Annotated in this window: 106 protein-coding genes and 1 pseudogene (1 of these 107 only partly in view); 64 read left to right on the top strand and 43 right to left on the bottom strand. The window is 70.7% G+C overall.

The features are described from left to right. Nucleotides 1-12 precede the first annotated feature (12 nt). The 9 genes from AQI94_RS12185 to AQI94_RS12150 all read left to right on the top strand — a co-directional run bounded on the left by AQI94_RS12185 (nucleotide 13) and on the right by AQI94_RS12150 (nucleotide 7,756). Nucleotides 13-657 (top strand): HAD family hydrolase, encoded by a 645-nt coding sequence (locus tag AQI94_RS12185; RefSeq protein WP_031057022.1) that lies wholly within the window; start codon nucleotides 13-15, stop codon nucleotides 655-657. 69 nt (nucleotides 658-726) lie between these two features. Then, nucleotides 727-1,410 (top strand): VC0807 family protein, encoded by a 684-nt coding sequence (locus AQI94_RS12180; protein ID WP_031057023.1) that lies wholly within the window; start codon nucleotides 727-729, stop codon nucleotides 1,408-1,410. A gap of 66 nt (nucleotides 1,411-1,476) precedes the next feature. Beyond that, complete coding sequence (locus AQI94_RS12175) at nucleotides 1,477-2,688, top strand: MFS transporter (protein ID WP_031057026.1); 1,212 nt, start codon at nucleotides 1,477-1,479, stop codon at nucleotides 2,686-2,688. Continuing rightward, a complete protein-coding gene (locus AQI94_RS12170) occupies nucleotides 2,639-3,811 on the top strand; it encodes an acetoin utilization protein AcuC (RefSeq protein WP_031057028.1) in 1,173 nt (390 codons plus the stop codon). The genes AQI94_RS12175 and AQI94_RS12170 overlap by 50 nt, the downstream gene beginning before the upstream one ends. A 157-nt stretch (nucleotides 3,812-3,968) precedes the next feature. Beyond that, nucleotides 3,969-4,784, top strand: a complete 816-nt coding sequence (locus AQI94_RS12165) for a phosphatase (protein WP_031057029.1) — start codon at nucleotides 3,969-3,971, stop codon at nucleotides 4,782-4,784. 129 nt (nucleotides 4,785-4,913) lie between these two features. Continuing rightward, complete coding sequence (locus AQI94_RS12160) at nucleotides 4,914-5,123, top strand: helix-turn-helix domain-containing protein (RefSeq protein ID WP_016437488.1); 210 nt, start codon at nucleotides 4,914-4,916, stop codon at nucleotides 5,121-5,123. 177 nt (nucleotides 5,124-5,300) lie between these two features. Next, a complete protein-coding gene (locus AQI94_RS42715; RefSeq protein WP_003948845.1) occupies nucleotides 5,301-5,399 on the top strand; it encodes a 30S ribosomal protein bS22 in 99 nt (32 codons plus the stop codon). 228 nt (nucleotides 5,400-5,627) lie between these two features. After that, nucleotides 5,628-6,689, top strand: a complete 1,062-nt coding sequence (locus tag AQI94_RS12155; RefSeq protein WP_031057030.1) for an NAD-dependent epimerase/dehydratase family protein — start codon at nucleotides 5,628-5,630, stop codon at nucleotides 6,687-6,689. Nucleotides 6,690-6,703: 14 nt separating this feature from the next. Then, a complete protein-coding gene (locus AQI94_RS12150) occupies nucleotides 6,704-7,756 on the top strand; it encodes a lysophospholipid acyltransferase family protein (protein WP_031057031.1) in 1,053 nt (350 codons plus the stop codon). Between the two features lie 68 nt (nucleotides 7,757-7,824). Here the strand turns inward: AQI94_RS12150 and AQI94_RS12145 are convergent, their stop codons facing one another. The 3 genes from AQI94_RS12145 to AQI94_RS12135 form a co-directional block, all read right to left on the bottom strand. After that, entirely contained in the window at nucleotides 7,825-9,036 is a 1,212-nt protein-coding gene (locus tag AQI94_RS12145; RefSeq protein WP_031057034.1) for a DUF5667 domain-containing protein, read from the bottom strand. Between the two features lie 233 nt (nucleotides 9,037-9,269). Continuing rightward, nucleotides 9,270-10,043 carry an ECF subfamily RNA polymerase sigma factor, BldN family gene (locus AQI94_RS12140; protein ID WP_020120729.1) on the bottom strand — a complete coding sequence of 258 codons (774 nt, stop codon included), beginning with the start codon at nucleotides 10,041-10,043 and terminating at the stop codon, nucleotides 9,270-9,272. 314 nt (nucleotides 10,044-10,357) lie between these two features. Then, entirely contained in the window at nucleotides 10,358-11,284 is a 927-nt protein-coding gene (locus AQI94_RS12135; protein ID WP_051832785.1) for an HAD family hydrolase, read from the bottom strand. Between the two features lie 117 nt (nucleotides 11,285-11,401). On the opposite strand from AQI94_RS12135, the gene AQI94_RS12130 reads away from it, so the two are divergent. From AQI94_RS12130 to AQI94_RS12100, 7 genes are all read left to right on the top strand, one after another. After that, entirely contained in the window at nucleotides 11,402-11,689 is a 288-nt protein-coding gene (locus AQI94_RS12130) for a glutaredoxin family protein (protein WP_107064334.1), read from the top strand. Between the two features lie 235 nt (nucleotides 11,690-11,924). Continuing rightward, a complete protein-coding gene (locus AQI94_RS12125; protein WP_031057042.1) occupies nucleotides 11,925-12,698 on the top strand; it encodes a redox-sensing transcriptional repressor Rex in 774 nt (257 codons plus the stop codon). Beyond that, nucleotides 12,695-14,389 carry a glutamyl-tRNA reductase gene (locus AQI94_RS12120; protein ID WP_031057045.1) on the top strand — a complete coding sequence of 565 codons (1,695 nt, stop codon included), beginning with the start codon at nucleotides 12,695-12,697 and terminating at the stop codon, nucleotides 14,387-14,389. Before AQI94_RS12125 ends, AQI94_RS12120 begins: the two co-directional genes overlap by 4 nt. Beyond that, nucleotides 14,386-15,345 carry a hydroxymethylbilane synthase gene (gene hemC, locus AQI94_RS12115; protein WP_031057048.1) on the top strand — a complete coding sequence of 320 codons (960 nt, stop codon included), beginning with the start codon at nucleotides 14,386-14,388 and terminating at the stop codon, nucleotides 15,343-15,345. Before AQI94_RS12120 ends, hemC begins: the two co-directional genes overlap by 4 nt. Further along, nucleotides 15,342-17,048 (top strand): bifunctional uroporphyrinogen-III C-methyltransferase/uroporphyrinogen-III synthase, encoded by a 1,707-nt coding sequence (locus AQI94_RS12110; protein ID WP_031057051.1) that lies wholly within the window; start codon nucleotides 15,342-15,344, stop codon nucleotides 17,046-17,048. The genes hemC and AQI94_RS12110 overlap by 4 nt, the downstream gene beginning before the upstream one ends. A 149-nt stretch (nucleotides 17,049-17,197) precedes the next feature. Next, entirely contained in the window at nucleotides 17,198-18,190 is a 993-nt protein-coding gene (gene hemB, locus AQI94_RS12105) for a porphobilinogen synthase (protein ID WP_031057054.1), read from the top strand. A 291-nt stretch (nucleotides 18,191-18,481) separates the two neighbouring features. Beyond that, nucleotides 18,482-18,841, top strand: a complete 360-nt coding sequence (locus tag AQI94_RS12100) for a DUF805 domain-containing protein (protein ID WP_031057055.1) — start codon at nucleotides 18,482-18,484, stop codon at nucleotides 18,839-18,841. A 29-nt stretch (nucleotides 18,842-18,870) separates the two neighbouring features. On the opposite strand, the gene AQI94_RS12095 is transcribed toward AQI94_RS12100, so the two are convergent. Then, nucleotides 18,871-19,053, bottom strand: coding sequence for a hypothetical protein (locus tag AQI94_RS12095; RefSeq protein WP_031057060.1), 183 nt, complete (start codon nucleotides 19,051-19,053; stop codon nucleotides 18,871-18,873). 236 nt (nucleotides 19,054-19,289) lie between these two features. Here AQI94_RS12095 and AQI94_RS12090 point away from each other — a divergent pair, with 236 nt between their 5' ends. Beyond that, the gene (locus AQI94_RS12090; protein ID WP_031057064.1) at nucleotides 19,290-20,192 is read left to right on the top strand and encodes an SAM-dependent methyltransferase; all 903 of its coding nucleotides are present in this window, start codon (nucleotides 19,290-19,292) and stop codon (nucleotides 20,190-20,192) included. Nucleotides 20,193-20,229: 37 nt separating this feature from the next. On the opposite strand, the gene AQI94_RS12085 is transcribed toward AQI94_RS12090, so the two are convergent. From AQI94_RS12085 to argS, 5 genes are all read right to left on the bottom strand, one after another. Further along, entirely contained in the window at nucleotides 20,230-20,733 is a 504-nt protein-coding gene (locus AQI94_RS12085) for a hypothetical protein (RefSeq protein ID WP_031057065.1), read from the bottom strand. Beyond that, nucleotides 20,730-21,986 carry a putative T7SS-secreted protein gene (locus AQI94_RS12080; protein ID WP_031057067.1) on the bottom strand — a complete coding sequence of 419 codons (1,257 nt, stop codon included), beginning with the start codon at nucleotides 21,984-21,986 and terminating at the stop codon, nucleotides 20,730-20,732. The genes AQI94_RS12085 and AQI94_RS12080 overlap by 4 nt, the downstream gene beginning before the upstream one ends. Further along, nucleotides 21,986-22,312 carry a hypothetical protein gene (locus AQI94_RS12075; RefSeq protein ID WP_031057068.1) on the bottom strand — a complete coding sequence of 109 codons (327 nt, stop codon included), beginning with the start codon at nucleotides 22,310-22,312 and terminating at the stop codon, nucleotides 21,986-21,988. The genes AQI94_RS12080 and AQI94_RS12075 overlap by 1 nt, the downstream gene beginning before the upstream one ends. Nucleotides 22,313-22,464: 152 nt before the next feature. Then, complete coding sequence (locus AQI94_RS12070; protein ID WP_031057072.1) at nucleotides 22,465-23,289, bottom strand: DUF4253 domain-containing protein; 825 nt, start codon at nucleotides 23,287-23,289, stop codon at nucleotides 22,465-22,467. 82 nt (nucleotides 23,290-23,371) lie between these two features. Beyond that, nucleotides 23,372-25,129 carry an arginine--tRNA ligase gene (gene argS, locus AQI94_RS12065; RefSeq protein ID WP_031057074.1) on the bottom strand — a complete coding sequence of 586 codons (1,758 nt, stop codon included), beginning with the start codon at nucleotides 25,127-25,129 and terminating at the stop codon, nucleotides 23,372-23,374. A 142-nt stretch (nucleotides 25,130-25,271) separates the two neighbouring features. On the opposite strand from argS, the gene lysS reads away from it, so the two are divergent. Continuing rightward, nucleotides 25,272-27,011, top strand: coding sequence for a lysine--tRNA ligase (lysS, locus tag AQI94_RS12060; RefSeq protein ID WP_031057076.1), 1,740 nt, complete (start codon nucleotides 25,272-25,274; stop codon nucleotides 27,009-27,011). A 59-nt stretch (nucleotides 27,012-27,070) separates the two neighbouring features. Here the strand turns inward: lysS and AQI94_RS12055 are convergent, their stop codons facing one another. The 3 genes from AQI94_RS12055 to AQI94_RS12045 form a co-directional block, all read right to left on the bottom strand. After that, entirely contained in the window at nucleotides 27,071-28,324 is a 1,254-nt protein-coding gene (locus AQI94_RS12055; RefSeq protein WP_199814386.1) for a DUF2637 domain-containing protein, read from the bottom strand. A gap of 104 nt (nucleotides 28,325-28,428) precedes the next feature. Next, nucleotides 28,429-29,337, bottom strand: a complete 909-nt coding sequence (locus AQI94_RS12050; RefSeq protein WP_199814387.1) for a DUF3558 domain-containing protein — start codon at nucleotides 29,335-29,337, stop codon at nucleotides 28,429-28,431. Nucleotides 29,338-29,455: 118 nt separating this feature from the next. Beyond that, the gene (locus AQI94_RS12045) at nucleotides 29,456-30,271 is read right to left on the bottom strand and encodes a hypothetical protein (RefSeq protein ID WP_031057083.1); all 816 of its coding nucleotides are present in this window, start codon (nucleotides 30,269-30,271) and stop codon (nucleotides 29,456-29,458) included. A gap of 205 nt (nucleotides 30,272-30,476) precedes the next feature. Between AQI94_RS12045 and AQI94_RS12040 the strand changes: the two genes are divergently transcribed. Next, the gene (locus AQI94_RS12040; RefSeq protein WP_031057084.1) at nucleotides 30,477-31,670 is read left to right on the top strand and encodes an RtcB family protein; all 1,194 of its coding nucleotides are present in this window, start codon (nucleotides 30,477-30,479) and stop codon (nucleotides 31,668-31,670) included. 7 nt (nucleotides 31,671-31,677) lie between these two features. Here AQI94_RS12040 and AQI94_RS46220 read toward each other — a convergent pair whose 3' ends face one another. The 3 genes from AQI94_RS46220 to AQI94_RS12030 all read right to left on the bottom strand — a co-directional run bounded on the left by AQI94_RS46220 (nucleotide 31,678) and on the right by AQI94_RS12030 (nucleotide 33,050). After that, on the bottom strand, nucleotides 31,678-31,812 hold the full coding sequence (locus tag AQI94_RS46220; RefSeq protein WP_263973301.1) for a hypothetical protein: 135 nt from the start codon (nucleotides 31,810-31,812) through the stop codon (nucleotides 31,678-31,680). After that, a complete protein-coding gene (locus AQI94_RS12035) occupies nucleotides 31,809-32,585 on the bottom strand; it encodes an SDR family NAD(P)-dependent oxidoreductase (protein ID WP_031057087.1) in 777 nt (258 codons plus the stop codon). Before AQI94_RS12035 ends, AQI94_RS46220 begins: the two co-directional genes overlap by 4 nt. 129 nt (nucleotides 32,586-32,714) lie before the next feature. Continuing rightward, on the bottom strand, nucleotides 32,715-33,050 hold the full coding sequence (locus AQI94_RS12030; protein ID WP_031057089.1) for a YnfA family protein: 336 nt from the start codon (nucleotides 33,048-33,050) through the stop codon (nucleotides 32,715-32,717). A gap of 130 nt (nucleotides 33,051-33,180) precedes the next feature. Here AQI94_RS12030 and AQI94_RS12025 point away from each other — a divergent pair, with 130 nt between their 5' ends. Further along, nucleotides 33,181-33,654, top strand: a complete 474-nt coding sequence (locus tag AQI94_RS12025) for a hypothetical protein (RefSeq protein WP_031057091.1) — start codon at nucleotides 33,181-33,183, stop codon at nucleotides 33,652-33,654. Nucleotides 33,655-33,659: 5 nt separating this feature from the next. Here AQI94_RS12025 and AQI94_RS12020 read toward each other — a convergent pair whose 3' ends face one another. Further along, on the bottom strand, nucleotides 33,660-34,061 hold the full coding sequence (locus AQI94_RS12020) for a winged helix-turn-helix transcriptional regulator (protein WP_031057094.1): 402 nt from the start codon (nucleotides 34,059-34,061) through the stop codon (nucleotides 33,660-33,662). 125 nt (nucleotides 34,062-34,186) lie between these two features. Here AQI94_RS12020 and AQI94_RS12015 point away from each other — a divergent pair, with 125 nt between their 5' ends. Further along, nucleotides 34,187-35,074, top strand: coding sequence for an NADP-dependent oxidoreductase (locus tag AQI94_RS12015; RefSeq protein ID WP_031057095.1), 888 nt, complete (start codon nucleotides 34,187-34,189; stop codon nucleotides 35,072-35,074). Between the two features lie 128 nt (nucleotides 35,075-35,202). Here AQI94_RS12015 and AQI94_RS12010 read toward each other — a convergent pair. Then, nucleotides 35,203-35,541 (bottom strand): annotated as a pseudogene (locus AQI94_RS12010) (DoxX family protein). Nucleotides 35,542-35,637: 96 nt separating this feature from the next. Further along, nucleotides 35,638-36,453, bottom strand: a complete 816-nt coding sequence (locus AQI94_RS12005; protein ID WP_062229713.1) for a helix-turn-helix domain-containing protein — start codon at nucleotides 36,451-36,453, stop codon at nucleotides 35,638-35,640. Nucleotides 36,454-36,528: 75 nt separating this feature from the next. Here AQI94_RS12005 and AQI94_RS12000 point away from each other — a divergent pair, with 75 nt between their 5' ends. From AQI94_RS12000 to AQI94_RS11980, 5 genes are all read left to right on the top strand, one after another. Beyond that, nucleotides 36,529-37,134, top strand: a complete 606-nt coding sequence (locus AQI94_RS12000; RefSeq protein ID WP_062229723.1) for a TIGR03086 family metal-binding protein — start codon at nucleotides 36,529-36,531, stop codon at nucleotides 37,132-37,134. A gap of 205 nt (nucleotides 37,135-37,339) precedes the next feature. Continuing rightward, a complete protein-coding gene (locus tag AQI94_RS11995; protein ID WP_062229712.1) occupies nucleotides 37,340-38,431 on the top strand; it encodes an LLM class flavin-dependent oxidoreductase in 1,092 nt (363 codons plus the stop codon). Further along, the gene (locus AQI94_RS11990) at nucleotides 38,428-39,045 is read left to right on the top strand and encodes an FMN reductase (protein ID WP_031059472.1); all 618 of its coding nucleotides are present in this window, start codon (nucleotides 38,428-38,430) and stop codon (nucleotides 39,043-39,045) included. The genes AQI94_RS11995 and AQI94_RS11990 overlap by 4 nt, the downstream gene beginning before the upstream one ends. A 73-nt stretch (nucleotides 39,046-39,118) precedes the next feature. After that, entirely contained in the window at nucleotides 39,119-39,844 is a 726-nt protein-coding gene (locus AQI94_RS11985; protein ID WP_199814405.1) for a response regulator transcription factor, read from the top strand. Further along, complete coding sequence (locus AQI94_RS11980) at nucleotides 39,845-41,269, top strand: sensor histidine kinase (RefSeq protein ID WP_031059476.1); 1,425 nt, start codon at nucleotides 39,845-39,847, stop codon at nucleotides 41,267-41,269. Between the two features lie 3 nt (nucleotides 41,270-41,272). Here the strand turns inward: AQI94_RS11980 and AQI94_RS11975 are convergent, their stop codons facing one another. The 4 genes from AQI94_RS11975 to AQI94_RS11960 all read right to left on the bottom strand — a co-directional run bounded on the left by AQI94_RS11975 (nucleotide 41,273) and on the right by AQI94_RS11960 (nucleotide 46,358). Continuing rightward, nucleotides 41,273-42,628, bottom strand: a complete 1,356-nt coding sequence (locus AQI94_RS11975) for a histidine-type phosphatase (RefSeq protein ID WP_031059478.1) — start codon at nucleotides 42,626-42,628, stop codon at nucleotides 41,273-41,275. A 118-nt stretch (nucleotides 42,629-42,746) separates the two neighbouring features. Then, nucleotides 42,747-43,595, bottom strand: coding sequence for a PaaX family transcriptional regulator (locus tag AQI94_RS11970; RefSeq protein WP_031059479.1), 849 nt, complete (start codon nucleotides 43,593-43,595; stop codon nucleotides 42,747-42,749). A 52-nt stretch (nucleotides 43,596-43,647) separates the two neighbouring features. Further along, nucleotides 43,648-45,021, bottom strand: a complete 1,374-nt coding sequence (locus AQI94_RS11965; RefSeq protein ID WP_031059481.1) for an alpha/beta hydrolase family protein — start codon at nucleotides 45,019-45,021, stop codon at nucleotides 43,648-43,650. Then, nucleotides 45,018-46,358: an MFS transporter gene (locus AQI94_RS11960; RefSeq protein WP_031059483.1), complete on the bottom strand. Its 1,341-nt coding sequence runs from the start codon at nucleotides 46,356-46,358 to the stop codon at nucleotides 45,018-45,020. The genes AQI94_RS11965 and AQI94_RS11960 overlap by 4 nt, the downstream gene beginning before the upstream one ends. A gap of 149 nt (nucleotides 46,359-46,507) precedes the next feature. Here AQI94_RS11960 and AQI94_RS11955 point away from each other — a divergent pair, with 149 nt between their 5' ends. Next, the gene (locus AQI94_RS11955) at nucleotides 46,508-47,155 is read left to right on the top strand and encodes an RNA polymerase sigma factor (protein ID WP_037945319.1); all 648 of its coding nucleotides are present in this window, start codon (nucleotides 46,508-46,510) and stop codon (nucleotides 47,153-47,155) included. Then, nucleotides 47,152-48,195, top strand: coding sequence for a CU044_5270 family protein (locus AQI94_RS11950; protein WP_031059487.1), 1,044 nt, complete (start codon nucleotides 47,152-47,154; stop codon nucleotides 48,193-48,195). The genes AQI94_RS11955 and AQI94_RS11950 overlap by 4 nt, the downstream gene beginning before the upstream one ends. A gap of 4 nt (nucleotides 48,196-48,199) precedes the next feature. Here the strand turns inward: AQI94_RS11950 and AQI94_RS11945 are convergent, their stop codons facing one another. From AQI94_RS11945 to AQI94_RS11930, 4 genes are all read right to left on the bottom strand, one after another. Then, entirely contained in the window at nucleotides 48,200-49,231 is a 1,032-nt protein-coding gene (locus AQI94_RS11945; RefSeq protein ID WP_031059489.1) for a LacI family DNA-binding transcriptional regulator, read from the bottom strand. A 76-nt stretch (nucleotides 49,232-49,307) separates the two neighbouring features. Further along, a complete protein-coding gene (locus AQI94_RS11940; protein ID WP_020120685.1) occupies nucleotides 49,308-50,144 on the bottom strand; it encodes an ATP-binding cassette domain-containing protein in 837 nt (278 codons plus the stop codon). Beyond that, complete coding sequence (locus AQI94_RS11935) at nucleotides 50,141-51,154, bottom strand: ABC transporter permease (protein ID WP_007383866.1); 1,014 nt, start codon at nucleotides 51,152-51,154, stop codon at nucleotides 50,141-50,143. Before AQI94_RS11935 ends, AQI94_RS11940 begins: the two co-directional genes overlap by 4 nt. A gap of 131 nt (nucleotides 51,155-51,285) precedes the next feature. Continuing rightward, nucleotides 51,286-52,302, bottom strand: a complete 1,017-nt coding sequence (locus tag AQI94_RS11930) for a sugar ABC transporter substrate-binding protein (RefSeq protein WP_031059493.1) — start codon at nucleotides 52,300-52,302, stop codon at nucleotides 51,286-51,288. A 360-nt stretch (nucleotides 52,303-52,662) separates the two neighbouring features. Between AQI94_RS11930 and AQI94_RS11925 the strand changes: the two genes are divergently transcribed. Further along, entirely contained in the window at nucleotides 52,663-55,224 is a 2,562-nt protein-coding gene (locus tag AQI94_RS11925; protein WP_031059496.1) for a glycoside hydrolase family 32 protein, read from the top strand. A 15-nt stretch (nucleotides 55,225-55,239) separates the two neighbouring features. Next, the gene (locus AQI94_RS11920) at nucleotides 55,240-55,533 is read left to right on the top strand and encodes a putative quinol monooxygenase (protein ID WP_031059497.1); all 294 of its coding nucleotides are present in this window, start codon (nucleotides 55,240-55,242) and stop codon (nucleotides 55,531-55,533) included. 37 nt (nucleotides 55,534-55,570) lie between these two features. Here AQI94_RS11920 and AQI94_RS11915 read toward each other — a convergent pair whose 3' ends face one another. Further along, a complete protein-coding gene (locus AQI94_RS11915; protein ID WP_062229722.1) occupies nucleotides 55,571-56,830 on the bottom strand; it encodes an ROK family transcriptional regulator in 1,260 nt (419 codons plus the stop codon). A 161-nt stretch (nucleotides 56,831-56,991) separates the two neighbouring features. Here AQI94_RS11915 and AQI94_RS11910 point away from each other — a divergent pair, with 161 nt between their 5' ends. The 4 genes from AQI94_RS11910 to AQI94_RS11895 are packed head-to-tail and all read left to right on the top strand — an operon-like array spanning nucleotide 56,992 to nucleotide 61,538. Next, entirely contained in the window at nucleotides 56,992-58,308 is a 1,317-nt protein-coding gene (locus tag AQI94_RS11910; protein WP_031058009.1) for an ABC transporter substrate-binding protein, read from the top strand. A gap of 5 nt (nucleotides 58,309-58,313) precedes the next feature. Continuing rightward, entirely contained in the window at nucleotides 58,314-59,306 is a 993-nt protein-coding gene (locus tag AQI94_RS11905) for a carbohydrate ABC transporter permease (protein WP_031058008.1), read from the top strand. A 13-nt stretch (nucleotides 59,307-59,319) separates the two neighbouring features. After that, a complete protein-coding gene (locus tag AQI94_RS11900) occupies nucleotides 59,320-60,159 on the top strand; it encodes a carbohydrate ABC transporter permease (protein WP_031058006.1) in 840 nt (279 codons plus the stop codon). A gap of 20 nt (nucleotides 60,160-60,179) precedes the next feature. Beyond that, the gene (locus AQI94_RS11895; RefSeq protein ID WP_031058004.1) at nucleotides 60,180-61,538 is read left to right on the top strand and encodes a GH1 family beta-glucosidase; all 1,359 of its coding nucleotides are present in this window, start codon (nucleotides 60,180-60,182) and stop codon (nucleotides 61,536-61,538) included. Between the two features lie 63 nt (nucleotides 61,539-61,601). On the opposite strand, the gene AQI94_RS11890 is transcribed toward AQI94_RS11895, so the two are convergent. Beyond that, nucleotides 61,602-62,249: a hypothetical protein gene (locus AQI94_RS11890; protein WP_199790195.1), complete on the bottom strand. Its 648-nt coding sequence runs from the start codon at nucleotides 62,247-62,249 to the stop codon at nucleotides 61,602-61,604. Nucleotides 62,250-62,552: 303 nt separating this feature from the next. Here AQI94_RS11890 and hemL point away from each other — a divergent pair, with 303 nt between their 5' ends. From hemL to ccsB, 7 genes are all read left to right on the top strand, one after another. Beyond that, the gene (gene hemL / locus AQI94_RS11885; RefSeq protein WP_031058002.1) at nucleotides 62,553-63,872 is read left to right on the top strand and encodes a glutamate-1-semialdehyde 2,1-aminomutase; all 1,320 of its coding nucleotides are present in this window, start codon (nucleotides 62,553-62,555) and stop codon (nucleotides 63,870-63,872) included. Then, nucleotides 63,869-64,558 (top strand): histidine phosphatase family protein, encoded by a 690-nt coding sequence (locus AQI94_RS11880; RefSeq protein ID WP_031057998.1) that lies wholly within the window; start codon nucleotides 63,869-63,871, stop codon nucleotides 64,556-64,558. Before hemL ends, AQI94_RS11880 begins: the two co-directional genes overlap by 4 nt. A 181-nt stretch (nucleotides 64,559-64,739) precedes the next feature. Then, nucleotides 64,740-66,026, top strand: coding sequence for a polysaccharide deacetylase family protein (locus AQI94_RS11875; protein WP_031057996.1), 1,287 nt, complete (start codon nucleotides 64,740-64,742; stop codon nucleotides 66,024-66,026). Nucleotides 66,027-66,092: 66 nt separating this feature from the next. Then, nucleotides 66,093-66,701: a TlpA family protein disulfide reductase gene (locus AQI94_RS11870; RefSeq protein ID WP_031057994.1), complete on the top strand. Its 609-nt coding sequence runs from the start codon at nucleotides 66,093-66,095 to the stop codon at nucleotides 66,699-66,701. 1 nt (nucleotide 66,702) lies between these two features. Beyond that, complete coding sequence (locus tag AQI94_RS11865) at nucleotides 66,703-67,476, top strand: cytochrome c biogenesis CcdA family protein (RefSeq protein ID WP_031057992.1); 774 nt, start codon at nucleotides 66,703-66,705, stop codon at nucleotides 67,474-67,476. Nucleotides 67,477-67,479: 3 nt separating this feature from the next. Then, the gene (resB, locus tag AQI94_RS11860; protein ID WP_031057988.1) at nucleotides 67,480-69,171 is read left to right on the top strand and encodes a cytochrome c biogenesis protein ResB; all 1,692 of its coding nucleotides are present in this window, start codon (nucleotides 67,480-67,482) and stop codon (nucleotides 69,169-69,171) included. Beyond that, complete coding sequence (gene ccsB, locus AQI94_RS11855; RefSeq protein ID WP_031057986.1) at nucleotides 69,168-70,274, top strand: c-type cytochrome biogenesis protein CcsB; 1,107 nt, start codon at nucleotides 69,168-69,170, stop codon at nucleotides 70,272-70,274. The genes resB and ccsB overlap by 4 nt, the downstream gene beginning before the upstream one ends. A 24-nt stretch (nucleotides 70,275-70,298) precedes the next feature. On the opposite strand, the gene AQI94_RS11850 is transcribed toward ccsB, so the two are convergent. Both AQI94_RS11850 and AQI94_RS11845 read right to left on the bottom strand, forming a co-directional pair. Then, the gene (locus tag AQI94_RS11850) at nucleotides 70,299-71,861 is read right to left on the bottom strand and encodes a type 1 periplasmic-binding domain-containing protein (RefSeq protein ID WP_031057983.1); all 1,563 of its coding nucleotides are present in this window, start codon (nucleotides 71,859-71,861) and stop codon (nucleotides 70,299-70,301) included. Then, entirely contained in the window at nucleotides 71,861-73,969 is a 2,109-nt protein-coding gene (locus AQI94_RS11845) for a hypothetical protein (RefSeq protein ID WP_031057980.1), read from the bottom strand. The genes AQI94_RS11850 and AQI94_RS11845 overlap by 1 nt, the downstream gene beginning before the upstream one ends. A gap of 234 nt (nucleotides 73,970-74,203) precedes the next feature. Here AQI94_RS11845 and AQI94_RS11840 point away from each other — a divergent pair, with 234 nt between their 5' ends. Then, nucleotides 74,204-75,022 carry a transglutaminase-like domain-containing protein gene (locus AQI94_RS11840; protein WP_404817899.1) on the top strand — a complete coding sequence of 273 codons (819 nt, stop codon included), beginning with the start codon at nucleotides 74,204-74,206 and terminating at the stop codon, nucleotides 75,020-75,022. On the opposite strand, the gene AQI94_RS11835 is transcribed toward AQI94_RS11840, so the two are convergent. Continuing rightward, complete coding sequence (locus AQI94_RS11835; protein ID WP_031057974.1) at nucleotides 75,019-76,281, bottom strand: PucR family transcriptional regulator; 1,263 nt, start codon at nucleotides 76,279-76,281, stop codon at nucleotides 75,019-75,021. The genes AQI94_RS11840 and AQI94_RS11835 overlap by 4 nt on opposite strands. 93 nt (nucleotides 76,282-76,374) lie before the next feature. Here AQI94_RS11835 and AQI94_RS11830 point away from each other — a divergent pair, with 93 nt between their 5' ends. Together AQI94_RS11830 and AQI94_RS11825 are read left to right on the top strand one after the other, a co-directional pair. Then, nucleotides 76,375-76,824, top strand: a complete 450-nt coding sequence (locus AQI94_RS11830) for a nucleoside deaminase (RefSeq protein ID WP_031057972.1) — start codon at nucleotides 76,375-76,377, stop codon at nucleotides 76,822-76,824. Further along, nucleotides 76,817-77,791 (top strand): isopenicillin N synthase family dioxygenase, encoded by a 975-nt coding sequence (locus AQI94_RS11825; RefSeq protein WP_031057969.1) that lies wholly within the window; start codon nucleotides 76,817-76,819, stop codon nucleotides 77,789-77,791. Before AQI94_RS11830 ends, AQI94_RS11825 begins: the two co-directional genes overlap by 8 nt. Before the next feature lie 15 nt (nucleotides 77,792-77,806). Here the strand turns inward: AQI94_RS11825 and AQI94_RS11820 are convergent, their stop codons facing one another. Beyond that, complete coding sequence (locus AQI94_RS11820; protein WP_031057966.1) at nucleotides 77,807-79,198, bottom strand: purine-cytosine permease family protein; 1,392 nt, start codon at nucleotides 79,196-79,198, stop codon at nucleotides 77,807-77,809. Between the two features lie 81 nt (nucleotides 79,199-79,279). Continuing rightward, nucleotides 79,280-79,669, bottom strand: coding sequence for a PLD nuclease N-terminal domain-containing protein (locus AQI94_RS11815; RefSeq protein WP_031057965.1), 390 nt, complete (start codon nucleotides 79,667-79,669; stop codon nucleotides 79,280-79,282). A gap of 87 nt (nucleotides 79,670-79,756) precedes the next feature. Here AQI94_RS11815 and AQI94_RS11810 point away from each other — a divergent pair, with 87 nt between their 5' ends. Genes AQI94_RS11810 through mqnP form a run of 3 tightly spaced genes read left to right on the top strand, consistent with a single transcriptional unit; the run spans nucleotide 79,757 to nucleotide 82,601 of the window. Further along, the gene (locus AQI94_RS11810) at nucleotides 79,757-81,214 is read left to right on the top strand and encodes a menaquinone biosynthesis decarboxylase (RefSeq protein WP_031057963.1); all 1,458 of its coding nucleotides are present in this window, start codon (nucleotides 79,757-79,759) and stop codon (nucleotides 81,212-81,214) included. Continuing rightward, nucleotides 81,211-81,681 (top strand): hypothetical protein, encoded by a 471-nt coding sequence (locus tag AQI94_RS11805; protein ID WP_031057960.1) that lies wholly within the window; start codon nucleotides 81,211-81,213, stop codon nucleotides 81,679-81,681. The genes AQI94_RS11810 and AQI94_RS11805 overlap by 4 nt, the downstream gene beginning before the upstream one ends. Then, the gene (mqnP, locus tag AQI94_RS11800; RefSeq protein WP_199814394.1) at nucleotides 81,678-82,601 is read left to right on the top strand and encodes a menaquinone biosynthesis prenyltransferase MqnP; all 924 of its coding nucleotides are present in this window, start codon (nucleotides 81,678-81,680) and stop codon (nucleotides 82,599-82,601) included. Before AQI94_RS11805 ends, mqnP begins: the two co-directional genes overlap by 4 nt. Before the next feature lie 472 nt (nucleotides 82,602-83,073). On the opposite strand, the gene AQI94_RS11795 is transcribed toward mqnP, so the two are convergent. Beyond that, a complete protein-coding gene (locus AQI94_RS11795) occupies nucleotides 83,074-83,676 on the bottom strand; it encodes a rhomboid family intramembrane serine protease (protein ID WP_031057957.1) in 603 nt (200 codons plus the stop codon). 80 nt (nucleotides 83,677-83,756) lie between these two features. Between AQI94_RS11795 and AQI94_RS11790 the strand changes: the two genes are divergently transcribed. The 6 genes from AQI94_RS11790 (at nucleotide 83,757) to AQI94_RS11765 (ending at nucleotide 87,899) form a co-directional block, all read left to right on the top strand. Beyond that, on the top strand, nucleotides 83,757-84,437 hold the full coding sequence (locus tag AQI94_RS11790) for a UbiX family flavin prenyltransferase (protein WP_051832860.1): 681 nt from the start codon (nucleotides 83,757-83,759) through the stop codon (nucleotides 84,435-84,437). A 61-nt stretch (nucleotides 84,438-84,498) separates the two neighbouring features. Continuing rightward, nucleotides 84,499-84,954, top strand: coding sequence for an Lrp/AsnC family transcriptional regulator (locus AQI94_RS11785; protein WP_031057954.1), 456 nt, complete (start codon nucleotides 84,499-84,501; stop codon nucleotides 84,952-84,954). Nucleotides 84,955-85,002: 48 nt separating this feature from the next. Then, nucleotides 85,003-86,166, top strand: coding sequence for an aminofutalosine synthase MqnE (gene mqnE / locus AQI94_RS11780; RefSeq protein WP_031057951.1), 1,164 nt, complete (start codon nucleotides 85,003-85,005; stop codon nucleotides 86,164-86,166). A gap of 79 nt (nucleotides 86,167-86,245) precedes the next feature. Beyond that, entirely contained in the window at nucleotides 86,246-86,770 is a 525-nt protein-coding gene (locus tag AQI94_RS11775; RefSeq protein ID WP_031057950.1) for a GNAT family N-acetyltransferase, read from the top strand. Between the two features lie 96 nt (nucleotides 86,771-86,866). Further along, nucleotides 86,867-87,178, top strand: coding sequence for a DUF4229 domain-containing protein (locus AQI94_RS11770; RefSeq protein ID WP_031057948.1), 312 nt, complete (start codon nucleotides 86,867-86,869; stop codon nucleotides 87,176-87,178). Nucleotides 87,179-87,224: 46 nt separating this feature from the next. After that, a complete protein-coding gene (locus tag AQI94_RS11765) occupies nucleotides 87,225-87,899 on the top strand; it encodes a TetR/AcrR family transcriptional regulator (RefSeq protein WP_037945169.1) in 675 nt (224 codons plus the stop codon). Here the strand turns inward: AQI94_RS11765 and AQI94_RS11760 are convergent. Then, nucleotides 87,892-88,845, bottom strand: a complete 954-nt coding sequence (locus AQI94_RS11760) for a MaoC family dehydratase (RefSeq protein WP_031057942.1) — start codon at nucleotides 88,843-88,845, stop codon at nucleotides 87,892-87,894. The two genes, AQI94_RS11765 and AQI94_RS11760, sit on opposite strands and share 8 nt — an antisense overlap. After that, entirely contained in the window at nucleotides 88,845-90,125 is a 1,281-nt protein-coding gene (locus AQI94_RS11755) for a 3-oxoacyl-ACP reductase (protein WP_031057939.1), read from the bottom strand. The genes AQI94_RS11760 and AQI94_RS11755 overlap by 1 nt, the downstream gene beginning before the upstream one ends. A gap of 88 nt (nucleotides 90,126-90,213) precedes the next feature. Here AQI94_RS11755 and AQI94_RS11750 point away from each other — a divergent pair, with 88 nt between their 5' ends. The 3 genes from AQI94_RS11750 to AQI94_RS11740 all read left to right on the top strand — a co-directional run bounded on the left by AQI94_RS11750 (nucleotide 90,214) and on the right by AQI94_RS11740 (nucleotide 96,054). Beyond that, the gene (locus tag AQI94_RS11750; RefSeq protein ID WP_031057937.1) at nucleotides 90,214-91,500 is read left to right on the top strand and encodes an acetyl-CoA C-acetyltransferase; all 1,287 of its coding nucleotides are present in this window, start codon (nucleotides 90,214-90,216) and stop codon (nucleotides 91,498-91,500) included. A 221-nt stretch (nucleotides 91,501-91,721) separates the two neighbouring features. Next, nucleotides 91,722-93,638 (top strand): AMP-dependent synthetase/ligase, encoded by a 1,917-nt coding sequence (locus AQI94_RS11745; protein ID WP_062229711.1) that lies wholly within the window; start codon nucleotides 91,722-91,724, stop codon nucleotides 93,636-93,638. A 133-nt stretch (nucleotides 93,639-93,771) separates the two neighbouring features. Then, nucleotides 93,772-96,054: an MFS transporter gene (locus AQI94_RS11740; protein WP_031057930.1), complete on the top strand. Its 2,283-nt coding sequence runs from the start codon at nucleotides 93,772-93,774 to the stop codon at nucleotides 96,052-96,054. 21 nt (nucleotides 96,055-96,075) lie between these two features. Here AQI94_RS11740 and AQI94_RS11735 read toward each other — a convergent pair whose 3' ends face one another. From AQI94_RS11735 to AQI94_RS11725, 3 genes are read right to left on the bottom strand one after another with little or no spacing between them, the layout of a single operon-like run. Continuing rightward, a complete protein-coding gene (locus tag AQI94_RS11735) occupies nucleotides 96,076-96,645 on the bottom strand; it encodes a DinB family protein (RefSeq protein ID WP_031057927.1) in 570 nt (189 codons plus the stop codon). Beyond that, complete coding sequence (locus tag AQI94_RS11730) at nucleotides 96,642-96,830, bottom strand: DUF397 domain-containing protein (RefSeq protein WP_031057925.1); 189 nt, start codon at nucleotides 96,828-96,830, stop codon at nucleotides 96,642-96,644. Before AQI94_RS11730 ends, AQI94_RS11735 begins: the two co-directional genes overlap by 4 nt. After that, complete coding sequence (locus AQI94_RS11725; protein ID WP_037945165.1) at nucleotides 96,827-97,729, bottom strand: helix-turn-helix domain-containing protein; 903 nt, start codon at nucleotides 97,727-97,729, stop codon at nucleotides 96,827-96,829. The genes AQI94_RS11730 and AQI94_RS11725 overlap by 4 nt, the downstream gene beginning before the upstream one ends. 69 nt (nucleotides 97,730-97,798) lie before the next feature. Here AQI94_RS11725 and AQI94_RS11720 point away from each other — a divergent pair, with 69 nt between their 5' ends. From AQI94_RS11720 to kstD, 3 genes are all read left to right on the top strand, one after another. Continuing rightward, nucleotides 97,799-98,215 carry an ATP-binding protein gene (locus AQI94_RS11720; RefSeq protein WP_031057918.1) on the top strand — a complete coding sequence of 139 codons (417 nt, stop codon included), beginning with the start codon at nucleotides 97,799-97,801 and terminating at the stop codon, nucleotides 98,213-98,215. 149 nt (nucleotides 98,216-98,364) lie between these two features. After that, nucleotides 98,365-98,688, top strand: coding sequence for a hypothetical protein (locus AQI94_RS11715; RefSeq protein ID WP_031057916.1), 324 nt, complete (start codon nucleotides 98,365-98,367; stop codon nucleotides 98,686-98,688). A gap of 112 nt (nucleotides 98,689-98,800) precedes the next feature. Continuing rightward, nucleotides 98,801-100,531, top strand: coding sequence for a 3-oxosteroid 1-dehydrogenase (kstD, locus tag AQI94_RS11710; RefSeq protein ID WP_031057913.1), 1,731 nt, complete (start codon nucleotides 98,801-98,803; stop codon nucleotides 100,529-100,531). Here the strand turns inward: kstD and AQI94_RS11705 are convergent. Genes AQI94_RS11705 through AQI94_RS11695 form a run of 3 tightly spaced genes read right to left on the bottom strand, consistent with a single transcriptional unit; the run spans nucleotide 100,528 to nucleotide 102,177 of the window. Next, a complete protein-coding gene (locus tag AQI94_RS11705) occupies nucleotides 100,528-101,166 on the bottom strand; it encodes a class I SAM-dependent methyltransferase (protein ID WP_031057910.1) in 639 nt (212 codons plus the stop codon). The genes kstD and AQI94_RS11705 overlap by 4 nt on opposite strands. Nucleotides 101,167-101,197: 31 nt before the next feature. After that, a complete protein-coding gene (locus tag AQI94_RS11700) occupies nucleotides 101,198-101,494 on the bottom strand; it encodes an AzlD domain-containing protein (protein ID WP_391267149.1) in 297 nt (98 codons plus the stop codon). Nucleotides 101,495-101,508: 14 nt separating this feature from the next. Next, nucleotides 101,509-102,177: an AzlC family ABC transporter permease gene (locus tag AQI94_RS11695; RefSeq protein WP_062229721.1), complete on the bottom strand. Its 669-nt coding sequence runs from the start codon at nucleotides 102,175-102,177 to the stop codon at nucleotides 101,509-101,511. Nucleotides 102,178-102,245: 68 nt separating this feature from the next. Between AQI94_RS11695 and AQI94_RS11690 the strand changes: the two genes are divergently transcribed. After that, nucleotides 102,246-102,797: a helix-turn-helix domain-containing protein gene (locus AQI94_RS11690; protein ID WP_051832588.1), complete on the top strand. Its 552-nt coding sequence runs from the start codon at nucleotides 102,246-102,248 to the stop codon at nucleotides 102,795-102,797. Between the two features lie 124 nt (nucleotides 102,798-102,921). Here AQI94_RS11690 and AQI94_RS11685 read toward each other — a convergent pair whose 3' ends face one another. Next, nucleotides 102,922-103,125, bottom strand: coding sequence for a cold-shock protein (locus AQI94_RS11685; protein ID WP_003992177.1), 204 nt, complete (start codon nucleotides 103,123-103,125; stop codon nucleotides 102,922-102,924). Between the two features lie 285 nt (nucleotides 103,126-103,410). Between AQI94_RS11685 and AQI94_RS11680 the strand changes: the two genes are divergently transcribed. From AQI94_RS11680 to mqnC, 4 genes are all read left to right on the top strand, one after another. Next, a complete protein-coding gene (locus AQI94_RS11680) occupies nucleotides 103,411-104,259 on the top strand; it encodes a menaquinone biosynthetic enzyme MqnA/MqnD family protein (protein ID WP_031053058.1) in 849 nt (282 codons plus the stop codon). 39 nt (nucleotides 104,260-104,298) lie between these two features. Continuing rightward, on the top strand, nucleotides 104,299-106,128 hold the full coding sequence (locus AQI94_RS11675; protein ID WP_062229710.1) for a serine/threonine-protein kinase: 1,830 nt from the start codon (nucleotides 104,299-104,301) through the stop codon (nucleotides 106,126-106,128). Beyond that, nucleotides 106,125-106,853, top strand: a complete 729-nt coding sequence (locus AQI94_RS11670) for a prepilin peptidase (protein ID WP_031056797.1) — start codon at nucleotides 106,125-106,127, stop codon at nucleotides 106,851-106,853. The genes AQI94_RS11675 and AQI94_RS11670 overlap by 4 nt, the downstream gene beginning before the upstream one ends. A gap of 71 nt (nucleotides 106,854-106,924) precedes the next feature. Beyond that, a protein-coding gene (mqnC, locus tag AQI94_RS11665; protein ID WP_031056800.1) for a cyclic dehypoxanthinyl futalosine synthase crosses the window boundary here: on the top strand, nucleotides 106,925-107,671 show its 5' portion. It continues 453 nt past the right edge of the window; only the first 747 of its 1,200 coding nucleotides appear in the window; it begins with the start codon at nucleotides 106,925-106,927; its stop codon lies off the right edge, out of view.

Raw genomic sequence — 107,671 nt, 5'->3', positions numbered from 1 at the left:
ATGGTCAACAGCATGCGCTATGACCTCGTCATCTTCGACAACGACGGCGTTCTTGTCGACAGTGAGCCGATCTCCAATCGGCACCTCGCCGCCTATCTGACGGAGCTCGGGCACCCGACCTCCTACGAGGACTCCATCCGGGACTACATGGGCTCCGCCATGCACCGGATTCACGATCTGGTCCTGGAGCGGACCGGGCAGCGCTTGCCGGAGGACTTCGACGACGTCTTTCACGCGAGGGTCTTCGCCGCGTTCGAGCGGGAGTTGAAGGCCGTGGCCGGCGTCACCGGCGTACTGGAGAAGCTGACGGCGGACGGGGTGTCGTACTGTGTCGCGTCCTCCGGGAGTCATGAGCGGATTCGGGTGGGGCATCGGGCGACCGGGCTCGACCGGTGGTTCGAGGACGAGCGGATCTTCAGTTCGCAGGACGTGGGGCGGGGGAAGCCGGCGCCGGACCTGTTTCTCCATGCCGCCGAGCGGATGGGCGTCGAGCCCGGTCGGTGTGTGGTCGTCGAGGACAGTCCGCTGGGTGTACAAGCGGCTGTCGCGGCCGGGATGGACGTCTGTGGGTTCACCGCCATGACGCCCGCCGCCAAGCTGGAAGAGGCCACTCAACTCTTCTCCGACATGGGCGAGTTGGCCGACCTGCTGGCCTGACATTTGTCATGCCGAGGGCCGGACGATCGTTTCTACCGGCACCCCCTCGCCGGACGGGAAGCTGAGGGCATGACGACGAAGACGAACTCGAAGCGCGCGAACCTGGCTCCCCTGATCGTGGACGTGGCTGTGCCGATCGGGGCGTACTACCTGCTCAGGGAGGGGCTGGGGATGAGCACGCTGATGGCGTTGGGCCTCAGCAGTGTCGTCCCGGCCGTGCGGACCGGCTGGAGTGTGGTGAAGGAGCGGACGGTCAACGGTCTCGCCGCCCTCATCCTCGTCGTCAACGTCGTGGGCCTGCTGCTGAGCTTCGTGGCCGGTGACCCGCGGCTGATGCTCGCCAAGGACAGCGGGGTCAGCAGTGTGATCGGGATCGGCATCCTCGTCTCCGTCGCGCTGGGCAGGCCCATGATGACCGCGGGCATGAAGCCCTGGCTGGTGAAGGGCATCGCCGAGCGGGAGGCCGCCTGGACGCGGCTCCAGGGCGGGTCGGCGGACTTCCGGAGGGCCGAGCGGCGGTTCTCCGTGGTGTGGGGTGTCGTACTGCTGACGGAGTGCGTGCTGCGGGTCGTGGGGGCGTACACGCTGCCGGTGGACACGATGGTGTGGCTCGGGTCCGTGGTCATGGTGGTGTCGATGGCGGTGGCCTTCCTGGTCAGCGGGGCGATCGGGGCCGGACCGATGGCCCGGATGCTGATCGCCGAGACGAAGTCCTGTGCCCCCGCGAGGCCCGAGGTGGCCCTCGCCCGATAAAGCTGAGGGAAATTCATCTTTGGCTGGATCTACCCACGAGTACGCCGGGGCCCTACGCTCGCCGCCATGACAGATGTGCTGCGGCGCGGTAGGGCCTCACTGGCGTTCAGCTTCTTCGCGCAAGGTGTCGCCTTCGCTCTGCTGGTGACGCGGATCCCCGCCATCCAGGACCGGTACGGCGTCTCCGACGCGCTGCTGCCCGCGTTCCTGGCCGCGGTGCCGATCCTCGCCGGTGTCGGGAGCGTCTCGACCGAGCACCTGGTGAAGCGGATCCGGCCCAGCCTGCTGCTGAGGCTGGCCCAGCCGGTGGTGCTCCTGGCGCTGCTCGGAGTGGGGGCCGGGGACTCGACGGTCGAACTCGGGGTCTCGCTCGCCGCCTTCGGGCTCGCGGTCGGCATGCTCGACGCGTCCATGAACATGCTCGGGGTGAGCCTGCAGCGGTCGTACGGGCGCAGCATCATGCTGAGCTTCCACGCGGTGTTCAGTCTCGGCGGGATCGTGGGGGCCTCGCTGGCCTGGGTCGGGGCGCACTGGCATCTCGCGCTGTTCGTGTCCTACCTGCCGGTCGTGGTGGTGCTGGTGCCGCTGTGCCTGGTGGGGAGCCGGTGGTACGTCGACGGGGACGGCGGCGCCCTGGAGGAGACGGCGCAGGGCGGGGACGGCATCGTCTTCAAGCTGCTGCTGCCGCTGTGCCTGGTGATGACCTTCGCCTACATCGGGGACTCCACGGTCTCCAACTGGAGTGCGAAGTACCTCCAGGACGTGCTCGGGAGCAGTGAGCAGCTGGCGACCGTGCCGTACAACGTCTACATGGTGACGACCCTGCTGGGGCGGGCCATCGGGGACTTCGGGGTACGGCGGTTCGGGGCGGCGGCGGTCGTGCGCGCGGGGGCCGTGGTGGCGGCCGTGGGGTTCGCGGTGGTGGCCGTGGCGCCGGGGCCGTGGGTGGGCATGCTCGGGTTCACGCTGCTGGGGCTGGGGCTGTGTGTGCTGGTTCCGCAGACCTTCGCCGCGGCCGGGCGGCTGTTCCCGGGGGCCTCGGACGCGGCGGTCGCTCGGCTCAATGTCTTCAACTACGTGGGGTTCCTGGTCGGTTCGCCGTTGGTGGGGGCCCTGGGGGACGCGTGGAGCTATCGCGGGGCGATGCTCGTGCCGATGGTGTTGGTGCTGGTGACGCTGGTGTACGCCAAGTCGTTCGAGGCTCAACCGGACCGATACGGTGGCGGGCATGAGCGGCCGCGCACAGCTGATGTGGGACGAGGCAGTAACGGGCTATGACTTCGGTCCGGACCATCCGATGGACCCGGTCCGGCTCGACCTGACCCGGCGCCTGGTGGACGCCTTCGGGCTGGACCGGGACGTGGAGGTCGTGGCGGCGAAGGCGGCCGGCGAGTCGACGCTGCGGCTCGTGCACCGGGAGGACTACGTCGAGGCCGTGAAGGCGGCTTCCGTGGACCCGGGGGCGGCCGACCAGTCGTACGGGCTCGGGACGATGGACGATCCGGCCTTCGAGCGGATGCACGAGGTGTCCGCGCTGATCGCCGGCCAGTCGGTGGGCGCGGCGGAGGCCGTGTGGCGCGGGACCGCGCTGCACGCGGTGAACTTCGCGGGCGGGTTGCACCATGCGATGCCCGGCGGTGCCTCGGGGTTCTGCATCTACAACGACGCCTCGCTCGCCATCGCGCGGCTGCTGGAGCTGGGGGCCCAGCGGGTCGCCTATGTGGATGTCGACGTGCATCACGGGGACGGGGTGCAGGCGGCGTTCTGGGAGGATCCCCGGGTGCTGACGATCTCGTTGCACGAGCATCCCCGGACGCTCTTCCCGCAGACCGGGTGGCCGGAGGAGACGGGGGCGGACTCGGCCGAGGGCAGCGCGGTGAACGTGGCGCTGCCGGCCGGGACGGGGGACGCGGGGTGGTTGCGGGCCTTCCATGCGGTGGTGCCGGAGCTCATCGCCGACTTCCGGCCGGATGTGCTGGTGACGCAGCACGGGGCCGATACGCACTTCGAGGATCCGCTGGCGCATCTCGCGGTGTCGTTGGACGCGCAGCGGGCGGTGCAGGTCGCCTGCCATGAGCTGGCGCACGAGTACGCCGGGGGGAAGTGGATCGCGCTCGGGGGCGGAGGGTACGCCGTGGTGGATGTCGTACCCCGGTCCTGGACGCATCTGGTGGCGATCGCCGCCGGGCGGGAGATCGAGCCCGAGGCGATGATTCCCGAGGGGTGGCGGCAGGAGGTGTTCGCACGGACCCGGCAGTTGGCGCCGGCCCGGATGACGGACGGCCGGTGGCCGGTGTCCTATGCGGAGTGGGATGCGGGGTACGACCCCGCGGATCGGCTGGATCAGGCTGTGCTGGCCACTCGGCGGGCGGTGTTTCCGTTGCGGGGGTTGTTGGCCTAAGGATGTGCGTGGCTGTGTCGTCTGGCGGCTGCGGGTGCTTTGTGGCTGGTCGCGCAGTTCCCCGCGCCCCTGGGTGGGTGCAGTCCCCGTTACTCCGACTGTGCGGTAAATCTCTGTTCCCCACGTAGCCCCGCCGCTCATCCGCCACCATCACTCCGTGTTGAGCACCGGTGCCCTGCGCGCCCATCTGCTGGCCGCTCGTCTCGCCGGGTCCGTGGCCACCTCGCGGGAGGCGAGTCTGCGGAGTTATCGGTTGTTCGCGGCTCGGGACCCCCGGGTGCTGATCGGAATTGATCCCGAATCGTCGTGGAATGAGCGGGATTTGCTCGGGCTCATGGCGGAGAAGTGTGGGGTTTCCGGCGATCCAAGGGTTACAACTGGCCGGGATGTGATCGATCCTGAACGGACACTCGTGGCGCTCGACGCCTTCGCGGAGCGGCTCGCGGCAGTTGCCCAGCGCAGCGGGGCCGTGCTCCTCGGCACCGGTCATCCGCACCGACTGCTCGGGTTCTACGCCGCCCTCGCGGACGCCCTCTCGGCGGCGGGATGTACCGTCCTCACCCCTGCGCATGGTCGCCGTGTCGACATAACGACCCGGTTCGGTCTACGCACGTACAACCTTCAGTACGTACGAGGAGTCGCGCTCGTGCGGCCGCCGGACGCGAAGAGCTCCGGTGGTGAGCCGGGCGCACACACGCATTCACCGCTGCCGGTTCGTACCGCGCTGGCGGCCGCGGCGGAGAGCGGCGGGCCGCTTCCCGAGCTGGTGATCGGGGATCACGGATGGGTCTGCGGAGCAGGTCAGCTGGGGTTTGAGGCCATTGGGCCGGCGGATACGGATGACCCCGCGCTCTTTGTGGGGGAGGCCGAGGGGGTCGTGTCCGTCGTCGTTCCACTTGATGACGCTGTGCGGTCCGATTACTACCGGCCGCTGACCCGCTACGTACTCAATCGAGCGTGTCTGTCACAGTAGGCCGCCGATGGGTGCACCTCTTCCCCACTTGCATCACCCGCCCCTACATTGGGGAGTGAGCACGCAGCGACGAAGAGTCACCGGAAGGGGAAGCCGGTGGCCGTCGAGTGCGGAAGGTTCAGGTGTGTCATGGCTGCTGAACAGAGGCCTCTGAGCGAGGTTCAGTTCCTTACCGTGGCGGAAGTCGCCTCGGTGATGCGAGTGTCGAAGATGACCGTGTACCGGCTGGTGCACAGTGGTCATCTGCCCGCGATCAGGGTGGGACGGTCCTTCCGTGTCCCCGAGAACGCGGTTCACGAGTACCTCCGCGAGAGTTATGTGGGGGTGGAGACGGCCTGACGACGACCGGACCCGGGGAGGTTCAACAGGGGTCTCAGGGCACTCGTGACCCCCTGCGGATCTCCCCGGTTCACCTCGATTACGACCTCAGCGCTCGGGCGGGTAGGCTAGCCCCTCGTAGGTCGTATGGGCCCATGGCGCCCAGCACCGAGTGATGAGAAGTGAGCGAGGGTAGTCGTGGGCTCTGTTATCAAGAAGCGGCGCAAGCGGATGGCCAAGAAGAAGCACCGCAAGCTGCTCAAGCGCACGCGCGTTCAGCGTCGCAACAAGAAGTAGGCGACGCCGCGTAAGCGTGTTTGTGGCCCCCCACCTGATATCGGTGGGGGGCCACACGCGTGTCGGGACGTGGCAGTGGGCTGGATGTCGTCACCTCACGCAGTGGGCGGTCATCACAGCGCAACATCGAACCGCTAAGTTGGCGGAACACGGGGAACGCGGCACAGGACTGGGGCTGTACAGGAGCCGTACCAGGGCTGGACTACGGCTGGAAGGAAGGCGCTGATCTTGGGAAAGGTCGTGCTCGTCACCGGAGTGGCCCGACAGCTGGGAGGCCGGTTCGTACGACGCATACAGCGTGACCCGCAGGTGGACCGGGTGATCGCCGTGGACGCGGTGTCGCCGGAACACCATCTGGGCGGTGCCGACTTCATCCAGGCGGACATCAGGCAGCCCGGCATCGCGCGGATCCTCGCGGAGACGGCCGCCGACACGGTCGTCCACCTGGATGTGACGGCGATGGCGCTGGGCAGCGGGAGCCGGACCACGGTCAAGGAGACCAACGTCATCGGCACCATGCAGCTGCTCGGTGCCTGCCAGAAGTCGCCGAACGTGCAGCGGCTGGTGGTGAAGTCCAGTACGAACGTGTACGGGTCCGCGCCCCGCGATCCCGCGGTGTTCACCGAGACCACCCCGCCCAAGTCCCTGCCCTCCGGCGGCTTCGCCAAGGACACGGTCGAGGTCGAGGGGTATGTGCGGGGCTTCGCGCGACGGCGCCCCGACGTGGCCGTGTGCGTGCTCAGGTTCGCCAACATCCTGGGGCCGACCGCGGACACCCCGCTCGCCTCGTACTTCGCGCTGCCGGTGCTGCCGACCGTGCTCGGCTACGACCCGCGGTTGCAGTTCGTGCACGAGGACGACGTGATCGAGGTGCTCAGGATCGCCTCGCACGAACCGGAGCGGGGCACGCTCAACAGCGGCACCTTCAACATCGCCGGCGACGGGGTCCTGTTGCTGTCGCAGTGTTCCCGGCGGCTCGGCCGGCCCACGGTGCCCCTGCTGCTGCCGGCCGTCACCTGGGCCGGGTCGCTGGTGCGTACGCTGGGTATGACGGACTTCTCGCCCGAGCAGATCCGGCTGCTCACCCATGGCCGGGTCGTGTCGACGGTCCAGATGCGGGAGACGCTCGGATTCCGGCCGAAGTACTCGACGGCGGAGACCTTCGCGGACTTCGCGCGCAGCCAGGGCCCCGGGCTGCTGCCGCCGGAGGCCCTCGCGGGGGCCGTCGACCGGATCGCCGCGCTGCCCCTCGCGGGCAACGGCAACCCCCCGACGCAGAGCGCCAACTGAGGAGCGCATCAACGATGGCGGACGCCAAGGTCATTCCGTTCGACGACGACCGGTCCCGCGCAGGCGCCGTACAGCGGCCGGCGCGGCGCCGGAGCGCGGGGAGCCGGCGCAAGGGCCCCGAGCCCGCGCTGGTCCGTGAGGTCCAGCCCCTGCCCAGCGCGGCTCCCGCGCAGGATGATGTTCCTGTGACGCGTGAGGAACAGCCGCCGCAGCAGGCGAGCGAGGAGGGCGGCCTGGAGCGGCGTATCGCCGCGGGCCTCAGCTTCCTGCGCCGCCGGCTCACCGGGGACTACGAGGTCGACGACTTCGGCTACGACGAGGAACTCACCGACCAGGTCCTGATGTCCCTGCTGCGGCCGGTGTACGAGAAGTACTTCCGGGTCGAGGTCAAGGGTGTCGAGAACATCCCGGCCGAGGGCGGGGCGCTGATCGTCGCCAACCACTCCGGGACGCTGCCGCTGGACGGCCTGATGATGCAGGTCGCCGTCCACGACCACCACCCCGCGAACCGGCATCTGCGGCTGCTGGCGGCGGACCTGGTGTTCATGCTGCCGGTGGTCAACGAACTCGCCCGCAAGGCCGGTCACACCCTCGCCTGCGCGGAGGACGCCGAACGGCTGCTGGGGCGCGGTGAACTGGTCGGTGTGATGCCGGAGGGCTTCAAGGGCATCGGCAAGCCCTTCAGCGAGCGGTACAAGCTCCAGCGCTTCGGCCGGGGCGGTTTCGTCTCCACGGCCCTGCGTCAGCGCACCCCGATCATTCCGTGCTCGATCGTGGGCGCGGAGGAGATCTACCCGATGATCGGCAACGCGAAGACGCTGGCCCGGCTGCTGGGCTTCCCGTACTTCCCGCTGACTCCGACCTTCCCGTGGCTGGGCCCCCTGGGCGCGGTCCCGCTCCCCACCAAGTGGACGATCCAGTTCGGCGAGCCCATCCCGACCGACGGCTATCCCCCGGAGGCCGCCGAGGACCCGATGCTGATGTTCAACCTGACGGACCAGGTCAGAGAACAGATCCAGCACACGCTGTACAAGCTCTTGGTGCAGAGGCGGTCGGTGTTTTTCTGAGATCGCCCTTTACGGCGGTGGGGGCACCCTTCCAATAGAAGGGTGCCCCCACCGCCGTACTGGAGGGGCTAATTCGTGTCCTCGCCCTGGATGCCCAGGCCCGGCAGGAGGCCCGGGAGGAGGGGCGGGAGGGTGACGTCCGGGTCGGCCGAGGGGGCCGGGGACGTCGGGGTGGTGGTGCCGGTGTCCTTCGGAGGATCGAGGAGACCGCCGGTGTTGCCGCCGAGCAGGCCGTCGTCCTGGCTGCCGGACGGGGCGGATTTGCTCGGGCTGCTGCCGCCGGTGTGTTCCGAGGAGCCGCCTGAACCCGGGGCCGTGGAATGCCCCGAGCCGGTCGAGTCGTCCGAGGACGCCGGACCGGAGCCCTGCCGCTGTCCCGCGCCGCCGCCCGGGGCCGGGGGTTCGGGGAGCAGGGACTGCAGCGGAGCGACCTCTTCGTCTATGGCGTCGAAGACCTCGGACACCTGGTCGCTGACATCGCCGAGCTGGACGGGCAGCCGGTCGCGGAGCGCCCCCCAGGCCTCGCGGTGCGAGCGCGAGAAGCCGGCCAGGGCCTGGATGGGGCCCAGCGAGTTCGGGTCGCGCTCGTACGCCTCGTGCAGCAGGCGATGCCCCTCGGAGGCGTCGTGCTGCATGCCGGACAGGGCGCGGCGGATCTCGCCCACGGACTCGTGGTCGAGGTGCCCGCCCCGGCCGCGTTCCATCAGGCGGCGGGCCTCGTTCAGCCGGGTGGAGGCCTGGTCGAGGTAGGCGACGCCACGCTCGTCGTCCCCCTCGGACAGGTAGGTGAGCTTGAAGTCCTCGATGCCGCGCTTGAGGCCGTACAGCGAGTCCCCGGGCAGCGCGTCGGAGCTGGCCGCGGCCACTCCGCCGAAGGCTCCGGCGGCGACTCCGACGCTCAGGCCGCCCGCGGCCAGGCCCTTGGTGAGCCGGGAACGCGGACGCAGTTTCCCGAGCGGACTCGCCCGGTGGGTGCCTTTGGCCCGATGGGAGCGCTGTTCGGGGAACGCGGGTTCCGCCCCGTCGCCCTCCAGCAGCATGGCCTCCATCGCGGCCACCAGCTGGGCTCGCTGGACGACCTTGACCTCAGGGTCCAGCTCAGGCCTGGGCAGCTCGCCGAGACACTCCGCGAGGGCCAAAAGACGGCCCGGATCGGGGTGTTCCGCGACGGCCGGAGCTGGTCCTTCGGACTGCTCGGCCGCCGGTTCCCGGTCGGACTGCTCCTCCAGGGCCTGGGCGAAGGCGTTCGCCCGCCGGTGCGCCGATACGTTCGCGATCACTGGCGGCACCTCCTCTCGTCATGACGGTCGACTCCCCAGGGGGTCCTGAGGGTTGCACACCCTGAACGCAAGCACCCGATCGAGTGATCGGAGTCGGCCAGGGTGTGACCACAGGGAGCCTGCATCCCGCACAACGAGCGGCGTGGCACTTGGGTTACGGACTGCGGATGATCGGATCGGGGAGTCAACGGACTTTCACCGAGAGCGAGTTGATGGTTACCGGGCGTGCGCTCTCAGCGGGCGTCGTCCGGGAGGAGCCGGGCCAGGGTGCGGACGGCCCGGTACTGGAGGGTTTTGATGGCGCCCTCGTTCTTGCCCATCACCCGGGCGGTCTCGGCGACCGAGAGGCCCTGGAGGAAACGGAGGGTCACACATTCCTGCTGCTGGGGGTTGAGCCGGCGGACGGCGTCCAGCAGCGCGGCGTTGGAGAGGGACTCCAGGACGGAGTCCTCGGGCGAGCGCTCGACCTCGTTGGCGTCGAGCATCTCGCCGGTGGTGACTTCCAGCCGGAACCGGCTCGACTTGAAGTGGTCGGCGACGAGGTTGCGCGCGATGGTGACGAGCCAGGCGCCGAAATCGCGGCCCTGCCATGTGAAGGTGCCGATCCTTCGGAGCGCACGCAGGAACGTCTCGCTCGTCAGATCCTCGGCGGTGGCCTTACCTCCTACCCGGTAATAGATGTACCGGTACACCGTGTCGCTGTACTGGTCGTACAGGCGGCCGAAAGCGTCGGCCTCGCCGGCCTGGGCGCGTTCGACCAGGTCCATCATGCGGGCGCTGTCGCTGTCCGCGGCCGGACGGCGGGCCGGTGCGGCACCGGTCGAACGCCCTCGTCTGCCGACGGCCGCGGAACCGTCGGCCAGTGCATAGCACGGGCCGATCGGTGCCGCGGCTACGGCAAGGGCGGGGACGGCGTACGCGGTGGGGACGAAGCCGCGCAACAGGTCCAGGACCGTTGCGCGCAGCGTAGCCAGGCCCGAGGCGTCAACCCCGACGTGTGGGTACACGGGACTCCCAGAGGCAGAGCTTCCATCACGTGCAGTGCGGGACCATTCACCCGTCGTAGCGACGGAGAGGTACCGGATTGCGTCTGAGGAGAATAACGCTTAGTGCAGGCACTGCTACACCCAGTTGCTCTATTCATCGATTACGTCGCTTCCGTAACCGATTGGGAGTAGTTCAAGTACCACAGAGTGACCGGTTGTTGATCGAAAACGGTCGCGTTCTGTCAGGGAACGGGGTGTGTTGTGGCCGTGTGCAGCCAATGTGCCTGCACACGGGGTTACGCGTACAAAACCCGGGGATTGGTGTGTTTGCCTGGTTACCGACGGCGCTTGTGCAGGGCGATCGCCGCTGCCGTGCCGCCCGCCACGGCTCCCACGCCCGCGGCGGCCGGGATGCCGACCTTCGCCGCCTTGCGGCCCGTGCGGTAGTCGCGCAGGCGCCAGTCCAGCCGGCGGGCGTGCTTGCGGAGCTTGGTGTCCGGGTTGATCGCGTAGGGGTGACCCACCAGCGAGAGCATCGGGATGTCGTTGTGGCTGTCGCTGTACGCGGCGCAGCGCGACAGGTCGAGGCCCTCCGCCGCCGCCAGGGCCCGGACCGCCTCCGCCTTCGCGGGGCCGTGCAGGGGCTCACCGACCAGCTTGCCGGTGTAGACGCCGTCGACCGACTCCGCGACCGTGCCGAGCGCGCCGGTGAGGCCGAGGCGGCGGGCGATCACCTGGGCGATCTCCACCGGGGCGGCGGTGACCAGCCAGACCTTCTGGCCGGCGTCCAGGTGCGCCTGCGCCAGTGCGCGGGTGCCCGGCCAGATGCGCTCGGCCATGTACTCGTCGTAGATCTCCTCGCCGATCGACTGGAGCTCGGCGACGCGGTGCCCCTTGACGATGGAGAGCGCCGAGTCGCGGGCCTCCTGCATGTGTTCGGGGTCCTCGGAGCCGGCCAAGCGGAACCAGGCCTGCTGCCAGGCGAAGCGGGCGAGGTCGCGGGTCTCGAAGAACTTCCGCTTGTACAGGCCGCGGCCGAAGTGGAAGAGGGACGCGCCCTGCATCACGGTGTTGTCCAGGTCGAAGAAGGCGGCGGCCTTGTCGTCGCCCAGGACCGGGAACTGTGACTCCGGTTCCGTGCCGGAGGTCTCCTCGACCTCCTGGGAGGACTTGCGGGCAGCCTCCGCTGAGGCCTCGCCTGCCAACACGCTTCGCGCCGTGGCGGAGCGCCTACGGGGAGTGAGCCATCCGAGAGCGGCCATGGCGTGAGCATAGCCAGTCTGTTCGGTGGTTCCGGAGTCGAGAGGTTTGAAGGATGTGAACACTCCGGGACTGTGCCGTTAAGCAGGTGGCCACGGGCGACGCCGACGCGCGGGAGAATGGCTGACATGACTCCCCTCTTCCGCCGAAAGCAGGCCAGGGCCCCCGAGGACCGGCTCGTCACCCTGATCCGCAAGCCCGGTTGCCATCTGTGTGATGACGCACAGCTGGTGATCGAGAAGGTATGTGGAGATCTAGGGGTTCCCCGGGAGTACAAAGACATCGACCAGGATCCTCAACTCCACGAGCAGTACTGGGAACAGATCCCCGTCGTGCTCGTCGACGGGGAGCAGCACACGTTCTGGCGGGTGGACGAGGAACGCCTCCGCAAGGCCCTGACCGACTAGTCCAACTGGTCCGGTCGGTCGCTTAGGATCGATGGCGAAGTGGTCTTGGGGGCGGGATTGACGAGGGAAGTGTGCGGTTTTGCCTCCGAGAGAGACGTGCGTGACCCCGGTCACGTTGGCCGGGCAAATCGGACACCATCTTTGTGCACGCGTTCACAAAGACATAGCCTGCTTTCGACGGGGCGGTCCGGGGACGTGTGACCGCCCACAGCCCCGCTCTACCCGCAGGAGCACCGTGGCAACTGGCCGAACTCACCGACCGGCGACCCGTAGCCGAGGGATTCCCGAGGCCACCGTCGCCAGGCTTCCGCTGTACCTACGAGCCCTGACGGCACTGTCCGAGCGCTCGGTACCCACGGTGTCCTCCGAGGAACTCGCCGCCGCCGCGGGGGTCAACTCCGCGAAGCTGCGCAAGGACTTCTCCTACCTGGGTTCTTACGGAACGCGCGGTGTCGGCTACGACGTCGAGTATCTCGTCTACCAGATCTCCCGCGAACTCGGCCTGACCCAGGACTGGCCGGTTGTGATCGTCGGTATCGGCAACCTCGGTGCCGCTCTCGCCAATTACGGCGGCTTCGCCTCCCGTGGATTCCGGGTCGCGGCGCTGATCGACGCCGATCCGGCGATGGCGGGCAAGCCGGTCGCGGGCATCCCGGTGCAGCACTCGGACGAGCTGGAAAAGATCATCGAGGACAACGGCGTGTCCATCGGTGTCATCGCGACCCCCGCCGGTGCCGCCCAGCCGGTCTGCGACCGCCTGGTGGCCGCCGGGGTCACCTCCATCCTGAACTTCGCGCCGACCGTGCTGACCGTCCCGGACGGTGTCGACGTGCGCAAGGTCGACCTCTCCATCGAGCTGCAGATCCTCGCCTTCCACGAGCAGCGCAAGGCCGGTGAGGAGGCCGCCGCGTCCGACGGCGCCGGTCCGGTGCCCGCCGGCCGCGACTCCGCCGCCGCCTCTGCCGACAAAGGGCCCGACGGGGACGTACCCGCCGTGATGCCGGCATGAGTCTCCTCGTCGTCGGGCTGAGCCACCGCAGCGCGCCGGTCAGTGTGCTGGAGCGGGCGGCGCTGCATGCCGATGCGCAGATGAAGCTGCTGCAGGACACCGTCGCCGCGGAGCCGGCCGCGGAGGCCGCGGTGCTCGCGACCTGCAACCGGATCGAGCTGTACGCCGACGTGGACAAGTTCCACGCGGGCGTGGCCGAGCTGTCCACGCTGCTCGCCCAGCACAGCGGGGTGGGGCTGGACGAGCTCACCCCCTATCTCTACGTGCACTACGAGGACCGGGCCGTCCACCATCTGTTCTCCGTGGCCTGCGGGCTCGACTCCATGGTCGTCGGGGAGGGGCAGATCCTCGGCCAGATCAAGGACTCCCTGGCCCGGGCGCAGGAGCTGCACACCGCCGGGCGGCTGCTGAACGACCTGTTCCAGCAGGCGCTGCGGGTGGGCAAGCGGGCGCACTCCGAGACCGGGATCGACCGGGCGGGGCAGTCGCTGGTCACCTTCGGGCTGGAGCAGTTGGCCCTGGGCGCGCAGGTGCCGGACTGGGCCCGGGACAAGAAGGCGCTGGTCATCGGCGCCGGGTCGATGTCCTCGCTGGCCGCGGCGACGCTGGCGCGCGCGGGTGTCGCGGAGATCGTGATCGCCAACCGGACCGCCGAGCGGGCCGAGCGGCTTGCGGAGATCCTCAATGACGCCGGGGACGTGGCTGCCCGTGCGGTACCGATGGATTCGGTGTCGGACGAGCTGACACGTGCCGATGTCGTGGTGTCCTGTACGGGGGCCACGGGGCTGGTGCTCACGGCTGAGGCTGTCGCCTCGGCTGTGCCCGGTGCCGACCGGGTGCCGCCCGCGCCGACCCGGACCGCTCCGAGCGGCACCGCCCCCCGCGGCGCGGCGGAGCCGACCGCCGAGGAGAACTGTCCGCTCGATCTGGCCCCTGTCCCGGCCACCGCCGGTTTCTCCGTGCTCGGCGAAGCCGCCGTCGCCGGGATGGCCGCCTCCGAGCTGGAGCAGCACGCCGCCTGGGTGGACAACGCTCCCCGGCCGCAGAGCTCGGTGACGGTGGTCGATCCCGTCGAGGAGGCCGACGCCATCGCCGCGCTCGCCGCCACCGCCGCCGCCATCGGGCGGGTTCCCGAGCGGCGCAGGCCCGAGCCCGTCGCCGAGATCCCCCGGCCGACCCCCTCGCTCTTCCTGCTCGACCTCGCCATGCCCCGGGACATCGACCCGGCCGTGCACCGGCTGGGCGGGGTGCGGCTCGTCGACATCGAGTCGCTCGCCGAGGCTTCGGCGGACGCCCCCATGGCGGCCGACGTCGACCAGGTCCGCCGTATCGTCGCCGACGAGGTCGCCGCCTTCGGGGCGGCGCTGCGGGCCGCGCACATCACGCCGACCGTGGTCGCGCTGCGGACCATGGCCGCCGATGTCGTCGCCGGTGAGATCGCCCGGCTCGACGGACGGCTGCCGGGCCTCGACGACAAGCAGCGCGGCGAGATCACGCAGACCGTGCGGCGCGTGGTCGACAAACTGCTGCACGCGCCGACCGTACGGGTCAAGCAGCTCGCGGCCGAGCCCGGCGGTGCCGGATACGCGGACGCGCTGCGGACCCTGTTCGACCTCGACCCCGAGACGGTGGCCGCCGTCTCCCGCGCCGAGGACAGCACCACCGATGAGAAAGACCGAGGCTCGTCATGAGTACCAAGGCGCTACGGCTCGGGACCAGGCGGAGCAAACTCGCCATGGCCCAGTCCGGGCGGGTGGCGGAAGCCGTGAGCCAGGTGACCGGACGGCCCGTCGAGCTCGTGGAGATCACCACGTACGGCGATGTGTCCAAGGAGGCGCTCGCGCAGATCGGCGGCACCGGTGTCTTCGTGACCGCGCTGCGCGAGGCCCTGCTCAAGGGCGAGGTCGACTTCGCGGTGCACTCGCTGAAGGACCTGCCGACCGGGCAGCCGGACGAGCTCGCGCTGGCCGCGCTCCCCGAGCGCGAGGACCCCAGGGACGTCCTTGTCGCCCGGGACGCCCTGAAGTTCACCGACCTGCCCCGGGGTGCCCGCATCGGTACCGGTTCGCCCCGGCGGACCGCGCAGCTGAACGCGTACGCCCGCGCGCACGGACTTGATATCGAGACGGTTGCGATCCGGGGGAACATCGACACCCGGGTGCGGTTCGTGCGCGATGGTGAGCTGGATGCGGTGGTGCTGGCAGCCGCCGGGCTGCAGCGCATCGGCCGGATCGACGAAGTGACCGATTTCCTCTCGGTCGACACAGTTTTGCCCGCTCCCGGCCAGGGAGCACTCGCGATCGAGTGCACCGCGGACAACGCGGACCTGATCGCAGCGCTCGGCGAGCTCGACGACCCGTTCACGCGGGTCGCCGTGACTGCCGAGCGGTCACTGCTCGCCGCCCTGGAGGCCGGCTGCTCCGCCCCTGTGGGCGCGCTGGCCGACCTGCTGGCCGACGGGCAGATTGTCAAGGAAATGCGCCTGCGGGGCGTCGTCGGCACCACCGACGGCTCGCGCATGGTGCAGTTGTCCACCACCGGTCCCGTGCCCGAGACGTACGACCAAGCAATGGCGCTCGGCCGTGAACTCGCGGCCGAGATGCTTGCCCAGGGCGCGGCCGGTCTGATGGGGGAGCGAGCACAGTGAGCCCCACCACCCTTCCCGTCGGTCCTGAACACGGGCACGTCACCTTCCTGGGTGCCGGACCCGGAGATCCGGGACTGCTGACTCTGCGCGCCGTCGAGGCGCTCACGAACGCGGACGTTCTCGTCGCCGGGCACGAGGTGCTCGACGTCGTGCGCGTCCACGCTCGGTCGGGCGTCGCCGTCGTGGACACGGACACCGAGTCGCCTTCGACTCCGGTGCCGGGCACGGGCGCGCCCCAACTGACAGTCGTTGACGGCACGTCAACAACCGCTCCTGCCCCCGCTGTACGGGATGCGGCACATCTTGTCATGGAGGCCGCGCGGGGCGGCAGGCGGGTCGTGCGTGCGGTGTCCGGGGACCCCGGGCTCGACGCGTACGCCGCCGAGGAGATGCTGGCCTGCGCCCGCGCGGGCGTGCCCTTCGAGGTCGTGCCCGGTGTGGCCGCGGCCGTCGGCGTACCCGCGTACGCCGGTGTCCCGCTGCGGGACGCGCAGGGCGCGGACGTGCGGTTCGTGGACGCGCGCACGGCCTCCGACCGGTGCTGGACGGAGGTGGGGGTGTCGGACGGGACCGTGGTCGTGTCGACGACCCTGGACTCCGTGGGCGCCGCCGCCGGTGAGCTGGTCGCGGCCGGGCGCAAGCCCGACACCCCGATGACCGTCACGGTCGCCGGTACGACCACGCGCCAGCGGACCTGGACGGCCACCCTGGGCACCATCGCCCAGACGCTCAAGCAGGCCAAGGTGCTGCCCTCGCCCGAGGGCGGGCGGCCGGTGATAGCCGTGGTCGGTGAGCGCTCGGCCGCCGCGCAGCGCGACCAGCTGTCGTGGTTCGAGAACAAGCCGCTGTTCGGCTGGAAGGTTCTCGTGCCGCGCACGAAGGAGCAGGCTGCCTCGCTCTCCGACCAGCTCAGGTCCTACGGGGCCGTGCCGCACGAGGTGCCCACGATCGCGGTCGAGCCGCCCAGAACGCCCCAGCAGATGGAGCGGGCGGTCAAGGGGCTCGTGACCGGGCGCTACGAGTGGATCGCCTTCACCTCGGTCAACGCCGTCAAGGCCGTACGCGAGAAGTTCGAGGAGTACGGGCTCGACGCGCGTGCCTTCGCCGGCATCAAGGTCGCGGCGGTGGGTGAGCAGACCGCCAAGGCGCTGATCGCCTTCGGTGTGAAGCCCGACCTGGTGCCGAGCGGCGAGCAGTCGGCCGCGGGTCTCCTTGAGGACTGGCCGCCGTACGACCCCGTCTTCGACCCGATCGACCGGGTCTTCCTGCCGCGGGCCGACATCGCCACCGAGACGCTGGTCGCGGGGCTCATCGAGCTCGGGTGGGAGGTCGACGACGTCACCGCTTACCGGACCGTGCGCGCCTCGCCGCCGCCGGCCGAGACCCGGGAGGCGATCAAGGGGGGCGGGTTCGACGCCGTGCTCTTCACGTCGTCGTCCACCGTGCGCAACCTGGTCGGCATCGCCGGGAAGCCGCACAACGTGACCGTGATCGCGTGCATCGGTCCCGCCACGGCGAAGACCGCCGAGGAGCACGGGCTCCGGGTCGACGTCATGGCGCCCGAGCCGTCCGTGCACAAGCTGGCCGAGGCGCTGGCCGACTTCGGGCTGAAGCGGCGGGCGGCGGCGGTGGAGGCCGGGGATCCGGTGACGCGGCCGAGTGAGCGGAGGCCGGGGGCCAGGCGGCGACGCTCGACGACCTGATCCGTGTCCGCACTCTCCGTACGGTGCGGGGTGGCTGCGAGCCGGTGGGGGCCGGTCGCGCAGTTCCCCGCGCCCCTGGTCGGCTGACCGGCCCCCGCTCCGACGCCGCGTCGGCAAAGGGGCCCTCGGGGCGGGCGTAGCTTAGGTGTATGTCGACGTACGGATCCTTTCCCGGCACGCGGCCCCGGCGGCTGCGGACGAACCCCGTCATGCGCCGCATGGTCGCCGAGACCCGGCTGCACCCCGCTGACTTCATCCTTCCGGCGTTCGTGCTGGAGGGGGCGAGTGAGCCCGTGCCGATCTCGGCGATGCCCGGGGTCGTGCAGCACACGCGGGACAGTCTGAAGAAGGCGGCCGCGGAGGCCGTGGCGGCCGGAGTCTCCGGGATCATGCTCTTCGGGGTGCCGGAGGAGTCGAAGAAGGACGCTGTGGGGACGCCGGGCACCGATCCCGACGGGATTCTGCAGGTGGCCATCCGGGACGTGCGGGCCGAGGTCGGGGACGACCTGCTCGTGATGTCCGACCTGTGTCTCGACGAGACCGTCGACCACGGGCACTGCGGGGTGCTGGACGCCGAGGGACGGGTCGACAACGACGCCACCCTTGAGCGGTACGCCGAGATGGCCCAGGTGCAGGCCGACGCGGGCGCCCACGTCGTGGGGCCCAGCGGGATGATGGACGGGCAGGTCGGAGTCATCCGGGACGCGCTCGACCAGATCGGCCGGGAGGACGTGGCCATTCTGGCGTACACGGCCAAGTATGCCTCCGCCTTCTACGGGCCCTTCCGGGAGGCCGTCGCCTCCTCGTTGCAGGGTGACCGCAAGACCTACCAGCAGGATCCGGCGAACGTGCGGGAGTCGCTGCGGGAGCTCGCCCTCGATCTGGAGGAGGGCGCCGACATGGTGATGGTCAAGCCGGCCGGGCCCTACCTCGACGTCCTCGCCCGGGTCGCCGACGCCGTGGACGTGCCGGTCGCCGCCTATCAGATCTCCGGTGAGTACTCGATGATCGAGGCCGCCGCCGAGAAGGGCTGGATCGACCGGGACCGCGCGATCCTGGAGACACTGACCGGAATCAAGCGGGCCGGGGCACAGAACATCCTCACCTACTGGGCCACCGAGGTGGCGCAGAAGCTCGGCTGACGAGCCGCCGACGGCGTGTCACGGCAACGGTTCGAGCTCGGTCCGGATACGGGCGGAGCTCGTTCCGGCCAACGTCCGGACAACGGGACCTGCCAGCCGCGGTGATCTTCTGACGTTCTGTCCGGAATCCGCTTCTTGCGGTGGCTGTATTGTCATGGTTTGACAGGTCCGCGTCTTGATGAACCGCTTACATCCGTCGAATTGACGAGTTCTCGACATCCTCCATATCTTCTGCGCCTGGCCTGATCCATTCGGAACAGTTCCGAACGTCGATCCCTGGGGGACACCACGATGAACTACTTCCTCGATGTACTGAAGAAGTACGCCGTGTTCAGCGGCCGCGCGCGCCGCAAGGAATACTGGATGTACACCCTGTTCGTCACGATCATCTACATCGTGCTGGCCGTCATCGGCGTCGTGGCCAAGCAGGCCTGGATCCCGATCGTCTTCTACGTCGCCATCCTGCTCCCCAGCCTCGCCGTCCTCGTGCGCCGCCTGCACGACACCGGCCGCAGCGGCTGGTGGGTCCTGTTCGGTCTGGTCCCGCTCGCCGGCGGCATCACCCTCCTCGTCTTCACCTGCCTCGACGGTGAGCCGGGCGAGAACAAGTACGGCCCGAACCCGAAGGGCTTCGCCCCGGCGCACGTGTGATGCCGTAGCTCAGCTCCGAGGCCGCCCGGTCAGTACCGGGCGGCCTTCTGGTTCTCCACGGGGGTGACGGCGGCCGCCCTGTCGGCGGCCGGGCCCTCGTCGCGTACGCCCTGGCCGTCGTTGCAGCCCGTCAGCGTGGCGAGCGCGAGGAGGGCGAGAAGCGCGAGGGCGGTCGCGGGGGGCCTGCGGGGGGTGTGGGGTCGGCTGGGCATGGGATCAGGCTGCTGGGGAGCCCGGGCGTACGCCAGACCTGGCGGGGAATTCGGGACGGCCCCGTACCAGGATCCGTGTTGACCTGTGCGGATGTGATGTCCCGAGTCCCCTCCGCGGGATGCGGGACGGGGCGTCCCCGGACACCGGGCACCATCAAGTCGCCCGGGGAGTTAGGTTCTTGACCATCGCGGTGGTGGTCCGTCGTAGGACCGACACATTCACAGGGGAGATGCCCATGTCCGGTGACGCGCTGAGCCAGGACCCGGCCGAACTGGCCAGGAGGATCGACACCACCAAGGCACATCCGGCCCGCGTCTACGACGTCTTCCTCGGCGGCAAGGACAACTACCCCGCCGACCGCGAGGCGGCCGCCGCCGCGCTCGCCGCCAACCCCCGCGGCTACCTCGACGTACGCCACAACCGCGACTTCATGCGCCGGGCCGTCGACCGCCTGACCGCGCGGGACGGCATCCGGCAGTTCCTCGACATCGGCACCGGGCTGCCCACCGCGGAGAACGTCCACCAGATCGCCCAGCGGATCCGGCCCGACGCCCGGGTCGTGTACGTCGACAACGACCCCGTGGTGCTGGCCCACGCCCGCGCGCTGCTCACCAGCGGCCCCGAGGGGCGTACGGACTACATCGACGCCGACTTCAAGAGCCCCGCGCAGATCCTCGAACAGGCCGCCAGGACCCTGGACTTCGACCAGCCGATCGCGCTGTGCCTGGTCGCCATCCTGCACTTCGTCGAGGACGACGAGGCCTATCCGATCGTGCGCGAACTCGTGGCGGCCCTGCCCGCGGGGAGCCGGATCGTGCTCAGCCATCTGACCGACGAGATGCATCCCGGGCCCGCCCGCGCGGTCCAGCGGACCTACACCGAGCGCGGGTTCACCTTCGTGTTCCGGTCCAGGAGCGAGGTGGAGCGGTTCTTCACCGAGGTGCCCGGGGTCTCGCTGGACGAGCCCGGGGTGGTGCCCGCGCATCTGTGGCACCCCGGGCCCGCGCCCGCGCCGCCCGCCATCGACGCCGAGGACTTCGAGTCCCTCGACGACATCGAGAAGATCCGCTACCGCGACATCAACGACGTCACGGACGACGACATCAACGTCTACGGGGCGACCGGCAGCAAGGCGTGAGCGGGTGGGTGCGGGTCGGTGGGGGCAACGACAGGCCCTAGCCGAAGGGCGTGGCGGACGGGGAGGTCCAGAAGGTCACGGTCGGACCGTAGGAGCCGTCCTCCTCGTCGCTCACCTCGACGGTGATCTCGCGATCCGGGTAGCGCGAGGAGAGGATTCCCTGCCAGCACTCCCCGAGCGCCAGGGCGAGTTGGGGCAGTTCCTCCCCGAGGTGGTCGTCGTCCGTCAGGGGAGTGTTGTTGAAGGTGCCCCACAACTCGACGTGATTGACGACGACTTCAATCCGATTCCGGTCCTCGCCCAGCTTGGTGAACCAGTCGTCGACCGTGCTCTGGCGGAAGCGCTCCTTGAGGAACACACCACCGCGGTACTCCACCGTCTCGGGGCAGAAAAGCCAGGCCGCGGCCAGGACGAACCGAAGGCCGCCCTCGAAGTCGAGGTAGTTGTCCGGGTCGAGATCCTCGTTCTTCCAATCGGTCCGCCACTTTTTGAAGAAGGCCGGCAGCTCGCGCTCGGACCACGACGGTTTGATGCTGCTCACGGGATCTCCCAGGGGAACGCGGTGCGCACGTCCTTCGACTCACCCACAAAGACTTGCCCGGTCTTGGGGTTGGTATTGTGCACCATTTCTACGACATGTGGTGTCTCTACCCCGTTGTGCGAGGCCCCCTCCAGGTCCACTCGCTTCAAGGCGCGACCTTCGGAATCGTAGGTGGAGTAGCTGGTCACCTTGCCCGTCTGCGGATCGGTCTTGTACATGGTCCCGTTCTTCGGACCGTTCTCCTTCGGAAGTTTGAGGCCTCCGCGGCCAGAGCCGGAACCAGTGCCCTCGTACTTCTGGCCGTTCTTGATCAGGTCGGAGGCCGGCTGTTGGGAGGAGCCGCCGGTGCCGGAGCCCTCGCTGTTCATCCGGAGGGGTTCGACCTGGGAGTCGCTCGTGGCGTGCTGGGCGAGGTCCACGGCCCCTGCGCCGGCCAGACCGACACCCGCGGTGATCCCGGCGGCGGACACGACGTTGAGGGGTACGCCGGCGATGGCACCGACTCCGGTGGCGTCCAGGGCGACCCCGAGACCTTCGCCGCCGGCGCTGACGCCGGCCAGGAGCATGCCGCCGAGCATCGCCGCGCTGTCGCCGGGGTGCTGGATCATGGCGTTGCCGAAGGAGGCGAGGTCGTTGACGACGGTCTTGCCGCCGTCCACCAGCCCGTCCCCCACATCGCCGAGGAAGTCGCCGACCTTGGACCAGAACCCCGGGCGCTCCGGGGCGGACTCGGTGGCCTTCCGCACCAGCGCGGCCGCGGTGTGTCCGGCGGTGTCCACATTGCCGCGGGCGGTGTCGAGGTCCGCGCGGGCGGCGGCACGGTCCGCTTCACCGGGATCGTTGAACGGGATCTCGGTGGTGTCCCCTTTTCCACGCGCCTCGGTGACCTGCCGGTCGTGGGCGTTCTTGGCGTTGGTGGTGGCGGCCTCGCCGCGCGCGTACCGGGTGATGGCCTCGGCGGCGCGCTGCTGGGCCGCGCGCAGGGTGTGGGCGTAGTCGTACAGGGCGTTCGCCGCGGTGTGGAACTCGTTGCCCGCCTCGGTCCATCGGGCGGGCTGGCCGTGGAAACGGTCCCGGAAGGCGTCACCTGCGGTGCCCCGCCAGCCGTCCTCGGTGTCGATCTTCGCCAGTCCCTCGCCGGCCTCGACGAGGACGTCGCCGTAGGCGAGCAGGGACTGAGCTGTCGTGATCAGGGAGTCCGGTGAGCCGGGGACGAGCTCGCGGGGATCCGAGGTCTCTCCGAGCTGTGCCATCAGGACGCCCCCGGGTCTGTTCCGGACGGGGACCGGAGAATGCCCTCGGTGGAGAGCTGGATGTGATCCTCGGCCGCCTCGTAGTTCTTGACGCAGCGGTTCAGCCGGTCGGAGACCTCGGCGCCGTCGGAGGCCAGGTGCGAGACACCGATGTTCCACCGGTCGGTGAAGTCGACGATCGCGGAGGCCAGTTCGTCGTGCCCGAAGTCGCCCTTGGGAGCGTCGATGTCGCTCACCTTCTTGGTGGCCATCGCGTCCAGCGTGGTGCTGATCCCGGAGGCGGCCTCGCGCAGTGCGCCGAGGTCCACGGAGAAGCCGTCCGGCATGCTGAGCGCCCTCCCCCTGTTAAGGACCGCAAACGAGAAGGGAGTTTAGCGGCGGTCGCAGCGCGCCGAAATGAGACAGTGTGACTTGAAAGGGAATTTGCTCTTGGGAGACCTCTGATTTGCCTTGGCCGTCCCGGGCTTCCCGGGGCCGGTCAGTCCCACCAGAAGGACCAGACCCGCTGCCCCAGCACCGCGTGCTCGGCGTACTCGCGCAGGGTCTCGTGGTCTCCCTGGGTGATGTTGTCCGGGCAGAGCGCGAAGTGCTCGGCGGCGACGGCCTCCGCCTCGTCCTTCGTCGTGGGCGGGGCGGCGACGGACAGCACCAACTGGTCGAAGGTGAGCGCGATGACGCGTATGCCGAAGCGGTCCTCCCAGGAGCGCAGGACCGCGCAGAGGCGGGCCACGTCGTTCTCGTAGTTCAGCGGGCCCGTCCAGCCGATGGCCGCCGGGATGTCGGCGCTGCGGCGGGCCGGGACCAGGGCGAGACGCGGCTCCTTGAACCACGAGCCCTCGTCGAGGAGCGCGTCGGCCGTCTCGGCGGCCCGGCGGTCCGGGTCGACGCTCAGGGCCCCGGGGGCCGGGGCCGGGCCGGGCCAGGTCTCGTCGTAGGGGGCGATCGTCTCGTCGAGGTCGTCGGGCTCCTCGATCGCGTACGCCCAGTACTCCGCGAGCAGTTCCTCGGGGTCGTGGTCCCCGGGGTACGACATCTCCCCGGGCATCAACTCCCACTCGTCCGGCCCGCCTTGCGTACCGCCGACGTCCATCAGCACGGGCAGCAGCCCGGTCCGCGCGGCCTGAGCGCCCAGCGCGGTCCAGGCCCCGGACGCCGCCGCGTACTCGGCATGCCACAGCAACGGCTCGTGCCAGGGGCCCTCGTCGGTCATGTCGATCAGTCGCCCGAGCGGGAGCCCGAGACCGAGCGAACGCCCGCTCGGGTCTGCCGCGAGGGTGGGCAGCGGGTTGGGAAGAGTCGCCATGTCAGTGACTGTAGGGGGAGCCACTGACAATGGCGGTCGCTGCAGGGGAGCGGTGGTGAGGGTCAGGAGCAGGTGCAGGCCGTCAGAGCTTCTCGGGTGTCCTGATGCCCAGCAGGGCCATGCCCTGGTGGAGGGTGCGGGCTGTCAGGTCGCACAGGAACAGGCGGTTCTCGACCTGGGGCGGGGTGTCGGCCTTGAGGACCGGGCACTTGTCGTAGAAGGACGTGTACAGCGAGGCCAGCTGGTACAGGTACGCCGCCAGCTTGTGCGGGGCGTACTCCGCGGCCGCCTCGAAGACCGTGGTGCCGAATGCGTCCAGGTGCAGGCCCAACGCCCGCTCCGGCTCCGTCAGTTCGAGCTCCGGGTGGGCGGTCGGCCGTACCTCTCCCGCCTTGCGGAGGATCGACTGGATACGGGCGTACGCGTACTGGAGGTACACGGACGTGTCACCGTTCAGCGAGACCATCTGGTCCAGGTCGAACTTGTAGTCCCGGCTGGGGGACGTGGACAGGTCGGCGTACTTCACCGCGCCGATGCCCACCTGCGTGGCCCGCTCCTGGATCTCGTCCTCGGTGAGGTCCTGCGCCTTCTCCCGGACGACCTCGGCGGCCCGCTGCACCGCCTCGTCCAGCAGGTCCTCCAGCCGTACCGTCTCGCCCTCACGCGTCTTGAACGGCTTGCCGTCCGCGCCGAGGACCGTGCCGTAGCCCATGTTGTGGGCGGTGACCTCGTCGGTCAGCCAGCCCGCGCGGCGGGCCGCCTCGAAGACCATCTTGAAGTGGAGGGACTGACGCACGTCCACCACGTAGAGGAGGGACGTCGCGTGCAGGTCGGTGACGCGGTTGCGGATCGCCGTCAGGTCGGAGGCCGCGTAGCCGAAGCCGCCGTCCGCCTTCTGCACGATCAGTGGCACCGGCTGGTCGTCCTTGCCGCGGATCTCGTCGAAGAAGACGACCAGCGCGCCCTCGGAGCGGACCGCCACCCCCATCTCCTCCAGGAGGCGGGCGGTCTCGGGCATGCCCTCGTTGTACGCCGACTCGCCGACGATCTCGTCGTCGCGGATCTCCATGTCCAGCTTCTCGAAGACCGAGTAGAAGTAGACCTTCGACTCGTCCACGAACTGCTGCCAGAGGTCCAGGGTCTCCTTGTCACCGGACTGGAGGGCGACCACCCGCTTCCGGGCGCGCTCCTTGAACTCCTCGTCCGAGTCGAAGACCATCCGGGACGCCTTGTACACCCGGTTCAGGTTCGACATGGCCTGCTCGCCGTCGACGTCGGCCGCGGGGGCCAGCTCGCCGGGGTTCTCGACCAGGTACTGGATCAGCATGCCGAACTGGGTGCCCCAGTCGCCGATGTGGTGCCGGCCGATCGTCTTCTCGCCGGTGAAGTCGAGCATCGCGCGCAGCGCGTCGCCGATGACGGCGGAACGCAGGTGGCCGACGTGCATCTCCTTCGCCACGTTGGGCTGGGCGTAGTCGACGACCGTGATGCCCGGGTCGGCGGCGTGCGGCACGCCGAGGCGGCCCGTCTCGTCGGCGTAGCGGGCGGCGAGGTTGTCCGTGATCGCCCGGTCCGTGACCGTGATGTTCAGGAACCCGGGGCCGGACACCTCGACGTCCTTGATCACGTCACCGGTGACGATCCGGGAGACGACCTGCGTGGCCAGGTCCCGCGGGTTCACCTTGGCCTTCTTGGCGAGCGCCAGGATGCCGTTCGCCTGGAAGTCGGCCCGGTCGCTGCGTCGCAGCAGTGGGTCCGCGGAGGCCTCCGGCAGGGTGGCGGAGATCGCGGAGCCGAGCTGCTGGTTGACGGAGTCGCTGAGGGACGTGACCGGGGCCATGGGAGTGGGTGCCGTTCTCCTCGGGGGATCAGATAGACACCGTCAGTATCCCATGGGGGGTAAAGCGGTTTTCTCCGGTGCGGGGCCGTCTGGGAGAATGGGGGCGTCCATCAAGCCTTCAGTAACTTCAGTCAAAGAGGACGTGCCGATCGTGGGTCAGAGCGCTGAGACCACCGACTGGGTCTCCCGTTTCGCGGATGAGGTCATCGAGGAGTCGGAGCGTCGGGCCCCGGGCAAACCGGTCGTCGTCGCGTCCGGGCTGTCGCCCTCGGGACCGATCCACCTCGGGAACCTCCGCGAGGTCATGACCCCGCACCTCGTCGCGGACGAGATCCGGCGCCGGGGCCTCCGGGTACGGCACCTGATCTCCTGGGACGACTACGACCGGTACCGCAAGGTGCCGGCCGGCGTCGCCGGGGTCGACGAGTCGTGGGCCGAGCACATCGGCAAGCCGCTGACCTCCGTGCCCGCCCCGAAGGGGTCCGCCCACCCGAACTGGGCCGAGCACTTCAAGGCCGCCATGGTCGACGCGCTCGGCGAGCTCGGTGTCGAGTTCGACGGGATCAGCCAGACCGCGCAGTACACCTCCGGGGTCTACCGGGACCAGGTGCTGCACGCCATGGCGCACCGCGCGGACATCGACGCGATCCTCAACCAGTACCGGACCAAGAAGGCCCCGGCGAAGAAGCAGCAGAAGCCGCTCGACGAGGCCGAGGTCGAGGCCGCCGAGGGGTCCGGCGCGGCCGCCGAGGACGACGGGTCCTCCGGCTCCGCCGGCTACTTCCCGTACAAGCCCTACTGCGGCAACTGCGAGAAGGACCTCACCACCGTCACCTCCTACGACGACGGCACCACCGAGCTGTCGTACACCTGCAACGCCTGCGGGTTCTCCGAGACCGTCCGGCTCAACGAGTTCAACCGCGGCAAGCTGGTCTGGAAGGTCGACTGGCCGATGCGGTGGGCCTACGAGGGTGTCGTCTTCGAGCCGAGCGGCGTCGACCACTCGTCCCCGGGGTCGTCCTTCCAGGTCGGCGGGCAGATCGTCGGGATCTTCGGCGGCAAGCAGCCGATCGGGCCCATGTACGCCTTCGTGGGGATCTCCGGGATGGCGAAGATGTCGTCGTCGCGGGGCGGGGTGCCCACGCCCGGTGACGCCCTGAAGATCATGGAGCCGCAGCTGCTGCGCTGGCTCTACGCCCGCCGCAGGCCCAACCAGTCCTTCAAGATCGCCTTCGACCAGGAGATCCAGCGGCTCTACGACGAGTGGGACAAGCTGGACGCCAAGGTCGCCGAGGGGGCTGCCCTGCCGGCCGACGTCGCCGCACACGCGCGTGCGGTGGGTACAGCCGCCGGCGAGCTGCCCCGGACGGCGCGCGTGCTGCCGTACCGGACGCTCGCGTCCGTCGCCGACATCACCGCCGGGCACGAGGACCAGGCGCTGCGGATCCTCAGCGAACTGGACCCCGACAACCCGCTGTCGGCCCTGGACGAGGCCCGGCCCCGGTACGACAAGGCCGAGGCCTGGATCAACACCCAGGTGCCGGCCGACCAGCGGACCATCGTGCGCGACGAGCCCGACGCCGAGCTGCTGAAGTCCCTCGACGAGGCCTCCCAGCAGTCGCTGCGGCTGCTGCTCGACGGACTCGCCTCGCACTGGTCGCTCGACGGGCTCACGCACCTCGTGTACGGCGTGCCCAAGGTGCAGGCCGGGTTCTCCGCGGACGCCACGCCCAAGGAGCTGCCGGCCGAGATCAAGACCGCCCAGCGGACGTTCTTCGCCCTGCTGTACCGGCTCCTGGTCTCCCGGGACACCGGGCCCCGGCTGCCCACGCTGCTGCTGGCCGTCGGCCAGCAGCGGGTCCGGGCGCTGCTCGGGGAGTAACAGGCGGCACGGAAGAGGGGCCCTCCGGTGCGGAGGGCCCCTTCTCATGTCCGGGTCGCTCAGGCGATGTGGTCTTCCTGGAGCTCCGCCGTGTGGCGGTTCGTGAAGCGGTTCACCATGCGCTCGGCGTCACGCTGGGAGAGCACGACGCCGTACGTCGCCTCCACGTCGCCCCTGAGCTGGCCGGGGGAGGGGTAGCTGCCGTCTATCGACTTCTTGAAGACCTGGTAGAAGTCTTCCTCCGTCGGCTCGGGCGGGCCGCCGCCTTCACCCAGCTCGCGGGTGCGGCCCGTGGTCACGGGGATGGGGAAGCTGCCGGTCTCCTCCATCGAGGGTTCCCCGGAGGGCTCCTCGTACTGGATCTGCTGGAGCTCGTACTGCTCGGCTTCCAACTGCTCCTCGTACCAGCGGTTGTACTGCTCCGCGGGGTCGTAGTCGGGGTTGTAGCCGCCCTGGTACTCGACCTGCTTGGGGGTCTCGAACCACGGGCTCTGGTCGGGGTCGGGCTCCGGCTCAGGCTGGGGGACGGACTGCGGCGGGACGGGAGCCGCCACCGCGGGACGACTGTCCGCGGCCACGGCACGGGCGGCCGCGGGGAGTTCGGCGTGCTCCGGAGCCGGAGGCAGCAGCACCGGCTCGATGCCCGCCGCCGCCAGACCCGCCGGAGCCGTCTCCGCCAGCGGAACCCCGTACCGGGCCAGGCGGAGCGGCATCAGCGACTCCACCGGCGCCTTCCTGCGCCAGGCCCGGCCGAAGCGGGAGTGGAGACGGGCCTGGTAGACCAGACGGTCCTGTTCGAGCTTGATGACCTGCTCGTAGGAGCGCAGCTCCCACAGCTTCATGCGGCGCCACAGGAGGAACGTCGGGATAGGGGAGAGCAGCCAGCGGGTGAGGCGGACTCCCTCCATGTGCTTGTCCGCCGTGATGTCCGCGATCCGGCCGATCGCGTGCCGGGCCGCCTCCACCGACACCACGAACAGGATCGGGATCACCGCGTGCATGCCCACACCGAGCGGATCCGGCCAGGCCGCCGCGCCGTTGAAGGCGATCGTGGCGGCCGTCAGCAGCCACGCCGTCTGCCGCAGCAGCGGGAACGGGATACGGATCCACGTCAGAAGCAGGTCCAGGGCCAGCAGGACACAGATACCCGCGTCGATACCGATCGGGAAGACGTAACTGAAGTTCCCGAAGCCCTTCTGGAGGGCGAGTTCACGGACGGCCGCGTAGGACCCCGCGAAGCCGATGCCGGCGATGATCACGGCACCGAACACGACCACGCCTATGAGAACGCGGTGCATTCGAGTCAGCTGCATGGGCGCGGACACCCGTACTCCCCTCCCTGTACGTGTTGTTGCGCGCACCAGAGTGGCACATATGTGCTGCGCACGGATGGCCGGTACGTGCCGTCAGTTCTACTTCAGCTCTTCTTCGCGGCCGACTTGGACGGAGATGCCGACTTCGACGCCGACCCCGTGGCCGACTTCGACGGGGACGCGGACTTCGACGGGGCCTTCGAACCCGACGCGGACTGCGAGGGAGCCGCGCTCGCCGCACCCTCACCGTTCGCCGCCGACACCGAGGACACCGCCTCCTTGGCGGCCTGCTCCGCGAGCTTCGCGAGGCCGTCCGAGCTCGGCGCCTTGTCCCCGGCCAGACCTGCGCCGTTGTAGTCGACCGTGACCACGACGTTCTCCACGCGCGTGACGACCGTCTGCTGCTTGAAGGCGCCTTCCTTCTTCTTCAGGTCGTAACGCACCAGCGTCGCCGCGTCACCCGTCCCGGAGACCGCCTGCGACTTGGCGTTCTTCGCACCCGCCACCGACTGGGCGTCCTGGATCTGCTGCTCGTAGTACTTCGCCGCCTGCGCCTCGCCCGTACCGCGCGAGGTGTCCGACTCGAAACGCAGCAGCGAGACGTTCAGCCAGCGGAACTGGGAGCCCTTGACCCCGTTGTTGTCGAGGCTGCTCCAGGAGCAACTGCCGCGCGTACCAGCCTCCGACGTGCCCTTCTTGCCGGACTTCGCGGCCTTGGGCACCAGCGACTTCAGGGTCTTCGAGGACAACACCCCGCACGACTCCGGAAGCGACTTGTACGCCGCCGCCTGCACGGTGGGCGACGCGCTCGGGGAGGCCGGCACCGTCGCACCGGCGCCCGCGGCCTTGTCGCCACCGCTGCCGGAGCCGGAGTCGCCGGAGTCGGAGGAGCAGCCGGCGGCGATCAGCATCACCGGGACTGCGGCCGCGCAGACAAGGACGCGGTGAAGACGCTTCACTTGCTGAACACCCTGGTCACGCTCTGCTCGTCGCTGCATGGTTCCTTCACTCATGACGCTTGTGGTTCCTGCCGTCGGATCGGGTCCGAGGGGCCACGGTACGCGGTGAGGATGCCGTGCGGTCCAGCTTCGAATGCCTTGTGCGCATGAGTGAGGGGTGTGTGCAGAGCGCTCAGCCGGACAGCGACCCGGCCAGCTGGGAGGCCAGTTTCCGGGCGTTGTCCTGCATTTCCTTGCTGTCCGGCGTGACGCCGATCGTCGTCGGCTGCTCCTCGTACTCGATGGTCACGATCACGTTGGACGTGCGGAACGCCACAGTCACCTTGCGCTGCTGGGCCGTCGAACCCGAGCCGCCCAACGCGTCGTCCAGGAAGGCCTCGTCGCCCAGATCGTCCAGAACGCGGGGCTGGACATCGGCCGGGGTGGCCGACGCCGAGCCGCTCGGACTCGCGGAACCGCTCGCGGTGGCCGTGGGAGAGGAGGTGGGGCTCGCGGACCCGCTCCCCGTCACGTCCGAGGTGGCACCGGCCGTCGCCGCCGGCGGCAGATCGGCCTTCTCCTCGGTCTGCGCGAAGAGCTGCTGCGCCTGGCTGTCGTCGCTGACCGCGTTGTCGTACGACACCACACGCTCGAAGTCGACCGAGAGGTACTCGGTGGCGTCCGTGGCCTCCACCTTCCAACGGCAGCCGACCTTGCGGTCGGTGTCGTAGGTGAGCGTGGCCTCGCCCTCGTAGGCCCGGGCGCGCTGATCCGCGTCGGCGATCTGCTGGATGCCGGGCAGGAGCGTGTCGAGGGTGCTCTGCCCGACCACCCCGCAGGCCTCGGGAAGGGTGCGGTACTTGCCGGGCTGGGCGGCGACGGAGGCGGTGCCGGCGTCGCCCGGGTTGGCGTCGTCCGTGGTGCCGTCGCCGCCGGAGCTGCCGGTGCAGCCGGCCAGCAGCGCCGCGAGGAGGGCGGCGACGCCGGGTACGTAGGCCTTCCGCTGCACGGTGGGGCTCCTCTCGGAATGTCTCCGGCTCGTGGGGATCTCAGTGTCCCCGCAGGTTATTCGCTTGCCGCACGGGGACGTCCCCTGCAGACAATGTGTATCGCACGCACTGCCGTGAACGCCGGTCCGTCATCCCATACGTCGACCTTGGCGCCGGTTTTGCGATATGAGACTTCTGTTGGCTTTACGGGGGAATGAGGGCGATATGTCGTACGTGGAGATGCCGGGCGCCAAGGTCCCGATCCGTATGTGGACCGACCCGGCGACCGTCGAGGACGTGGCCCTGCAGCAGCTGCGCAATGTCGCGACCCTGCCGTGGATCAAGGGCCTCGCCGTGATGCCGGACGTGCACTACGGCAAGGGCGCGACGGTCGGGTCCGTCATCGCGATGCAGGGTGCGGTGTGCCCGGCCGCGGTGGGCGTGGACATCGGCTGCGGGATGTCGGCGGTGAGGACCTCGCTGACGGCCAACGACCTGCCCGGCGACCTGTCCCGGCTGCGGTCGAAGATCGAGCAGGCCATTCCGGTGGGCCGCGGGATGCATGACAGTCCCGTCGAGCCGGGGCGGTTCCACGGGCTGGCGACCGGCGGGTGGGACGACTTCTGGGGGCGGTTCGAGGGGGTTGCGGAGGCGGTCAAATTCCGTCACGAACGCGCTGGAAAGCAGATGGGAACGCTTGGATCCGGCAACCACTTTGTCGAGGTGTGCACGGATACGACCGGTTCCGTTTGGCTGATGCTGCACTCCGGCTCCCGCAACATCGGCAAGGAACTCGCCGAGTTCCATATAGGTGTCGCCCAGAAACTCCCGCACAACCAGGGGCTGGTCGACCGCGACCTGGCCGTCTTCATCGCGCGGACTCCCCAGATGGAGGCGTACCGCAACGACCTGTTCTGGGCGCAGGAGTACGCCAGGTACAACCGCACGATCATGATGGCGCTCCTCAAGGACGTGGTCCGCAAGGAGTTCAAGAAGGCCAGGCCGACCTTCGAGCCGGAGATCAGCGCACACCACAACTACGTGGCCGAGGAGCGCTACGACGGGATGGACCTGCTCGTGACCCGCAAGGGCGCGATCCGGGCCGGTTCCGGCGAGTACGGCATCATCCCCGGCTCCATGGGGACGGGGTCGTACATCGTGAAGGGTCTCGGCAACGAGAAGGCCTTCAACTCGGCCTCGCACGGCGCCGGTCGGCGCATGAGCCGCAACGCGGCCAAGCGGCGCTTCTCGACCAGGGACCTGGAGGAGCAGACGCGGGGCGTGGAGTGCCGCAAGGACTCCGGCGTCGTGGACGAGATCCCGGGCGCCTACAAGTCGATCGACCAGGTCATCGACCAGCAGCGGGACTTGGTGGAGGTTGTGGCGAAGCTGAAGCAGGTCGTGTGCGTGAAGGGCTGAGCCGCTCTCACTTCGGGGCGTGCGTCACCGCGTAGATCATGACGAACGCCACGATGTGGATGCCGAAGAGGAAGTAGGCGAGCCACCACCACATGTGGCGTTCGTCGTGGGGGTCCTTGGGGTCCTTGCGGTCCGGGGTCACAGGTCTCGGTGGACCTTGCTGTTGGAGGCTTGGGCGCGGGGGCGCAGGACCAGGAGGTCGACGTTGACGTGGCTGGGGCGGGTGACCGCCCAGGTGATGGTGTCCGCCACGTCGTCCGCCGTCAGGGGTTCGGCGACGCCCTGGTAGACCTTCTCCGCCTTCTCCTGGTCGCCGCCGAAGCGGGTCAGGGCGAACTCGTCGGTCTTGACCATGCCGGGCGCGATCTCGATCACGCGGACGGGGCGGCCGACGATCTCCAGGCGCAGGGTCTCGGCGAGGACGTGGGCGCCGTGCTTGGCGGCGACATAGCCTCCGCCGCCCTCGTAGGTGCCGTGGCCGGCGGTCGAGGAGACGACGACGATCGTGCCGTCGCCGCTCGCGTCGAGCTTGGGCAGCAGGGCCTGGGTGAGGTTCAGGGTGCCGATGACGTTGGTCTCGTACATGGTGCGCCAGTCGGCGGGGTCGCCGGTGGCGACGGGGTCGGCGCCGAGGGCTCCGCCGGCGTTGTTGACGAGGACGCCGACCGTCTTGAAGGCCGTCGCGAACTCGTCGACGGCCGCGCGGTCCGTCACGTCCAGCTGGTAGGCCGTCGCCTGGTGGCCGGCCGTGTTGATCTCCTCCGCGAGCGCCTCGATGCGGTCCTTGCGGCGGGCGGTGAGCACGACGCGGTAGCCGGCCGCGGCGAGCTGCCGTGCGGTCGCCGCGCCGATTCCGCTGCTCGCCCCGGTGACGATCGCGATCCGGGACGCGGGGGACGGGGCGGCGGATGCCATGGCTGCTCCTCGTGCGGGCGGGGGTACGGGCTCCCGCCAGGATAGGTCGGCCGCGGTCGGGGGCTCCGGGCGGTCCGGATCGCGGAGCCGGCCCATGACCGCACGCGGCGACGACCTGCGTACGGCCGCTCAGTCGCCCCGCGGGGCGTACATGATCACCGCCATGCCCGCGAGGCAGATCAGCGCGCCCGCGAGGTCCCAGCGGTCGGGGCGGTAGCCGTCCGCCGCCATGCCCCACAGGATCGAGCCGGCCACGAAGATGCCGCCGTACGCGGCGAGGATGCGCCCGAAGTGGGCGTCGGGCTGGAAGGTGGCGACGAAGCCGTAGGCGCCGAGGGCGAGGACGCCGCCCGCGGTCCACATCCAGCCGCGGTGCTCCCGTACGCCCTGCCAGACCAGCCAGGCGCCCCCGATCTCGAAGAGGGCGGCCACGACGAAGAGGGCGACGGAGCGGGCTACGGGCATGGGGTCCAGCTTCGCACGCCGGTTCGCCGGGACCCGTGTCACCTGTTGGAGGGCGCCTGCGGTTCGCCGTACGTGGGATACATCCCTGCGACCGCGGCGGTTCGGGCGGCTGGAGCGAGGAGTGGGTGGCATGCGGGGTCTGCGGGTGTGTGCGGTGGCGGGTGCGGTGGCCGCGATGGTGGCGGGCGGGGGTGGTACGGCGGTGGCCGGGGCGCCCGGGCCCGAGGCGGATCTGGCGTATCACGGGGCCGCGTCCATGGCCGGGGGGCGGGTGGACGTGCGGTTCACCCCGCGCAATCACGGGCCTGCCGCGGTGCCGGACGCGACCGTTCGGCTGCAGTGGTCCGAGCCGCTGGTGAACGAGCAGACGCTGCCCGAGGGCTGTGCGCGGTCGGCGGAGCGGGTGGTGCTGTGCCGGGTGGGGGCACTTGCGGCGGACGGGGTGGGGGAGCGGGTCGCGATGCGGGTGCTGCTGCGGGGGGCGCCGTCGGAGGTGCTGCTGGAGATCGACACGGTGTGGAACGGGGGGACGGTGGACCGGAACCGGGAGAACGACCGGCAGCGCGTGCTGGTGCTGGACAGCGGCGACGAGTACTACTTCTGACGGCGCTAGCCGGGGGTGCCGTCGTAGCGCTCGCGGGCCTCGTGGACTTCCTCGATGTGGGTCTCCGCCCACGCCTTCACCGCGGTGAGCAGGCCGGCCAGGCTGCTGCCCAGGGGGGTGAGGGCGTAGTCGACGCGGACCGGGACCGAGGGGGTGACCGTGCGCGTCAGGATGCCGTCGCGTTCCAGGGCGCGCAGGGTCTGGGTGAGCATCTTGGGGCTGACACCGGCGATTTTGCGGCTGAGGTCGCTGTAGCGCATGGGGCCGTTGGAGAGGGCCGCGACGACGAGGCTGACCCACTTGTCGCTGAGCCGGTCCAGGAGCTGGTTGGTGGGGCAGCCCTTGATGAACGCGTCGTACTCGACGCGTGCCTGCTCGCGCCGCTGGGCCGCCGTCAGGGTCGGCATGGCTCACCTCCGGGGTATGTAGGCACCTTCAGGTAACTACTTACCAATGGATAGTAGCTCTTCCTAGGGTTGCTGCAGCGGCGGGGATACCGCCGCGAACAGTGACGAACAGGGAGTTGTCAGTCATGCGTGCAGCGGTGGTGAGGACCTTCGGCGGACCCGAGGCCGTGGAGGTCGTGGAGAGCGAGCTGCCCGAGCCGGGGGCCCGGCAGGTGCGGATCAAGGTCGCCGGGGCCGCGCTGAACCCGGTGGACCTGGGGGTGCGGGCCGGTTTCTTCGGCGGGGCGGGCAAGCGGGTCGGGCTCGGCTGGGATGTCGCGGGGACCGTGGACGCGGTGGGCGTCGGGACGGTGTGGAGCGTCGGGGACGAGGTGGTGGCGCTGCACGGCGGTGTGGCCAAGGCGCTGGGCACGCACGCCGAGTACGTCGTCGTCGACACGGACGCGGTGGCCAAGGCGCCGGTGACGGTCGACGCGGTGCACGCGGCGACGCTGCCGCTGAACGCGCTGACCGCCGTACAGGCCCTGGATCTGCTGGAGTTGACCGAGGGACAGTCGTTGCTGGTGACGGGGGCGGCGGGGGCGGTCGGTGGGTTCGCCGTGCAACTCGCCGCGCGCCAGGGGGTGTCGGTGACCGGGCTGGCCCGGGAGGCGGACGAGGAGTTCGTACGGTCCCTGGGGGCCGCGCAGTTCACGACCACCGCCGCTGCCGGGACCTTCGACGCCGTGCTGGACACGGCGGTGCTCGGTGAGGCGGTGCTGGAGCGGGTGCGGGACGGGGGCGCCTATGTCGGTGTACGGCCCGGGGCGCATCCGGCGTCGGTGCGCGGGGTGCGGACGGTGTCCGTCTCGGTGGGCGCGGACGGGGCGCGGCTCGCCGAGCTGGCGGGGCTGGTGGACGAGGGAGCGCTGACGCTGCGGGTGGCCGAGACGTACGCCCTGGACGCGGTGTCCAAGGCGCACGCCCGGCTGGAGGAGGGCGGCATACGGGGGCGGCTCGTGCTGGTGCCCTAGGGCCTGGCGTTTGGATCAGCCCGGCGTCGCGGGGTCTGGAGTCGGCAGAAAAGCACCGCACCTCACGGCCGGCCTGATCCAAACGACAGGCCCTGGCAACCGGCCCGCCGGACGGTCCCGTGGCGGTCTCAGCCCAGCGCCAGGGCCGCGACCACGGGGGCCGCGTAGACCAGCGGGAACGGGATGTGGCTGTACCAGTGGGCGCGGGCCACGGTCACGGCGGCTCCGGTGAAGTAGAGGACCAGGCCGATGCCGGCCGCGAGGCCGACTTACGGCACGAAGAAGCCGGCCAGGAGGCCCAGCGCACCGGCGATCTTGGCCGCGCCGAGCAGGTTCCACCACGTGCGGGGGACGCCGTAGTCGGTGAGGGCCTTGACGATCCAGTCGGCGCGGGTGAGGACGACGGTGCCGGAGTAGCCCGCCATGGCGGCGGCGAGCAGGGTGACGACGGTGTGGGCGACGGACATGAGTGGCTCCTTCGAGCTCCGGGTCATCGGTTTCACGGGGTTGACCCGGGGCGGAGCGGGAGTGTGACAGCCCGGCCGGTTTTTTTCCGGGCCGCTTCAGCCCGCGGCCGCCTGGGCGTACGCCGTCGGCGGGACCCCCACCGTCGCGGTGAAGTCCCGGACCAGATGGGCCTGGTCGGCATAGCCGAGGCCGACGGCCAGGGCGGCCCAGTCGACCTCGCCGCGGGTGCCGGCGCGTTCCAGGGCCTCGTGGATGCGGTAGCGCAGGATGACCCACTTGGGGCTCACACCGACGTAGGCGGAGAAGAGCCGTTGCAGCGCGCGGACCGAGAGTCCCGCCGTGCGGGCGAGGTCGTCGACGCGGCGGGCGGTGCGGTCCTCGTGGACGCGGTCGACCAGGGCGGTGGCGAGGTCGGCCTGCGGGTCGGGGGCGGCGGGGGCGAGGGGGAGGAGGAAGGCGTCGAGGGCGGCGACGCGGGCCTCGTCGGTGGCGGGGGTCAGCACGGAGCGGGCGGCGGCGGGGGTGGCCTGCGGGAACACCTCCCGGGCGGGCAGTACCCGGCCCGTCCAGTGGGAGACCGGGTGGTCGGGGGCGTACGGCCGGAAGCCGCCCGGGCGGAACTTCACCCCGCAGACCCGGCCCCGGCCGGTGAGCTTCCTGGTGTAGAGGCCGCCGGGGATGCCGGTCAGCTCCGCGTAGGGGGACCCCTCGTCCTGCTGGAAGGTGAGGTGGACGGACGGGTGCGGGACGACGTGGGAGACGTAGGGCTCGGGCAGGTCCCAGTCGATGAACCAGTACCGCTCGACGTACCGGCGCAGCGGCTCGGCGGGCTCGTGGCGGCGGAACCGCACCCGGGTCAGCAGCCCGGCCGGGTCGACGATCCCGCGGGTGTCGCGGCGGGGGGCGGCCATGAGGGGATCGTACGTCCGGGTCGGGTGTCGCGTTTCTTCAAGAAGGGCGGGCGGCGGGCTTCGTACGGTCGGGGCATGGACACGAACGCGGCGAAGAAGACGTACGGCATCGGTGAGCTGCTGGGGATGGCGCGGGAGCGGGCGGTTCCGGTGGTCCGGGGGATCGAGGACACGGCTCTCGGGGCCGCCACGCCCTGCGCGGAGTACGACGTGAAGGAGCTCGTCAATCACCTCTTCCAGGTGATCGTGCAGTTCCAGCGGCTGGCGGCGAAGGAGCCGTCGGACTTCGGACAGGCCGCCGCCGACCGGGTGGCCGAGGGGCCGGACTGGCGTGAGCGGTTCGCGGCGGAGGCGGACCGGCTGGTGTCGGCCTGGTCCGCGCCCGGTGCCGAGGAGGGCACGACCGGGGCGATGGACATGCCGGCGCGGCTGGTCGGCTCGATGGCGCTGCTCGACCTGACCGTGCATGTGTGGGACCTGGCGCGGTCCACGGGTCAGGTCTACGGGGAGGCCGACGCGCCGGTGGTGGAGGAGCTGAGGGGTGCGGTGGCCCAGCTCGCTCCGACGGCCCGGCAGATGGGGGTGTTCGGGGAGCCGGTGGCGGTGTCCGTCGAGGCGTCGGAATTCGAGCGGTTGCTGGGGCGGACGGGTCGGGATCCGGGGTGGGGTGACGGCCGCTGAAGGGGTGGGTGCGGGTGTCGGTCGGCTGCGGGGCGGCGGGGGGCTGGTCGCGCAGTTCCCCGCGCCCCTGAGGGGGGGGCGGGTGATCGGTGCGGGCCCGTGTTCTCGGGGTTCCTCTGGAGCGGGGGAATAGGGGACCCTGCGTCGTCGTTCTCCAGGCACGCGGTTATAGTTGAACCGTCAACTACCTGGAGGGTGAGCGACCATGCAGTTCGGGATCTTCAGCGTCGGTGATGTCACGCCGGACCCGACGACCGGCCGTACGCCGAGCGAGCGCGAGCGGATCAAGGCCATGGTCGCCATCGCGCTGAAGGCCGAGGAGGTCGGGCTCGACGTCTTCGCGACCGGCGAGCACCACAACCCGCCGTTCGTGCCGTCGTCGCCGACCACCATGCTCGGGTACATCGCGGCGCGGACCGAGAAGCTCATCCTCTCGACCTCGACCACGCTGATCACCACGAACGACCCGGTGAAGATCGCCGAGGACTTCGCGATGCTCCAGCACCTGGCCGACGGCCGGGTGGACCTCATGATGGGCCGCGGCAACACCGGCCCGGTCTACCCCTGGTTCGGCAAGGACATCCGCGAGGGCATCAACCTCGCCATCGAGAACTACGCCCTGCTGCGCCGGCTGTGGCGCGAGGACGTCGTGAACTGGGAGGGCAAGTTCCGTACGCCCCTCCAGGGCTTCACCTCCACACCGCGCCCGCTGGACGGGGTCGCGCCGTTCGTCTGGCACGGCTCCATCCGCTCCCCGGAGATCGCCGAGCAGGCCGCCTACTACGGCGACGGGTTCTTCCACAACAACATCTTCTGGCCGGCCGACCACACCAAGCGGATGGTCGAGCTGTACCGGGCCCGCTACGCCCACTATGGGCACGGCACCCCCGAGCAGGCGATCGTCGGCCTCGGCGGCCAGGTGTTCATGCGCCGCAACTCGCAGGACGCGGTCAAGGAGTTCCGGCCCTACTTCGACGTCGCGCCGGTGTACGGGCACGGACCCTCCCTGGAGGAGTTCACCGAGCAGACCCCGCTGACCGTCGGCTCCCCGGAGCAGGTCATCGAGAAGACGCTGAAGTTCCGCGAGTACGCCGGGGACTACCAGCGCCAGCTGTTCCTGCTCGACCACGCCGGACTGCCCCTGAAGACCGTCCTGGAGCAGCTCGACCTGCTCGGCGAGGAGGTCGTCCCGGTGCTGCGCAAGGAGTTCGCGGCGGGCCGGCCGGCGGACGTCCCGGAGGCACCCACCCACGCGTCCCTGCTGGCCGCTCAGCAGAACAAGGAGGTCGTCGCATGAAGCTCGTCGTCGTGTCCGCGGGGCTGAGCGTCCCCTCGTCCACCCGCCTGCTGGGAGACCGGCTGGCCGCCGCCGTGGGGCGTACCGCCGCGGTGGACACGCAGGTCGTGGAGCTGCGGGAACTCGCCGTGGAGATCGCGCAGAACTTCACCAACGGCTTCCCGGGGCAGGCCCTGGCGGCCGCGCAGGAGGCGGTGGCCGCGGCCGACGGGCTGATCGTCGTCACGCCGGTGTTCTCGGCGTCGTACAGCGGACTCTTCAAGTCCTTCTTCGACGTGCTCGACCCGGAGGCGCTGGAGGGCAAGCCGGTGCTGATCGCGGCGACCGGTGGCTCGGCCCGGCACTCGCTGGTCCTCGAACACGCGCTGCGGCCGCTCTTCGCCTATCTGAAGGCCGTCGTACTGCCCACCGGGGTGTACGCCGCCTCGGAGGACTGGGGCGCCGAGGGGCTGGACGGGCGCATCGAGCGGGCGGCCGGGGAACTGGCCGCGCTGATGGCAGGACTGTCGGGCGGGGTGCCGGCCGGTCGGGCGCCGCGTGCGGCCCGGGCCGACGCGTTCTCGGCCGTGGTGCCGTTCGAGGAGCAGCTCGCCGCGTTGCGTCCCACGGGGTGAGAGGGCAGTAAGAAGGGCGGTCGGTGAGCAGCTCATCACACGTACGCCTCGGTGGGCACGGCACACTGAGGGTGTGCCCCAAAATGTGCTGCTCGCCGAAGACGACCGCGCCATCCGTCACGCCCTGGAGCGCGCCCTGACCCTGGAGGGCTACCAGGTCACCGCGGTCGCCGACGGGGTCGAGGCGCTGGCGCAGGCCCACAGGACGCCGCCGGACGTGCTCGTCCTCGACGTGATGATGCCCGGGATCGACGGACTCCAGGTCTGCCGGGTGCTGCGCGCCGAGGGCGACCGGACGCCGATCCTGATGCTGACGGCGCTCGTGGAGACCCAGGACCGGATCGCCGGGCTGGACGCGGGCGCCGACGACTACGTGGTCAAGCCCTTCGACGTCGAGGAGGTCTTCGCCCGGCTCAGGGCCCTGCTGCGGCGCACCAGCCCCGACGGGATGGCCCCGGTCGGCGCCGCTCCCAAGGCCGTCGTGCCCGAGCTGCCCGAGGGGCGGATCGAGGCGGCCGGGCTGCGCATGGACATCCAGGCGCGGCGGGCCTGGCGGGGGACACGCGAGCTGGAGCTGACCCGCACCGAGTTCGAACTGCTGGAACTGCTCGTGCGCAACGCGGGCATCGTGCTCGACCACTCGACCATCTACGACCGCATCTGGGGCTACGACTTCGGGCCCGGCTCCAAGAACCTCGCCGTCTACGTCGGCTACCTGCGCCGCAAGCTCGACGACCCCGGCGCGCCGCAGCTGATCCACACGGTGCGTGGCGTGGGTTACGTGCTCCGGGAGGACTGAGTGGGGCGGCTGGCTCGGCTGTGGGCCCGGCCGCGGCCCCGGCTGCTGTCCCTGCGGACCACGTTCGCGGTGTCCTTCGCCGCGGTGACGGCCGCGGTGACCGTACTGGTCGGGGTGCTGTCCTACAGCGCGGCCGCCCGGCTGGTGCGGGTGGACCAGGAGACCGTCTTCGACCAGGTCGTGCAGGATCTGCGGGACGAGGTCAGTCAGCAGCGGATGACGCCGGAGGACTTCTCGTCCTCGGCGCCCGGGCACGACCTGGTGCGGCCCGCCCGTACGGACGTGCAGGTGCTGGGACCCACCGGGGCGGTCGCCGATCCCGGGCGGCCCGGGCTGCCGGTGACCTCCGGCGACCGCCGGGTCGCGGCCGCCGGTGCGGCCGGGCGGATGGTCCTGCACCGGGAGGTCTCGGTCGGCAGCGACGTGTACCGGATCGCCACCGTCTCGCTGGGCGGCGGGCGGGGCGCCGTGCAGGTCGCCCAGGAGTTCAGTGACACCGAGGACCTGCTGCGGGCGCTGCAGCAGCGCACGTTCCTGCTCATGGTGGCGGTCGTGGTGGGCGCCGGACTGTTCGGGTGGTGGCTGGCCCGGCGGATCACCAGGCGGCTGGTCATCCTCACGTCCGCCGCGGAGGACGTGGCGCGGACCCGGCGGCTGGGGATCGAGGTGCCGGTCACCGGCTACGACGAGGTGGGGCGGCTGGGACGGGCCTTCGACCGGATGCTGGGCCGGCTCGCGCAGTCCGAGGAGGACCAGCGGCGGCTGGTCCAGGACGCGGGGCACGAGCTGCGGACACCGCTCACCTCGCTGCGGACCAACATCTCGCTGCTGCGCCGGATCGACGAGCTGCCGCCCGCCACCCGCGAGGAGCTGGTCGCCGATCTCACGCAGGAGGCACGGGAGTTGACCGACCTGGTCAACGAGCTGGTCGACCTCGCGGCGGGACAGTCGGACAACGAGCCGCCGCAACGGGTGGATCTCGCCGATCTCGCGGAGGAGGTCGCGGGACTGGCCCGGCGGCGCAACGGGCGGGAGGTCCTGGTGCACGCCAGTGGGTCGACGGTGACCGACGGGCGGCCGGGCAGTCTGCAGCGGGCCCTGTCGAACCTGGTCGAGAACGCGGTGAAGTTCGACCGGGACGGTACCGCTCCGGTCGAGATCTCGGTGTCCGGGTTCACCTTGGCGGGCCCGGTGCGGGTGGAGGTGTTGGACCGGGGGCCGGGGATCGCCGACGCCGATCTTGTGCGGGTGTTCGACCGGTTCTACCGGGCGGCGGACGCCCGGTCACTGCCCGGGTCGGGGCTGGGGCTGTCGATCGTGCGTGAGGTGGCCCTGTCGCACGGGGGCGCGCCGTTCGCGTTCCCCCGGGACGGGGGCGGCACGGTGATCGGGTTCACCGTGGGCGGGGACGCCTCCGGCGGGTGAGCGTCACCGGTTCGCCGTCCGGCCGAAGCAGCGCTCCAGCTCGTTCAGGTCGTAGAACTTGCTGCCCTTCGAGACCGGCACACAGCCCGCCCTGAAGGCCGTCTCCTTCTCGTTGTAGAGCATGCGGACCAGGTAGGTGCCGCCCTTGCGGTACACGTCCCACTGGATGTTCGCGCCGAGGGGGGCCTCCTCGGAGCCCCGCCAGGCGTTGTCGGCGTACGTGTACGGCTTCGACGCCGTCACACCCCGCGTGCTGCCCGGCAGGCCCATCAGCGCGGCCAGCGGGATGATCTCCTCGGCGTGCGTGAAGCGGAGTTCGGCGCCCAGGTCGCTGGTGCCGGCGCGCTTGGCCTCGGCCTTCTCGAAGAAGTCGTCGAGCAGGACCTCCGCCATCCGGTAGGTGATGTCGCTGTCCGCGAAGCCGGGGCCCTTCTCGTAGAAGTCCTCGGCGTCGCTGAGGTAGCCGAACCAGTCCGCGTCCCGCCGGGAGATGAACCTCTCCAGGCCCCAGCCCCTGCCGCCCGGGCTCTCCTGGGACATGGCCGGGGCGATGGCGTACAGGTTGTAGACGGCCTGGGCCGCGGCCACCTGGTCGTCGGTGGAGAGGGTGGCGAGGAAGGCCGGCCGGAAGAGCTTCCTCAGGACGCTGTGGGCCGCGCTGTGTGTCCTCGGCTGGTCGGTGATCGACTTCAGGGTGCTCGCGAGGCGCTGGTCGTTGGCTATGTAGTCGCGGTACGCCTTGCCGCCGGCGGCCTTGTGGAAGTAGAGCAGGTCGACGTCCGTGCGGGTGGCTCCGATGAGCGGCTTCAGCTCCGGGTCCTTCTCGGCGAGGGTCCCGGCGTAGACGTTCGCGCTGTCCACGGCCCGGCCCTGGCCCGAGCTGACCACGTCGATCTTCTCGTTCTTCCTCGCGATCGTGGCGAAGAGGCCCGGGAGCCGCTGCGCGAGGCGGCCGGCCGTGTCCCGGAGTTCCTCCTTGCCGCGGCCGCTGAGGTCGCCGTAGCCGACACCGCTCATGGCCGCCTGGAGCGCCCGCACCTTCGGGCCGAACGCGCGGCCCTTCGCGGTCAGGGCGTCCGCCGCCTCGGCCTTGGCGACCAGGGCGAGGACCAGGTCGCCGTCCTCGCTGTCGGTGGCGGCGCGGGAGCCGTGCCGGGAGACGTTCTCCGTGAGGACGGGGACGAATCCGGCGGGGGCCTTCTGGTAGGTACGGGGGTTCTGCTCGGGCTCGTAGGGAGCCTTCGTGCCGTAGCCGGTGCGGTCGCTGCGCTGCTCCGGGACGGCCTGCGCGGGGACCGCGGCGGTCGCGAGGAGGGCGGCGAGCCCTGCGGTGGCCAGGGCGGGGGTGACACGTCTCATGGGCGCATCTTTTGCGGGGGACGTGAACCGCGGGTGACCGCCGGACGGCGGCCCGGCCTCGGGCAGGCCCGGCCAGGGTCAAGAACCGGGGGCGGTGGTGCCGCGGTGCGGACGCGCTCTAGGGATCCTGGCGCAGGGGGGTCGTCTCCAGGACCGTGCGGGCCGCCTTCAGCGCCGGGTGGGTCTGTTCCGCGACCCGGTGGAAGGTCTCCTGCGCGGTGCGGGCCGGCCAGGCCGGGGGCAGATGGCGGGCCGGGAGTCTCGGGTCCGTGCGGATGGTGCGCAGCCAGTCGCTGACCAGGCGGAGGCGGGTGCCGATCGGGTCGTCGTCGGTGCCGTTGCCCAGGTGGGCGCTCCAGCGCTGGTCGAAGGCGGCGTAGCGGGCGGCGATGGACTCCAGGTCCCAGGTGTCGCGGATCATCTGCTCGATGTCGGTCACCTCGGCGGCCCGGGCGTGGAAGATCTTGACGTGGGCGGTGAGGCCGAGGTCGGTGACCACGTCGGAGACGTCCACGTGGCCGGGCGCGATCCACAGGCCGCTGTACAGGGCGCCGAACCCGGACCAGGTCAGCCGGGAGCGCAGGTCGTGCCGCTGGCGTTTCCAGGAGTCGGGCAGGGAGAAGCCGAGCATGGTCCAGGAGCCGTCCCAGTCGTCGTTGACGGCGCCCTGCTTCCAGATGCGGGTGCGGCCGTCGATCAGGACGCGGGTGGCCTGCGGGGTCAGGCCGAAGAACATCTTGCGGCCCTCGCGCTGACGCTGGAGCAGGCCCCGGTTGACCATGCGGGTGAGAGTGGAGCGCACGGCCTGTTCGCCCACGCCGACGCGGCCCAGGACGTCGATGATGCTGCCCGAGTAGACGCCCAGGTCCCCCTCCTCCAGGACGTGGTTGCCGAAGAAGGTGAGCATGAGCGACTGCGGGCGCGGCTGCGGCCCGTCCGCGGTGTCCAGGATGTCGTCGTCCTCCACGGGGGCAAGGGTACGGCCGCCCGCCGACCGTGCGGCAGGCGGTCGTACGAGGTCACCGGCGGTCGGCGGGGTGCGCAAGGTCGTAGGGGCGGAGGTAGGGGGTGGGGCGGTACCGGACGTAACGGGTGGGGGTGCTCGGGTCGGCCGCGGTGGCGCGGGAGTTGAGGGACGTCGGGTCGGTGCCCTGCCAGTGGCCGGTGGTCACGCGGTCCTCCAGGGCGTGGAGGGCGGCCAGTTGCTCGGCGGGGCTGAAGGTGCAGTGGCCGGCGTTGTCGACGTACGCCTGGCGGAGCAGGGGGCCGGAACCGGCCGCGGTGACCGCGCGGCGCAGGGCGCTCTCCGTCTGGACGGGGACCAGGGGGTCGCCGATGGTGTGGACCGAGAGCTGGGGTTTGGCGAGTTCGCCGGTGAAGCTGCTGGTGCGACTCATCCAGGCCACGGCGTTCCGGTCCGCGGTGATGCGCGGGGCCCGGTCGAGGGCGGCGAGGTCGGCGGTCAGGGACAGGCCCGCCTTCTTGTACAGCGCGGTGACCTCCTTGCGGACGGAGGACTCGCCGAGCAGCCGCGCGTAGTCGACGCCGGTGTTCCAGGACATGTTGCCGCCCGCACGGGTCTCGGCCTCCTGGCGCCGGTTGAAGGCGGCGATCTTCAGCAGGCCCTTGACGGCGTCGTACTGGTTGGCCTGCTGGGCGTCCCAGTCGCTCGCCGCGGGGCGGGTCTGGGTGGGCGCGTTCCACACCGGGATGTTGTGCAGGGCGGCGGCGAGGGCGATCCGGGCCCGGCCCCCGGCCGTCGACTGGGCGGAGTCGACCTTGGCGGTGAGGGTGTTCGCCGCGTCCGTGGCGGCCTCCTGGGACGGGAGGTTCACCAGCGGGACGTCGGAGCCCAGGAGCGTCTTGAGGGCGAACGCCGGGTCGAGGGTGTTGTTCCAGTTGGCGACGCCGCCCTGGACCAGACCGCACAGGGAGAGCGAGCCGTCGATCTCGTCCGGATGGCGCTCGGCGATGGCGGTGGTGACGAGTCCGCCGTACGACCGTCCCCAGGCGAGGGTGCGGGAGGCCGGGCCGAAGCGGGTGGTGAAGGCCTTCAGGGTGGCCAGCTGGTCGGGGACCGCGTCGGTGACCGCCCAGCCGGTGGTGGCGTAGGAGGAGCCGGCGAGGGCGTAACCGCCCTGGAGGAGAAGGGACTTGGTGGCCTCGTCCGGTGCGTCCTGGGCGGGGTTGGCCGGGCCGGAGGTGTAGCCGTGGCTGAAGAGGAGGACGGTGCCGTTCCAGACGGCCGGGACGTCCATCATGTAGGTGGCGCCGGAGGGGAGCCGGCCGTCCACGTGGGTGGGGCCCGTGGCCGTCGACGCCGTGGCGGCGGGCGCGCTGGTGAGGGTGAGCAGGAGCGCGGCCGTGCAGGCGATGCGGGTGCGGTGCCTCATGCGGTGATCTCCTCGGTGTGGGGGGTGGTGGGGAGTTCGGAGGCGGGGTCGGCCAGCGAGGTACGGCTGGTCTCGCGGACGAACCACACGGTCAGCGCGGTGATCAGCGAGCCGCCGCACAGCAGGAGGGCGACGGGGGTGCCGTTGCCGCTGCTCGCGACCAGGCTCCCGGCGATCATCGGGGAGAAGCCGGCGCCGACCAGGGTGGCGCCCTGGTAGCCGAGGGAGGCGCCGGTGTAGCGGACCCTGGTGCCGAACATCTCGCTGAACAGGGCGCCCAGCGGGCCGTACATCAGCGACTGGGAGATGCCGTGGCCGATGACGACGGCCAGGATCAGGGCGCCCGACGACTTCGAGTCGACCAGCGCGAGGACGGGGAAGGCGGTGGCGGCGGACAGGATCGCGCCGGTGAGGACGACCGGGCGGCGGCCGACCCGGTCGGAGAGCGCGGACGCGCAGGGCAGCACGACCAGGGCGACGGCGGCGGACACGGTGAGCGCGGTGAGCACCTGCGGGCGGGGATAGCCGATGCCGGTGGCGTACGCGATCAGGTAACTGGTCAGCAGGGACTGGGCGGTGAAGGCGCCGATGCCCACGCAGCAGGCCAGCAGCACGGGCTTCGGGCGGCGCAGGACGTCGAGGATGGGGAGCCTCGACTTGGCGCGGTCCTTCTTCACCTCGGCGAACAGCGGGCTCTCGACCACCTTGAGGCGGACGAACAGGCCGACGCCGAGCAGCAGCACGCTCAGCAGGAACGGCACCCGCCAGCCCCAGGCCGCGAACTGGTCCTTGGGGAGGGTGGAGACCATCGCGACCACGGCGGCGGAGATCAGGGAGCCGAGCGGGGCTCCCATCTGCGTGAAGCTCGACCACAGACCGCGGCGCTTCTCGCCCGCGTGCTCGACGACCATCAGGGTCGCGCCGCCCCACTCACCGCCGATGGCGATGCCCTGGACCACCCGCAGGGTGATCAGCAGGACCGGGGCCCAGACGCCGACGGTGTCGTAGGTGGGCAGCAGGCCGATGAGGAAGCTGGCGCCGCCCATCAGGCCCATGGTGAGCAGCAGCATGTTCTTGCGGCCGAGGCGGTCGCCGAAGTGCCCGAAGAGGATGCCGCCGATGGGGCGGGCCACGTATCCGGCGGCGAAGGTGCCGAACGCGGCGATCGTGCCGACGGCGGGATCGGCGCCGGGGAAGAACAGTTCGCCGAAGACGAGCGCGGCGACGGTGCCGTAGACGAGGAAGTCGTAGAACTCGACGGCGGTGCCGAGCAGGCCGGAGAGGGCCACTCGGCGCAGTTGGCGGGTGCGTTCTGATGCGGTGGGGGACGGGGGCATCGCGGGCTCCCTTGAGCGGGGGAAGGACACCGTGAAATTAGGCTGTCTGGTGACTGCCGTCAATAAAGTGCACAACATTGACAGGTGTGTGATGGGCGAGTGTGACGTGCGTCACGGGAACTCGTGGATCCCCCCGGGCAGTTGAGTGCGTGACCACAGATATGCGAACCCGGATACGGGCCGGGGATCCGGACGCCTTCGCGGAGCTCTACGACGCGTGCGCCCGCTCGGTGTACAACCACGCCTTCCGGCTGACCGCCGACTGGTCCGTGGCCGAGGACGTCATGTCGGCGACCTTCATGGAGGCCTGGCGGCGCCGGGAGTCGATCGAGCCCGACGGGGGTTCGCTGCGGCCCTGGCTGCTCGGCATCGCCACGAACGTCTCCCGCTCCCACGGACGCGGCAACCGGCGTTACCGGGCGGCGGCGAGCGCGGCGGCCGGGGCCGGCGTCCCGGAGGTCGCCGACCACGCGGAGGAGATCGCCGGGCGGCTGGACGACCGGCGCCGGATCGCCGCCACCCTGACCGCGCTCGGCTCGCTCAGACGCCCCGAACGCGAGGTCCTGGTGCTGTGTCTGTGGGAGGGCCTGGAGTACGCCGAGGCCGCCCGCGCCCTCGGCATCCCGGTCGGGACCGTCCGCTCCCGGCTGTCCCGGGCGCGCGGCAGGCTGCGGAAGCTGGCCGAGGCCGAACTGGCCCAACTGGCGCGAGAAAAACGGGAACTCACCCGGACGAACCGGCAGACAAAGGGTGATCGCGACTATGCGATCCGGTCCGCACAGGAAGGAAACCGATGAACGCCAGCCCCTCCCAGCCGCACCCGGCCGAGTGGACGGAGACCCAGGGTCTGCTGCCCTCCGTGGAGCGGGATCTGCCGGCGGGCCGCCACCAGTTCCACAAGGAGCAGATGATGGTCCGGATCCGCGAAGACCTCCGCAACACGGCTGTCACCCCCGTACGCCGCAACCCGTTCCTGCGCCGGGCGGTCCTGCTGCCCGCGCTGGCCTGCGCCCTGGCCGGCGCGGTCGTGGGCGGCCTCGCCCTGAACGGCGGCGACGCGAACACCTCCCTGGCCACCGGGCCCGCCCTGACGACCCGGATCGGCGCCGCGGACGCCCGGGGCGCCGACCGCCTGCTCGACGACATCTCCCTGGCCGCCGCCGACACCTCCGAACCCACCGTGCGCGACGACCAGTTCCTCTACATCGCCTCGAAGGTGGCCAGCACCTACGAGAGGACCGTCGACGACAAGACCACGCTGGTGAGCCAGAAACTGCACTCCCGCCAGGTCTGGGAGTCCCCCGACGGCAAGGACGGCTGGCTCGTCGAGCCCGGCAACACGGACGAGGGCGGCATCACCCTGGCCGGACCGAACCCGGTCAGCTCGGCCTACGACCGGCTGACCCGACTGCCGACCGACCCCGAGGCCCTGCTGCGGAAGATCTACAAGGAGTCGGACGCCGTCCGGGACCCCGAAGTCCCCCGCGACCAGGCCGCCTTCGTCGCCATCGGCGATCTCCTGGTCGAGAGCTACCCGCCCGCGGACCTCACCGTCGCGCTCTACAAGGCCGCCGCCGGGATCCCCGGGGTGGTCGCGGTGGACGACGCGGTCGACGCCGTCGGCCGCCACGGGGTCGCCGTCGCACGGCTGGACGAGCAGAGCGGGCAGCGCACGGAGTGGATCTTCGACAAGAAGACGTACGCGTTCCTCGGTGAGCGCACCGTGCAGGTCGAGCCGAACGAGACCTTCAAGAAGGGCACCGTGATCTTCACCGTCGCGATCACTCAGCGGGCGGTCGTGAACGAGATGAAGGAGGTGCCGGGGCGGGCGGGCTGACGCGTCAGGCCCGCTGCAACGACGGAGCGGGCCGCTCGCCCGAGCCCCGCACGATCAGACGCGTCGGCACGGTGATGGTCCGGGCCCGGGTGCGGTCGCCGTCGAGTCGGGACAGGGCCGTCGTCGCCGCTGTCCTGCCGATCTCCTCGGGGTCCTGGGCGACGACGGTCAGGGCCGGTTCGAGCGCCTCGGCGAGCGGGACGTCGTCGAAGGAGACGACGGCGACGTCCTTGCGCCTGCTGCGCGCGAGTTCGGCCACTATCCCCAGGGCGACGATGTTGTTGCCGGCGAACAGGGCGGTGGGCGGGTCGGCCAGGGCGAGGAGCCGGGAGGTCGCGGCCGAAGCGCCCTGCTGGTCATGGGCGTTGGTGACCAGGGAGCGGTCGTAGGGCAGACCGGCCTCCTCCAGGGCCTCGCGGTACCCGGTCAGGCGCTCCCGGCGGGTGTAGAGCTTGACCGGCAGGTCGCCGACGAAGCCGATGCGCCGGTGCCCGTGGGCGATCAGGTGGGCGACTCCGTCGTGGGAGCCGGTGCGGTTGGAGCTGACCACGCTGTCGGCGGCCAGGCCCACTCCGGGACGGTCGAGGAAGACGACGGGCAGGCCCGTGGACCGGTGGGTCTTGAGATGGGAGTGGTCGGCGCCGACGGACGGCACGACCAGCAGGATGCTGACGCGGCGGGCCAGGAACTTGTCCGTCAGGGCCCGTTCACGGTCCGGTTCGTCCGCCGACGAGCCCATGAGCAGGGTCAGGCCGCGGTCGCGGACCGTGTCCTCGATGCTGCGGGCCACCGCCCCGAAGAACGGGTTGGCGAGGTCGGGGATGACCAGGCCGATCGTGGTGTCGGGGCCGCCGACGCGGATGTTGCGGGCCATCAGGTTCGGCTGGAAGCCGAGCTTGGCCACGGCGGCCAGCACCTGTTCCCTGGTCTCGGCCGACGCGGGTCCGTCCTCGTTGAGAACGCGGGAGACCGTCTTGGCGCTGACGCCCACTTCGCGGGCGACGTCGGCCAGGGTCGGGCGGCGGTTCGCTGCCATGGAGAAAACCGTCTCCTGTGCTCGTCGGTTCCGGCCGCGGCCTCGGCCGGATGCCGTCGAGTGTCGAGTGCTGTGGTCAGGTGGCCTGGACGCCCGCGGCCTTCGCGGCCTCGGAATCCGCTACGACAGTACCTCCGGCCTCGTCGACGGTGAGGGCGCCGGTCATGATGGCGACGACCTCCGCCATGGAGTAGTCGGAGGGCTTGATCAGAGCGGCCCGCCGGCCCAGCCGGTGCACGTGGATCCGGTCCGCGATCTCGAAGACGTGCGGCATGTTGTGGCTGATCAGGACGACCGGCATGCCCTTGTCCCGGACCCGCCGGATGAGGTCGAGGACCTGTCCGGACTCCTTGACGCCGAGCGCGGCGGTGGGTTCGTCCATGACGACGACACTGCGGGCCCAGGCGACGGAACGGGCGACCGCCACGGCCTGCCGCTGCCCCCCGGAGAGGGTCTCGACCGACTGGGTCAGCGAGCGCAGCCCGATCTTCAGGTCGGCCATGTGCTCGGCGGCCTCCTGGCGCATGCGCTTCTTGTCGAGCATCCGGAACACGCTCCCGAGGACACCGGGGCGCCGCAGCTCCCGCCCGAGGAACACGTTCGAGGCGATGTCCATCGAGGCGGCCACGGCGAGGTCCTGATAGACCGTCTCGATGCCGTGGGCGCGGGCGCTCTGCGGCCCGGAGAACTGGATGGGCTCCCCGTTGAGGCGGATCTCGCCCGCGTCGGGCGTCACCGCGCCGGTGAGGGCCTTGATCAGGCTGGTCTTTCCGGCACCGTTGTCGCCGATGACGGCGAGCACCTCGCCGGGCAGCAGGTCGAAGTCGGCGCCGTCGATGGCGGTGACCTGGCCGTAGCGCTTGACGAGACCGCGGGCCTGGAGGATCGGGGTGGGGGAGTCGAGGGCGGTCATCGGGCCTTCTTCCGGGAGATCTGGTCGACGGTCACCGCGAGGATCACCAGCACACCGGTGATCAGGGTCTGGTAGATGGAGGCGACGCCCATCAGCTGGAGCCCGTTGCGGAAGACGCCGACGATGAGGACGCCGATGAAGGTGCCGAGCACCGAGCCGCGGCCGCCGAACAGGCTGGTGCCGCCGAGGACGACGGCGGTGATGCTGTCGAGGTTGTCGGTCTGCCCGGCCTGCGGGTCGCCGACTCCGGTGCGGGAGATGAGGAGCAGGGCGGCGACGCCGTAGAGGAGACCGGCGACGGTGTAGACGCCGATGGTCAGGCGGGAGGTGCGGATGCCGTTCAGCCGCGCGGCCTCCTGGCTGTTGCCCAGGGCGTAGACGTGCCGGCCCCAGCCGGTGCTGCTCAGCGCGTAGGCGAGGAGCAGGAACAGGCCGATGGTGACGAGGGAGCCGTAGGTGATGTCGGTGTGCCCCATCGGGAAGGTCTGCCCGAGGGCCGTCAGCGGGCCGGGCAGGTTGGTGACCGTCTGCTCCTCGGAGTAGATGTGGGTCAGCGCGAACGCCACGTTGAGCATGCCGAGGGTGACGATGAACGGCGGCAGCGGGATCTTCTGCACCAACAGCCCGTTCAGCAGCCCGAATCCGCCGCAGACGACCAGTCCCAGCGCGATGGCGACCAGCGGCGGCAGTGAGCCCTCGGCGGCCATCTTGGCGATCACGATGCTGCCGAACGCCATCACCGCGCCGCACGACAGGTCGATGCCCGCGGTGAGGATGATCAGCGTCTGGCCGATGGCGAGGGTGCCGACGACCATGACCTGCTGCACGATCAGCGAGAAGTTCCCGCCGGTGAGGAACTGGTCGGAGGAGACGGCGAAGAAGACACAGGCCAGCAGCAGGGCGACCAGCGGGCCGGTGGTCGGCGCCGTGAGCAGCCTGCGGGCCGTGGTCGGCGCTTTGAGTTCGGCGTACGGCGAGGAGGTGCTCGGAGGCGTGGACGTGGCGGTCATGCGAAGTCCTTGTCGGAAGACAGAAGTCCTGGTGGGAGGACAGGGAGGCGGCCGTCCCCGGGGCGGGGAGGAGCGGGGCCGGCCGCCCCGCTCGGGGGAGAGGCGATGTCGTACGGTCCCGGGGGCCGGACTCAGCCCCAGCAGTTCTCCAGGCCGAAGGCGGTGTCCTTGGACGAGACGCCCGTCTGGGCCTTGTCGGTGATCAGGGTGACGCCGGTGTCGGTGTAGCCGGACGCCTTCTTGCCGTCCTTGGCGTAGGTCACGACGGCCTTGACGCCCTGGGCGGCCATCTTGAGCGGGTACTGCTGCGAAGTGGCCGCGATCTTCCCGTCCTTGACGGCCTGGGTGCCGGTGCAGCCGCCGTCGACGGAGACGATCAGGACGTCCTTCTCGCGGCCCTTGGCCTTCAGCGCGGTGTACGCGCCGAGGGCGGCCGGCTCGTTGATGGTGTAGACGAGGTTGATGCCCGGCTCCTTCTGGAGGCAGTTCTCCATCGCCGTCTGGCCCTTGGCCTGGTCGCCGCCGGTGTCCTGGGCGCAGGCCACGTCCTTCTCGGTGGCGCCGAAGCCCTTGAGGAACCCGTTGTGCCGCTGGACGCCGACGGAGACGCCGGGCGCGAGGTCCAGGGCGGCGATCTTCGCCGTCTTGCCCTTCATCGCGGCCTTGGCGTACTCGCCGATCAGCTCACCGGCCTTGAGGTTGTCGGTGGCGAACAGGGCGTCGACCGCGCTCTCCGGCTCGGTCGGCGTGTCCAGGGCGATCACCAGCACGCCCTTGGCCTTGGCCTTCGCTATCGCGGGCACGATCGCCTTGGAGTCGCTCGGGGTGATCAGGATGCCCTTCACCCCGGCGGCGACCATGTTCTCGATGGCGGTGACCTGACCGGCGTTGTCCCCGTCGAACTTGCCCGCCGCGGTCATGAGCTGGGCGCCGTTCTCCTTGGCGGCCTTCTCCGCGCCCTCCTTCATCTTCACGAAGAACGGGTTGGTGTCGGTCTTGGTGATCAGCCCGACCTTCACCGTGCCCGATCCGGAACTCGTGGAGCCCGATCCGGAGCCGGAACCGCAGGCCGTCAGGGCGAGGGCCGCGACCGAGGTGCACGCGGCGACTCTGAGCAGGGAGGAAGGCAGTCGAGGGGTGCGAGACATGAACGACTCCAGCGGGATTGCGGGCGAGCGGCGGCATCGGAGCATGCCGTCCCTGGGTGTCATCGTTGACTTATGTCATCGTTGACACTGCCGAGGATGATGACCCCGTCTCCCGGCAACGTCAATGCCCCGCACCGGTTACAAGTCCGCAACGCCCACGGCGGCCGCCCGGTCCGTGCCCGTTTTCCGGCGCGCGCCGATCCCGTGGAAGCAATCGCGGCAGCACCGTTGACGGCTCGGGCGGAATGCGCTCATGATCGGGCCTTGGTGTCAACGATGACATGGGTCAACGATGACACTCTTGACCGGCGCCGCGGAGGACAGCGTCGGCCCCAGGGCGTCAGCAGCACAGGGAGACCCATGACTTCTGCACGTGTGTCCCGGCATGCCCGCATCCGGGCGATCGCGGCGGCGGCGACCGTCTGCGCCCTGTCCGCCGGCCCGCTCGCCCCGCGGGCCGGCGCCGCCGACGCCCCGCCGTACACCGAGACCTACCGCCCCCGGTTCCACTACACCCCGCAGCAGAACTGGATGAACGACCCCAACGGCCTCGTGTACTACCAGGGCGAATACCACCTCTTCTACCAGTACAACCCGAACGGCAACTCCTGGGGAGACATGTCCTGGGGGCACGCGGTCAGCACGGACCTCGTGCACTGGAAGGAGCTGCCGCTCGCCCTGTCGCACGACGACCGGGAGATGGTGTTCTCCGGCAGCGCGGTCGTCGACAAGGACAACACCACCGGGTTCGGCACGCCGGAGAACCCGCCGATGGTGGCGGTCTACACCAGCCTCGACAAGCGCACGGGCACCCAGGCCCAGTCGCTCGCGTACAGCACCGACCGCGGCCGTACCTGGACCAGGTACCAGGGCAATCCGGTCATCGACATCGGCTCCAAGGACTTCCGCGACCCCAAGGTGCAGTGGTACGCGCCCACCCGGAGCTGGCTGATGACGGTGTCGCTGTCCGCCGAGCACAAGGTGCGGTTCTACTCGTCCAGAAACCTCAAGGACTGGGACCTGCTCAGCGAGTTCGGCCCCGCGGGCGCGACCGGCGGGGTGTGGGAATGCCCGGACCTGTTCCCGCTCGCGGTGGACGGCGACCCGAAGAAGATCAAGTGGGTCCTGGTCGTCAACATCAACCCCGGTGGCATCACCGGCGGTTCGGGCGCCCAGTACTTCGTGGGCGACTTCGACGGCGAGAAGTTCACCGCCGACGACAAGGGCGCCTACACCCCGCCCGCCGGCACGGTGGTCCAGGACTTCGAGGGCACCGGGTTCGACACCTGGACGACCACGGGGACGGCGTTCGGCGGGGCACCGGCCACCGGCGCGCTGGACGGACAGGGAGCGGTCACCGGATACGACGGCAAGGGCCTCGCCAACAGCTTCCACGGCGGGGACCCCGCCACCGGAACCCTGACCTCCGGGGCCTTCACGGTCGACAGCCCCTACCTGAACTTCAAGGTGGGCGGCGGCAAGCACCCGCACCAGGACGGGACCGTACCGGAACGCGGAGCCCCGCCCGAGGGGACCGTCCTCGCCGACTTCGAGGGCGGCACCTACGGCGGCTGGACGACGACCGGCGACGCGTTCGGCACCGCACCGGCCACCGGAACCCTCCCCGACCAGCAGGAGGTCACCGGCTGGCTGGGCGACGGCCTGGTCAACAGCTATCGCGACGGCGACTCCACGACCGGCACCCTCACCTCGCCCGAGTTCACCCTCGACAAGGACTACGTCGACTTCCTCATCGGCGGCGGCAACCACGCGGCGAGCTCGGACCACCCGACCGCGATGGAACTCCTCGTCGACGGCCAGGTCGTGCGCAGCGCCACCGGAAGCGACACCGAGGCCCTGGACTGGGCCTCCTGGGACGTGCGCGACCTCGCCGGGAAGAAGGCGCGGATCCGGATCGTCGACGACAACACCGGCGGCTGGGGTCACCTCAATGTCGACCACGTCGTGCTGTCCGACACCCGGGCCCGGCCCGTCTCCCGGGAGACGTCCGTCAACCTGCTCGTCGACGGCGAGGTCGTCCGCAGCGCCACCGGTTCCGACAGCGAGAGCCTGGACTGGGCCTCCTTCGACCTGCGCCCCTACGCGGGCAGGCAGGCGCGGATCCAGATCGTCGACCACAACACCGGCGGCTGGGGCCACGTCCTGGCCGACCGGTTCACCCTGGCGGCCGCTCCCGCCAAGTCCGTCGTGCAGCGCGCCGACTGGGCCGACTACGGCAAGGACTACTACGCGGCCGTGTCCTGGGAGAACGTCCCGGGCGACGAGCGGTACATGATCGGCTGGATGAACGACTGGGAGTACGGCGGCTCGGTCCCGACCTCTCCCTGGCGCGGCGCGCAGAGCGTCCCGCGCCGGATGGCGCTGCGTACCGTGGACGGCCGGCTCCGGCTGACCAGCGAGCCGGTGACCGGCCTGACCTCCCTGCGCCAGGGACCCGCCGCGACGGCGTCCGGGCTCACCGTCACCAACACCTCACAGCCGCTGATCGGCCCGAAGGCGCAGGGCAGTGCGCTCGACATCGAGGCCACCTTCTCCCTGCGGGACGCCGACCGCTTCGGCCTGCGGGTGCGCACCGGCGCCGGGGGAGAGGAGACCGTCATCGGCTACGACACCACGACCCAGGAGCTGTACGTCGACCGCACCCGCTCCGGCGCCACGGACTTCAGCAGCGCCTTCCCCGGCATCCAGCGGGCCCCGCTCAAGGCGGAGAACGGCAAGGTCAGGCTGCGGATCCTCGTCGACTGGTCCTCCGTCGAGGTCTTCGGCGGCAGCGGCGAGGCCGTGATCACCGACCAGATCTTCCCCCACCCCGACAGCCAGGGAGTGCGGGTCTTCGCCGAGAACGGCTCGGTGAAACTGGACCGGGCCCGGGTCTGGCACCTCGGCTCCTACCGCGACTGACAAGGACACGAAACCGTGAAGAAGACCCTGCTCGCCGAGTTCACCGCCCGTGAGGGAGCGCAGGACGAGGTCGCGCGCATGATCGTGGAGTACGCCGGCAAGGTGCGTGCGGAGGAGGGCAACCTCGCCTTCGACGTCTACACCAAGGCGTCCCACCCGCGCGCCTTCTGGATCTTCGAGGTCTACCGGGACGAGGACGCCTTCCAGGCACACCTGAAGGCCCCGTACGGCGGCCCCTTCAACGCCGCTCTCACACCGCTGATCGAGGAGGACGCCTCCGTACTGACGTTCCTCGACCCGGTGGCCTGACCGGGGCCGCGCGCGCCGCTCGCGCTCCCGGCGCGGGTCAGCCGTTCGCCTCCGCGCGGACCCGCCGGCGCGCGCCGCGCCGCCCGCCCCCGGCGAAGAAGTCGGCGAGGGGCAGGCTCGCCGCGCCGACGGTGACCGCGTCCGGACCGAGTTCGCCGAGGTCGATGCGGACGCGTGCGGCGGGGTGGCGCAGGGAGTACGCGTCGGCGTACCGGCGTACGGCGGGCAGGAAGCGGGGCCCGAGCTGCAGGCCGGCCCAGCCGCCGATGAGGATGCGTTCCGGCTGGAAGAGGTTGACCAGGTCGGACAGTCCGGCCCCCACGTACTCGGCGGTCTCCTCCAGGACGGCGAGGGCCACCGGGTCGGCCTCGGCGCTCCCGGCCGGGTGGGCGGCGGCGAGCAGCGCGGCCAGCGCGGTCTCCTCGTCGGTGCCCTCGGGCGGATGGCCGCCCGCCTCGCGCCAGCGGTCGACGAGCGCGCCCGCGCCCGCGTACGCCTCCAGACAGCCGAGCGCACCGCAGCGGCAGCGGCGTCCCCTGACCCGCACGGTCACATGTCCCCACTCCAGGGCGCGGCCGTACTCCACTCCCTCGGTGACGAGACAGGCGCCGATGCCCGACCCGAAGAGGACGACGACCGCGTTGCGGGAGCCCCGGCCGGCGCCGAACCACAGCTCGGCCTGGCCGAGGGTGCGGGCGCCGTTGTCGATGAAGTACGGGACGGAATCCGGGAGTTCAGAGGTCGAACGCAGCAGGGACTCCAGCGGGACGGCGTCCCAGCCCATCGTCTGGCCGTGTACCACCGCGCCCTGCTCGGGAGTGGGGGCCACGATGCCGGGGACCCCGATGCCGACGCCCAGCAGCTGTTCGGGGGTGATGTCGGTGTCGGCGAGGACCTCGGCGATGCCGTCGCGGATGTGACCGACGACGACCTCGACGTCGTAGCCGTGATGCTCCAGGGGCCGTTCGGTGCGGGCGAGTTCGGTGAGGGCGAGGTCGAAGAGCTCGACGCGGACGCGGGTCTCGCCGACGTCGACGCCGATCATGTGGCCGCCGGAGGGGGCGACGCGCAGCAGGGTGCGGGGGCGGCCGCCGTCGGACTCGACGGTGCCGGCCTCCTCGACCAGGCCGTCCTCGACCAGTTCCGCGACCACGTTGCTGATGGAGCCGCCGCTCAGACCGGTGGCCGGGGCCAGCTCGAAGCGGCTCATCGGCCCGTCGAAATACAACCGTTGCAGTACGGCGGTCCGATTGCCCCGTCGCAGGTCACGCACCGTCCGCCCGCTCCGCCCCGCCATGTGGATCCCTTCCGACGCCGCCTCGACCTGCAAGATACCGCCGCGCCGACTCTTGACGCGACTTTCCTTCGCGTCTTAAATCACGCCATAAATTAACTCCGGGGCGGTGTTCGGGAAATGAACGCGCCCAGGGGTCTCTCCCTGGAAGGGACGCCAGAGCCATGCGCAGAACCCGAGCCGCGGCCGCCGGAGCGGTCACCGTTTCCCTCATGACTCTCGTGACCGCCTGTGGCGGCGGCTCGTCGACGAGCGGCGGGTCCAACGACTCGCCGAAGACCCTGACCTACTGGGCCTCCAACCAGGGCGCCAGCATCGAGGTCGACAAGAAGGTCCTCCAGCCCGAGCTCGACAAGTTCGAGAAGCAGACCGGCATCAAGGTCAAGGTCGAGGTCGTCCCCTGGTCCGACCTGCTCAACCGCATCCTCACCGCGACCACCTCGGGCCAGGGCCCCGACGTCCTCAACATCGGCAACACCTGGAGCGCCTCCCTCCAGGCCACCGGCGCGCTGCTGCCCTGGAACGCCAAGAACTTCGCCGCGATCGGCGGCAGGGACCGCTTCGTCGACTCCGCGCTCGGCTCCACCGGCGCCCAGGGCCAGGACCCGGCCGCGGTCCCGCTCTACTCGATGTCCTACGCCCTCTACTACAACAAGGAGATCTTCGCCGACGCCGGCATCACCAAGCCCCCGGCCACCTGGGACGAACTGGTCGCCGACGGCAAGAAGATCCAGGCCAAGGGCAAGTCCGCGCTCGGCGCGGAGGGCGCGAACCTCTCGGAGAACATCCACCACGTCTTCGTCTTCGCCAAGCAGCACGGCGGCGACTTCTTCACCGCCGACGGCAAGCCCGACTTCGCGAACGACAACGTGGTGGCCGCCGTCAAGCAGTACGTCGACCTCATGGCCAAGGACAAGGTCATCCCGACCGGCGACGCCGAGTACGCCCAGAACCAGTCCGTCAGCGACTTCGCCAAGGGCAACCAGGCCATGCTGCTGTGGCAGTCCGCCTCCGCCAACCTCACGTCCCAGGGCATGAGCGAGGACAAGTACGGCATCGCACCCGTGCCCGTGCAGTCCGGCACCCCGGGCGCCGGCACCCAGGTCAACTCGGCCGTCATGGGCATCAACCTGGCCGTCTTCAAGAACACCGACAACATCGACGGCGCCAAGAAGTTCGTGAAGTTCATGACCGGCGACGCCGAGCAGAAGATCCTCAACACCGCCTACAGCTCCATCCCGCCGGTGAAGACCGTGCAGTCGGACAGCACGTTCAGCTCGGGCGCCAACAAGGTCCTCAAGGACACCCTCGCCACCAGCGCCGCCGCCCTGCCGCAGGTCGCCGACGAGTCGCAGTTCGAGACGGCCGTAGGAACCGCCGTCAAGGACCTGTTCGCCGACGCGGCCGCCGGACGCGCGGTCACCACCGAGTCGGTCAAGGCGGCGCTGGAGAAGGCCCAGCAGCAGATGCCGACGAAGTGAGCACGATGACCACCACCGCGCCCGCCGAGGCGGCCGTGGGCGAGACCCCTTCCGGGGCGGCGCATCCGCATCCCCGCCGCCGCCCCGGAAGGATCCGCCGCATCGGCCTGCCGTACCTGCTCCTGCTGCCGGCCCTGCTCCTCGAACTCCTGGTCCACCTGGTGCCGATGGTCATCGGCATCGTGATGAGCTTCAAGGAGCTCACGCAGTTCTACATCCGCGACTGGGGCACCGCGCCCTGGTCCGGCCTCGACAACTACAAGGTGTCGGTGGACTTCGACGCCCCGGTCGGCGAGGCGCTGCTGCACTCGTTCCTCGTCACCGTGGCCTTCACGCTGCTGTCGGTCGGCCTGTGCTGGCTGATCGGCACGGCGGCGGCGGTCTATCTCCAGGACACCTTCCGCGGCCGGGGCCTGCTGCGCGCGCTGTTCCTCATCCCGTACGCCCTGCCGGTCTACGCGGCCGTCATCACCTGGGTGTTCATGTTCCAGCACGACAACGGCCTGGTGAACCACGTCCTGCACGACCAGCTCCACCTCACCGACAAGCCGTCCTTCTGGCTGATCGGCGACAACAGCTTCTACGCGCTGCTCACGGTGTCTGTGTGGAAGGGCTGGCCGTTCGCCTTCCTCATCGTGATGGCCGGCCTGCAGAACATCCCGGGCGAGCTGTACGAGGCGGCGGCCCTGGACGGCGCCGGGATGTGGCAGCAGATCCGCCGCATCACGCTGCCGTCCCTGCGCCCCGTCAACCAGGTGCTGCTCCTGGTCCTCTTCCTCTGGACCTTCAACGACTTCAACACGCCGTTCGTCCTGTTCGGCAAGTCGGCCCCGGAGGCCGCGGACCTCATCTCGGTCCACATCTACCAGGCGTCCTTCGTCACCTGGAACTTCGGCACCGGCTCCGCCATGTCCGTACTCCTGCTGCTGTTCCTGCTCGTGGTGACGGGCGTCTACCTCCTGCTGACCTCCCGGGGAAGGAAGCCGGCCCATGGCTAGCACCAACTCGCCCATGGCACCGCCGCGTTCGTTCTTCTGGTCCCGGCGGATCTTCCTCACCCTGCTCACCGGCTTCGTCCTGCTGCCGGTGTACGTCATGGTCTCCAGCTCGCTGAAGCCGCTCGCGGACGTCACGGGCGAGTTCCACTGGCTGCCGAGCGAGGTGACGATCCGTCCGTACATCGACATCTGGTCCACGATCCCGCTGGCACGCTACTTCGTGAACTCGCTGGTCGTGGCGGGCGCGGCGACCGTCTGCTCGGTGGTGATCGCGGTGTTCGCCGCGTACGCCGTCAGCCGCTACGAGTTCCGCGGCAAGCGGGTCTTCACGGTGACCGTGCTCTCCACACAGATGTTCCCGGGCATCCTCTTCCTGCTGCCCCTCTTCCTGATCTACGTCAACATCGGCAACGCCACCGGCATCGCCCTGTTCGGCTCGCGCGGCGGGCTGATCCTGACGTATCTGACCTTCTCCCTGCCCTTCTCCATCTGGATGCTGATCGGGTACTTCGACTCGGTGCCGCGCGACCTGGACGAGGCCGCGCTGGTCGACGGCTGCGGGCCGCTCGGCGCGCTCTTCCGGGTCGTCGTGCCCGCCGCGATCCCCGGGATCGTCGCGGTCGCGGTCTACGCCTTCATGACCGCCTGGGGCGAGGTGCTCTTCGCCTCCGTCATGACCAACGACACCACCCGCACCCTCGCCGTCGGACTCCAGGGCTACTCCACGCTCAACAACGTGTACTGGAACCAGATCATGGCCGCCTCGCTGGTCGTCAGCGTGCCCGTGGTCGCCGGGTTCCTGCTGCTCCAGCGCTATCTCGTCGCCGGGCTGACGGCGGGCGCCGTCAAGTGACCGACCTTGAAAGGACTTCCGTGAGCATCGACCTCGCCGCACTCCCGCACGACTTCCTGTGGGGCACGGCCACGGCGGCCTACCAGATCGAGGGAGCCGTGGCGGAGGACGGCCGCTCGCCGTCGATCTGGGACACCTTCTCGCACACCCCCGGCAAGGTCGCGGGCGGCGACACCGGCGACGTCGCCTGCGACCACTACCATCGCTGGCGCGAGGACATCGGCCTCATGCGCCGGCTCGGCACCAACGCCTACCGGCTGTCCGTCGCCTGGCCGCGCGTGATGCCCGGGGGCGACGGCCCGGTCAACCCCAAGGGCCTCGACTTCTACGACGAGTTGATCGACGCCCTGCTGGCCGCCGGCATCACCCCGTCCGTGACCCTCTACCACTGGGACCTGCCCCAGGTGCTCCAGGACCGCGGCGGCTGGCCCGCGCGCGAGACCGCCGAGCACTTCGCGGCGTACGCCGAGGTCGTGGCCGGGCGCCTGGGGGACAGGGTGCGGCACTGGACCACGCTCAACGAACCCCTGTGCTCGGCCTGGATCGGCCACCTGGAAGGCACGATGGCCCCCGGCCTGAGGGACCTCACGGCCGCCGTCCGGGCCTCCTACCACCTGCTCCTCGGCCACGGCCTCGCCGCCCAGGCGATCCGCGCCGCGTCCCCGTCCGCCCAGGTCGGCCTCGTCACCAACCTCTCCACGGTCCACGCGGCCACCGACAGCCCGGAGGACCTCGCCGCCGCCCGCCGCATGGACGGCCACACCAACCGCTGGTGGCTCGACCCGGTCCACGGCCGCGGTTTCCCGGCGGACATGCGCGAGGTCTACGGGGTCGAACTCCCCGAACGGGCCGGCGACCTGGCGACGATCGCCGCCCCCCTGGACTGGCTCGGACTCAACTACTACATGCCGCTCACCGTGGCCGACGACCCCACCGGTCCGGCGCCCCGGGCCCGCCAGATCCCCCGCCCCGGCGTCCCGCGCACCGGCATGGACTGGGAGATCGACGCGAACGGCATCGAGACCCTGCTGCTCCGCCTCACCGACGAGTACGGCGCCCGCAAGCTCTACGTCACCGAGAACGGCTCCGCCTACCCCGACGTCGTACGCCCCGACGGGACGGTCGACGACCCCGAACGCCAGCAGTACCTGCTCGACCACCTGGCCGCCTGCGCGTCCGCCGCCCGCAAGGGCGCCCCGCTGGCCGGCTACTTCGCCTGGTCCCTGCTGGACAACTTCGAATGGGCCTACGGCTACGACAAGCGCTTCGGCCTCGTCCACGTCGACTACGAGACCCAGCGACGGACGATCAAGGGCACGGGACACCGGTACGCGGACGTCATCCGGGCGCACCGGGAAAGGGGCCGCAAGGCGGCCTGAGCGAGGGAACGGAACGAGGCGGGCGGGGGCAGCTGCCCCCGCCCGCCTCGTGAAACCGTCAGGTCAGGGCCACACCAGGCAGTACGGCTGATGCCCCGCCTCATGAAGACGGTGGCTGAAGTCCTGCCACTCGTGCAGCAGTTGGTACACGTTGAACGCGTCCCGGGGGCCGCCCCGGTCGGGGACCGTCGACCAGATGAACGCCGCCGCGCCGACCGCTTCCTCGCCTATGCCGCGCAGGGGGTCCACGACCGTCATGGGGAGCTTGACCACCGCGTAGTCGGGGTGCAGGACGACCAGTTCGAGCGGGGGGACCTTGTGGAGGGGGACGCCCTCGATGCCGGTGAGGACCATGGCCGCCATGGTCTCCGGCTTGATCTTGGTGAACATGCCGTTCATGCCGAGCTCGTCGCCGCCGAGTTCCTCGGGGCGCATCGAGATCGGGACACGGGCCGCGGTCGCGCCGTCGGGCGCGCCGAAGTACTTGTACGTCACCCCCACCCGACCACCATTCCTGCTTCCCGCCCTCAACGGATCGATCCGACGTTCGATACGTCGCTCGTCGCGTTCCGACTCATCCGGGGTGCCCGAGGCACTGCGTCCCTGACGTGTCTCGGCCGCTTCCTCCGCCTCGCGCCGGTGCCTTCCCCGCCGGGCACGTCGAGGACCCAGGTCGTCGGTCCCCTCGCCCAGTCCGCCACCGCGATGCATATCTCCACCCGACTGCTTTTCTAGGATGCGTGACCCCCGCCGCGCAACCCGATCATCGTGTCAGTGACCTCCCCCACGGCCGCCCGCCGAAACGTGCGCTGAAACACCTGTCCGCAGGATCTTCGCAGCCCCTGAACAACCGGCTCCGTGCCATCGTCTCCGTGAGCTGTGTGTATCTGCATTCAGTTTCGCAGATCGCGGGGCGCCGGGAGGTTTCGAGGGCTGGCCTACCCTGAGGTAGTCACCGGCAACGGGATCCGAGAAAGCCGAACAAACCGGAGAAGGTCGGAGAAGTCGCAGGATATGAGTGAATTGCCCTATTCGTACGATGCGCCTGTCTCGCAGGCCCTGTTCGACCGCGCGTCCGCCGTCACGCCCGGCGGCGTGAACTCCCCGGTCCGCGCCTTCCGTGCGGTGGGCGGCACCCCCCGCTTCATGGTGTCCGGCACCGGGCCCTACCTGACCGACGCCGACGGTCGCGAGTACGTCGACCTCGTCTGCTCCTGGGGACCCATGATCCTCGGGCACTCCCACCCCGAGGTGATCGCCGCCGTCCAGGAGGCGGTGTCGAAAGGCACCTCCTTCGGCACCCCCGGCGAGGGCGAGGTCGCGCTCGCCGAGGAGATCGTCGCCCGGGTCGAGCCGGTCGACCAGGTGCGGCTCGTCTCCAGCGGGACCGAGGCCACCATGTCCGCCATCCGGCTCGCCCGCGGCTTCACCCGGCGCACCAAGGTCATCAAGTTCGCCGGGTGTTACCACGGTCACGTCGACTCCCTGCTCGCCGCGGCCGGCAGCGGAGTGGCCACCTTCGCGCTGCCCGACACCCCCGGCGTCACCGGTGCCCAGGCCGGCGACACGATCGTGCTGCCGTACAACGATCTCGAAGCCGTCCACGAGGCCTTCCACCGGCACCCCGGAGAGATCGCCTGCGTCATCACCGAGGCCTCGCCCGGGAACATGGGCGTCGTGCCGCCCCTGCCCGGGTTCAACCAGGGGCTGAAGGACGCCTGCGCGCAGAACGGCGCCCTCTACATCTCCGACGAGGTCATGACCGGGTTCCGTACCAGCCGGAGCGGCTGGTACGGGATCGACGGGGTCAAGGCCGATCTCCTGACCTTCGGGAAGGTCATGGGGGGCGGGTTCCCCGCCGCCGCCTTCGGTGGCCGCGCGGACGTCATGGCCCACCTCGCCCCCGCCGGGCCCGTCTACCAGGCCGGCACCCTCTCCGGTAACCCGGTCGCCACCGCCGCCGGACTGGCCCAGCTGCGGCTGCTCGACGACGCGGCCTACGTCAAGGTCGACGCCGTCTCCGAGCAGATCCAGTCGCTGGTCTCCGAGGCGCTCGGCAAGGAGGGCGTCGCGCACACCGTGCAGAGCGCCTCCAACATGTTCTCGGTGTTCTTCACCGACCGGCCGGTGCGCGACTACGAGGACGCCAAGGCGCAGGAGTCCTTCCGCTACACCGCCTTCTTCCACTCCCTTCTGGAGAACGGCGTCTACCTGCCGCCGTCCTCCTTCGAGTCGTGGTTCGTCTCCACGGCCCACGACGAGCAGGCGGTTCAGCGGATCGCCGACGCCCTTCCGGCGGCGGCCCGAGCGGCGGCGGAGGCCACGGCAGCATGAGCACCCCGACCAACAGCGACATCACCGTCGTCCACCTCATGCGGCACGGCGAGGTCGCCAACCCCGACGGGGTCCTCTACGGCCGTCTCGCCGGCTACCACCTCTCCGAGCTCGGACGGCAGATGGCCGACCGGGTCGCCGAGCACCTCGCCCCCCGGGACGTCACCTACGTCTGCGCCTCCCCGCTGGAGCGGGCGCAGGAGACCGCCACGCCGATCGCCAAGGCGCACGGCCTCGACCTCGCGACCGACGAGCGGCTCATCGAGGCCGAGAACGTCTTCCAGGGCAAGACCTTCGGCGTGGGCGACGGCGCGCTGAAGAACCCCGACAACTGGAAGCACCTCGTCAACCCCTTCAAGCCGTCGTGGGGCGAGCCCTACGTCGACCAGGTCGTCCGGATGAAGGGCGCGCTGGACGCGGCCCGGGACCGGGCGCGGGGGCACGAGGCCGTGCTCGTCAGCCACCAGCTGCCGATCTGGATCGTGCGGTCGTGGGTCGAGAAGCGGCGGCTGTGGCACGACCCGCGCAAGCGGCAGTGCACGCTCGCCTCTCTGACGTCCTTCACGTACCAGGGCGACCGGATCGTGTCCGTGGGGTACTCCGAGCCCGCCATCGATCTCGTGCCGGTCCATCTCCGGGCCGGTGCCAAGCCCGCGAAGGGCAAGAGCAAGGCGTTCGGGGCGTAGCGCTCCGCGGGAACCGAGCAAGGCCGTGGGGAGCTGCGGGCCCGTCGTGGCTGGTCGCGCAGTTCCCCGCGCCCCTTCGGGCGCGTCTCTGTTACCGAATCCGGAACAAGTGCCGGAACCTTCCCCCTCCTCGTCTCCTCTGACTGGGTGACCACCCAAGAACGTGACGAATCGGGGAAACATGCGCGCTGTCAGCCGAAGGGGAGCAATAGGTCTCGGTGCGGGCGCCGCGGCCGCCGTAGGTCTCTCGGGGTGCGGCACCCTCACCGGCTCGGACGGGAACGGGTCGGGCGGGGTGACCCACAGCGCAGGGGCCTCGCCCAGCAAGAAGCCGCCCACCGCCCGCCCCATCGGTGACGGCTCCACCTCCTTCACCGGCAAGCAGCCCCACCAGCCCGGCAAGCCGGTGCCGTTGGAGCCCGGCCAGACCCCGCCGCAGTTCGTGATCTTCTCCTGGGACGGCGCCGGCGAGGTCGGCAACGGCCTCTTCCCGCGCTTCCTCGACCTCGCCAGGAAGCACGACGCGCACATGACCTTCTTCCTGTCCGGGCTGTATCTGCTGCCCGAGTCGAAGAAGCGGCTCTACGACCCCCCGAACAACCCCCGAGGCGCCTCCGACATCGGCTACCTCACCGACGAGCACGTCAGGGCGACCCTCACCAACGTCCGCCGGGCCTGGCTCGAGGGGCACGAGATCGGCACCCACTTCAACGGCCACTTCTGCTCCGGCTACGGCACCGTAGGCAACTGGACGCCCCAGCAGTGGAAGAGCGAGATCGAGCAGGCGAAGTCGTTCGTCAAGGAGTGGCGCACCAACACCGGCTGGACCGACCTGCCCGCGCTGCCCTTCGACTACGACAAGGAACTCGTCGGCGGCCGCACCCCCTGCCTGCTCGGCCAGAACAACCTGCTGCCCACCGCCCGCGAGCTCGGCTGGCGCTACGACGCCTCCTCGCCCGGCGGCCGCCAGGTCTGGCCCGAGAAGAAGAACGGCATATGGGACCTGCCGCTGCAGGCGATACCGTTCCCCGGCCGCGGCTTCGAGGTCCTGTCCATGGACTACAACATGCTCGCCAACCAGTCGATCAACTCGACCAACGCGCCCGCCCACAACTACCCGGCCTGGCGCGAGCAGTCCGCCGGCGCCTACATCGCCGGCTTCCAGCGGGCCTACGAGACCAACCGCGCCCCCTTCTTCGTCGGCAACCACTTCGAGCACTGGAACGGCGGCATCTACATGGACGCCGTCGAGCAGGCCTTCAAGCACATCGCGCGGGAGAAGGAGAAGGGCGCGGACGTCCGCATGGTCTCCTTCCGGCAGTTCGTCGACTGGATGGACGTGCAGAAGCCCGAGGTGCTCGCCGAGCTCCGCACGCTCGACGTCGGCCAGGAGCCGGCGGGCGGCTGGAAGACCTTCCTCAAGGCGCCCTCGACACCCTCCTCGACGGCCTCCTCGAACGCTGCCTGAAATGCGGGTTTCCGCCCGCAAGGGGGGTGCCCAAGATCCCCGGAACGGGCATGCGAAACTTTTCACATGAGTGCCGCCAGCCGTAGCCGCTCCCGAGTCCGCACCACCCTGCTCAGCGTGGGTGCCGCAGCCGCAGCGCTGACCCTGTCCGCCTGCAGTTCGGGCGGCACCTCGGGCGGCGGCGGTGACACCAACTTCGTCATGGGCGCGGACGGCATCTCGACCGCCGACAAGGGGGACCGGGGCGCCGCCCCCGACCTGTCCGGGAAGACCGTCGACGGCGGACAGCTCGACGTCGCCGACTACAAGGGCAAGGTCGTCGTCCTGAACATGTGGGGCTCCTGGTGCGCCCCGTGCCGGGCCGAGGCACCCAACCTGGAAGCGGTCAACAAGGAGCTCAAGGGCAAGGACGTGCAGTTCGTCGGCGTCAACACCCGCGACACCAGCGTCCAGAACGCCCGCGCCTTCGAGAAGGACATGGGCATCACCTTCCCCAGCCTGTACGACCCGATGGGCAAGCTGATGCTCCGCTTCACCAAGGGCACCCTCAACCCGCAGGCCGTGCCCTCCACGCTCGTCATCGACCGGGACGGGAAGATCGCCGCCCGCTCGCTCGCCGCGCTCAGCGAGAGCAAGCTGCGCAAGATGATCGACCCGGTCCTCGCGGAGAAGTGACGTGAGCGCAGTGGTCACGCTCGCCGCCGAGACGGGCTACAACGGCACCGTCCTCAACGGCGCCCTGCTCCTCGCCCTGCCCATCGCGGTCCTCGGCGGCCTGGTCTCCTTCTTCTCCCCGTGCGTCCTGCCGCTGGTCCCCGGCTATCTGTCCTACGTCACCGGCGTCACCGGCACCGATCTCGCCGAGGCCCGACGCGGCCGGATGGTCGCGGGCGCCTCCCTGTTCGTGCTCGGCTTCACCGCGGTGTTCGTCTCCAGCGGGGCGCTGTTCGGCTACTTCGGCCAGACGCTCCAGGAGAACCAGGGCGTGCTGTCCAAGGTGCTGGGCGTGCTCATGATCCTCATGGGTGTCTTCTTCATGGGCCTCATGCCCTGGATGACCCAGCGGGAGTTCCGCTTCCACAACAAACCCACCATGGGCCTGGTCGGCGCCCCGCTGCTGGGCGCGCTGTTCGGCATCGGCTGGACCCCCTGCATCGGCCCGACCCTCGCCTCGGTGATCGCCCTGTCCTCCCAACAGGGCAGCGCCGGCCGCGGTGCCATACTGACCGTCGCCTACTGCCTCGGCCTCGGCGTGCCCTTCGTGCTCGCCGCGGTCGCCTTCCGCAAGGCGCTCGGCGCCTTCGGCTGGGTCAAGCGCCACTACACCTGGGTCATGCGCATCGGCGGCACCATGATGATCGTGACCGGGCTGCTGCTGCTGACCGGCGCGTGGGACCGCCTCGTGCAGGACGTCCAGTCCTGGTCCGCCGGCTTCACTGTGGGGATCTGATCCATGAGCAAGACCACACCCGCCACCCCCGACGCCTCCGTCGGCGACCAGGACCTCGGTGCCGCCGGCTCCCAGCTGTCCACCGCCCCGGTCGAGGGGCCGCCGAACCTGCCCACCCTGGGAGCGATCGGCTGGGCCCGCTGGTTCTGGCGCCAGCTGACCTCGATGCGGGTGGCGCTGCTGCTGCTCCTGCTGGTGGCGCTCGGCGCGATCCCCGGCTCGCTGATCCCGCAGTCCGGTACCGACGCCACGAAGGTCGCCGACTTCGTCAAGAACAACCCCACCCTCGGGGACGTCTACGACAAGCTCGGCCTCTTCCACGTCTACAGCTCGGTGTGGTTCTCCGCGATCTACATCCTGCTGTTCGTCTCCCTGGTCGGCTGCATCGTGCCCCGCACCTGGCAGTTCGTCGGGCAGCTGCGCAGCCGGCCGCCGGGCGCGCCGAAGCGGCTGACCCGGCTGCCCGCCTACACCACCTGGCGCACCGCCGCCGAGCCCGAGCAGGTCCGCGAGGCCGCGCTCGCCCTCCTGAAGAAGCGGCGCTTCCGCGCCCACCTCGCCGGTGACAACGTCGCCGGGGAGAAGGGCTATGTGCGCGAGGTCGGCAACCTCGCCTTCCACATCGCGCTGATCGTGCTGCTGACCGCCTTCGCCTGGGGCCAGCTGTTCAAGTCCGAGGGCAACAAGCTGGTCGTCGAGGGCGACGGCTTCTCCAACACCCTCACCCAGTACGACGACTTCAAGTCCGGGAACCTCTTCGACACCGGCGACCTGGTGCCGCTCAGCTTCCGCCTGAACAAGTTCACCGGCACCTACGAGACCACCGGCCCCAACAAGGGCACCCCGCGCCTCTACCAGGCGGCCATCACCTACAGCGAGGGCGCCTACGGCAAGGGGCGGAAGACCCTCGTCAAGGTCAACGAGCCGCTGGAGGTCGGCGACGCGAAGGTCTACCTCACCGCCCACGGCTACGCGCCCCTCATCACCGTGCGGGACGGCAAGGGCAACGTCGTCTACCGCGACGCGGTCGCGCTGCTGCCGCTGGACTCCAACGTCACCTCCACCGGTGTGATCAAGGTCCTCGACGGCTACAAGAACGCCAAGGGCGTCAGCGAGCAGCTGGGCATCTCGGCCTTCTTCCTGCCGACCTACACCACGGGCAGCGAGACGGCCTCCACCTTCCCCGCGCTGAACAACCCGGTGCTCAACCTCACGCCGTACCACGGTGACCTCGGTGTCGACTCGGGCATCCCGCAGAGCGTGTACCAGCTCGACAAGTCGCATGTGAAGGACTTCAAGGACGCCAAGGGCCAGGAGCTCAGGGAGAACCTGAAGCCCGGCCAGACCATGAAGCTCCCGAACGGCGCCGGTTCGGTCACCTACGAGGGCACCAAGCAGTGGGCGAACTTCCAGGTCGTCCAGCAGCCCGCCAGTGGCTGGGCCCTCGGCGGCGCCCTCACCGCGATCTTCGGCCTCGCCGCGTCCCTGTTCATCCAGCGCCGCCGGGTGTGGGTGCGGGCGGTGCGCGGCGACGACGGCGTGACGGTCGTGGAGATGGCCGGCCTCGGCCGCAGCGAGTCGGCGAAGCTGCCGGAGGAACTGGGCGAGCTGGCAGGAGTGCTGTACGACCAGTCGCAAACCGAGCAATCCACCCCCGAACCCCAAGAAGCACCCTCTGAAGGGTCTGAAAAGTGACTCTCGCCGCCGCAACCGAGTTGGCCACCGCCACCAACGAGCACCTCGCCAACATCAGCAACACGCTGATCTACTCCTCCATGGCCGTCTACACCCTGGCCTTCTTCGCGTACATCGCCGAATGGCTCCTCGGCAGCCGCAGCAAGGTCGGCCGGACCGCCGCCGCGCTCACCGCCGGCGCGAAGACCAAGACCAAGGCCAAGGCGCCGGCCGTCACCGTGAACCAGGGCGGCAGCACCGCCGTACTGGAGCGGCCGCAGGTCGTGGTGCGGTCGGCGGCGGGCTCGCGGGACGTGCCCGACGGGCCCGGGGCGCACGGCGGGGACGAGCAGGGCGACCTCTACGGGCGTATCGCCATCTCCCTCACGGTGCTCGCCTTCCTCATCGAGCTCGGCGGGGTCGTCGCCCGGGCCGCCTCGGTGGAGCGGGCGCCCTGGGGCAACATGTACGAGTTCAACATCACCTTCTCCACGGTGGCCGTCGCCGTGTACCTCGGGCTGCTGGCCCTGAAGAAGAACGTGCGCTGGCTCGGGCTGTTCCTGGTCACCACGGTCCTCCTCGATCTCGGCCTCGCCGTCACCGTCCTGTACACCGCCAGCGACCAGTTGGTTCCCGCCCTTCACTCGTACTGGCTGTACATCCACGTCTCCACCGCGATCTTCTGCGGCGCGGTGTTCTACGTCGGCGCGGTCGCCACGATCCTGTACCTCTTCAAGGACAGCTACGAGAACAAGATCGCGTCCGGCGGCACGCCCGGCCGGTTCGCGAACTCCGTCCTCGACCGGCTGCCGGCCTCCGCGAGCCTCGACAAGTTCGCCTACCGCGTCAACGCGGCCGTCTTCCCGCTGTGGACCTTCACGATCATCGCGGGCGCGATCTGGGCGGGCGACGCGTGGGGCCGCTACTGGGGCTGGGACCCCAAGGAGACCTGGTCGTTCATCACCTGGGTCGCCTACGCCTGCTACCTGCACGCCCGCGCCACCGCCGGCTGGAAGGGCCGCAAGGCCGCCTACCTGGCGATGCTCGCCTTCGGCTGCTGGCTGTTCAACTACTACGGCGTCAACATCTTCGTCACCGGAAAGCACTCGTACGCCGGCGTCTGAGCCCCGAGGACCCTGCCTGCCGTCCTACGAGGGCGGCAGGCACTCCTTTGCCGGCGGCTTCCCCTCCGGCCAGGCGATCCGCACGAAGCGGGCGGTCCCCCGCGAGGTCAGTTCCACGATCGGTACGGCCTTGTCGTACGGGTTGCCGTGGTTGTCGAGGCAGATCCAGCCGCTCGCGCCGTCGACGCGCTGCTGGGTGCCCTTGATCAGCCGCCACTCGTTGCGGACCTCTTCGAGGGTGGGGATGTCCTTGCTGCCCTTGGCGAACCGGATGCCCTGGTACGTCAGCCGCATCGCGTCGTGGGCGATGATCAGCTGCCCGTCCTCCAGGTCGACGTCCCCGATCGGGCCCACCTTGTCGCCCTGGCCCTCGCGCACCAGGTCCAGCAGCGCCTGCGCGTCGGCGGCCGAACCCCCGGTGGCGGGCGGGGACGTGAGCCAGGCGTCCGGATGGGCGAGCGCGGTGTAGCGGACGGTGAGGTTGTGGTTCAGGGCGTCCCGGTTCAGGTCCTTGTCGCCGGTGAGGTAGGACGCCTCGTCGCCGGTGAGCAGGGTGAACCTGCGCTTCTGGCAGCCGCGTTCACCGAGCGCGTTGATGAACTGCCGCAGCTGGGTGTGGCGTCCGGCGAACAGGATGGTGTCGGTGCCGGCGTCCGTGTCGCAGACCAGGTGGGTGATCTGCTCGAAGTCGTTGGCGGTACTGCCCTCCAGGCTGCGGTCGTCTGGCGGGTTGAACGACCAGGGGGCGTACGGCGATCCCTTGAGCAGTTTCTCGAAGGAGCGCTGCAGGGTCAGCGAGTAGGGGTCGCCGTTGTCCGGGTCGTCCGCCTTCTGGTCGTGGACCAGGACCGCCTTGTCGGCCGCGACCCGGGCGAAGGAGGTGAGCGCGCGGGCCTCGTCGGTGTTGGTGGGGGCGACCCGGGCGAGTCCGGGGAAGGGGTCCTTGCCGTGCTGTCCGTTGGCGAGGTTGTCGGCGGTGATGGAAGTGCCGATCACCGCGATCCCCCGGGCCGTGAGCGCGGCGACGGCCCGCTTGTTCTCGGCGGTGCTCAGCCCGACCCCGGCGACCGCCCGCAGCCGGTCCTTCGCCCCGGTCATGCCGGCCAGCTGCTCGACGGTGTGCTCCCAATGGGCGCCGGTGGCACCGGGGTTGGCGAGCACCAGCCGGATCGCCGGGACGGTCCCGTTGGACCGGTGGTTGGCCTGGTACTGCGCGAGATAGGCGCCCTGGAGTTCGTGCAGCACGTCACCGAGGTTGTCGGCGTCGGTCGCGGTGAAGGGCTCCAGGAGGGCCACGGTGACGTAGGGGCCCTTGATGGACCGGTTCTCGCGGTCGATCGCCCGCACGACCGGCCGGAGCGGGGCCCGGCCCCAGTCGTAGCCGGTCGCCGAGACGCCGACGCACTCGTCGCTGCCCTCCGCTCTGAGGACCCCCTTCGCGCAGGAGCGGTCGTCGTGGGCGAGGGTGCGCACGACGAAGCCCAGACCGCCCAGCACCACGAGGGTGAGCAGCAGGGCGACGTACCGGCGCAGGGGGATCTCCCAGACGCCCTCGCGCAGCCGTGTTCCGAAGCCTGTCCCGGCCATTACGCCGCCCCCTCGCCGTCGCCGCTGTCGTCGTCGTTGCCGTCGGGGATCCTGAGCGGGCGGCCGGCGAGCGCGTCCTCGGGCCAGTCCCGGGAGGCCCGCCACAGCAGCGCGTTGCCGGCCGGGCGCAGGTTGGACAGCTGCTCCAGCTCGAAGCGCAGCCGGTCGCAGACCTTCGGGTCGGGCAGGGCGAGCGGATCGGTCAGCTGCCACACGGCGTGCAGCAGCCGCCGTATCCGCAGGTGCAGTACGGCGACCGCGTGGTCGTCCGCCGAGTCCGGCATCGGCTGGGCGGCGTCCGTGTGGCCGAGGGCGATCGCCGCGCGCCGGTCGTCGTGGGCGGCGAAGTCGTGGCCCTCGGCGTCGTGCGCGTGGAAGTAGGGCGCCGAGGCGACGAAGCGCAGGGTGCGCAGCCAGGTGCGGGTGTCCAGGGCGGTGAAGGTGTCGCGCAGGTGGGCGACGGCCGACTCGGTCGAGCCGAGGGCGAGTTCGTGGTGCAGGCGGTAGCGGGTGTGGGCCTCGTCCGGGCCGGGGGGCGCGTAGTGCGCGATCAGGGTCTCGTGTGTCGCGCGCCAGCGCCCGTGGTCGGCGGAGCGGTGATGCAGCCGGAGCAGCAGCAGCGTCCGCACGAAGGGGTCGCCGACGAACCTGCCCGGCACCTCCGGCAGCCCCTCCTGGACGAGCCGGGTCTGCAGCGCCCGTACGTCGGCCGGGCCGAAGTCGTCCGGCAGGAGGGCCGCGGCCAGGGCGGTGGCGGAGTCGTGGTCGTGGGCGGCGGCCAGCACGGTCAGCTCCTCCATCCGGTCGGCGGGCACGAGCCGGTCCAGGAGTTCCACGTAGGCGGGCCTGCCGTCGCGGTCCTCGTGCAGCCGTACGTCCGAGGTGAGCAGTTCGCCGAGCGAGCCCGTGCCGTTCTGGGCGGCGGATTCGGTGAGCAGGGTGATGCCCAGCGGGTTGCCGCCGGTCAACCGGTGCACGGCGTGCGGGAGTTGGGGCGGCACCTGGTGCTCGTCGACGATGTGCAGGGTGTCGTCGGCGGTCAGCGGCGGCAGCGAGACCAGCAGGGCGCGGGAGGCGGGGGAGGCCGGGTCGGGCGTCCAGTCGGTGCGCCGGGCGACCTCGGGGAGGGTGCGCCGGACGGCGTTGCGCAGGGCGGGGCGGCCGGTGCCGCGCAGCGCGGTGATGAAGACGACCTGGTCGGCGATGCCCGCGGAGCGGTCGCGCAGGACGGGGTCGGTGAGGCCGGGGCCGGGCGCGGACTGCGCGTTGTCGACGAGGACGAGGGGCCGGCCCAGGCGCTGCATGCGGGGCAGTACGCCGGCGTAGGCGTCGGTGAGGTCGGCGAGCAGGGCGCGCACGAGATGGCGCTCGGCGTGTTCGCGGGAGGTGCCGCCGGCTCTGAAGTGCCCGGACAGCAGCATGAGTCCGCGCCGGGCGTTGCGGCTCGCGTTGGGGTAGTCGCGCCACCAGGTGGCGGCGCGCTGCCGGCGGCGGTGGACGAAGCTGTCGGAGATGGACTCCAGGGTCGCCTCGATGGCGGAGGACAGCAGCGGTCCGGTGCCGGTCGCGGCGGCGGCGACGTTGGCGGCGACCCGCCCGGCCCAGCGGCCGGCGAACCCGGCGATCCACGATCCGCTCTCGTTGAGCAGCAGGATCCGCTCGACCTCGCGCCGGATCCGCTCCGAGTCGGCGTCCCGCCACCCTCCGGCGGCCACCGCGACCAGGCCCGACATCAGCCGTGGGAAGGTGATCCGTCCGGCGCCGGTCACCGGCTGTGCGAGCTGCTCGGCGATCACCAGCAGGGCCTGCGACACGGGCGACCAGGCCTCGGTGTCCCGGCCCGCGGGCGGCGCCGCGAACTCGGCCGCCTCGCAGTCGACCAGGGCGACCGGGGTGTGCCCGTGGTAGGCCCTCCGCAGCTCGGCCAGCAGGGCGCTCTTGCCCGTTCCGCGCGCGCCGGTGAGCACGACGAAGGGGAGTTCCTGCGGATGCTCCACCGCGATGGCCCGGTGCTGGTGCGGCCGCAGCCCCACGAGCCGTGGCGCGAGCCCCGCCGGTTCCGTGTCGAACAGTGCCCCGCGCCCGTGCAGCTGTCTGTGCACCCGCATTCCCCCCATGCGCGCTCTTTGTCAATCCCAGGGTAAGGAGGGGGAGTTGGATCGGACCAGATCGCGTGATGTCCGTTGAGTTACGAAAGTGTCCGCTGGACATGGAGCGGGACATTTTGGCACGGTGGGGTGCGCCGGCCCGTAATCGAACACGTGGCCTATGACGCCTTCGGGAGGCCCGTCGTGCCCCTCTCCTTCTATGCGACGCAGAGTGTGTTCTCCGACCCCGGGGACATGGCCCCGCGGTACGCCGGGTTGCCGCGCGACCCCGCTCGGCTCGCCCGGATCGTCCGGGAAGTGATGATCCATCGGGTCGAGGGCGAGTTCTTCGGGCACACCCATCCCACCGACCGGCTCTACCAGGACGCCGAGACCCGGTACATCGACGACATCCTGCGGATCATCGTCGAGCGCAACGACGCGCCGCTGACCGTGCGGCGGGAGCCGGGCGACCGCTTCGTCGGGGTCTGCCGCGACTTCACGCTGCTGCACGTCTCGCTCCTGCGCCACGCCGGCATCCCGGCCCGGCTGCGGTCCGGGTTCGCCGACTACTTCTCCTCGACCGGCTTCCACGGTGACCACGTGGTCACCGAGTACTGGGACGAGAAGCGGGGCTGGCTGCTGGCGGACGCGCAACTGGTCGACCCCGGCATCACCGCGAACTGGCCGGTGGACTTCGACCCGATGGACGTTCCCCGGTCGCGGTTCCTCGTCGCCGGTGAGGCCTGGCGGGCGATCCGGGAGGGCGGGGCGGACGAGACCGGGTTCGGGCTGCGCCTGCCCGGGGAGGAGCCGTTCGTCGGGGAGCGGTTCGTGGCGGGGAACATCCGCCTCGACCTCGCCGCGCTCAACAAGGTGGAGACCTTGCTGTGGGACGTGTGGGGTGAGGAGGAGGAGCTGGAGCGCTACGACCGGGTGGCACCCCTGGTGAGCGGGGAGGTGTCGTTCGAGGCCGTGCGGAAGGTGTTCGCCGAGGACGACGTGCTGCGGACGCCCTCGACGGTGACGTGTTACGCGCCGTTCGTCGGGACGCACCTCGTCACCCTGCGCTAGGCCACCGTCCGCAGCCCGCCCCGTGCGACGGCTTTCGTCGTGCGTACCACCCGGTGTGCGCAGGTGGCCGTCAGCAACTCGCCCAGCAGGTCCGGGTCGTCTATCTCCAGACCTAGCAACGACTCGATGCGCTCCAGGCGTTGGTACAGGGACTGGCGGCCGATGTGCAGCAGCGCCGCGGTGCGGGTCGGGGAGCAGCCGTTGCGCAGATGGGTCTCCAGGGTGCGGACCAGGTCGCTGGGGTGGGCCGCCTCCCAGGCCAGCAACGGCCCCAGGGCGTGCTGCACCAGCGCCGCCAGACGGTCCCGGTTGGCGTCCACCCCGCCCCGCGTCAGCTCCCGCTCCAGCGCGAGGGCCCGGGAGGAGGTCACCAACGGGCCCTCGGGGGCGGCCGGTTCGGCCGACGGGACGGTCAACGCCAGTTCCAGGGTCGTACGGGCCGCCCGCAGCGTGTCGCTCCAGCGCAGCCAGCCGCCGTCGGAGGCGGAGACGGCGTGGCCCACCGCCACCGTGAGCCCGGCGGCGGCAGCCGTGCGGAAGGCCTCCTGCACCGCTTTCACGGGGTCACCGGGACGCGTCCCGGGCAGGGACAGCAGCGCCAGGACGTCCCCCGGGAACGCGGCCCGCAGCACTCCGGCCCCGCCCAGCAGCCGTACCGCGCGGTCGACGGTGCTCACTTCCCGGGTGCCGTGCAGCGACACCCCGATCAGCCGGGCTCCCGGGCCCGGATGGAACCCGGCGAGCGCCGCCCGCGCCTCCACCTCCGGCTGGTTCAGCGCCGCCCGGTCGGCGAGGTCGGCGAGCAGGGCCGCCGTATGGTCGTCGCCCCAGGGCCGTACCACCGAACGGCCGGACAGCCCGCGCGCGACGATCGCCCGGTTGGCGGCCTCCGTGATCCGCACGAAGGGCACGACCCGGTGCAGGGCCAGCAGGGGCAGTCCCAGGCGGCGGGCCTCGTCGGTGACCTCGGGCGGCATGTCGGGCAGGGAGCGGCCGACCTCCACCGCGAGCCCGGCGGCGCCCCGGGCGGCCAGCTCGCGGACGTACCGGCGGCGGACCTCCTCGGCGGCGCCCGTCAGCCCGAAACCGTTGGTGAGCAGCAGTTCGCCGCCGTCCAGGAAGTTCGCGCCCTCGTACACCTCGCTCGAATGGACCCAGCGCACCGGGCGGTCCAGCGCGGTGTGCCCGGCGAGCAGTTCGGGCTCGGCGGCGCGGACGGGATCGAGGGCCAGGATCTCGCGAAGGGTGAGTGCGGGCATGCGCGCCTCCCGACAGTTCGTCCGGCTGTGGGCTGCCGGGAGAGTACTTTCCGCACGTTGCCCTCGTGTTTCGGCCACAGGAGAGTGAGAGACATGGATCAGGCACAGGCACACCGGTGGCTCGCCACCGCCGTCGAGGAGGCCCGCGCCGGGCTCGCCGAGGGCGGCATCCCCATCGGGGCCGCGCTCTACGACGCCGACGGCACCCTCCTCGGGCGCGGCCACAACCGGCGCGTCCAGGACGACGACCCCTCGATGCACGCGGAGACGGCCGCCTTCCGGGCCGCGGGACGCCAGCGGTCGTACCGCGGTACGACGATGGTGACCACCCTCTCGCCCTGCTGGTACTGCTCCGGTCTGGTCCGGCAGTTCGGGATCGGGCGGGTCGTCGTCGGGGAGGCCACCACCTTCCACGGCGGGCACGACTGGCTGGCCGAGCACGGTGTGGAGATCGTGCTCGTCGACGATCCCGAGTGCGTACGGATGATGACCGACTTCATCGAGAAGAACCCGGCACTGTGGAACGAGGACATCGGTGAGTGACACCCCCCAGCCCCGTATTCCGACCGTCGACCTCGGGCCCTGGCTCGCCGGCGACCCCGACGCCCGGGCCGCCACCGCCCGCACCCTCGACCGGGCCCTCCAGACCGCCGGGTTCTTCCTGGTGACCGGGCACGGCGTCGACCCGGCCCTGCGCTCGGGGATCCGGGAGGCCGCGCGAACCTTCTTCCGGATGCCCGCCGGCACGAAGAAGGCGTACGAGGCGAAGGTCGGCGGTCGTGGCTGGCTCGGTCCCGGCGCCGAGGCCAACGGCTACTCGGAGGGCACCGAGACCCCGCCGGACCTCAAGGAGTCGCTGACCTTCGCCACGCACGAGCCCTTCGAGGACCCGGTCGTCAACGCGGAGTGGTACGCACCGAACGTCTGGCCCGCCGAGGTGCCGGAACTGCGGACACTGTGCGAGGAGTACCTGCGGAGGATGGGCGAGCTGGAGAAGCAGCTGCTCCGTCTCCTCGGCGAGGCCCTGGGGCTCGCCCCCGACTTCTTCTCCCGGCACATGGACCATCCGACCTACGGCTTCAACATCAACTGGTATCCGGGCACGGAGGTGACCGGGGAGCCGCAGCCCGGGCAGTTCCGCATCGGCCCGCACACCGACTTCGGCACGGTCACGATCCTCGACCGGCAGGCCGGCAAGGGCGGCCTCCAGGTCTTCACGGACGAGGGCGGCTGGGAGGACGCCCCCTTCGACCCCGACGCCTTCACCATCAACATCGGCGACCTGATGGCCCGTTGGACCGGCGACCGCTGGCGCTCCGGCCGCCACCGGGTGCTCCCGCCCCCGGCGGACGCGCCCGCCGAGGAACTGATGTCCCTGGTCTACTTCGGCGAGTGCACGCCCGGCACGACCGTCGAGTCCGTCCCGGCACCGGTCGGGAGGGTGGCGTACGAACCCGTCGACTCCCACGTGTACCTGAGGGCGAAGCTGGACTCGATCACGGTCGGCTGACCGGGGACCGACCCCTCACCGCGCCGGGAACCGCCTCCGCAGTGCCGCGTACAGCACCGCGCTCACCGCGAAGCCGACCACGGGCGTGATGTCCCCGAAGGACGGCCAGTGCTCCGGCACATAGCCGACGTAGTCCTCCTGGTTGGAGAACAGGGGCACCGACACCGCCACGCCGGTCAACAGGGCCGCGAGGCCGGGACGGTTGGTGAAGGAGCGGTCGGTCAGGCGGGCCGCCGACTGCTCCTGGGGCACCCGCGCCCGCAGCCACCGCTCCACCAGGACCACGCCCAGCCAGGGCGCCACCCAGTACGCGATCACCAGCAGGAACGCCTCGTAGGCCGCCCCCGCGTCGGAGAGCGAGGCCCACGCCGCCGCCGTACCGGCGACCCCGGACACCACGACAAGGACGCTCCGGCTCAGCCAGGCCGGGAGGTCCAGGCCGAAGGAGGCGATCGAGATCGCGCCGGAGTACACGTTCAGGGCGTTCGCCGAGACCGCGCCCAGGATGATCGCGATCAGCACCAGGTCGCCCAGCCAGCCGGGGAGATGGCCGGTGAAGGCCGCCGTCGGGGTCGCGTCCTTCGGGGCCACGAGGGTCGCCGAGGCCGCGCCGATCACGGCCACCACGGTGACCGACAGGAACAGGCCGAGCGCCGGGTAGAGCACCGTCCTGAGCTTGTTCGCCGTACGGGGGAGATAGCGCGAGTAGTCCGAGGCGTACGGGTTCCAGCCGGCCGCGTAGCCCCAGGCCGCGCTGAAGGCGAGCAGGAAGCCGCCGATGCCGCCGCCCGTGCCGCCCCCGCCGAGATCGGCGTCCTTGAAGGTCCACACCCCGGCGAGCAGGAAGATCACCGCGAGGGCGGGGAAGGCGTACCGCTCGAAGGCGTGGACGAAGTTGTGGCCGATGAAGCCGATCAGGATCTCGGCGGCCACCACCAGGAGCAGGGACGGCAGCGGGCGCAGCCCGGTCAGGGTGTTGAGCGCGAAGGCCGCGCTCACGCTGTTCACCGCGAACCAGCCGACTCCCGCCACCAGGCCGTTGGCCGCGGCCGGCAGGATGTTGCCGCGGTGACCGAAGGACAGGCGGCCGATCACCATCTGCGGCACCCCGAACCGGGGCCCGTCCAGGGACAGGACGCCCTGGGTGATCGCCCCGAGGGCGGTGCCCAGCACGATGGCGGCCGTGGCCTGCCAGAAGCTCAGGCCGAAGAAGAGGACCGCGATCACCCCGATGAAGACGGTCGCGAACTCGATGTTGGGAGAGGCCCAGGTCCACACCAACTGGAGCGGGCCGCCGTGGCGTTCGGCCTCGGGGACGGGTTCCGAGCCCGTCGCCTCGACGGCGATGACCTTGTCACCGTAGGCGGGAGCGAGGGTGCCGGCGGAGTCGGCGGGTGCTGTCGTCATGCGAGGTAAGTGTCCGGCCCCCGCGCGGCCCCGCCCAGGGGCGCGATGTCCGCTTCGGGGGGCTCGCCGACGTACAGCCTGTCAGTTGGTCCTGGGGTCCTCGCCCTGCTCCCGGCGCTTGAGCTCCTCCTCGCGGCGGCGCAGGTCCGCCTCCCAGTCCTTCAGCAGGGCCTCGTCCTTCTGGTTCTCGGCCTTGAGGGAGTTCAGGAACTCGGGGTTGTCGTCGGGCGCGACGTACTCCATGCGGTGGTTGCGGTGCCACTCGGAGGGGGTGCGGCCGCCCGCCGGCGGGGTGCGCAGCTTGCCCGCGGCGAGCCAGGCGATCGGGCCGACGATCCAGAACAGCAGGATGATGAAGACCCAGGCGATCTTGGGAAGATGCTTCGCCTCGTCCTCGGGGGTGTTGAGGCAGTCGATGAACGCGTAGATCGTCAGCGCCAGCGGGATCAGGTACATCAGCAGCCGGAACATGTCTTGTGGCCCCCCAGGGAACGCGGTGTGGAGCCTGTGGCGGGCCCCTGACGGGGTCAGGGTAGCGGCTCGGGGATACTGGACCCCATGGCTTACGACGATCTTCGCTCCCTGCTCAGGGCACTGGAACGCGAGGGAGACCTCAAGCGGATCAAGGCCGAGGTCGACCCGTATCTCGAGGTCGGGGAGATCGTCGACCGGGTGCAGAAGGCGGGCGGCCCCGCGCTGCTCTTCGAGAACGTCCGCGGGTCGGCCATGCCGCTCGCGATGAACGTCTTCGGCACCGACCGGCGGCTGCTGAAGGCCCTCGGCCTGAAGTCGTACGGCGACATCTCGGACAAGATCGGCGGGCTGCTGCGTCCCGAACTGCCGCAGGGCTTCGTGGGCGTGCGCGAGGCCTTCGGCAAGCTCGGGGCGATGACGCACGTCCCGCCGAAGAAGGTGAAGGCCGGGGAGGCCCCGGTCCAGGAGGTCGTCCTCACCGGCGACGACGTGGACCTCGACATGCTCCCGGCGCTCTTCACCTGGCCGCAGGACGGCGGGTCCTTCTTCAACCTGGGGCTCACCCACACCAAGGACCCGGAGTCCGGGATCCGCAACCTCGGTCTGTACCGCCTGCAGCGCCACGACAAGCGCACGATCGGCATGCACTGGCAGATCCACAAGGACAGCCGCAACCACTACCAGGTCGCCGCCCGGCGCGGTGAGCGCCTCCCGGTCGCGATCGCCTTCGGCTGCCCGCCCGCCGTCACCTACGCCTCCACGGCCCCGCTCCCCGGGGACATCGACGAGTACCTCTTCGCCGGGTTCATCGCGGGCAAGCGGATCGAGATGGTGGACTGCAAGACGGTCCCGCTCCAGGTCCCGGCGCAGGCCGAGGTGGTCATCGAGGGCTGGCTGGAGCCGGGCGAGATGCTGCCGGAGGGGCCCTTCGGGGACCACACCGGGTTCTACACCCCGCAGGAGCCGTTCCCGGCGCTGACGATCGACTGCGTGACCATGCGGAAGCGGCCACTGCTCCAGTCGATCGTCGTGGGCCGCCCCCCGACGGAGGACGGACCGCTGGGCCGTGCGACGGAGCGGTTCTTCCTCCCGCTGCTGAAGATCATCGTCCCGGACATCGTGGACTACCACCTGCCCGAGGCGGGCGGCTTCCACAACTGCGCGATCGTCTCGATCGACAAGAAGTACCCGAAGCACGCGCAGAAGGTGATGCACGCGGTCTGGGGGGCACACATGATGTCCCTGACCAAACTGATCGTGGTCGTCGACGCCGACTGCGACGTCCACGATCTGCACGAGGTCGCCTGGCGGGCGCTGGGCAACACCGACTACGCCCGTGACCTCTCGGTCGTCGAGGGACCCGTCGATCACCTCGACCATGCCTCCTACCAGCAGTTCTGGGGCGGCAAGGCGGGCATCGACGCGACGAGGAAGTGGCCCGAGGAGGGCTACACGCGCGACGGCGGCTGGCCCGAGATGGTGCTGTCCGACCCGGAGACGGCGTCGAAGGTCGACCGCCGGTGGAAGGAGTACGGCCTGTGAGCCCCATCCCCGCGGGCGGCCCGGCCCTGTTCATCGGCACCGACACCGACTACGTGGCGCTCGTACGGCCCCGGCTGGACCCCGCCGACCCGGGCGTCCGGCTGGCCGCCGAGCAGGCGGGCGTCACCCCGGAGGAGCTCGCCGGCCCCGGTGACACCTGGGCGGTCCTGTTCGAGCACGGCGGCGACGGCGACGGCTTCGAGCTGCCCGGTGTGCGCGACGCGGAACCCGCCGACTTCGCGGAGCGGCTGCGCGCGGAGCTCACCGCGGCGGACGGCCCGTTCACGGTCGACGGCGGAGCGGCGCTGCGGCTGGAGGCCCGTCCCGCCGGCGCGGACGGATACGCCTTCACGGCGCACATCACCCCGCCCGACGACGCCGGGACACCGGTGACCGTGGAGACGGGTCCGCTGCCCGCCGCCGCACTCCTGACCGACCTCGACGCCTTCCTCGGGAGCCTCGCATGATGACCACCGCCGACGGGGTCGTGGGCCCGGGCCCGGCGCCGCAGCCGACCGGGAAGGTGAAGGGCTTCCTGCGCCTCGTGATGATCGAGCACTCGGTCTTCGCGCTGCCCTTCGCGTACATCGCCGCGCTGACCGCGATGTACGAGTGGGACAGGAACATCCACTGGGGGCGGCTGCTCCTGGTGACGATCTGCATGGTGGGCCTGCGCACCTTCGCGATGGCGGTCAACCGGATCATCGACCGGGAGATCGACGCGCGGAACCCCCGGACGGCCCAGCGGGAGCTGGTCACCGGGGCGATGTCGGTCAAGCACGCCTGGACCGGGGCGCTGGTCGCGGTCGTGGTCTTCCTCGGTTCGGCGGCGCTGCTGAACCCGCTGTGCCTGGCGCTGGCGCCCGTCGCGGTGATCCCGATGGTGGTCTATCCGTACGGCAAGCGGTTCACGAACTTCCCGCAGGCCATCCTCGGTCTCGCCCAGGCGATGGGGCCGGTCGGCGGCTGGCTCGCGATCACCGGGGAGTGGTCCTGGGACGCGGTGATCCTCGGCCTCGCCGTCGGCATCTGGATCGGCGGGTTCGACCTGATCTACGCCTGCCAGGACGTGGACACGGACCGGGAGATCGGCGTCAGGTCGGTGCCGGCGCGGTTCGGGATCCCGGCGGCGATCTGGGGGGCGCGGGTGTGTCACGCCCTGACGACGTCCCTCCTGATCTGGTACGCCGTCGCGACGGACGCGGGCGGCTTCTTCTGGGTGGGCCTGATGATCGTCGCGGGTGCGTTCGTGTACGAGCACTCGATCGTGCGGCCGCATGACCTGTCCCGGCTCAACCGGGCGTTCTTCAGCGTCAACGGCTTCATCGGGATCGCCCTGTTCGTGTGTGCGCTGCTGGATCTGCTGGTGCGGGGGCTGACGGTCTGAGGCGGGTCCGCAGGTTCGTGCCGGGGTGCGGGGCGGTGGGGGCTTGTCGCGCAGTTCCCCGCGCCCCTGGGTAGGTGCGGGTTCACGGTGTTTGGGCGTGAGCGCTGTTGCTACTAGGCCTAGCGGGGTGCGGGCCGGTGGGGGCTTGTCGCGCAGTTCCCCGCGCCCCTGGGTAGGTGCGGGTTCATGGTGTTTGGGCGTGAGCGCTGTTGCCACCAGGCCTAGCGGGGTGCGGGCCGGTGGGGGCTTGTCGCGCAGTTCCCCGCGCCCCTGGGTAGGTGCGGGTTCATGGTGTTTGGGCGTGAGCGCTGTTGCCACCAGGCCTAGCGGGGTGCGGGCCGGTGGGGGCTTGTCGCGCAGTTCCCCGCGCCCCCGGGTAGGTGCGGGTTCATGGTGTCTGGGCGTGAGCGCTGTTGCTACTAGGCCTAGCGGGCCCCTGAGTAGGTTCGGGCTGCTCGGTGTTTGAACTGGTTCACGACTCGATCGCGTGGTGACCTGGCTTGCGTCTGAGGAGGAACGCGGCCGCCAGGCCCGTTATGAGGCCCAGGAGGTGGGCCTGCCAGCTCACGCCCGTCTGGGTCGGGGCCAGGCCGACCACGATCGACGTGCCCCAGATCGCCGCGATCAGCAGGCCCACCAGGACGCCCAGCGGACGGCGCTCCACGAAGCCCGTCACCACCAGATAGCCGAACAGGCCGAAGATCAGGCCCGACGCGCCCGCCGTGTTGGTGTGGGCCGGGGCTATGAGCCACACGCCCAGGCCGTCCGCCACGATGATCAGGGCACAGACGGCGGCGAACCGGCGCAGCCCGCCGAGGGCCGCGAGGAAGCCCATGACCAGCAGCGGGACGCTGTTCGCGGCCACGTGGGCGAAGCCGAAGTGGATGAAGGCGGCCGGGACGACGTCGACCAGCTCGGACGGGGTGCGGGGCGTGATGCCGAGGCCGTCCAGCGCGTGACCGCTCGCCACGTCCGCCACTTCGAGCAGCCACAGCAGCGCGACCCAGCCCACCATCAGCTTGGCCGCGGCCTTCGCCCGGTCACCGCGCGACCACTCAGGTTCTTTGCCTGTCATGGCAACCCCCATCCCCTCAGAGGAACGCCCCGACCCCCTTGGCCGGTTCCCACCCTGTGACGCCGGATAGGCTCGGGGGTGTGAACCCAGTCAAGCCAGGAGAGACGCGGCGTACGCCTTGGATCGTAGGGGTGTCCGGCGCCTCCGGCACCCCGTATGCCGCGTCCGTGCTGCGCGCGCTGCTCGCCGCCGGAGAGAGTGTCGACCTGGTGGTCTCCCGCGCCTCGCGGCTCACCCTCCTCGACGAGACGGGGATCTCCTTCCGGGACGCGCACTGGCGCGAGGACCTGCGGGAATGGCTGGGCCGGGGGGCCGACGGCAAGCCGGCCTTCGACGTCGACACCGAGGCCGTGCGGTACTGGCCCGCCGGGGACCTGGCCGCCGGGCCGTCCTCGGGGTCGTACCCGAGCAAGGGGATGCTGATCGTCCCCGCCTCCACCGCCTGCGTCGCCGGAGTCGCCCTCGGGCTGTCCAAGGACCTGCTCCAGCGGGCCGCGAGCGTGACCCTGAAGGAGCGGCGGCCGCTGGTCGTGGCGGTGCGGGAGACCCCCCTGAACGGCCAGACCCTGCGGCACCTCGTCGCGCTCGACGACGCCGGCGCGAGCGTGGTCCCGGCCTCGCCGGGCTTCTACGCGGGCGCCACCCACATCCAGGACCTGGTGGACTTCGTCGCCGGGCGGGTGCTGGACGCGGCGGGTGTCGGGCACGGCCTGTACCGGCGCTGGCAGGGCGAACTGGGCGGCGGCGCGCCGGGTCAGTAGGGCAAGCAGTGGCAGTACCTCTCATCACTTCAGGCATTTTTCAGCGGAAGGCTTCGATCCCATGGACGCGGTGGACAGGCAGCTCATCCAGGCCCTGAGGGAGAACGGCCGGGCCTCGTACGCGGAGCTGGGGCGCCTCGTCGGTCTGTCGGGACCCAGCGTCACCGACCGCATCAACCGGCTGGAGGCGGCCGGTGTCATCACCGGTTACCGCGCCACCGTCGACGCCGCCTCGCTCGGCCTCGGCGTCACCGCGCTGATCGGCATCTCGTTGTCCGACGCGGTCGACCACGAGGACGTGGCACGCCGGCTCAGGGACCTCAGCGAGATCGAGGACTGCTGGTTCATCGCGGGCGACGACTCGTACATGCTGAAGGTCCGGGCACCCGACGTGGACGGTCTGGAGAAGATCATCCGGCGGCTGTCCGGGACCGAGGGGGTCTCCCGGACCCGTACCACGATCGTGCTGTCCACGAAGTGGGAGAACCGGGTCGGGGAGCTGCCCGAAGAGGCGTAGACGTACGGTTGTGGGAGTCGTTCGGGGTGGTCGGAGAAAGGTGTGGGCATGGACGTCGGGCTCAAGCGCGAGCTGGAGGAGAAGGTCAGGGCCGGTGAGCGCCTGACCCGTGAGGACGGCATCGCGCTGTACGAGTCGGACGACCTGGCATGGCTGGGCGGACTCGCGCACGAGGTGCGGACGCGGAAGAACGGCGACGTCGTCCACTTCAACGTCAACCGCCACCTCAACATGACCAACGTGTGCACGGCGTCCTGCGCCTACTGCTCCTTCCAGCGCAAGCCGGGCGAGAAGGACGCGTACACGATGCGCATCGAGGAGGCGGTGAAGCTCGCCAAGGCGATGGAGGGCGAGAACCTCACCGAGCTGCACATCGTCAACGGGCTGCACCCGAACCTGCCGTGGCGCTACTACCCGCGTTCGCTGCGGGAGCTCAAGGCGGCCCTCCCGGACGTCTCGCTGAAGGCGTTCACCGCGACGGAGATCCACCACTTCGAGACGATCTCGGGTCTGTCGGCCTCCGAGATCCTCGACGAGCTGATCGACGCGGGTCTGGAGTCCCTGACCGGCGGTGGCGCGGAGATCTTCGACTGGGAGGTCCGCCAGCACATCGTGGACCACCGGACCCACTGGGAGGACTGGTCGCGGATCCACCGCCTGGCGCACGAGAAGGGTCTGAAGACCCCGAGCACCATGCTGTACGGCCACATCGAGGAGCCCCGCCACCGCGTGGACCACGTGCTGCGGCTGCGGGAGCTCCAGGACGAGACCGGCGGCTTCCAGGTGTTCATCCCGCTGCGCTACCAGCACGACTTCGTGGACGTGAAGGACGGCAAGGTCAGGAACCGCCTCCAGGCGCGGACGCAGATGGCGACCGGCGCGGAGGCCCTGAAGACCTTCGCGGTCTCCCGGCTGCTCTTCGACAACGTCCCCCACGTCAAGGTCTTCTGGGTCATGCACGGTGTGCAGACCGCGCAGCTCGCGCTGCAGCACGGGGCCGACGACATGGACGGCTCGGTCGTCGAGTACAAGATCACCCACGACGCCGACAACTACGGCACCCCGAACAAGCTCACCCGTGAGGACCTGCTGGACCTGATCCGGGACGCGGGCTTCCGTCCGGTGGAGCGGAACACGCGGTACGAGATCATCCGCGAGTACGACGGTCCGGACGCGGGGCGCCGGGAGGAACCGCAGCCCATGCGGGTCTGACGGTCGCGCCCGTCCTACGTGACGCAGGTGACGCCGGAGTCGCTTGAGGCGACGGGGATGTAATGACTAGCCTCGCCTCATGCCCCTTACCTTCACCCTCGACCCGGCCGTCACCCCCGCCCTCCGCGACGGAATCCTCGACCTGTGGGCCGACGTCTCCAACGCCGGCGGAGCCGTCGGATTCGTCGCGCCGGTGGAGCCGGAGACGATCCGTCCCGAACTGGTGAAGCACTTCGCGGGCATGGCGGAGGGACGCACCCGCCTCCTCGTCGGACACGACGAGGACGGACGGGTCGCCGCCACCGCGTTCTTCAGCTTCAACACGCACCGACTGATGACCCACTGGGTGTGGCTGTACACGGTGATGGTCCACCCCCGCCACCAGGGCCGGGGCTACGGCCGCGACCTCCTCGCGGCGGCGGCCGACGCGGCCCGCGCCTTCGAGGGCATCGAGGCGATCCGGCTCACCTGCCGCGGCGGCCTCGGCCTGGAGCGCTTCTACGGCTCCTGCGGTTACAAGGAGGTCGGCCGCATCCCCGACGCCATCCGGGTCGCGCCGGGTGACGACCGGGACGACGTGATCATGCTGCTGCCGCTCGCCTGACCCGCGTCGAAGATCGGGTACCCGGCGTGCTTCACTGGAGCGTGCCCCTTTGGGGTGTTCAGGCCGTTCGATACGGATACGGAAGAGTGGATTGACATGCTCCGCTACACGCTGATGCGCCTCGGGATCTTCGTGGGCTGCCTCGTGGTCGTCTGGGGCCTCGTCTACTCCGGCCTCGCCCCGCGCGGCCTCGGCGACTCGAACGGCATGTGGATCGTCCTGCTCGCCCTGCTGCTCTCGGCCCCGATCAGCTTCGTGGTGCTGCGCAAGGAGCGCGACCGGGCCTCCGTCCAGGTCGTCCAGCGGGTCGACCGGATGAAGGCGAACCTGGAGGCGAACCGCAGCCAGGAGGACGAGGCCGCCGACCAGGCCGCCCCCTCCCAGGGACAGGCCCCGCAGACCTCCTGAGTCCAACGCCCGCCCCGCCGCGCCCGCGTGACCGTAGGCTTTGCGCATGGGTGTCGTGAAGAGCAAGCGCATGCCGCGTGCCGTGCGGGAGCAGCAGATGCTGGACGCCGCAGTGGAGATCTTCGGGCAGCGCGGGTACATGGCCGCCTCGATGGACGAGATCGCCGAACTCGCCGGTGTGTCCAAGCCGTTGGTCTATCTGTACCTGAACTCGAAGGAAGACCTCTTCACCGCGTGCATCCGCCGGGAGGCGGCCGCGCTCACCGAGGCCGTGCGCACGGGCGTGCGGACCGATCTGGCGGCTGACCGCCAGCTGTGGGACGGGCTGCTGGCGTTCTTCACGCACACCTCGCACCACCCGCACGGCTGGTCGGTGCTGCACCTCCAGGCCCGTATCCACGGTGAGGCGTTCGCCGCCGAGGTCACCGCGATGCGCGAGGAGATCGTCGCGTTCGTGACCCATCTGATCGTGGTCGCGGCCCGCGAGGCCCACCGCGACCCCGACCTGCCCGAGCGCGAGGTCGCCGGCCTCGCCGAGGCGCTCGTCGGCGCCGCCGAGTCGCTCGCCGCCTGGGCCAACGCGACCGCGGGCGTGACGGCGAGGCAGTCGGCGGCGACCCTGATGAACTTCGCGTGGGCCGGCCTCGGGAACATGATGGAGGGCCGGCCGTGGACCCTCCAGGACACCTCCTCCGACACCGCCCCGCTCCAGGTCAGCTGACAGCGCCTGCCGGGGTGTGCCCGGTGAGCGGGTGGACGCCCCCGCTCACATGCACGCGGTCCCCGCCGCACAGCTCGAACCGCTCCCCGTCCGCCGCATAGGTCACCGTCCCCGGCAGCAGCACCGGCGCCCTGAACTCGGCCCGCACCAGCACCGCCTGAGGTGTGCCGTGCGCCGCCAGACAGCGGGCCGCCGTCCACATGCCGTGCGCGATCGCTCGCGGGAAGCCGAAGAGGCGGGCGGTGAGCGGGTACAGGTGGATCGGGTTGCGGTCGCCGGACGCGGCGGCGTAACGCCGTCCGATGTCCCCTGCCAGCCGCCACTCGGCCACCCCGGGCAGCGGGCCGTGCTTCTCCTGCTCACGCTCTCCGCCGGTGTCCTCGGTGCGGTGCCGCGCCAGATAGGTGCTCACCGACTCCCATACGACGTCCGCGCCCACCCGCAGCTCGGTGACGACCGCGACCTCCGTACCGCGCCGGTGCGGCACCAACCCGTCGATGTACACGGTGAGTTCGTACTCGCCCGACGCGGTCAGCGCCCGGTACCGCGTGATCTCGATCGAGGTGTGCACCAGCCCGAGCAGCGGCAGCGGGAAGTCCCGCCGGCTCAGCAGGCTCATGGCCACCGGAAAGCCCAGCACCTGCGGATACGTCACCGGCAGCGCGTCCTCCCCGGTCGGGAACCCGCACACCCGCTCGTAGGCGGCGAGCCGCGCGAGGTCGATCCGCAGGCCGGGCAGGACGAGACGGGTCCGGGGGAAGTCCGCGGTGGCCGAGGGCCGCTTGAAAGGGGAGCGCAGGGCGCCCGCGGCCAGGACGGGGAGGAGCGAGGGGGACCGGGTGAGGACGGTGGAGGGGCGGTCCGGGGAGCCGGAGGCCGGGCCCGTGGCCCGTCCCCCCTCGCCGTACGACCCCTCGGCCTGCGTGTCGTCCGAGTGACTCGTCATCACGCCCCCAACAGGCTCTGGCCGCACACCCGTACGACCTGTCCGTTCACCGCGCCGGAGGCCGGATGGGCCAGCCAGGCCGTCGTCTCGGCCACGTCGACGGGCAGCCCGCCCTGTCCGAGGGAGTTCATCCGCCGTCCCGCCTCCCGGATGAACAGCGGGACCGCCGCGGTCATCTTCGTCTCGATGAATCCCGGGGCGACCGCGTTCACCGTGACCCCGTGCTCGGCCGCCGCCCGGGGGGCCAGGGAGCGCACCAGGCCGACGACACCGGCCTTGCTCGCGCCGTAGTTCGTCTGCCCGGTGTTCCCGGCGATCCCGGCGATGGACGCGGTGGCGACGATCCGCCCGCCCCGCCGCAGGGTGCCCGCCTTCAGCAGCGCGTCCGTCGTGCGCAGCACGCTCGCCAGATTCACGTCGAGCACCGAACTCCAGCGCTCCGCGGGCATGTTGGCGAGCCGCCGGTCCCGGGTGATGCCGGCGTTGTGGACCAGCACGTCCAGCCCGTCGGGCAGCGCCTCGGCGATCCGCGCGCCCGCGTCCGGGGCCGTGATGTCCAGCGCGAGGGCGCTGCCCCCGAGCCGCGCGGCCAGCTGTTCGGCATCCGCCGACGCCGCCGGCACATCGAGTACGACGACCCGCGCCCCGTCCCTCGCCAGCGTCTCGGCGACCGCCGCGCCGATGCCCCGCGCCCCGCCGGTCACCAGGGCCGTCCGCCCGGCGAGGGTGTGTTCCCGGTCGACGTCGGCCTCCTGGGCCCTACCGACCTCGATCACCTGGCCGCTGACGTACGCCGACCTGGGGGAGAGCAGGAACCGCAGGGTCGACTCGGCGGCGGACGCGTCGGTCAGCCGGACGAGGTTGACCGTTCTGCCTCGTCCGATCTCCTTGCCGAGCGAGCGGGTGAATCCCTCCAAGGCCTGCTGGGCGGCGGCCTGGTGGTGGTCGGCGGGGTCGAGCGGCGCGCCCAGGACGACGACCCGGCCGCTCGCGGCGACCGACCGCACGACCGGGTGCAGAGCGGCGTGCACCTCGGCGAGTCCCTCCACGTCCCGTACACCGGTGGCGTCGAGGAGGACCGCGGCGGGAGCCTCCGACGGCGCCGGGAACTCCAGACCGGACAGCTCCGACTTGCCTGCCGTGAGCAGCAGCACCCCGCCCTCGAACTCCGGGGACTCCCGCGACCACCGCCGCAGCGGCGCGGGCTGCGGAAGCCCCAGGCGGCGGGTGAGGAACCGACCCGGCGCGGTACCGGTGAAGCTCAGATAGCGGTCGGCCATGTCCATCTCCCGGGTCGGTCGCAGATTCCTTACTCTGGAGTAAGGTTACCGTAGGTAAGTCGATTTCCGTGGTGAGGAGCTGGTGGAGATGAGCCCCCTGGAGCCGCCGGTCGCCCGGCGCGTGGCGATCGTCGCGGGCACCCGCGTCCCCTTCGCCCGCTCGGACGGCCCGTACGCCACCGCCTCGAACCAGGAGATGCTCACCGCCGTCCTCGACGCCCTCGTCGAGCGCCACGGCCTCCAGGAGCCGGGCGCCGTGGGGGAGTTCGTCGCCGGTGCCGTTCTCAAGCACAGCCGCGACTTCAACCTCGCCCGCGAGACGGTCCTCGGCTCGAAGCTGGACCCGCGCACCCCGGCGTACGACATCCAGCAGGCGTGCGGGACCGGTCTCCAGGCCGTCATCGCCGCCGCCAACAAGATCGCCCTCGGCCAGACGGAGTCCGCGATCGCGGGCGGCGCGGACACCGCGAGCGACGCGCCCCTCGGCGTCAACGACGACCTGCGCCGCATCCTGCTGGAGGCCCGGCGCGCGAAGTCGGCCGGCGGCCGCCTGAAGGCGCTCGCACGCATCCGCCCCACCCACCTGGTGCCCGACATCCCGCGCAACGCCGAACCCCGCACCGGTCTGTCGATGGGCGAGCACGCCGCCGTCACCGCCCGCGCGTGGGGCGTGAGCCGAGAGGCCCAGGACGAGCTGGCGGCCACGAGTCACCAGCGGCTGGCGGCGGCGTACGAGCGGGACTTCTTCCGGGACCTGGTGGTCCCCTTCCGGGGCCTGGCCCGCGACCAGAACCTCCGCCCGGACTCCACGGCCGCGAAACTCGCCGCGCTCAAGCCGGTGTTCGGCCTCAAGGACCCCGGTCCCACCATGACGGCCGGGAACTCGACCCCGCTGACGGACGGCGCGGCGGTCGTCCTGCTGGCCTCGCAGGAGTGGGCCGAGGCGCGCGGTCTTCCGGTGCTGGCGTACCTCACGGCCTACGAGACGGCAGCCGTGGACTTCGTGCGGGGGGACGTCGCACAGGGGGAGGACGGGCTGCTCATGGCACCCGCCCACGCCGTTCCCCGGATGCTGGAGCGGGCCGGGCTCGGCATGGAGGACTTCGACCTGGTGGAGATCCACGAGGCCTTCGCCTCCCAGGTCCTCGCGACCCTCGCTGCCTGGGAGAAGCGGGGTCTCGCCCCGGTGGACCGGGACCGGCTCAACGTCGCCGGGTCCTCCCTCGCCACCGGGCATCCCTTCGCGGCGACCGGTGCGCGGATCGTGGCCACCCTCGCCCGGCTGCTGGCCGAACGGGAGGGCCCGGGCCGCGGGCTGATCTCGGTGTGCGCGGCCGGCGGGCAGGGGGTCACGGCGATTCTGGAGCGGCCGTAGGAGCCGATAGCTGACAAAGCCTCATCTTGCGGTCGAGGTTGCACAGTCCCGGCTCCGGACCATCAACGAACCCGCACAGACTCACCACTTGAGCCACTTAGGATCACCGTCCTAACCCCTGGTAACCCTTCCCGGCGCACTCGCGGGTGAACGCCCCGGTACGTCCCCTGCGTACCTCATGCAGCGGAGCGGTACCGAGCTGCACGTCCCAGGAGCTGACCATGTCCCTCTCGTACGTGTCCGGCCACGACTACGACGGCGCGCCCGTGCTCGTGGAGCCAGAGATCGTGCGGCTGGACGGTGAGGTCCGCGAGGTGTCCGTGCCGCCGCTGGTCCCGCCGGTGACCCACGGCTCGCTCGCCGACCTGCCGTTCGACAACGCGCAGGCGGCGCCGGAGCAGCGGGTGATGAGCCGCCGTACGGACGACGGCCGCTGGGTCGACCTCACGGCGGCCGAGTTCGCCCAGCAGGTGCTGGCCGTGGCGAAGGGCCTGATCAGCGAGGGCCTGATGCCGGGCGACCGGGTCGCGATCATGGCGCGTACGAGGTACGAGTGGACGCTCCTGGACTTCGCCGCCTGGGCCGCGGGCCTGGTGACGGTCCCCATCTACCCCACGTCCTCCGTCTTCCAGACCCGCTTCATCCTCCAGGACTCCGGTGCGGTCGCCCTGGTGACGGAGACGGCCGCCCAGGCCGCCGCGCTCGGTCCGGAACTCAGCCGCCTTCCCGACCTGCGCCACATGTGGATCATGGAGAAGGGTCATGTGGAGCGCCTGGGAGAGCTCGGCCAGGCCGTCCCCGAGCAGGAGATCGGCGTGCGTCGGGGCATGCTGGGCCCGGGCACGGTCGCCACCGTCGTCTACACCTCCGGCACCACCGGCCGCCCCAAGGGCTGTGTGCTCAGCCACGGCAACTTCCTCGCCGAGATCGACAACGCGATCGAACTCCTCTACCCCGTCTTCAAGTCGAAGTCGGACGAGGCGGACCTGGCGACCCTGCTCTTCCTGCCCATCTCGCACGTCTTCGGCCGCATGGTCGCCATCGCCTGCGTCCGCGCCCGGGTGCGCCTCGGTCACGCGCCGAGCCTCCAGGCCGAGGACCTGCTGGCCGACCTGGCCAGCTTCAGGCCGACCTTCCTGCTGGTGATCCCGTACATGCTGGAGAAGGTCTTCAACAACGCCCGTGCCAAGGCGGAGAGCGGCGGCCGGGTCACGGTCTTCGACCGCGCGACCAACGTCGCCGTGCGCTACGGCGAGGCGACGGAGTCCCGTCACGCCGGTACCGGCTCCGGCCCGGGCACGGCCCTGAAGGCGGCCCGCACCTTCTATGACCCGCTGGTGTACCGCCGTATCCGCAACGCCATGGGCGGCAGGATCCGGCACATCATCTCCGGCGGCTCCCCGCTCGGCCGCCGCCTCGCCGCGTTCTACGCGGGCGCGGGCATGGAGATCTACGAGGGCTACGGCCTGACCGAGTCGACGGGGGCCGCGACCTGTACCCCGCCCCTGAAGCCCCGGCTGGGCACGGTCGGCTGGCCCATCCCGGGCACCCGGGTGCGCATCGCGGCGGACGGTGAGATCCTGCTCAACGGCGGTCAGGTGTTCCGGGGTTACTGGGACCCGTTCGGCGAGGGGGTGGCCCCCGCCTCGGCCGACGGCTGGTTCCCGACCGGTGACATCGGACAGCTGGACGACGAGGGCTATCTGACGATCACGGGCCGCAAGAAGGAGATCCTGATCACCGCCGGCGGCAAGAACGTCGCCCCGGCCCCGCTGGAGAACTGGCTGCGCTCGCACCCCCTGATCTCCCAGTGCATGGTCCTCGGTGACCGCCGCCCGTACATCTCGGCCCTGATCAGCCTGGACATGGACGGCGTCAACCACTGGCGCCAGATGAACGGCAAGCATCCCGTCCCCGCGGAACTCCTCGTCGGGGACCCGGAGTTGACGCAGGTCCTGCAGCGCGCGGTGGACGAGGCGAACAAGATGGTCTCCCGCCCCGAGTCCATCCGCCGCTTCACCGTCCTGCCGACCGACTTCACCGAGGCGGCCGGCCATCTGACCCCGTCGATGAAACTGCGCCGGGAAGCGGTCATGCGCGACTTCGCGGGGGAGATCGAAGGGCTCTACGAGCGCTGAGCGCTCTCCAGGTGCAGACCTCATGGAGACGTTTGCGTTTCGCCGCAACTGTGGCCTAGGTTCGGTGTACGAAACGGTTTCGGACCGATGTGGGTGGTCCGAGCAATCCGAGCCCCATGAGGGGAGCACCATCGTGGAAGCCATTCCGGCAGCCACCGCCCAGGTCGTGCCGTCCGGCCAGTCCCAGGCCCCGTCGAAACACCGATGGTGGGCCCTGGCCGTGATCGGTCTGGCCCAGCTCATGGTCGTGCTCGACGCCACGATCGTGAACATCGCGCTGCCGTCCGCGCAGCAGGACCTGGGCTTCGACAACAACGGCCGGCAGTGGATCGTCACCGCCTACTCGCTGGCCTTCGGAAGCCTGCTGCTGCTCGGCGGCCGGCTCGCCGACCTCTTCGGCCGCAAGACGACCTTCATCATCGGCATCGTCGGCTTCGCCGCCGCCTCCGCGGTCGGCGGCGCGGCGAACGGCTTCACCATGCTGGTCGTCGCGCGCGCCGTGCAGGGCCTGTTCGGCGCCCTGCTCGCCCCGGCGGCCCTCTCCCTGCTGACCACGACGTTCACCGAACCCAAGGAACGCGCCAGGGCGTTCGGCATCTTCGGCGCCATCGCCGGTTCCGGCGCCGCGGTCGGCCTGGTCCTCGGCGGTCTGCTCACCGAGTACCTGGACTGGCGCTGGACGCTCTACGTCAACGACGTCATCGCCGTCCTCGCGCTGGTCGGCGCGGTCGTCTTCATCGGCCGTTCCGTCCCGGCCGAGCGGCCCCGCCTGGACATCCCCGGCGTGGTCCTGGTCTCCGGCGGCCTGTTCGGCATCGTCTACGGCTTCGCCAACGCGGAGACGCACGACTGGGACAACTGGATGACCTGGGGCTTCCTCGCCGCGGGTGCGGTCCTGCTGGTGGCGTTCTTCCTCTGGCAGGCGCGCGCGAAGCATCCCGTGCTGCCGCTGCGGGTCCTCGCCGACCGCGACCGTGCCGCCGCCCTGTCGACCATCCTCATCTCGTCCGCCGGGATGTTCGGCGTCTTCCTCTTCCTGACCTACTACCTCCAGTCGACGCTGGGCTATTCACCGGTCAAGAACGGCGTGGCCTTCCTGCCGATGGTGGGCGCGCTGATGGTGATGGCACAGCTGTCCACCAACTGGCTGGTCCCGAGGATCGGCCCCAAGATCGTCGTACCCCTCGGCATGCTGGTGGCCGCGGGCGGCATGGTCTGGCTGACCCGCCTCGGCCTCGACAGCGGCTACGCGGCCCACGTGCTGCCGCCGCTCCTGCTGCTCGGCGCCGGGCTCGGCATGTCGATGCCCGCCGCGATGAGCTACGCCACCCTCGGTGTCGCGGCGAACGACCAGGGCGTGGCCTCCGCGGCCCTCAACACCACCCAGCAGGTGGGCGGTTCGATCAGCACCGCGCTGCTGAACACCCTCGCCGCCACCGCCGCCACGAACTACGCCGCGGACCACCTGTCCGACCCGCTGGTCAAGGCGAACGCGGCTCTCCACAGTTACGAGGTCGCCTACTGGTGGTCGGCGGCCTTCTTCGCCGCCGGCGTGATCATCACGGCGCTGCTGTTCCGCGCGAAGACGAGGACCAAGGCGAGCGCCGAGGAGCCGGAGAGCGCGACCGAGCCCACGGTCCCGCCCACCGCTCCGGCCGCGGCGGAGCCCGTCATCACCGGCCAGGTGCGCAACGGCACGGGCGCCCCCGTACCCGGCACCGCGCTCACCCTGCTCGACGGCTCCGGCCGCCAGCTCGCCCGCGCCACCTCCCGCGAGGACGGCGGCTACGGCCTCGTCACCGCCGAGCGCGGCACCCTGGTCCTCATCGGCTCGGTGCCCGGCCACCAGCCCCAGGTGGCCACGCTGAGCGTGAACGGCACCCCCGTCACCCACGACCTGGTGATCCTCCCCAGCCCGGGCGGCCTGGCCGGCACGGTCCGCGCCGGTGACGGCGAGACCCTGCCCGGCGCCCTGGTCGTGGCCACCGACCAGCACGGAGACGTGACGGCCTCCACCACCACCGGCACGGACGGCGGTTACCGGATCGGCGACCTGCTCCCCGGCGACTACACGCTCAGCGTCAGCGCCCCCGGCCACCGTCCGGCCGCCGTAGCCGCCACGGTCTCCGCCGAGTCGACCCGCCTGGACATCGAACTGACCGTCGCGGCGACCCTGCGCGGCACGGTCCACACCCAGGACGGCCGCGCCCTGGACGACGCCCGGGTCACCCTGATCGACGCCGCCGGAAACGTCGTCGGCACCCGCACCACGAGTGTCGACGGCGGCTACGCCTTCACCGACCTCGCGAGCGAGCAGTACACGGTGATCGCCAGCGGGTACCCGCCGGTGGCCACCCAGGTCACCGTGGACGGGAGCCAGGAGCTCGACGTCCTGCTGGGGCACAAGGAGTCGTAGGAGGCACGGGAGGCGTAGGGGTCAGGTTCGGCCCCGTACGCCTCCCTCCTGCCGGCGGTAGAGGTCGCGCAGCAGGGAGATCTCGGCGCCGTGATGGATCAGCTCACGGTTGACGTGCAGGACCCTGTTCTCCATGGGAAACCGCTCGGGACCCACCGCGGGCGGGTTCTCCAGATCGGCGTCCGAGAGCTCGCGGACCCCCACGTTCCATCTCTCGTACATCGCATCGAGCTGTTTCAGCGCCTCGTCAGCGGTCCCCGCATAGGCGAATGTCTCGGAGTCGACGTCCTGGCCGCCGAAGTACCAACCGACCCGATAGCCCAGGCAGGAGACGGTGATGTGCGCCAGCCGCCAGGCGATCGTGGTCACCGGCGGCGGCACCGGGACAGCGTCGGGGGACGCGGAGTCCATCGTCCAGTCCCCCGAACCTTCCGACACCGGTGCGGCCGACGTGCCACGTGGGCGGATGCTCCAGCAGTCGCCCACCGGCTCCCAGAAGTACTCCTCATCGGCAAGACCCTCCAGCCGCGGCCGCAGGTTCTTGCGCCAGTACCAGTCCAGTTGGTCAGCGAGCCGCACGCTTCTTGTCATTTCCGGACGCCAGCAAGGGAGACGAAGGCCGACCAGGCCGTGGGGGAGAGGGTGAGGTGAGGGGCGGTGGGGTGCTTGGAGTCGCGGAGGTGGATGGTGTCGGGGGTGACGGCGACTTCCAGGCACTGGCCGCCCTCGCCGTCGCTGTAGCTCGACTTGAACCAGGTCAACTTCTCTATGGTCATCGCTCTTCCAGCATCTTCTCGATGAAGTCCAGGGACTCGTGCGGGTTGAGGGCCTGAGCTCGGATGATCCCATAGCGGGCGGCGAGGACGCGGACTTCTTCCCGGCCAGTGATCAGGCGTGGGTATCCCTGGATCTCCATGTACGCGACCTGCTCCCTTCCCTTGGGGATGAGCAGCGTGAAGGAGCCGCCCAGGCTCGGGTGTTCGGCCCGAGCGGTCGGCATCACTTGCAGCTGGACGTTCCGCATCCGCCCGAGGTCCAGCAGCCGGCGCAGCTGACCCGCGTGCACCGACGGGCCGCCGATCGGCCGTTCCAGCACGGCCTGTTCGAGGACGAAGCTGCACTCCGGCGGCGGCCACTTCTCGAAGAGCTGCTGGCGGGAGAGCCGGTCGGTGACACGCTTCTCGATGGTCTCCTCGTCGAGCGGTGGGTGCCGTTGCGTGAACACGGCCCGTGCGTAGTCCTCCGTCTGGAGCAGGCCCAGCACGCCCATGGTGCTGTAGTCGTAGAGCGAGACCGCCTCGGCCTCCAGCCCCGCGTAGTCGCGATACCACTCCGGATGCCGGGTCCGAGTCTTCGCCATCGCCTCCTCGACCTCGGGGACGACCTCCTTCAACAGCCCCCCGGCATCGAGGAGTTCGTCCGCCTTCAGCAGGACCTCCGGCCGGAGCGTCCGCACGCCCCGCTCCATCGCCGAGACCGCGTCGGGGCCGTATCCCACCAGCTCCCCGAACTCCTTCTGCGTCAGCCCCTTCCGCTCCCGCAGCAGCCTCACCATCTTGCCCAGCGCGACGAACAACCCCGTCGTGCCGTCCGCCTCCGCAGGCGTCTGCGGCCTCCGCTCGCTCACCGGCCCCACCCCTCCCGCCCGACAACCCGTACACCGAACGCACCGCATCCGTACAACTACCCGGCGTCGCCGGGTCGCACCTGGTCAGCGTAGAGACAGTCCGCCACGCTCAGTGACGTGAACGCCGAAATCTCCACCCCCACCGACGAACTGACCCAGCGTCTGAGCGCCACCCCGAGAGGCGCCCGGCTGGCCCGCAGGCTCACGGCCACCCAGCTCGCGGAGTGGGGCCATCCCCACGACACCGAGGTGAACGACACCGCGCAGCACCTCGTCGCCGAGCTCGCCGCCAACGCGGTGACCCATGGCCGCGTACCCGGAAGGGACTTCGAGCTGTGCCTCCTCCGGCTTCCGGAGAACACGCTCCGTATCGAGGTGAGCGACCCGAGGGGCGATCGCCGACTCCGGTACGTCAACGACATCGACGGAGAGAACGGCCGCGGCCTGATCCTCGTCACCCTCCTCGCCGACACCTGGGGCGTCATGGAGCGGGATGTCGGCAAGACGGTGTGGGCCGAGATGGGACTCGGGTGATGTCGCCGACGACCGACTCCGCAGGCACGCTTCGTCCGGGGGTTTTGGACACGGCGTGAGCGGAGGAATGCGGGGAAGGACGGGGAAAGTCGACAGTGATGGGGAGATGTATGCGTGAGCGGCGGCTTCATGGATGTTTCGGAACGGTGATGGGGCTTGCTCTCGCGGTGCTCACCGCCATGCTTCTCGGCAGAGCGCTGAGTGCCTGCGACGCCGGCGTCAACGGCGCGGCGAACAGCACTTTCCTCGTCGTTCTCTTCGTCCCCTCCCTCTGGAGCCTCCTGACCCTGAGTTGGGTGATGGTGGGAGTCCTCCTGGGGAGACAGGCCCTCCTTCATGCCCTCGCTCTCACGGTGGTGCTCGCCGCCGTGTGCTGGTGTGCCGTCTCCCTCTTCTGGAGCGGCGCCACGCACGAATGCCCCAGCGGCGTACCGCCGTGGTGGCCGGGCCTCCTCCCCGTTCCCGGGTTCTGAGCTGAGCTGTGGCGGGACACCCTCGCCGTTCTCCACGCCTCTTGACTTCTCAAGACCCCCGCGCGACGTTCCGGACCTCTTCGTCCGTACCAACCGCAGGGGGGACCCGACCATGAGCGTGACCCGAAGACACCTGCTGGCCGCCGGTGCCGGGGCGGCCGTCGCCGCCGGGGTGCAGCAGGGCGCGAGCGCCGCCGACTTACCGCCTCTGGGCACGTACGACGTCGTCGTCATCGGTTCCGGCGCCGCCGGTATGACCGCCGCGCTGACCGCCGCGAAGCAGGGGCTCAGCACCGTGGTGCTGGAGAAGGCGCCCACCTTCGGCGGGTCCGCCGCCCGGTCCGGGGCCGGGATCTGGATCCCCAACAACCCCGTCCTCCTCGCCGCCGGTGTCCCCGACACCCCGGCCAAGGCGGCCGCCTACCTCGCCGCCGTCGTAGGACCGGACGTCCCCGTCGCCCGGCAGCGGGCCTTCCTCACGCACGGCCCCGCGATGATCTCCTTCGTCCTGGCCAACAGCCCGTTGCGGTTCCGCTGGATGGAGGGGTACAGCGACTACTACCCCGAGCTGCCGGGCGGGCTGCCCAACGGCCGCTCCATCGAACCCGCCCAGTTCGACGGCAAGCTGCTCGGCGCCGAACTCGCCCGCCTGAACCCGCCGTACCTCGAAGTCCCCGCCGGACTGGTCGTGTTCAGCGCCGACTACAAGTGGCTCGCGCTGTCCGCCGTGAGCGTCAAGGGCGCCGCCGTCGCCGCCGAGTGCCTGGCGCGCGGCACGAAGGCGGCCCTGCTCGGCCAGACCCCGCTCACCATGGGCCAGTCGCTGGCCGCCGGGCTGCGCAAGGGGCTCCTGGACGCGGGCGTGCCGGTCCACCTCAACACCCCCCTCACCGAGCTCTACGTCGAGAACGGCACCGTCGCCGGAGCGGTGACCCCGGGCGGCCTCTACCGGGCCCGCCGGGGCGTGATCGTCGGCTCGGGCGGCTTCGAGCACAACGCGGCGATGCGGGCCCAGTACCAGCGGCAGCCCATCGGCACGGAGTGGACGGTGGGCGCGAAGGAGAACACGGGGGACGGCATCCGGGCCGGGCAGCGACTGGGCGCCGATGTCGCGCTGATGGACGACGCCTGGTGGGGTCCGGCCATCCCGCTCCCCGGCGACCCGTACTTCTGCCTCGCCGAACGCACCCTGCCCGGCGGGCTCATCGTCAACGCGGCCGGCCGGCGGTTCGTCAACGAGGCCGCCCCCTACAGCGACGTCGTCCACACCATGTACGACCGCAACCCGACCGACCCCGACATCCCGGCCTGGCTGATCGTCGACCAGAACTACCGCAACCGGTACCTCTTCAGGGACATCGCGCCCACTTTCGTCCTTCCCGACGACTGGTACGGCTCCGGAGCCGTCCACAAGGCCTGGACCTTCGACGCCCTCGCCATGTCCATCGGCGTCCCGGCCGCCGCCCTGCGCACCACCGTCGACCGCTTCAACTCCCTTGCCCTGAAGGGTGACGACCCGGACTTCGGGCGTGGTGACAGCGCCTACGACCACTACTACACGGACCCGTCCGTCCTCCCGAACTCCTGCCTGGCCCCGCTCTGGCTCCCCCCGTACTACGCCTTCCGGCTCGTCCCGGGAGACCTGGGCACCAAGGGCGGCCTGGTGACCGACGCCCGCGCCCGGGTCCTGCGGCCCGACGGCTCCGTCGTCCCCGGCCTGTACGCCGCCGGGAACGCCAGCGCGGCCGTCATGGGCCACAGTTACGCGGGCGCGGGCTCGACGATCGGCCCCGCGATGACCTTCGGGTACGTCGCGGCCCGGGATCTCGCCGGGGTGCTCTAGGGGCGGCGGACGATCAGGGCGGCCTGCCGGGTCGTCTCGTTGGCGTGGGGTTCGCGCACCGTCCGGGACACGGGTGCGAATCCGGCCGCCGTCAGCAGCTCACCCATGTGCTCCGGCTGCCGCCGCAGGAAGTCCAGGGTCACCGGGTGCCCCCAGGGGTTCTCGTGGCGGCGGGGCTCGTCGCCGATCTGGAAGGCGAGGAGCAGATGGCCGCCGGGGGCCAGGACCCGCCGGAACTCGGCGAAGAGGGCGGGGAGTTCGTCCACAGGGGTGTGGATGGAGGAGTACCAGGACACCACGCCCGCGAGCGCGCCGTCGGGCAGGTCGAGCTCCAGCATCGAGCCCTGCTCGAACCGCAGCCCCGGGTTCTCCCGGCGCGCGATCGCCAGCATCGACTCCGAGAGGTCGAGGCCGAAGACGGACAGGCCGAGGGAGGCGAGGTGGGCGGTGACCCGCCCGGGTCCGCAGCCCAGATCGGCCACGGGCTCGCCCTGGCCGACGAGGTCGGCGAACGCGGCGAACACCGCCCGGTCCAGTGGCTTGCCGGCGATCTCGTCGGTGAAGCGCTCGGCGTAGTCCTCGGCGACGGCGTCGTAGAAGGTGCGGGTGGCGGTCACGAAGTCGGCTGTGGTCATGGCCGGGGACCCTAGTGACCCCCACTGACACTCACGCGACTCCGGCCGCCCGCAGGACGGCGGTCACGGCCGCCGCTCCCAGCACCACCACCACGAACGGCGCCCTGCGCCACGCCAGCACGGCCCCCACCAGGACCCCGGCAGGCCGTGCCCACCCCGCGAAACCGCCGCCCTCCGTCAGCGCCCCCGTCGCCAGCAGCGCCACCAGGAGGACCACGGCACCCGCGCTCAGCAACTCCTGCACACGCGGCGGCAGTTCCACCCGCCCGTGCAGCACCGGCCCGACCAGCCGCAACGCGTACGTCCCGACCGCCAGCGCCAGGATCATGGCGACCGTCGCGTTCACGCCGGCCTCCTGTCGCCGTGCAGGACCAGCCCGGCCAGCGCCACCAGCACCGGCACCCCCGCCGGGACGGCCGGTGTCACGGCCAGCGCCAGCGCGGCGCCGAGCAGCGCGGACCGCCGGGTCGCGGGGGAGTCGCGCAGCGCGGGCAGCACCAGCGCGACGAGCACGGCGGGGAAGGCCGCGTCCAGGCCGTAGGTGGCGGTGTCGCCCAGCGCGCCCCCGGCGAGGGCCCCGGCCAGGACGCCGAGGTTCCACACGGCGAACAGGCCGAGCCCGGAGATCCAGAAGGCCGCCCGGCGCCGGGCCGGATCCGGCTGGGCGAGCGCGAAGGCCACCGTCTCGTCGGTGACCAGATGGGCGCCGAGGAGACGGGCGAGCCGGCCCCGGCCGAGGAGGTCGGCGACGGCGAGACTGAAGGCCGCGGTCCGGGTGTTGAGCAGCAGGCCGGTGGCCGCCGCGGCGACCGGACCGCCCCCGGCCAGCAGGACGCCGACCGCGCTGAACTGGGCGGAGCCCGCGTACACGAGCAGGGACATCACCACCGGTACCCACACCGGCAGGCCGCCGGTGACGGAGATCGCGCCGAAGGAGACGCCCACGACCCCGCTCGCCAGCCAGACGAGCGCACTGTCCCGGACCAAGGCTGTTCGCTCTGCCGTACGCATGTTCACTACAGTGGACGGCAGGAGTTGTGTTCGTCAAGGCGAACGATCGTACCGATGGAGCGAACATTATGCCCGAACGCCCCCTGGACTGGATCGCCGCCGCGCTCCGCCGCGAACGCACGCGTGCCGGTCTCTCGCTCTCCGAGCTGGCCAAGCGTGCCGGAATCGCCAAGTCCACGCTGTCCCAGCTGGAGGCCGCGAGCGGCAACCCGAGCGTGGAGACGCTGTGGGCGCTGGGGGTCGCGCTCGGGGTGCCGTTCAGTGCGCTGGTGGAGCCGCCGGTGTCGTCCGTGCAGGTGGTCAGGGCGGGGGAGGGGCCGACCGTGGCCTCGGAGCGGGCCGATTACGCGGCCACCCTGCTCTCCGCCAGTCCGCCCGGTGTGCGCCGGGACATCTACCACCTGAGGGCCGAGCCGGGGGCGGTACGGGAATCGGAACCGCACATTCCGGGATCCGTGGAACACCTGGTCGTGAGCACGGGGAGGGTGAAGGCCGGACCGGCCGGGGAGGAGGTCGAGCTGGATCCCGGCGACTACATGACGTATCGCGGAGATGTGGCCCATTCCTACGAGGCGCTCGCCCCCGGCACGACGTTCGTGCTCGTCATGCAGCACATGTGAGGACGGGTGCGGGAAAGGCAGGAGCCCCGCTGCCGTGCGGCGCGGGGCTCCTTGGGTACTGCATTCAGGTCCGGATCAGAGGCTGGAGCGCCTATGAGACGGGATCACTATGAGACGGGATCGCTCAGACGGGGGTGACGTTCTCCGCCTGCGGGCCCTTGGGGCCCTGGGTCACGTCGAAGGAGACCTGCTGGTTCTCCTCCAGCGAACGGAAGCCGCTCGCGTTGATCGCGGAGTAGTGGACGAAGACGTCGGGGCCGCCGCCCTCCTGGGCGATGAAGCCAAAGCCCTTTTCGGCGTTGAACCACTTCACGGTTCCGGTAGCCATAAGCCCTCCTTGGGCCCAAAAGGGTTGCCCTGCTCCAGAACCTGCAAGTGTGAAAACAGTGCCGCACAACTGCATTCTTCTGAAAACGACTAGAGCCCGCGGTTACATGCTCCGCAGGCTCTGTACTGCAAGGGAAACCAAACTGCAACTTGCGGCGAGCCTAGCACGCGGGCAGCCGAAAGCAATAGAGGCCAAGATCACGTCACTCGGATGTTTGAAGATCGAGGAGCGGTTGACCCTGGGGCCGGAGTCCGAAGCGTACCCCAAGGGGTCTAGTGTCGCGATGTGGACAATTCTCGCACCCGGCCGCGCGTCGGCCACATCCAGTTCCTGAACTGCCTGCCCCTGTACTGGGGGCTCGCGAGGACGGGCACGCTCCTCGACTTCGAGCTCACGAAGGACACCCCGGAGAAGCTCAGCGAGAAGCTGGTGCAGGGAGATCTCGACATCGGGCCCATCACCCTGGTCGAGTTCCTCAAGAACGCGGACGACCTGGTCGCCTTCCCCGACATCGCCGTCGGCTGCGACGGCCCGGTCATGTCCTGCGTCATCGTCTCGCAGGTCCCGCTGGACGAGCTGGACGGCGCCAGGGTGGCCCTCGGGTCGACCTCGCGCACCTCGGTCCGTCTCGCCCAGCTCCTCCTCGCCGAGCGCTACGGCGTCCGGCCCGAGTACTACACCTGCCCGCCCGACCTCAGCCTGATGATGCAGGAGGCCGAGGCGGCCGTACTCATCGGGGACGCGGCGCTGCGGGCGAACCTCCTCGACGGGCCGCGCTTCGGCCTGCAGGTCCATGACCTCGGCTCGCTCTGGAAGGAGTGGACCGGGCTGCCGTTCGTCTTCGCGGTGTGGGCCGCCCGCCGGGACTACCTCGAACGCGAGCCGGTCATCACCCGCAAGGTCCACGAGGCCTTCCTCGCCTCCCGGAACCTCTCCCTGGAGGAGGTCGGCAAGGTCGCCGAACAGGCGGCTCGCTGGGAGGCCTTCGACGAGGAGGTCCTGGAGAAGTACTTCACGACGCTGGACTTCCGGTTCGGCGCCCCGCAGTTGGCGGCGGTCACGGAGTTCGCGCGAAGGGTGGGGCCCACAACGGGTTTCCCCGGGGACGTGAAGGTGGAACTGCTTCAGCCCTAACCTGCATCTGAACTTCTGGGGCCTTACGGGGGAGGCAGCATGCAGCCGCTCGGAGTCGACGAGCCCACCACCGTGGGCCCCTACCGGCTGCTCGGCCGCCTGGGCTCCGGTGGCATGGGCCGGGTCTATCTCGGGCGCAGTGCCGGCGGCCGCACGGTCGCGGTCAAGATCGTGCACCCGCACTTCGCGCTCGACGAGGAGTTCCGCGCCCGCTTCCGGCGCGAGGTGGACGCGGCGCGCAGAGTGGGCGGTGCCTGGACCGCGCCGGTCCTCGACGCCGACCCCGAGGCGGCCGTGCCCTGGGTCGCCACCGGGTACGCGGCCGGCCCTTCCCTGACCTCGGCGGTCACGGACGGCGGCCCGCTGCCCGAGCATTCCGTACGGGTCCTGGGCGCGGGCCTGGCCGAGGCCCTCACCGCCGTGCACGAACTGGGGCTCGTCCACCGGGACGTGAAGCCCTCCAACGTCCTGCTCACCGTCGACGGTCCCCTCCTCATCGACTTCGGCATCGCCCGCGCCACCGACGGCACCGCGTCCCTCACCTCCACCGGCGTCTCGATCGGCTCGCCCGGCTACATGTCCCCCGAGCAGATCCTGAGCAGGACGGTGTCGGGCGCGGCGGACGTCTTCTCGCTCGGCGCGGTCCTGGCGTACGCGGCCACCGGCGCACCGCCCTTCCCGGGGGACTCCTCGGCCTCCCTCCTCTACAAGGTCGTCCACGAGGAGCCCGAACTCGGACCGCTGAGCGGCGAGTTGCGGGACGTCGTGGAGGCATGCCTGGTCAAGTCGGCATCGGAACGGCCGACTCCGGGCGAGGTGGCCCGGCGGCTGGCTCCGCAGGGCGCGGCGCGGCTGGTGGCGGCGGGGTGGCTGCCGGGGGCGCTGGTCGAGCAGGTGGGGCGGAGCGCCGTACAGCTGCTGAATCTTGAGGCGGTGGGGGAGCAGACCTCGGGGCCGGTGGGGTTCAGCAGTCCTTCCGTGGGCGGGGGTTCGGCGGGGGCGGTCGGCGCCTTCGGACCGCCGCCGGTGATGCCGGCGGTGTCGCCGGGGGCGCCTCCGGCTGCCGCGGCCGGACCCCCGGCGTATCCGGTCACGCCACCGACGCCCCTCGGTACTCCCTCCGGGCTCTCCGGACCCTCCGTGCCCGAGCCCCGGGACGCGGTGCCGGGTGAGACGGTCGTGCCCGCCGACAAGCGGCCCGGGCGGCTCTCCGTCTCCGTGGCCGCCGGCTCCGTCCCCGGCGACGGCGGACGGGGACGTCGGCTGAGCTGCACCGTGGCCCTCGCGGTCGCGGGAGCGCTGGCCGCGGTGACCGTGGGCTCGGTGTTCCTGTTCGACCTGCTGCCGGGGAAGGACCAGGACGACTCGGCCGGCTCCGCGTCCGGCAACGACGCGTACTCCTCGGCCCCCTCCTCCGTACCGTCGGCCTCCCTGCCGTCGGCGTCCTCCCCGGTCTCCCCGTCGCTGTCGGGCGAGGCGTCGGGCGAGCCGTCGAGCGGACCGGCCGGACCGGCCGAGGTCCCCGCCCGCTATCTCGGCACGTGGGAGGGCCAGGGCACGGGTCTCGGCGGGAGCCTGCCGATGGGGACCTTCCGGATCACCGTCAAGAAGGCGGGCGTCGGCGAGGAGTTGGGCCGTCTCCGGCAGACCGACGCGATCGGCGCGGTCTGCACCGACGTGCTCACCCTGAAGAAGGTCACGGACACGGAACTGGTCACCACGGCCGTGGGCGCCGAGGACAACCACGCCGGCTGCAACCCCACCGCCCACACCGTCCGTCTGGCCAGGGTGGGCGACGACCTGAAGTACACCTCGGAGAGCGAGGCCGAGGGATACCCCGAGGCACGGATGTCGAAGGTCGGGCGGTGACGCGGCTGCTCGTCGTCCTGGCCGCGGTGTGGGGAGCGGCGGCGGGCGCCCTGTTGCCGCGCGCGGCCTACCGCTTCTCCGTCCCGTCCGGAGAGCCGTGGCGCGGGACCTGCCCCGAGGGGCACCCGCTGAGCGGCTGGCTGGGGCGGGCGAGATGCGGGAACTGCGGCCCTGGGCAGTCGTACGGTCGCGGCGCCCCGCTCCTGTCCGCCGTCACCGCCCTGCTGTGCGCCGCCCTCGCCGCCGCCACCGGCACCCGCCCGGAGATCGCCGTCTGGCTGCTGCTCGCCCCCGTGGGTGTGCTGCTCGCCGTGGTCGACCTGCGCGTACGACGCCTGCCCGACCCGCTCACCCTCCCCCTCGCGGCCGCCGCGCTCGCGCTGCTCGGGGTCGTCTCCTTCGTGCCGGAGCACACCGGGAGCTGGCCGCACGCCCTGTACGGAGCCCTCGCCCTCGGCGTCGGCTACTGGGTGCTGTGGCGCGTCAACCCCGGCGGCATGGGCTTCGGCGACGTGAAGCTGGCGCTCGGGGCGGGGGCGGTCCTCGGCTGGTACGGCTGGGACACCGTGCTGCTGGGCACCTTCGCGGGCTTCCTGCTCGGCGCGCTGTACGGCGGTGCCCTGGTCCTGGTGGGCAGGGCGGGGCGCAGGACGGCGATCCCGTTCGGGCCGTTCCTGCTCACGGGGGCGTACGCGGGGCTGCTGATCGGTGCGTACGCGGCCTGACATCCGGCTTGTCACAGGGCTGGCGTAGGCTGGCCCAGACCGCCCGAACCCTTGACGAAAGGCACGCCCCGGTGACCGAGAAGGCCGACCTTCAGTCCGTCCTCGACCGTGCCGCCGAAGGTGGGCGTATCACTCCGGAGGAGGCGCTCGACCTCTACCGCGACGCCCCGCTGCACGCGCTGGGCTCCGCCGCGGACGCGGTGCGCCGCCGCCGGTACGCGGGCACGGAGCACATCGCGACGTACATCATCGAGCGGAACATCAACTACACGAACGTGTGCGTCACGGCGTGCAAGTTCTGCGCCTTCTACGCCCCGCCCACCGCCAAGGACAAGGGCTGGACCCGCGACCTCGACGACATCCTGCGCCGCTGCGCGGAGACCGTCGAGCTCGGCGGCACGCAGATCATGTTCCAGGGCGGCCACCACCCGGACTACGGCGTGGAGTACTACGAGAAGCACTTCGCCGCCATCAAGAAGGAGTTCCCCCAGCTGGTGATCCACTCGCTGGGCGCGTCCGAGGTCGAGCACATGGCCCGGATCTCCAAGGTGAGCGTGGAGGAGGCCATCCAGCGCATCCACGCGGCCGGCCTCGACTCCTTCGCGGGCGCCGGTGCCGAGATGCTCCCCGAGCGCCCCCGCAAGGCCATCGCACCGCTCAAGGAGTCCGGCGAGCGCTGGCTGGAGATCATGGAGACCGCGCACAACCTGGGGGTGGAGTCCACCTCCACCATGCTCATGGGCACCGGCGAGACCAACGCCGAGCGCATCGAGCACCTGCGCATGATCCGTGACGTACAGGACCGCACCGGGGGCTTC

Origin of the sequence: Streptomyces pseudovenezuelae, from assembly GCF_001513955.1 — a bacterium.
In the GTDB taxonomy this organism is placed as follows: domain Bacteria; phylum Actinomycetota; class Actinomycetes; order Streptomycetales; family Streptomycetaceae; genus Streptomyces; species Streptomyces pseudovenezuelae.
Note: the sequence above shows the minus strand (reverse complement) of the source record. Positions and strands in the feature narration are given on the sequence as shown.

Coding starts and splice junctions, on each gene's coding strand:
- AQI94_RS11995 (WP_062229712.1), top strand. CDS start 37,340: ATGCAGTTCGGGATCTTCAGCGTCGGTGATGTCACGCCGGACCCGACG.
- hemC (WP_031057048.1), top strand. CDS start 14,386: ATGAGTACCAAGGCGCTACGGCTCGGGACCAGGCGGAGCAAACTCGCC.
- AQI94_RS12090 (WP_031057064.1), top strand. CDS start 19,290: ATGTCCGGTGACGCGCTGAGCCAGGACCCGGCCGAACTGGCCAGGAGG.
- AQI94_RS11705 (WP_031057910.1), bottom strand. CDS start 101,166: ATGACCACAGCCGACTTCGTGACCGCCACCCGCACCTTCTACGACGCC.
- AQI94_RS11840 (WP_404817899.1), top strand. CDS start 74,204: ATGGCCCCGCGGTACGCCGGGTTGCCGCGCGACCCCGCTCGGCTCGCC.
- AQI94_RS12015 (WP_031057095.1), top strand. CDS start 34,187: ATGCGTGCAGCGGTGGTGAGGACCTTCGGCGGACCCGAGGCCGTGGAG.
- AQI94_RS12175 (WP_031057026.1), top strand. CDS start 1,477: ATGACAGATGTGCTGCGGCGCGGTAGGGCCTCACTGGCGTTCAGCTTC.
- AQI94_RS11715 (WP_031057916.1), top strand. CDS start 98,365: ATGGGGCTTGCTCTCGCGGTGCTCACCGCCATGCTTCTCGGCAGAGCG.
- AQI94_RS11910 (WP_031058009.1), top strand. CDS start 56,992: ATGCGCAGAACCCGAGCCGCGGCCGCCGGAGCGGTCACCGTTTCCCTC.
- AQI94_RS11870 (WP_031057994.1), top strand. CDS start 66,093: ATGAGTGCCGCCAGCCGTAGCCGCTCCCGAGTCCGCACCACCCTGCTC.
- AQI94_RS11875 (WP_031057996.1), top strand. CDS start 64,740: ATGCGCGCTGTCAGCCGAAGGGGAGCAATAGGTCTCGGTGCGGGCGCC.
- AQI94_RS11845 (WP_031057980.1), bottom strand. CDS start 73,969: ATGCGGGTGCACAGACAGCTGCACGGGCGCGGGGCACTGTTCGACACG.
- AQI94_RS11770 (WP_031057948.1), top strand. CDS start 86,867: ATGCTCCGCTACACGCTGATGCGCCTCGGGATCTTCGTGGGCTGCCTC.
- AQI94_RS11815 (WP_031057965.1), bottom strand. CDS start 79,669: ATGTTCCGGCTGCTGATGTACCTGATCCCGCTGGCGCTGACGATCTAC.
- AQI94_RS11935 (WP_007383866.1), bottom strand. CDS start 51,154: ATGACCGCCACGTCCACGCCTCCGAGCACCTCCTCGCCGTACGCCGAA.
- AQI94_RS12075 (WP_031057068.1), bottom strand. CDS start 22,312: ATGCCGGACGGCTTCTCCGTGGACCTCGGCGCACTGCGCGAGGCCGCC.
- AQI94_RS11990 (WP_031059472.1), top strand. CDS start 38,428: ATGAAGCTCGTCGTCGTGTCCGCGGGGCTGAGCGTCCCCTCGTCCACC.
- AQI94_RS12135 (WP_051832785.1), bottom strand. CDS start 11,284: ATGGCCGCTCTCGGATGGCTCACTCCCCGTAGGCGCTCCGCCACGGCG.
- AQI94_RS12180 (WP_031057023.1), top strand. CDS start 727: ATGACGACGAAGACGAACTCGAAGCGCGCGAACCTGGCTCCCCTGATC.
- AQI94_RS11930 (WP_031059493.1), bottom strand. CDS start 52,302: ATGTCTCGCACCCCTCGACTGCCTTCCTCCCTGCTCAGAGTCGCCGCG.
- AQI94_RS12070 (WP_031057072.1), bottom strand. CDS start 23,289: ATGGCGACTCTTCCCAACCCGCTGCCCACCCTCGCGGCAGACCCGAGC.
- AQI94_RS11905 (WP_031058008.1), top strand. CDS start 58,314: ATGACCACCACCGCGCCCGCCGAGGCGGCCGTGGGCGAGACCCCTTCC.
- AQI94_RS11835 (WP_031057974.1), bottom strand. CDS start 76,281: ATGCCCGCACTCACCCTTCGCGAGATCCTGGCCCTCGATCCCGTCCGC.
- AQI94_RS12170 (WP_031057028.1), top strand. CDS start 2,639: ATGAGCGGCCGCGCACAGCTGATGTGGGACGAGGCAGTAACGGGCTAT.
- AQI94_RS12120 (WP_031057045.1), top strand. CDS start 12,695: ATGAGTCTCCTCGTCGTCGGGCTGAGCCACCGCAGCGCGCCGGTCAGT.
- AQI94_RS11965 (WP_031059481.1), bottom strand. CDS start 45,021: ATGAGGCACCGCACCCGCATCGCCTGCACGGCCGCGCTCCTGCTCACC.
- AQI94_RS11785 (WP_031057954.1), top strand. CDS start 84,499: ATGGACGCGGTGGACAGGCAGCTCATCCAGGCCCTGAGGGAGAACGGC.
- mqnE (WP_031057951.1), top strand. CDS start 85,003: ATGGACGTCGGGCTCAAGCGCGAGCTGGAGGAGAAGGTCAGGGCCGGT.
- AQI94_RS11690 (WP_051832588.1), top strand. CDS start 102,246: ATGCCCGAACGCCCCCTGGACTGGATCGCCGCCGCGCTCCGCCGCGAA.
- AQI94_RS11700 (WP_391267149.1), bottom strand. CDS start 101,494: ATGATCCTGGCGCTGGCGGTCGGGACGTACGCGTTGCGGCTGGTCGGG.
- AQI94_RS11975 (WP_031059478.1), bottom strand. CDS start 42,628: ATGAGACGTGTCACCCCCGCCCTGGCCACCGCAGGGCTCGCCGCCCTC.
- hemL (WP_031058002.1), top strand. CDS start 62,553: ATGAGTGAATTGCCCTATTCGTACGATGCGCCTGTCTCGCAGGCCCTG.
- AQI94_RS12020 (WP_031057094.1), bottom strand. CDS start 34,061: ATGCCGACCCTGACGGCGGCCCAGCGGCGCGAGCAGGCACGCGTCGAG.
- AQI94_RS12055 (WP_199814386.1), bottom strand. CDS start 28,324: ATGCAGCTGACTCGAATGCACCGCGTTCTCATAGGCGTGGTCGTGTTC.
- AQI94_RS12160 (WP_016437488.1), top strand. CDS start 4,914: ATGGCTGCTGAACAGAGGCCTCTGAGCGAGGTTCAGTTCCTTACCGTG.
- AQI94_RS12030 (WP_031057089.1), bottom strand. CDS start 33,050: ATGCCCGTAGCCCGCTCCGTCGCCCTCTTCGTCGTGGCCGCCCTCTTC.
- AQI94_RS11745 (WP_062229711.1), top strand. CDS start 91,722: ATGTCCCTCTCGTACGTGTCCGGCCACGACTACGACGGCGCGCCCGTG.
- AQI94_RS11960 (WP_031059483.1), bottom strand. CDS start 46,358: ATGCCCCCGTCCCCCACCGCATCAGAACGCACCCGCCAACTGCGCCGA.
- AQI94_RS12000 (WP_062229723.1), top strand. CDS start 36,529: ATGGACACGAACGCGGCGAAGAAGACGTACGGCATCGGTGAGCTGCTG.
- AQI94_RS11775 (WP_031057950.1), top strand. CDS start 86,246: ATGCCCCTTACCTTCACCCTCGACCCGGCCGTCACCCCCGCCCTCCGC.
- AQI94_RS11850 (WP_031057983.1), bottom strand. CDS start 71,861: ATGGCCGGGACAGGCTTCGGAACACGGCTGCGCGAGGGCGTCTGGGAG.
- AQI94_RS11810 (WP_031057963.1), top strand. CDS start 79,757: ATGGCTTACGACGATCTTCGCTCCCTGCTCAGGGCACTGGAACGCGAG.
- AQI94_RS11760 (WP_031057942.1), bottom strand. CDS start 88,845: ATGACGAGTCACTCGGACGACACGCAGGCCGAGGGGTCGTACGGCGAG.
- AQI94_RS12100 (WP_031057055.1), top strand. CDS start 18,482: ATGAACTACTTCCTCGATGTACTGAAGAAGTACGCCGTGTTCAGCGGC.
- AQI94_RS11945 (WP_031059489.1), bottom strand. CDS start 49,231: ATGGCAGCGAACCGCCGCCCGACCCTGGCCGACGTCGCCCGCGAAGTG.
- AQI94_RS11725 (WP_037945165.1), bottom strand. CDS start 97,729: ATGCGGTGCGTTCGGTGTACGGGTTGTCGGGCGGGAGGGGTGGGGCCG.
- AQI94_RS11730 (WP_031057925.1), bottom strand. CDS start 96,830: ATGACCATAGAGAAGTTGACCTGGTTCAAGTCGAGCTACAGCGACGGC.
- resB (WP_031057988.1), top strand. CDS start 67,480: ATGAGCAAGACCACACCCGCCACCCCCGACGCCTCCGTCGGCGACCAG.
- AQI94_RS11820 (WP_031057966.1), bottom strand. CDS start 79,198: ATGACGACAGCACCCGCCGACTCCGCCGGCACCCTCGCTCCCGCCTAC.
- AQI94_RS11925 (WP_031059496.1), top strand. CDS start 52,663: ATGACTTCTGCACGTGTGTCCCGGCATGCCCGCATCCGGGCGATCGCG.
- AQI94_RS12005 (WP_062229713.1), bottom strand. CDS start 36,453: ATGGCCGCCCCCCGCCGCGACACCCGCGGGATCGTCGACCCGGCCGGG.
- kstD (WP_031057913.1), top strand. CDS start 98,801: ATGAGCGTGACCCGAAGACACCTGCTGGCCGCCGGTGCCGGGGCGGCC.
- AQI94_RS12130 (WP_107064334.1), top strand. CDS start 11,402: ATGGCTGACATGACTCCCCTCTTCCGCCGAAAGCAGGCCAGGGCCCCC.
- AQI94_RS11675 (WP_062229710.1), top strand. CDS start 104,299: ATGCAGCCGCTCGGAGTCGACGAGCCCACCACCGTGGGCCCCTACCGG.
- AQI94_RS11695 (WP_062229721.1), bottom strand. CDS start 102,177: ATGCGTACGGCAGAGCGAACAGCCTTGGTCCGGGACAGTGCGCTCGTC.
- AQI94_RS12080 (WP_031057067.1), bottom strand. CDS start 21,986: ATGGCACAGCTCGGAGAGACCTCGGATCCCCGCGAGCTCGTCCCCGGC.
- AQI94_RS11900 (WP_031058006.1), top strand. CDS start 59,320: ATGGCACCGCCGCGTTCGTTCTTCTGGTCCCGGCGGATCTTCCTCACC.
- AQI94_RS11830 (WP_031057972.1), top strand. CDS start 76,375: ATGGATCAGGCACAGGCACACCGGTGGCTCGCCACCGCCGTCGAGGAG.
- AQI94_RS11950 (WP_031059487.1), top strand. CDS start 47,152: ATGAACGCCAGCCCCTCCCAGCCGCACCCGGCCGAGTGGACGGAGACC.
- AQI94_RS12035 (WP_031057087.1), bottom strand. CDS start 32,585: ATGGCATCCGCCGCCCCGTCCCCCGCGTCCCGGATCGCGATCGTCACC.
- AQI94_RS11795 (WP_031057957.1), bottom strand. CDS start 83,676: ATGACAGGCAAAGAACCTGAGTGGTCGCGCGGTGACCGGGCGAAGGCC.
- AQI94_RS11685 (WP_003992177.1), bottom strand. CDS start 103,125: ATGGCTACCGGAACCGTGAAGTGGTTCAACGCCGAAAAGGGCTTTGGC.
- AQI94_RS11735 (WP_031057927.1), bottom strand. CDS start 96,645: ATGACAAGAAGCGTGCGGCTCGCTGACCAACTGGACTGGTACTGGCGC.
- AQI94_RS12025 (WP_031057091.1), top strand. CDS start 33,181: ATGCGGGGTCTGCGGGTGTGTGCGGTGGCGGGTGCGGTGGCCGCGATG.
- AQI94_RS12185 (WP_031057022.1), top strand. CDS start 13: ATGCGCTATGACCTCGTCATCTTCGACAACGACGGCGTTCTTGTCGAC.
- AQI94_RS12150 (WP_031057031.1), top strand. CDS start 6,704: ATGGCGGACGCCAAGGTCATTCCGTTCGACGACGACCGGTCCCGCGCA.
- AQI94_RS11915 (WP_062229722.1), bottom strand. CDS start 56,830: ATGGCGGGGCGGAGCGGGCGGACGGTGCGTGACCTGCGACGGGGCAAT.
- AQI94_RS11880 (WP_031057998.1), top strand. CDS start 63,869: ATGAGCACCCCGACCAACAGCGACATCACCGTCGTCCACCTCATGCGG.
- AQI94_RS12050 (WP_199814387.1), bottom strand. CDS start 29,337: ATGAGTGAAGGAACCATGCAGCGACGAGCAGAGCGTGACCAGGGTGTT.
- argS (WP_031057074.1), bottom strand. CDS start 25,129: ATGGCCCCGGTCACGTCCCTCAGCGACTCCGTCAACCAGCAGCTCGGC.
- AQI94_RS11890 (WP_199790195.1), bottom strand. CDS start 62,249: ATGCATCGCGGTGGCGGACTGGGCGAGGGGACCGACGACCTGGGTCCT.
- AQI94_RS11755 (WP_031057939.1), bottom strand. CDS start 90,125: ATGGCCGACCGCTATCTGAGCTTCACCGGTACCGCGCCGGGTCGGTTC.
- AQI94_RS12040 (WP_031057084.1), top strand. CDS start 30,477: ATGTCGTACGTGGAGATGCCGGGCGCCAAGGTCCCGATCCGTATGTGG.
- AQI94_RS11750 (WP_031057937.1), top strand. CDS start 90,214: ATGAGCCCCCTGGAGCCGCCGGTCGCCCGGCGCGTGGCGATCGTCGCG.
- AQI94_RS12095 (WP_031057060.1), bottom strand. CDS start 19,053: ATGCCCAGCCGACCCCACACCCCCCGCAGGCCCCCCGCGACCGCCCTC.
- AQI94_RS11940 (WP_020120685.1), bottom strand. CDS start 50,144: ATGACCGCCCTCGACTCCCCCACCCCGATCCTCCAGGCCCGCGGTCTC.
- hemB (WP_031057054.1), top strand. CDS start 17,198: ATGTCGACGTACGGATCCTTTCCCGGCACGCGGCCCCGGCGGCTGCGG.
- AQI94_RS11765 (WP_037945169.1), top strand. CDS start 87,225: ATGGGTGTCGTGAAGAGCAAGCGCATGCCGCGTGCCGTGCGGGAGCAG.
- mqnP (WP_199814394.1), top strand. CDS start 81,678: ATGATGACCACCGCCGACGGGGTCGTGGGCCCGGGCCCGGCGCCGCAG.